The following is a 112,005-nucleotide window of genomic DNA, read 5'->3' as shown; positions in this document are numbered from 1 at the left end:
GGGTGAGAACCTGACGCTGCGATACGGCAGGCAGCCAGTGGTTCATGGCGTGTCGGTCGAGCTCCGGCCCGGCCACGTCACGGCCCTGGTGGGACCGAACGGCAGCGGGAAGTCGACTCTGCTCAGGTCATTGGCTCGCTTGCACAACATCGACGCCGGCGAGCTACGCCTCGGCGCGCACGAGCGTGCGGCCTCGCTGCTGAGTTCGCGCGAGTTCGCGCGGGAAGTCACCCTGTTCACCCAGTCCCGCCCTGCACCACAGGGACTTTCAGTGCGCGAAGTGGTCGCGTTCGGGCGCCACCCCTACCGGCGCGGTTTTTCGGGACTGTCCGATGAGGACCGACAAGCCGTCGACAAGGCGATGAATGCCACCGGCGTGCACGGGTTTTCCGAGCGGTCTGTCGGCGAGTTGTCCGGCGGCGAGGTGCAGCGGGTCTGGCTTGCCGCGTGCGTCGCCCAGGACACCGGAGTGGTCCTGCTGGACGAGCCGACGAACCACCTCGACCTGCGCTATCAGATCGACACCCTGGACCTCGTCCGAGATCTCGCCGATGAACACGGCGCAGCGGTCGGCATCGTCCTACATGATCTCCATCACGCAGCGCATGTCGCCGACACCCTGATCCTGATGTCTGCGGGCACAATTCACGCCTCCGGCGCGCCCCTCGATGTCCTCACCGCCGAGAACATCGAGAACGTCTACGACATCGGCGTCGATGTCCACCTCGACCATCGCACGAACCGCCTGCGCATCGACCCCATCGGACGGCACCCCGCCCGGCTCTCGGGTGATGCCCCGAACACGTCCACCAACCCCACTCGAGAGGATTTTTCGTGACCCGCACCAAGAGTTTCGCGACAGTCTCGGCGGCCTTTGCCGTCGTGGCCCTGACCGTCGCCGGCTGTGGCTCCACCAGCGTCGACGAGGCCGACAGCAGCAGCGTCGCACCGCCGACCTCGCAGGCCTGCACCGATGACACGACCGAAACATCAACCGGCTCGGTCTCATTGACCGACGGCGTCGGCCGCACCGTTGAACTCGACCAGCCTGCCAAGCGCGTTGCCGTGCTGGAGTGGCAGCAGATCGAGGACGCGCTCACGTTGTGCGTCTCGCCGGTGGCGGTGTCCGACGCTGAGGGTTATTCCACGTACGTCAGCGCCGAGAAGCTCCCCGAGGGCGTCGCAGACGTCGGCACCCGCGGCGAACCCGACCTCGACACCCTCTACGCCGCAAACCCAGATCTCATCATCGTCGAGGCATAGCGCCGACGACGAGATCATCGGTCAGCTCGAGGCCCGCGGGGTCCCCGTGCTCGCCACGCTCGGAGCCGACGGCGCCGACCCCATCGGCAACATGAAGAACGTCTTCGCGCAGATCGGTGAGGCCACCGGCCGCACCGAACGCGCCGACCAGGTACTCCAGGAGTTCGACGACCACCTCGCCCAGGCGAAGGAGAAGGTCGGGCCGTCGAGCTCCCCAACCGAGACTTCCTGTTCTTCGACGGCTGGATCGAGGGTGGCAACGTCATCATCCGCCCCCACGGTCAGGGCGCCCTGTTCACCGCACTGGGCGAGCAGCTCGGCATGACGTCGGCCTGGACGAACGAGATCAACGAGCAATACGGCAGCGGCGGAGTCGATCCCGCCTACGGACTGGCACAGACCGACATCGAGGGTCTCACCGCCGTGGGCAACGCCAACCTCTTCTACTCGACTGACGACGAGGCCGAGAGCTACGTCACCGAGATGGCGAAGAACCCGATCTGGACGTCGCTGCCCGCAGTGCAACAGGGCCGCGCGCACGCGTTCCCTCCGGGCGTCTGGGGCGCCGGCGGTCCACTCTCCTGCCAGCAGGCGGTCGACGCCTACGTCGACGTCCTCACCAACGCTTGACCACGACGCGTTCCGCCGACGTCGAGCAGCGGCAGTCGCTGCCCGACGTCGGCGTCCGGGGTGGTGTCGGCGGCGCGACCGTGTTGGTCACGCTGCTTATCGGCGTTGTCCTGATCGGGATGTGGCACCTCACCCAGGGCACCTCGGGAGTCGGGATGTGGGACCTGCTGCGCATGCTCGGGGGCGCGGACGAGACCGTCGGCGGGGTCCCGGTCGGTGAGATACTGACCGGATCCCGTCTGCCGCGCCTGTTGGCCGGTGTAGCAGCGGGTTTCGCCCTCGGCGTCGCCGGAATACTGCTGCAGTCGATCACCCGGAACATCCTCGCCTCTCCCGACACCCTGGCCGTCACCGCCGGTTCGTACTTCGCGCTCACCCTGGCGGCCGCGTTCGGACTGGCTGTGCCGCTGTGGGCGTCGGGCGGCGTCGCGTTTCTCGGAGGCCTGGTTGCCGCGGCCATCGTGCTGGGGTTGTCCGGCCGCGCGGCCGGCACCGCAACCACCCGGCTCATCCTCGCCGGTGCCGCCATCGCAATGGCTCTCGACGCGGCGACGGCAATGCTTCTCATCGTCTTCAAGGAGAACACCACCGGCCTTTTCGCCTGGGGCAACGGTTCTCTCGCGCAGCTGAACATCGACGCGTTCGTACGCGCGGCCCCGGTCATCATCGTGATGGTGTGCGTGGCCCTGCTGCTCTCCCGCAGGCTCGACGTGCTCGGTCTCGGCGACGACGCCGCTGCCGCTGTCGGTGTACCGATCCAATCCACCCGCATCGTCGCGGTGCTCTGCGCCGTACTGCTGACCGCCATCTCGGTCACCCTGGCCGGGCCGATCGCCTTCCTCGGACTTGCGGCACCCGTGCTCGCCCGCCTGCTCGCCGGACGCATTCACGCCCTGCACCGGCATGTTTTCCTGATCCCCGTCTCGGGCCTGATCGGGGCGCTGCTGATCCTCCTCGCATACGTCGCGCTCCGCGCGATCCTCGGCGCACAGGGTGCCGCGTCGATCCCGACCGGCGTGCCCACCGCGCTGCTGGGCGCCGTGGTCATCGTGGCTCTCGCCATGCGCCTACGTGATTCAGGGTCCACCCGACCACCGCCGTCACAGCGAATCCGGCTTCGCTCGCGGCGCACCTTCCTGGTGACCCTGGCGATCGCAGCCGTCTTGCTCATCGCATCGATCATCATCGATCTCCTCGCCGGGACCCTGTGGCTGCGCACCGGCGACATCGTGCTCTGGCTGCAGGGGACCGCTCCGGACCTCGTCGGACGCGCACTCGACGAACGCGTCCCACGGGTGGCCGCCGCCGTCCTCGCGGGTGCGGCGCTCGCTCTCGCCGGGTGCGTCGTGCAGGGCACCGTTCGCAACCCGTTGGCCGAACCCGGCATCCTCGGCATCTCGGCAGGCGCCGGACTCGGTGCGGTGATCGTCGTGACGTCCACCTCCGGTGGCGGGCGTGGGTTGATCATTCTCATGGCAGTTGCACTGGGGCTGGCCACCTTTGCGCTGATCGCCTCACTCGCCTGGCGCGGCGGGCTACTCCCTGACCGATTCGTGCTGATCGGCATCGGCTGCGGTTACGGCTTGAGCGCGGTGACTACCTTCCTGCTGTTGCGGGCCAATCCCTATGACACCCCACGTATCTTCACGTGGCTCTCGGGTACCACCTACGGACGTACGCTCCCCGACGTGGTGCCGATCGCCCTCGCTCTGGTGCTCGCGGTACCGGTGCTCATCGGCATGCGGCACCGCCTCGACATCATTGCCATCGACGAGGACACCCCGCGGGTCTTGGGCATCCGGCTCGAGCGCACCCGCCTGATCCTGTTGACGATCGCGGCGGTCCTGGCCGCCCTGAGTGTGATCGCGGTCGGTGTGGTCGGATTCGTCGGACTGGTCGCCCCGCATCTTGCCCGCGGGCTGGTCGGCACCCGCCACGGACGCGTGATCCCGGTGTCGATGCTGCTCGGTGGACTGCTCGTCTGTGTCGCCGACACTCTCGGGAGAACCCTCATCGCGCCCGCTCAGCTTCCCGCCGGGCTGATGATCGCGCTGGTCGGCGCGCCCTATTTCGTCTGGCTGCTCAGTCGGTCGAACAGGTAGCCACGAAACGCCTCACCGATCTCACTGCTGCAGAAACCCTTTGATCAGCACACTGATCAGCTCAGGTCGTTCGGCGATGAGGTTGTGCGTCGTACCCGGCACGATGGACAGCTGAGCGCCCGGGATCGACGAAGCGATCAGCAGACTGTGATCAGGCCTGATGGTGTCCCGGTCCCCTGACATCACGAGGGTGGGCGCGGTGATCGCGGCCAGGTCGGCGGGCGCGATTCGCGGCTCGTTGGTCCAGAGACGAAACAGCTTGTTCAGCACCACATCTGCATGCTCCGGGCCGTCCGGGGAGAGCCGTTCGTAATGCATCCGTTCAAGGTCCGGTTCGTCGGCGTCCTCCGCCGCTACCGGCGAATCCAGAACCACGGCGCCGGCGGCTTCGTCCGAGTGCGTGAACGCCGTCGGGTCGAGGTTCGCGCTGATCGCAACCAGCGAACGGATCCGATCCGGATGGCTCATCGCCAGCAGCAATCCGATGATCGCGCCGTCGCTGTAGCCGATCACGTCCACCCTCGTCAGTTCGTGGGCATCCAGGTACGCCAGGGTGTCGGCAACCCCGCGTGCGTAGTCGTAGTCCCCGTCGATGTCCGCCGAACGTCCATGGCCGGGGCGCTCATACGCGAACACCTGATGATCCGGCACCAGGGCGTCGGATTGCGCGCGCAGGGATTCGAGCGAGCAGTAACCACCGTGGAGCAAGAGAACGGGAGGTCCCGTGCCGTCGACTTCCGAGTACAGGTCCACGTCGTTGATCCGGAGATAGGGCACTTCCCCACCCTATCGACGTTCCTCCCTCGGAATGGTGCTCAGGTCTGCGGCCGGTCACGGTATTACGAATCTGTGACGTCATCACTGCGGCTCATCGGTGACGTGCTGCGTAAGGCAGGCTGGATTCATGAGCGCTGCCACACAACCCCGCATCGGAATCATCGGCGGATCCGGCTTCTATTCGTTCTTCCATTCCGGTGCCGAGCAGGTCGAGGTCAGAACTCCGTACGGCGATCCCAGTGCCGCTGTCACCATCGGCGATGTCGGCGGGGTACCGGTGGCGTTCCTGCCCCGCCATGGGCTATCGCACGAGTACGCGCCGCACACCGTTCCGTATCGGGCCAACGCGTGGGCGTTGCGGTCGGTGGGTGTTCGACAGGTGTTCGCGCCATGTGCCGTTGGTGGACTCAATACTGACCTCGCACCAGGGACGATGGTCATTCCCGATCAGCTCGTCGACCGGACGACCGGTCGCGCGCAGACCTTCTTCGACGGCCCGGCCATCCACGTCGGATTCGCCGATCCTTACTGTCCGACGCTGCGTCGCGCAGCTGCCACAGCCGCCCCGGACGCCGTCCCCGACGGCACGATGGTGGTCGTCGAAGGTCCACGCTTCTCTACGAGGGCCGAAAGCCAGTGGTACGCCCGGCAAGGGTGGACCTTGGTGAACATGACCGGGCACCCCGAAGCGGTCCTGGCTCGTGAACTCGAGATGTGTTACGCGGCCATCGCTTTGGTGACCGACACAGACGCGGGTCTGGTGGCCGGCGACGGCGTCACCGCGTCGGAGGTATTCGCGGTGTTCGAGCGCGGGCTCCAACATGTTCGCGAGGTACTCATCAGAGCAATCGGTGTGGCTGCAATGGAACCCGAATGTCTCTGCGCACGCGGCGAACACGACATCTCTTCCCTCATGGAGGCAGAGCTGTGACGCGGGTGTTGCTGACCGGCGCCGCCGGATTCATCGGGTCCCACATCAGATCGGCGTTGACCGAACGCGGCCACGACGTCGTCGCAGTGGATGGCATGATTCCCGCCGCACACGGATCGGACGCCATCGCACCCGACGGCGTACTGGTCACCAATCTTCGGCAGGCATCACTGGTCGAACTGCTCGACGGCGTGGACGTCGTCTGCCATCAGGCTGCTCGGGTCGGTGCCGGTGTCGATGCCCGTGATGCCCCTGACTACGCAGCCGACAATGACCTCGTCACCGCGCGTCTACTGGCAGCCATGTTCGAAACACGGTGTCAACGAATGGTGCTCGCGTCATCGATGGTCGTCTACGGCGACGGCACCTACCGCGATGGCCTCGGGGCGATCGTGGACCCACCGGCACGCAGCACCGCCGATCTCGAAGCCGGCAGATTCGAGAGGTACCTACCCGGCGGCGAACCCGCGGCCTGGGCCCTGACACCCGAGGATGCTCCAGTGGGACCTCGTAGCTATTACGCGGCGAGCAAGGCGGCGCAGGAATCATATTGCCGCGCCTGGTCATTGGAGACCGGAGGTGCGGTGACAGCGTTGCGCTAACCACAATGTGTACGGCCCGCACATGCCCCGGGACACCCCGTACGCCGGCGTGGCGGCCATCTTCCGGTCACAGCTCGAGGCCCGTCAGGCGCCGACGGTGTTCGAGGACGGTGGGCAGATGCGCGATTTCGTCCACGTCAGCGACATCGCCGCTGCCAACGTAGCGGCCATCGAAAGACTCGTATCCGACACGGGCAGCGGCCGGTTCGAGGCGTTCAACGTGTGCTCGGGACAGCCGATATCGATCAAACAGGTCGCTGAATCGCTCACCACCGGCATCGCCGGTCCGGCGCCGGTGACCACCGGCCGTTATCGGCCTGGCGACGTCCGCCACATCGTGGCCGACCCGGCACTGGCAGCCGCCATGCTCGGCTTCCGCGCCTCGATCATGCCGGAGCGCGGCCTCCGCGAGTTCGCGACGGCGCCTCTGCGCTGATCTCGGGAGCCTTCGGAACCGGAGGGCCGCCGGGAACGGGCAGGTGTACCTCGAACCGGCTGCCCGGGTCCCGATTCGACACCGAGATCCGGCCGCCATGGGCGGAGACCAGACCTTCGGCGATCGCCAGTCCCATTCCGGAGCCGACAGGTAGGCCCTTGTCGTCTTTGGGCGTCCGCGCGGATGTGCCGCGATAGGCGATCTCGAAGATCCTCGCCATCTCGTGTTCGGCGATTCCCGGACCGGCGTCGTCGACGCGGAGGAACGCGTGCGAATCCCGGCGCCCCACCTCGATCTCCACGGGGCAGCCGTTCGGCGTGTGCGCGATCGCATTGATGACGAGGTTGGTGAGAACCCGGGAGACCGCTCGACCGTCGGCGTCGACCATGACCGCGTCGTCCGGCATGACGGGCCGCAGTCGGATATCGGCACGGTCGGCAGCGGCAGCGCACCCCGCGACGACCTCGTCGACCACCTCGCGCAGATCCAGGTTCTCGCGCTCGAGCCGCAGGGCGCCGGCGTTGATCTTGGACATCTCGAACAGGTCGTCGACCATCCCCGACAGCCGCACGGCGTCCCGATCGATCTGACGTGCGAACGTCGATACCTCGTCGGTGTCGAAGACCACGCCGTCGGCCAGAGCCTCGGCCATGGCCCGGATGTCGGCGAGCGGGGTGCGAAGGTCATGGCTGACCCAGGCGATCAACTCGCGGCGCGACTGTTCGGCCGCCCGCTCCTGATCCCGGGCGTGACGCTCCCAGACCGTGCGTCGCGCCTGGAACCGGGCGAGCAGAACCGCCGCCGGGATGACGATGATCGCAACCGAGGCAAGGACGGTCGCGGTGCGCTTGAGGTCGTCGGTGAACATGAACCCACTGACCCCGATGACGCCCATCAAGATCGCCATCGGCGGGATCAGGACCAGGACCACGGTGCTCGTCACCAGCGACAACCGCCGCAGACCCAGCAGCAAGAAGGTGCCCAGGAGCACCACCGGCGCCGACCAGAGCAGCGAGAGTCCGACGATCTGCCGGATGTCGGTGGCCATCAGATCACCGTTCGTCGACCGACGCGGAGACCCACCGATAGCCCTGACCCCACACGGTCTCCAGCGAATCGCAGTCGCCGAGCTTGGCACGCAACCGCTTGACGTGCACGGTCACGGTCGACAAGTCGCCGAACGACCATCCCCAGACCTGAGAGAGCAACTGTTCGCGACTGAACACCGCGTCACGGTGGGACAGGAAAAAGCGCAGGAGATCGAACTCGCGTTTGGTCGTGCTGACGGGTGTGCCGGCAACTGTGACGCTGCGTGCTTCCGCATCCATCACGACCTCACCGTCGGCAAGGTTGTCGGCTGCTGCGGTACCCGACCAGTTCGCGACACTGCGCCGCAACACCGATTGCACCCGTAGCGCCAGCTCCCGCGGGCTGAACGGCTTGATGACGTAGTCGTCGGCCCCCGCGGCCAATCCGACGAGGCGATCTTCTTCCTGGCCGGACGCCGTCAGCAGGATGACAGGCATCCCGGCAAGAGGTCCGCTCCGAATGTCGGTCAGCACCTCTATGCCGGTACGGCCAGGCATCATCACGTCGAGGATCACGAGGTCGACCTGGTGATTCTGAAGATGTTCGAGCGCGGCGTCCCCGGCGCCGACCAACGCCACCTGCAGCCCATCGCGCTCCAGGTATCGACGCACCACGTCGCTGACGATCGGATCGTCGTCAGCCATCAGAACTCGCACCACACCAGCAAACATGTCTTCTACCAATAGGTCCACACGAGGTGGTTGATCAGCAAGGCCGTGATGGCCTGACCGGCCAGCCAGAACCGGTGGGATCGTCGGGGCAACAGCGCCGTCGCGACCAGCAGCCATACGCTGAACGGCAGCCAGATCCGCTCGACCTCGGCCTTGCTCAGTGCACTGACGTCGGCGACGATCATCGCCAGCAGACCGGCCAGCGCCAGCAGCACCACGGCTTCGCGACGGCGGATCAATCCTGGTCGGAAGGCGCGTCCGATGCCTACCGCGGCCGCCGGCCCGACCGCGCAGAGTGCCGAGGCGAAGTTCGCCCAGCCCCAGTACGAGAATGGCCGCTGCGTCGCGACGCCCTGGTAGTAGCGCTCGACGACCAGGTGGTAGCCCTCTAGCCACCAGAACCCGAACGCGGCGAAGATCCCGACGACAGCCAGCGCGGCCGGGACGGCGTACACAATCGGTCGCCACACCCGGGCGACGACGAGGACCGCGATCGCAACGAGACCCATCAGCACGAGCCCGTAGTTCAGGAAGATCGCGCAACCCAGGACCAGTCCGCTCCCGACAGCAGCTGCCACCGCACGCGTGCCGGACGTGGTCGCGGCAATGGCAAGCAGCGCGATTCCCCACGCTGCGACTCCCATGTAATAGCCATCGGCTGACACACCCATCCAGACTGCGCCAGGGGTCAGCGCGACGAAGGGTGCGATCCGCCGCGCCGTCGCCTCATCGCTCAAGTGCGCGGTCGTGATCAGCAGCGCACCGGCCGCACTGCACCCGACGAGCACGACCCAGATCGCCGCCCAGGCGCCGCCTCCGAGACCGATGCGGTCGAGGAGGACGAAGGTCAGCAGGGATCCCGGAGGATGGCCGGACACATGGGTGGTCCACGAGTCCGGCTGGAAGTCCAGTATTCGGCCGGAGAACTCGTCGAGCATGCCAGAGATACCCGTGACACCGGGCACCTCGGCTAGGTATTCGTCCGGCCTGATCAACCGGCCGGCGAAACCGCGGTCCCAGCCGTCGATCATCGCCAACGAGAAGGTCCACGCCAGGCACGTCGCCATGGCGGCAAGGATGACCGATCTCCACGACAATCGAGTCGCGAGCGTCGGGCCATACGCGATGACGGCAAGCGCGACGAGGACCGCAGCCACCGTGCCGTATCCGAAATGCGGTCCGTATTCACCGAACAGCGGTGGTGCGAGCGCAAAGATGTTGATGCGCCACTCGGTATCGCCGACGATGGGCGCGACGACCGCGGTCGTCAGCAAAGCTGTTGCGGCTAGGAGGGATACCAGATCTCCTCGGCTGATCCAGCGCTGGTGTCCTGACGTGTCTGAATCCGTGAGAGTGTTCATGGTTTCGGTCACTCTTCCAAACTAGGCGTCGTTCGCTGCACCGTTGCGACTTCCGACCAGACGTCACTTTTCCGTCACCGGATTCTGCTGGCTATGTTCAGCGCTCGCCCATAGCGTCGAAGACATGGGACAGCAGAACACATCACGCATCAGTGCCACCGTCGTGATCCCCTGCCGCGACGAAGCCGAGTCCTTGCCTGCGATCATTCGCGCCCTGCCCGCCGGGATCAAGGCACTCGTCGTGGACAACGGCAGCGTCGACAGCACCGCCGACGTCGCTGCTGCGCTGGGTTGCACCGTTGTCCGTCAACCGCTTCCCGGATATGGATCGGCTGTGCACGCAGGTGTCGAAGCCTGCACCACGGAGATCGTCTGCACCATCGACGGTGACGGTTCGATGGATCCCGCCGACCTCACGCAACTGGTTGCTGCCGTGGCCGCCGGCGCCGATCTCGCCGTCGGGCGACGCCGGCCCGTCGACCGCCGCACGTGGCCCCTGCATTCTCGACTGGGAACCCAGTGGATAGCTCGCCGCCTCCGAAACCGGTACCGCATACCCATTCACGACATCGGACCGATGCGGGCGGTCCGGCGGGACGATCTCTTGGGGCTGGGGATCACCGACCGCCGTTTCGGGTACCCGGTCGAACTCCTTGCGCGAGCAGGTGCCGCCCGTTGGCAGATAACAGAATTGGACATCACCTATCGGCCGCGGTCGGGCGGTAGATCAAAAGTGTCGGGATCACTCAAGGGAACGTTGCGGGCAACCCGTGACTTCCTGACCGTTCTTCACCAGATGGAGGAGAGAGTTGCTCACTGACACGCCCCAGGGAATCCTGATCGTCGCCAAGGCGCCGGTACCAGGACAGGTCAAAACCCGCCTCACCGAGAAGTTCTCGGAGATCGAAGCGGCCGAGCTCGCGGCCGCCGCACTTCTCGACACCCTCGACACCGCGTTGTCGGTGGGGACCGCGCCGGTCGTCGTCGCGATGACCGGCGCTCTCGGCGATGCCGTCGCCGGCGAGGAGATCGGCTGGCGACTTCGCCACACCACGCTGATCATCCAGCACGGCAACACCTTTGGCGAACGGCTTCAGAACGCCCATCGAGACACCGACGACGTGGTCCATGGTGCGGTCTTCCAGGTCGGGATGGACACGCCCCAGATCACGGCCGGCCAGTTCCGGGCCGCATTGGCAGCGTTGGAGGAGACGGACTGTGTCCTCGGCCCCGCCACCGATGGGGGCTGGTGGGGGCTGGGACTCCACGACGCCCGGGGCGCGCACACCCTCACCGGCGTGCCGATGTCATCAGCCGAAACCGGAGCGGCAACCCGAGCTGCACTGGAGTCAGGAGGGCTCCGGGTGACCGAGCTACCCGAACTGTGCGATGTCGACCATCCCGAGGACATCGACGGAGTCGCGCGTCGCTGTGCACCCGGCAGCCGATTCGCGGGAACCGCTGCGACTCTGATGGAACGATCATCATGACCGTCGCCGACGAGACCGCGGATACCCAATACTTCGACAGCGCAGTCTCACAAGGTCTTGCCGGCCAACGTACATGGTTGCGGCACGCCGATGGCCAACGCGATCTGTTGCCAGTCGATCGGTGGCTCGGTACGAGCCTAGTCGGTTCGGACTCGGAGTTCGATCGCCGAGTGGCCGACAAATGCTTCGGGCCCACGGTTGATCTCGGATGCGGTCCGGGTCGGCTCGTACATCGGCTGATCGACAGGGGGATCGCGGCGCTGGGTGTCGATCACAGCGATCAGGCAGTGAGCATGACCCGCGCGCAGGGCGGAGTTGCGATCCGACGCAGTCTGTTCGACCGACTTCCCGGCGAAGGTCGCTGGCGGCACGTGCTGTTGCTGGACGGAAACATCGGTATCGGCGGAGATCCCGACCGGGTGGCGAGACGCGCGTCCGAGCTGATCGCGGCGGGCGGGTCGATCATCGTCGAACTCGACTGCGGCCTGGCCGGACTCTGGCGGGGAGCCGCTCGCGTCGAGACCGAAAGCTCCTACGGCGAATGGTTTCCGTGGGCACGGGTCGGCATCGACTACGCCTGCGAACTCGCAGAGACCGTCGGGCTGCGCTATCGCTGTGAGACCATCGGCGGTCGCGATTTGATGGAACTCACCGGGCGGTGATCATCGATGTCGAGCATGGGGCTTACTGGTGACGGCTGCGCACTCTTCCACGTCGTAACAAATTCGAACGGTGCTCGGTCCGATCCATCCTGCCGACACCACACCGCGTACGTTCTCGCCGTGCGAGCGCGCATGAAGCGCAGCGAGGTCAGCGAACAAACCGCTGTCTCGCAACGACGCCAGAGCCGGATCGTTCCGAGCCAACATGAGGTCGTCGAGAACGAGTGTTCGGCTGCTCATCTAGATGATCCACCACTTTCCACATCGCGCCCTCCGAAGCAAGGGACCAGCTGTCATGTACCCGTCGCGTACTGAGTATTCGCGGCCCGCTCCCACCCGGATGGGTTCAGGGCGCCGACGCACGAGATCGATGATCCGATGAATGCCCTCGACGCTGACGCAGATCGCGATACCGGTCTGCGTAGTCCCCGGCTGGTTGCGCGCGTCGGGATGTTGCTCGGGATCTGTATCACCGTGTGTTTCTTGACCGGCATGCTCAGTCATTGGATACAACACCCTCCCGGATGGTTCTACTGGCCGTCCCGTCCGGTGTGGCTCTACCAGACCACGCAGGGACTGCACGTGATCACCGGCGTCGTGGCCATCCCGCTGCTGCTGATCAAACTCCAACTCGTCTACCCGAAGCTCTTCGCCAGGCCCGTGATCGGGACACCCGCACGAGCCGTGGAGCGCGCCTCGATCGCAGTCCTGGTGAGCTCGACGATCTTTCAACTCCTGACCGGATTGCTCAACACCGCCCAGTGGTATCCATGGAAGTTCTTTTTCACCACCACCCACTACGCCATGTCGTTCCTGGTGGTGGCGTCGATCCTGGTGCACATAGCCGTCAAACTGCCGATCATCCAGCGCGCCCTGGGAAGTCCGGTCGAGTCGACCGAACCGATCGACACGACTGGCACGACGTCCGAGCCGCAAAGGCCCACGAGCGAACCAGCACCGGAGAACGGGGTGGTGTCACGGCGCACGGTTCTACGGGGCACCATCGCCGTCGGGTCCCTCGCTGTGCTGGCCTTCGCCGGACAAACGGTGCCTTTCCTGCGCTGGTTCGCGTTTCTCGCGCCGCGTTCAGGCGAAGGACCACAAGGCATACCGATCAACCGAACGGCATCGGCCGCGGGAGTCCAGGAGTCGGCCCGCAATCCCGACTACCGGCTGACCATCAGCAACGGAAACGTGACGAAAGAACTCACCCTCGAACAGCTGCGGGCCATGCCGCAACACGACAGCGCCCTTCCGATCGCGTGCGTGGAAGGGTGGAGCGCGACCGGTAGGTGGAGCGGAGTTCAGGTACGCAACCTTGTGGCGCTCGTCGGCGGAGACCGAAACCGCGACGTCCGGTTCATCTCGCTGGAGGCCGGACTCTACGGAGTGAGCACACTGCCCGCGAACACCGCCGACGATCCACTCTCGCTCGTCGCCCTCAGGTTGCACGGCGAGCAGTTGATCGTCGACCACGGCTACCCGTGCCGGCTCATCGCGCCGAACCGGCCCGGGGTGCTACAGACCAAGTGGCTGACCCGAATCGAGATCCTATGACACTCCGCTTCATTCGGGCGATCCTGATCCTCGCCGCCCTGGCGTTGGGGTGGTACGGACTCTCACAGCTCTGGGCCATGCCCCGTGCAGATCAGCTTTCGATCATCTTCTGGCTCGCGGGCGGGCTGATCGTCCACGACGCACTGTTCGCGCCGGCATGCATCGCCCTCGGCTACGCCGCGAAGAGAGTCTTGCCACAACGATGGTGGCCGCCCGCGCTGCTCGCCGTCACCGCGAGCCTGGTGGTGCTCATCCTCTCACTGCCCGTACTGCTACCACGTTCTCCGGACAAGACACCCGACAACGCGACCATCCTCGATCGTCCCTACGGCGTCAGCGTCGTCATCGCTCTCACCGTCATCTGGTTGCTGGCAGTCTCCCTCATCCTGGCCCGACGACGACGCCCTGCGGCGGCATCCACCCAGCGGGAGTAGCACCCCCGTCAGGTAGGTGCGAACACACGCCGTAGGCCCACAAAGCGAACCACTGTGGCAACGAGATTCGCCGCCAACAGTACGGAGACCTCCTGCACTCGCGACGGATCGGATATCCAGATGTGCAAGAGCCACAACGCTCCACCGGTGACCGCGAGTCCCAGAGCGAAAACGGCGAGGCCCTGCAGATAGTGCCGCATGACGTCGTCAGTGCCGCGGACCCCAAAAGTGAATCGCCGGTTGACCGCGGTGTTGGCGATCGCAGAAATCAAAAGCGCCAATACATTCGCGAGCTGTGACGGCATGACGAATCGCAGCAGGACGAACAACACCACGTATGCGAGCGCGCTGGCCCCACCCACGAGGTAGAAGCGGACCAGCACACTGCGGTACCACCTGCCGGACACGGCGCCACACCCTTGCTCGTTCAGTCGCGATCTCGGAAGTCACGCTCACAAAACTTCGTCTTGCTCGCACTATTTCACGAGCGGGACGAAGTTCTGTGAGCGGCAGTGCGGTCGAGTCAGCGGGGTGCGGTCGAGTCAGCGCGCCGGGGAGGTCGACGTCGTGGTGGTGGTCGTCGGAGTGCTCGTTCCCGAGGTGTCGGTGGACGTCAGCGCCGGATCGGTCGAGACCGCATCCGCCCCAGTTGTTTCCGACGGGGTGGAGGTGGCCGATACCGGCGGCTCTGTCGGCGTCGCTGATTCGGCGCCCGATGGTGCCACGCTCGACTCAGTCGTCGCGGGTACGTCTGCCGGGAGCACGGAGGGCTCGTCGGCGGCACGCAGCGCAGCCTTGGTGGCCTTCGCTGTTCCGTCGGCAACCTCGCCGCCTGTCGCGTCGACGACCTGGGTCTTCGCGGTGACGGGCGGAGTGTTCCGCAGCGTCTCCGTCACCTCGTCCCGCCCGTCCCGCAGAGCGCGTCCCCAGTTCTCCCAGGTGTGGCCGCCGTAGTTGGGCAACACGACGACGTTCGCGCCGCTTTGCGTTGCCTGGATCTGCATCAGGATGGTCGACACGGCCGACAGCATCTCGAGGGCGATCGCGCTGATCTGATCCTGGGGCGCCAGCTTGGCCAGTTCGCCCGGGGTCAAGAAGCCGTTGCCGGACGAGATGATGAGCACCTGGCCGTTGTCTTTGAGCTTGCTGACGTTCTTCGACGGGTCGTTCTCGGTCCACCGGTTGCTACCCGGCGCACCCCACATGTTGACGATGCCGTTCGTGTAGTTCGACACAAGCGTCTGGGACGCGAAAACACCCAGCGCGCCAACGGGATTGTCTGTCTGGTAGTAACCCGACATCGCCTGCACCACCTTGAACTGCTCGGGGTGGCGTTCGGCCAGGGTGACCGCCGGTCCGGCGGACATCGACAGACCGATGATCGCGTTGTTGGACGGGCTGACACCGAAGTTCTCGGCGAGGTAGGCGGGCAGTTCGTCAGTCAGGAACGTTTCCTGCTTGATGGTGGCGTTCTGGTCACCGGCGCCGGCGTCCCAGTCCGTGTAGAACGACGACGCTCCGCCGACCGGCATGACAAGTGTGGTGTCGGTACTGCGGTCGTAGACCTGCGCGGCCTTGACGTCTGTCGTCCACGCGGAACGGTCTTCGCGAGCCCGCATCCCGTCGAGCAGATAGACGCCCCGGTTGCTGCCCTCGGAGGCGCGGATCTGCACTATGACGTTCTTGTTCTGGGATTTCGACCAGACCTGGCAGTTCTGCACGTAGTAGGCCGAAGAGTCCCAGGTACATCCGGGGCGGAGTTTGTCCGGCTGGCCGGCAACTGCACCTGCGGTGCCGAAAGAGAACAGCAGCGAGCTGATGGCGGTGAGTGCGATGCTCAGCACGGCCACGATGGCGCCGAGCACCAGCACGCGGGGTCCGCGGCGACGCCGCGGCGTCTCGGGGTGCGCGTGCCGAGCCTCTCCGACGACCTTCCAGGCGGGGACGGAGTGACCGAACTGGTTGAACGAACTGGGCATGCGCGGGAGCTCTCCTGATCTCGGTCCCGACCGAAACAAGTGCTTCAAGAGTTGTCGCGACACATCGCCAATCCGTTACCGCCCGATTTCAGTGCGTTCGATTGTCTCGATTAGGTACCGATGCACCGTGTCGGTGTTTAAATGATCGCCATGCTCATTGTTCGCGCGTTCGCCCTGCGTCTGGTGGCCGTGGCCGCCCTCATCACCGGGTCGCTGGCATTGGCGAGCGTTCCGACAGCACAGGCTGATCCCGGCCCGGGTTCGCCGTTGCCCTCGGCAGATCCCTTCTACAGCTATGACGGATCCCTGGACGGCATCGCGCCCGGCACCGTGTTGCGCTCGCGGCCGATGAACTTCCGAACGCCCAGTCTCGATACCCCCATCACCGGCAACCAGGTGCTGTACCGGACAACCGATCAGCAGGGGCGCGGCGCCGTCACCGTCGCGACCGTCCTGCGGCCGCTGGTACCCGGCCCGACAAAGATCGTGTCGTACCAGATGGCGTACGACGCACTCGGTTCCCAGTGCGACCCCTCCTACACCCTGAGCGGTGGGTCGACGAACCTCATCGCCTTCGGAGAGCAGAATCTGATCGCCGGATACCTCGCCGCCGGGTACACCGTCGTCGCACCCGACTACGAGGGCGAAGAGCTCGAATGGACCATCGGCCGACAGTCGGGGTACGCAATGCTCGACGGGATCCGCGCGACTCAGGCGTTTCTTGACGCTCCCTCCTCGACACCGGTCGGCCTCGTCGGCTATTCCGGCGGCTCGGTTCCCACTCAGTGGGGTGCTGAGATAGCACCGAAGTACTCACCCGAACTGAACATCGTCGGTGCCGCGGCAGGCGGGCTGCCAGTCGACCTCGCGCACAACCTGCCCTACGTCAGTGGCAGCAAGCAGTGGGCGGGCGTCATCCCCGCACTCGTCGTCGCCTATCAGCGAACGTACAACCTCGATACGAGCACGTTCCTGTCCCCGTACGGCCAGCAGGTGACCCAGCAGGTCAGCTCCGAATGCATCGTCAACTTCGCCTCCAAGTACCCGACCCTGACCGACGCGTCGATGGTCAAGGCGCCGTATAACTCACTGCTCGACGTTCCCGAAGTCGTCGCGGCAATCGATGACAACATCATGGGTAGCCAGGGCACCCCGCGTACTCCGATGCTCCTGGGAGTGGGCAAGGCGAACGCGCTCGGCGACACCATCATGATCACCGACGACGTCGTCGGCCTGGCGCACGAGTACTGCGGGCGTGGTGTCGACGTGACCTACTCCCAGTTCAACGGACTCACCCACGCCGAGGCCTTTGCGCCGTTCGAGGCCCAGGGGCTGCAATTCCTGACCGAGCGGTTCGCCGGGCTACCCACCCGCAGTAACTGCGCGACCATCCCGCCCGGCAACAGCCTGGCACCGACACCGATCCCCTGACCTCGGTTGCCGTCGCTGGTTGGCATCCGAGGGATCGGGTACTCAGCCACCATGCCCAATCGAGACTCTGAAGACTTCGCGTTCGAACCGCAGAACCCCGAACCGAACGACACCGCGGGACTGGAAGCCGGCGGCAGCGTCACACCCGGTGACACCCCGCCGGCCGAGACCGGCGTGGGTGGTCCGAACCACGAACCGCCGCAGCGCGGCAGAGCACTGCCCATCATCGTCATCTCTGTCGCGGTATTCCTCGTCCTGATCATCGCCGTCGGGCTGTTCAGTCGCGTCTTCGACCTCCTCTGAAATCACTGGCGACACCGCATACAGCACTGGAGTGGCTAACCTCGAATGATGGCTACAACACCGAGTTCCGCAGTGGGCAGCAACCCAGCGATCACCGGCCTCGAAAGCACGTACGCCGAGCAACTGAGTGCATTGGCCGTGCCCTGGCAGGGAGCTGATGCGCCTGACCCACGGTTGCTCATCGTCAACGAACCGCTGGCCGAATCCCTGGGACTCGACGTGGACGTCCTGCGTAGCGCCGACGGCGTCCAGGTCTTGTCGGGGGCGTCAGCGCCTGCCGGCGCCACTCCGGTCGCGATGGCCTACGCCGGCCACCAATTCGGGGGTTACACACCGCTGCTCGGGGATGGCCGCGCACTACTGGTCGGCGAGCTCGTCGGCGACGACGGGCGCGTGGACCTGCACCTCAAGGGGTCTGGGCCGACGCCCTTTTCCCGAGGTGGCGATGGGTTCGCCGCCGTCGGCCCGATGCTGCGCGAATACCTGGTCAGCGAAGCCATGTACGCCCTTGGTATCCCCACCACGCGAGCATTGTCGGTGGTCGCAACCGGCCGGGACATTCGTCGAACCGGCGCGGAGCCCGGGGCCGTGCTCGCCAGGGTCGCCGCCAGCCACCTGCGGGTGGGCACGTTCGAGTTCGCGGTCCGGCAGGGCGAGGTCCTGCAACCCCTCGCCGATTATGCGATCGCGCGCCACTACCCGGCGTTGACCGAACTGCCGGCCGATCAGCGGTACCTGGCATTCTTCGAAGCCGTGGTCGAGGCGCAGGCCGCTCTGGTGGCGCAATGGATCCTCACCGGATTCGTGCACGGCGTCATGAACACCGACAACACCACCATCTCCGGGCAGACCATCGACTACGGACCGTGCGCGTTCCTCGACGCCTTCGACCCGGCCGCGGTGTTCAGCTCCATCGACCAGGGTGCCCGTTACGCGTTCGGCAACCAGCCGGCTGTCCTGAAGTGGAACCTGGCGCGGCTGGCGGAAACGCTTCTGACACTGATCGATTCCACGCCCGACGACGCGATCGCCGCGGTCTCGGCAGTGCTCGACTCCTTCGACGAGCGATTCCAGAACCACTATGCGGCCGGCATGTCGGCGAAGCTCGGCGTGGGCGGTGAAACCATCGACCCGGCGTTGATCGATGATCTGCTGGCACTGATGAAGACCCACGGTGCCGACTGGACCGGCACGTTCCGAGCTCTTGCAGGCGAACTACGTGGGGAATCAACCGCTCTGGACGCCCTCATCCCGCGCGAACAGCTCGGATCCTGGCTCACGAGTTGGCGCTCTGAACTGGCCAGGTATGGCCGCGACGACGCCGCGGATGCGATGGATGCGGTCAACCCGCTGTACATTCCGCGCAACCATCAGCTCGATGCAGCTCTGAAGGCCGCCACCGCCGGTGATCTCGCTCCGTTCGAGAAGTTGCTGGACATCGTCACCCATCCGTTCGACCGCCGCGACGATTGGGCTGACTACGCAACACCTGCTCCCCCGGTGTTCAGCGAATCGTTCCAAACCTTCTGCGGCACCTGAGCTGTCGAAGGTTCGCGCCGCCTGGGAGCGAACGCTCCGGTTGCAACTGGCGCGCCCGTCCGCAGGTGGCGCGGATCATGCAACCACTGTCGGGTCGGCTACTTCGACGACGAACGGTTCGCCCGTACCCGCATGCCACACGCGTACGACGCCGCCGACACCGGGCACCTGGGTCTGCAGAAATGCTCTGCTGTCACGAGTTTCAGGACGCCACATGGCACCGAGAACCCCCACCTCAGTCGTGATGACCAACCTGAAACGCGACACCTCGCCGGTCTCGCCGAGGGACACCTCGCGGTCGGCGATGATGCCGCTGAGCGGCTGTGCCGTCGGGCCCACCATCGCCCACCTCGTCTCAGCGTCCTCGCGAGCCGCGGCGTCACCCAGATAGCTCATATAACCCGCCCACCCGCCGGCGACGAACACTGCACCCATCACCGTGAAGATGACGTTGAACCAGGAGCCGGGGCTGTCGGCCGTCCACAAGGCGACCAGAGCGGTGGTGAGCCCCGCGGAGAGCGCCAGGAGCGCGATCCCGATGATCACCAACATGACTCGGGACACCCGCTGCGGATACCTCAGCGATACAGGTGGGCCCGACGGGGGGTCCAAGGAATCGACCACGAGAACCACATGCCCTGCCGGCGGCTCCTCGGTCACGAGCTCATGATACTCAGCACGCAGGCATTGCGAGGTTGGCCAGGTCGCGAACGAATGCTTGAATCTGACGATGGCCGAGAACATCGAAACCCGGGTGGTGAGCGCGTCCCGCGACATCGCAACCAGCGCCGAGCAGATTTTCGAGCTGATCGCGGACCCGTCCTTGCAGCCGAGCTGGGACGGCAATGACAACCTGACCGCGGCTTCGGCCGATCAACGTGTCCGCGCGGTGGGTGATGTGTTCACGATGACTCTCACCACCGGAGCCGACCGCGAGAACCACATCGTGGAGTTCGACGAAGGACGCCTCATCGCGTGGCTCCCCTCAGAAGCGGGTCACGAGCCGCCTGGTCACCTCTGGCGCTGGGAGCTCGAACCGCTCGACGACAGCCATACGCGCGTGACCCACACCTACGACTGGTCGGATCTGAGCGACGAGAAACGTCTGGTGCGGGCGCGCGCGACGACTGCCGACAATCTGCGTGCGTCGCTCGAAAGGCTGGCCGCGCTCGCCGAACGGTAGCGGTCGTCAGCCCCGCGGTGCGGAAAGCGCCTGGCCGTGTTTCGTGGCGAGCGCGTCGGCATCGGATCGCAGACTTGCGGCGAGATCCTTGAACTCGTCGAGGGCAGGGTTCACACCGACCAAGGTGAACGGGGCTTCGATGACGTCGAGATCCAAGTTCCACACGTCGGCGAGTATGCGCGTCATCCACCCCGTCGCATGGTCCCAGCCCTCGCGCGGCGTGCCTGCCGAATAGTTGCCGCCCTGAACGGTCACGAGCACTGCAGGTCGGCCGGCGATCGCCGGAGGGCCGGTGGGCCCGAATCGCGGATCGGTGAGGACCGTGTCGACCCAGGTCTTGAAGTGCTGCGAGACCCCGAAGTTGTACAGCGGCACTGCGAACAGGAACGCGTCGGCGGCGATCAACTCGTCAGCGAGGGTCGCAGCCAGCCCCAGCGCTTCTCGCTGCTCAGTTGTGCGCTGATCTTCTGGCGTGTAGCCGGCGAAGGCTGCAGTCCCCCAGGTGGTGGAAGGGATGGGCTCGGTTCCGACCTGGCGTCGGACGATGCTGTCGTCGGGATGACCCACCCGCCACTCCCGTTCGACGATGTCGGCAATCGCGCGGCTGTGTGAACCCTCGACACGGATGCTGGCGTCGAGACGAAACAGGGTCATGGGGACTCCTAGTGAAAACGGGCGGGACGGATCGTTGAACTTGAACATGCAAGTTCAACCATACCGACATTTGTTGAATGTTCAACTTCGATACGATGGGACGGTGACCGACAACCAGGACGAGACGGGCGATGTGTGGCTTTCCCGCGATCAGCAACGCGATTGGGCGTCACTGGTAGCGCTGATCATGACCCTGCCCGGCAAGCTCGACGCACAGCTCAAGCACGAGGCCGGGATCAACTTCTTCGAATACAACATCCTGGTGTCGCTGTCTGACGCCCCCGGCCATGTGCGGGTGATGAGTGACCTCGCCGGGCTGGCACGAGGATCTCTGTCCCGGCTGTCGCACGCGGTGTCCCGACTGGAGGGTGCGGGGTGGGTCGAGCGGCGCTCGTGCGGCGGCGCCGGCCGTCGCACCGAGGCGATTCTGACAGAAACGGGATGGCAAGAGCTACAACGTATTGCGCCCTCACACGTCCGCGAGGTCCGGCGACTCGTCATTGACGCCATGGGGGCCGATCAACTCGAGCACCTCGGCGCGGCCGCTCGCCTCGTCGTCACCGCCGTCGACCCCGCACTGGCCGACACCCTCGCCTCCGCCATCGACCGCCGACCAAGGGGTTGAAGCCGAGGCGTCACGCGCCTTCGACGAACCTTCCGTCGGGGAACATACGACCATATCGGGAGACCGACTTACGAAAGAACGAACTCTTCTTGACCTCGCTGACGCGCACCGCCATCGTGTACACGTTCGCCCCTTGCTCCCGATACACCGTCGACTCGATGGTGTAGTCGACACCATCCTGCGACACCTGCCGCCTGGTGGTCGATTCGTTGTTGTCCGCCCAGACGAGCTCGTCATAACTCACCGCTCGACTCCACTCCTCGAGTCGTCCTTCAGCCAGACGTCCGGCCGCCCCTTTGTCCATGGCGGGATCGTAACCAATGCTGCCGCGAGAGGCAGCTGTTGCCGTCTAGTCCATTCGGTCGAAACGCATGTCCATCCACCGTCTGGGTGCTCCCCGCCGATCAATTCGTGTGCCACCGTGTGGTTTTGGCCAATTCTGACGTCGACCTCGTGAGCGATCCAAGCACCGGCGGGCAGGAGCCGGTAGGTGTCGGTGCCAGAGACACGAGCCTCGATCGCACCCCCTCCATCGAACACCGTGCCCGAGGTCTTCCACCGGCCCAGGATCGGGTCGAGACCGGCAAGGGGCGACTCGCCGACCGGAGTCGTCATACCGGCACCTACTCAGGCGGTTTCTTCGTGAGCAAGCACGACCGAGTTCCCGGACGGGTCGGACAGCATGGCGAGCCTGAACTGCCCGGACGGCACGGTGTACGCCTCCCCATCGATCCCGCGGCCACTCAATTCGGCGAGCGCCTTGTCGAGATCGGCGACGCCGATGATCATGTCGTGAGCACCGGCGTGATCGGGATCGAGATATACCTGGACGCCGCGCCCGGACCCGAGGTCCCACTCGGCCGACGGCGGCATCGGGCGCCGATCCGGCCCCCGCCCGAAAAGGGCCGTGTACCAAGCAACGGCCGCATCGTGATCGCGAACCTTCATGACCGACAGCGTATGCGTGATCTGCATGATTCCTCCTTCATCGAATGCGATACACCAATGCCGACTCGAGCGCGGGCGCAAACTCATCGGAGTCCACGTATTCAATCGTTTTCGCGAGAGGCCCGTGCGCCCCACCTGCGCTTGGCTAGAGTCTGGCCATGACCGGAGAATCGCTGCAACTGACCGCCACGCTGCAACCACGCGGGCCGGCTGCTGCCATCGTGCTGTCCGACGAACAGGTCGCGACGCTCGGTGGCACGAAGACCCCGCCAGTCCGATTCACCATCGGTGAAACAACCGTTCGCGGTCGCATCGGTCGGATGGGCGGCGAGAATCTGCTCGGTTTCAACAAAAGTGTTCGCGCGCAGCTCGGCGTAGAAGCCGGCGACACCGTGGACGTCATGATCGAACTCGACGCCGAGCCGCGTGAGGTCGAGTTACCGCCCACACTCGCTACGGCACTCGATGCCGACCCGGCGCTCCGCGCCGCTTTCGACGCACTGTCGCCGTCGCGCCGAAAAGAACACGCTCGGTCCGTCGCCGATGCCAAGCGCGACGACACCCGCGACCGGCGGATCGCCGCTGTCGTCGACGCGTTGCGGACGGCAGATGCATGAGCCCAAGAGTTTCTCCCGAGGCACTGGGCGGCAAGGTAGCCGTCGTGGCCGGCGCCACCCGAGGCGCCGGTCGCGGTATTGCGGCGGGTCTCGGGGAGGCGGGTGCGACGGTCATCTGCACCGGCCGCAGCAGCCGCAGCGGCGGGATCGACTCTGACTACGATCGTCCCGAGACCATCGAAGAGACCGCGGAATTGGTCACCCGACTCGGCGGCACCGGCGTTGCGGTGCAGGTCGACCATCTTGATCCGCAGCAAGTGCACAAGCTCGCGGAGAAGCTACGACGCGACTACGGTCGCATCGATGTCCTCGTGAACGACATCTGGGGCGCGGAGAAACTGAAAGGTGCTCCACCGGAATGGAATACCCCGATCTGGGAGCACAACCTGGATCGCGGTCTCCGCATCTTGCGACTTGGCATCGATACCCACCTGATCACCTCGCACCACCTGCTACCCCTACTCGTCGCTGAGCCCGGTGGTCTGCTGGTGGAAATCACCGATGGCACAGCGGAATACAACGCCGACCGCTACCGGATATCGGTGTTCTACGACTTGGCGAAGGCGGCGGTCAACCGGCTCGCCTACTCGCAAGGCCACGAATTGGCCGAGCGCGGCGCCACTGCCGTCGCAATCACGCCTGGTTGGCTGCGTTCGGAGATGATGCTCGACAATTGGCAGGTCACCGAGGCCACCTGGCGCGAGGCCCTGCAGGACAACCGGGGTGATGGGCTGCCGACCGCGCCACCGGCCTTCGCGTCCTCCGAATCGCCGCGTTACGTCGGCCGTGCGGTCGCCGCCATCGCCGCGGACCCGAACCGGGCGCGGTGGAATCAGAAGTCGGTCAGTTCAGCAGAATTGGCCCGTGAATACGGCTTCACCGACGTCGACGGCACCGCCCCCGACAGCTGGAATGCCTGATGGCGATCAGCCGATGTGTTCTCCGTAGACGTGGTCGACGTGGATCGTCACCAGAACCCTTCGGTCGGACACCATCACCGACCGATACTCGTCCCAGTCGGGATGCTCGCCTGCCGCAGCGCGGTAGTACCCGACCAGTGCTTCCACCTCAGGACCGTGCGGATCGGTGCCTGGCCCGATGATGGTCACGCTCCCTTCCGCGGTCGCCCACGACCGCCCGTCGGCACTGGTTACCTCGAGGACGCCACGCGGATCGCGGCGCAGGTTCCGAGTCTTGGCGCGACCGTCTGTGGCCGAGATGTAGATGGACTCGTCCGCCCGGTCGTAGAACGGCGTGACGGGAGACAGCTGTGGACGGCCATCTGATTTGATCGTCGCCAGCACCCCCAGCTTGCTGTTCGCCAGCAGTTCGCGCGGATCGAATGATTCGGTAGTCATGCCTCGATTATTGCGTTGACGGCGTTCCTTGTATCCGCGAGCTTGCTTCCACTGGCCATATCTATCGTTATACGATAGATTTTGGTTGATCTTCGACCGAAACAGACGAAGACCGACTGAGGGGTTCCGGATGGGCAAGTGGGCTGTACTGACGTTGCGTGCCGTCATCGCGATGGCACTCGCGGGTTCTGTGGTGGTGCAGATAGCGATCGCGCCGGTGCTGTGGTTCGACATGGACGACGCCCCCGCGGGTGTCCGCGTATCGCTGGCGGTCATCGGCATCGTGGGTGTTGCCTGTCTGCAGGTGATCGCGATCTGTATCTGGCGGCTACTGAACATGATTCGCCGCGGAACCGTGTTCTCGCACGGTTCCTTCCGCTATGTCGACGGCATCATCGGCGCGATCGCCGCAGGAGGGGTCCTGATTCTCGCCATTGCAGTGGTGGCGCGGTTCGCAAACCACAGCTCACCAGGTGACGAGGTGGCCCCGGGTCTGGTCGGTCTCATCTGCGGTGCGGCTCTCGTCGTGGGCGGCGTCGCCCTCGTCGTCTACGTTCTGCGCGCGCTACTGGCCCAAGCGGTCGCTCTCGACCGTGAGGCCAAGCATCTGCAATCTGAGCTGGACGAGGTCATCTGATGCCGATCATCGTCGACATCGACGTCATGCTCGCCCGGCGCAAGATGCCGGTCGGTGTTCTCGCCGAACTGATCGGCATCACCCCAGCCAATCTCGCCGTCCTCAAGAACGGACGCGCCAAGGCGGTTCGATTCACGACTTTGGCCTCGATCTGCGACGTACTCGACTGTCAGCCAGGCGATCTCTTGCGCTGGGAGCCCGATGACGTGCACGAGCCGACCGCATCCGCGGTGACAGCACGATCGGCGCGCGATGACTGATCCGGCCAGGTCACAAACTTTGTGCCGGGTCGCCCTGGTCCAGGAATCGCGCGCGAACTTCCGGTGACGGAATCGGGCAGGTGTCGAGCTTGCCGAACACGCGATACCTGATGGCGGCGAAACCGTCATAGAGCCGGTCTCGCACGGGACGAGGGATAACCGCAGCGATGTGCAACCACCGCCACGGCCGACCGGCGTGAGCGATGACACGTAGCGCACCGTCGGACCGCACGGCCACGTATTCCGCTGCAGTCTCAGGATTACCGACGTAGACAAGGGAATCCATCGATGCCAGTTCGGGATGCCGAGCAATGACGCCGCCGGCGAAGTCACTCTGCAGCGCGGCGAAACGCAGTTCCCCGCGACGGTCGATCCGCAGCAGGAACTGCACTGCACTGTTGCAGAAGCCACACACCCCGTCGTACAGAACGACCGGACGATCGGACATCAGCTCCCCCTTCACTCACACACCGAGACACCCGTCTCGGGAGCTATCTCCAGCCTACACTCATGACGAATCAGACCGAGAAGTGTTGCAGTGCAGAGTTTTCAGACGGAGAACCGGAGACATATCCGCGGTCGCCGCCCCGACCCTCACAGGGTCCGTGCCGCTACCGCGATCTCTGCCAGGATCTCAGCTTTTCGGCCATCCTCCGCAAAGGATGCCGAGACCGAGTTCCGCGCCAACGTCACAAGGTCGTCGGCATCGAGATCAAGCGCGTCACGCACCCCGATGAGGTTGTCGTCGACATAGCCGCCGAAGTAGGACGGATCATCGGAGTTGACCGACACGTTCAGTCCTCGGTGGAGCATGGCGGCGAGAGGATGGTCGGACAGGTGATCAACGGCTTTCAGGCTGACGTTGGAGAGTGGACACACGGTCAGCGGGACCCGCTCAGTCACCAGGCGGTCGACGAGCCGTTCATCCTCCAGGCACCTGATCCCGTGGTCGATCCGTTCGACACCGAGCAGGTCCAGCGCCTCCCAGATGTACTCCGGCGGGCCCTCTTCCCCAGCATGTGCGACAAGATGCAGACCCTCTGCGCGTGCCTTCGCGTAGACGTCCACGAACTTCGACGGCGGATGCCCGACTTCAGCCGAATCGAGTCCGATTCCGAGGATCGGGATTCCCAGCGCGATCACGTCATCGAGGACGTCCATGGCAGACTCCGCGCTCTGGTCGCGCAGCATCGAAACGATCAGACCCGTGCTGACACCGTGGTTTGCGACGGAAGCATCAAGCGCTGAGGTGATTCCCCCCATCACTTCCTCCAATGCGATGCCGCGCAGAAGGTGAGCCTGCGGGTCGACGAAGACCTCGGCATGCCGGACACCTGCAAGCGCCGCACGGGCCAGATACGAGTTGGTCATCTCGGCGAAATCGGCGGCGGTCTGCAGTGTGGACATGTTGGCGTAGTAGAGATCGAGAAACGACTGCAGGTCGGCGAAGTCGAACCGTGCCCTCAGTTCATCGACGTCCGCGTACGGCAGCTCGATCTTGTTCCGCTCGGCGAGACTGAAGATCGTCTCGGGCTCGAGCGTTCCCTCGAGGTGGAGGTGCAGTTCGGCGACTGGGAGAATCGTCATACGTGGTCCAATCTATCTGTCCTGGTGTCGAATCAGCTGCCGGCGGATCCCTTCGATCAGGCAACCGCCGAGACTCGCTCCGACAAGCATCATCACGACAACCTACCGCGAGACCGCGACGAGGCTCCGAGGTCCGCTGCACGAGTCGGACGCCGCCCGAGGGTTCCGATGATGGCCGCGATGTGGTACTTGTTGTGAATGAACACATTCGATACGTCGAAAGGCGCATGAGCGCCCCCACGTTTTCCGCTTCCGGCACTTCGGCCCCGGAGCGTAGATCATGAAGCTCGCGGAAGCCCTCGCTGAACGAGGGGAACTGATACGCCGATCCGAGCATCTGAAGTCTCGGATCCTGGCCAACGCGCGTTATCAAGACGGTGAATCACCAGCAGAGGACGCGTCTGCGCTGCTTTCGGAGCTCAGTGCGGTCTTCGACCGATTGGAAGTTCTCATCCGCAGGATCAATCGGACCAACAGCAGGGCGTCGGTGCGCGATCAGACCGTCACGGCCGCGCTCGCGCACCGGGATGTGCTGCGGATGCGGCACAAGGTGACCTCGTCGGCCGCCGACGCCGCGTCGGGGCGAGAATCCGATCGATTCGGACAGCGGCAGCTGCGTTCGGAGCTCGTTTACGTAGCGGCGCTGCCCGTTTCAGAGTTGAGGGCAACAGCGGACGATCTTGCCCAGCGCATTCGACACATCGACCTGGAGATCCAACAGGCCAACTGGGAATACGACCTGATCGACGAATGATCATCGCTGCCGGGTAGTGGTAGCCCTTGTTCGAGGTGAGCACGTGCCGCGGGTCGACGGATTTTGGCCCATCTCCTGCGTGGTGAGCAACGCTCCGAGCACACACTCGGAAGGACAGTGCAGCTCAGCACATCTCAGGCAGATCAGCGCAATGCGCACATCACATCACCGAGTGCTGATCGAACGAGGGTGAGGGTGGGCAAGGGGCCACTCGGCACGTGAATTGTTTCGCTTGACCACCAGATTCGGACCCCTAGCGGCCGATCAAGGGCATATTCCCCTCGGCATCCTGATTCGGGGACGAATGTGGTGGACCAAGCGCGGCACCCGCTACGTCATCCGAGGACCGTGGAGTTCTCCTCGGTGCGTCGGTATGTGTACAGCGTGGTCACTGCGCAGACAGTCGTCGCTGCAATCAGCACCTGTGGTCCGGTGATGACCAGGCTCATGACGCCTCCGGTCACCGCGCCCAGGGTGAATGCTGCGTACAGCAGGAAGTACTCGAGCCATTCCTTCGCGGAGCCACCGCTGATATGCCGTTCGATACCTTGACCCATCTTGACGAGAGTGCCGGTCACATAGCTCAACGGAATGGAGACTTCACCGTTCTTGACGAAAGACGTATTGAGCGCGCCCATCGCGAACGAAATGAACAAAATAGGCACGAACTGAACTTGCGGGGCACTCCAACCCGTCATCAGGACATCGACCAACGACGCAATCGACAGGGCCGCGGTGGTGAGGACAGTCGCTCCGTGCGGGTGATCTCGCCACAGATGGCGGCGGCACAACGACGCAATCACCACTCCTGCAACAAAAACCAAGACCAGCAGGACAGCTGCACCTGCCAGCGCATTCTGGCCCGAAAAGAATCCGACGGCGGCGCGTTCGGTGTTGCCGGTCATGAAGGTCACGAAGTAGCCGGCGGTATTCGTGAAGGCGGCAGCGCCCACCAGACCGGCAAGTCCGGCCAGTATCCAGGACAGTCGGGCATGTGGAGTGAACAATTCGCGCATATGCCCCAACGGTAGGCATGGTTTCGGCACCGGTCGCGGTGTGATCACTCACGTCGATCCGAGTGAGCGGGCGGCATCACAAGCCGAAACTACCGACCTTCCGCCGCCGGTGAGACAGACTCGGCGATCGACCAACCTGAACCGCTGGCCACGACATGACGGCTGCCGTCCACCAACCCGTGGGGTTCAGGATCTGAATCCAATCGAGTGAGATCGATCGTCAAGATGAGTTCCTCACCGCTGCCTCTGGAGATCAGAGTCGCTGACTGATTACTCAAGTCACGCACCTCTGTATGTGCACTGTGCAGCCACGAATGGCGGCGCCGCACGCCGATCAGCGCCTGGTGTAGCTCGAACAGACCGCGCCCGTACGGCGCGAGATCATCGGGGCCAGAGGGAAAGACGGGACGTATGGCGTCGTCACCACCAACCCGCTCCTCCTTGACGCCGCGAAAGCCCTGCTCGTCGCCGTAGTAGACGCTCGGGACGCCGGCGAGAAAAAACAGCAGAGCCACCGCGACCGGAATGACCCGCTCGTCCGAGAGGGTGCTCGCGATGCGCGTCACGTCATGGTTGCCGACAAATGTCGCCGGCACGAAGGTCTCCAGCATGCCGTTGTTGCGCTCGATGGCATGGCCCAGTTCGAAGAGGTTCTCGTCGTTCAGCGAACTCCACATCGCTTTCCAGAGCTCGTACTGAGTCACCGAGTCGAGACCCGAGGCGGTTACGTAACCCTCGTAGTCACCATGGATCATCTCCCCGACGAACCAGGCCTTCGGCGCCCGTTCACGCGCCGAAGGCAGCACCGTCCGGAACAACGCGGGAGCGATGGCATAGGCGGCGTCGAGGCGCCAGGCGTCGATCCCGCGGTCGAGCCAGTGCGTCATCACGTCCGCGATGTACTGCTGCACGGCCGGGTTGTCATGGTTGAGCGTGACCAGGATGTCGTGGCCCTCGAAAGCAACAGGCTTGTCACCATTCCACCGAAACCACTGCCCTGCTTCCGAAGTCGGCCCGCCCCGCAGCGCCTCACGGAACTTCGGGTGGTCCCGGCCGACGTGGTTGAAGACCCCGTCGAGCATCACCTTGATGCCGCGGTCGTGCGCCGCCGCGATCAGCCGTTCGAGATCTTCGGTCTCGCCCAGCCGAGAATCGACCCGGAAGTGATCGATCGTGTCGTAGCCGTGCGTCGACGACGCGAAGACCGGGCCCAGCGACAAGCCGTTGCATCCGAGCTCGAGCAGATAGTCGAACCAATCGACAATCCGTTCCAGCCGGTGCTCCGTTCCCTCGATCGACGTCGCCTCGGCTCCCACGAACCCCAGCGGGTACACCTGCCACCAGATGACATGCTCCATGTCCACAGCCTAGAGACACTGGCAGTCGATGTGCTCGGACCTCGCGTGCCACGCCGGGTAACTGGTCAGCCGGCGCCGAGGAGTTCGCTCATCTGCGCATAGAACGCGGCAGGGTCTCCCGCGAGTGAGGCCTTCACCATTGAGGTCCAGTCGTCGACGATGACTTCGATCGAGCCGTCGACGAGGCCGTCGAGTGAGCGGCGCGGAACCTCACGGGGATCGATCTTCGGCCCGTCATACCCTGCCGCGATATCGGTGTCAGCGGCGCCGAGCAGCACACCCTGCACGAACGTGCCCTGAGATGAAAGTTCCAATCGCACACCGTTCGTCATGTTCCACTCGGCAGCCTTGGCGGCGGAGTACGAACCGGTACTCGGCGTTGAGAACCACGACAGCGCCGACAGGACGTTCACGATCGCGCCGCCACCGTTCACGGCCAAGGTGGGGGTGAACTCCCGGATGACGTCCAACGTGCCCCAGAAGTGCGTGTCCATCTCGCGACGGATCTCGGCCAGGTCACCGGTGATGAGCGACGCACCGGTTGAGATACCGGCGTTGTTGACGAGCAGGGTGACATCCGACGCCGTGGCTGCCGCTGCGACGACGGACTCGTGGTCGAGAAGGTCGAGCCGCACCGGCACCACCCGGTTGTCGTCGAAGTCCAGTGTCTCCGGACGGCGAGCCGTCGCGTACACCTTGCTCACACCGCGGTCGAGCAACTCGAGGACGAACTGGCGGCCGATGCCGCGGTTTGCTCCGGTGACGAGCGCGATCTGGTTGTTGACGTCCATTGGGGGACCTTGCTTTCTGAGAGAGTTCCTGTGCTGGTCCGGCCGTATGCGGCCCGACATCGGCTAATCTAGAACTTCACGTTGACGTCAAGGGCAAGTCCGACCGTGGATTGCCTGGTCACAGGAGGTTGGTCGGATGCGGATAGGCGACGTCGCACACCGCGCGGGGGTCAGCACCCGCGCGCTGCGCTACTACGAAGAGCAGGGACTGCTCCATTCCGAACGCACCCTCAGCGGCCAGCGGACCTACCCCGAATCAGCCATCGAGCGCGTGAAGCTGATCCAGCAGTTCTTCACCGCCGGGCTGTCGAGCCGAACCGTCCTGCAGCTGCTGCCCTGCGTCGACACCGGCCAGGCCTCCCCCGAAACATTCGACTTACTGACAGCAGAACGCGACCGGATCACCACCGCCATGGCGGATCTGGCCGCCGCACGCGACGCCCTCGACCAGATGATCCACATCGCGCACCACCCCACCCCTGAACACTGTCCCGCACTCCGCGAAACGCCCTGGGCGCCATACGAAGCGCACGCCACAACCTAGGCCTCGAACGACCTTCCAGCGGTGTCAGACGAAGTCATCGGGGACGATGTGCAGTTTCTGAGCAATGCCGCTAGGCGAGAAGTATTCGCCTACGGAAAGATCTCTCGCCCGAATCTTCATCGGTGTACGACACTGATTTGGGCCGGCCCGGTCGAACGGCAGGTCAAACGTTCTGGCACCTGGCATTACGCGGGTCTTGTAGAACTCGTCGTGGACCGCACGAGTTCGCTTCGAACGGAATAGAGCATAGGCCTCAGAATTTATAGCGGAGGCAGCCTCTTAAACCGTTCAAGTCTGAGTCTTGCCACGTCTAGATTCTTGACTGGACGTGGAGTTACCGTGCATAGCCAGCCACACGACGATAGCCTGTTCTAGGGTCATCACCGAGATCACCCTGCGGTTGCTACCGGCGCCACCACAAGCGCACACACTTGTGGCAACGCTCCCGGCTCTATCCGACGTAGCGGTCTCGGCAATCGCCGCCGCCGGGATCGCCCCGTCGATGCTGGAAATCCTCGACCGCACCACCGTGAACGCGGTCAACGCGGCTCACCAGAATGGGGATCGTCGAGAACACCGGAGCACTGCTCCTCATCCAGTCCAAATGGACTAGGGGTAGTTGAGTTGAAACCTTCAGCGATCTTGGCTGTCCTACACGACTTCATAGGCACTCCGATAGAGTCCAAACAGATGAGACTTGCACCGCGCGTGCGACTCTGCGAGTTCGCAGAGCTTCGTATGCTGAGTCCAGATTTGGGGCCCTACTGCGTGCAATTCGATGCCGCGTGGTGTATTCAGATGCGATGGCCCGTCGTCGCGGTTTCTTTGCCGAGCTACAACATCAGCAACAGTTGGCCGCCAAGCGCAAGGCTCAGCAACAAAGGCTCGCAGTACGTCAGTACAACCAGGCCGCACTAGCTCGGCAGCGCGCAGCAAGTGCCCATCGCAGAGCATCTGACGCGGCGCGGCGCGCTTCTAGCGCTGAGCAGGTTCGTCTCAACAAGCAGATGGCGGCGGCCTACGCCGCCGAGTGCGAAGCCGAAGCCGCAGAGAAGACCGCCGAAGCGGTCGCCCAACAGCAAGAAATTGAGGAACTACTCGCAGCAACGCTAGAGATCGACGACTGGGTCGACCTGACACGACTCCGGCAAGTCTTCGAACCCACGACACTCGCCACCGGCACCCTGTCGACGGAAACCCCGGCCCCTACCTACATTCCGATCCCGCCTCGACCGCACTTCCATGCGCCCGAACAGCCGTCCGGCCTCAGCGCAAAACTGGGTGGTCAACGCAAATACGAAGCGCAACTCGCCGCCACACACGCACAGTACGCCAGCAGCATGACCTACTGGCACGGCCAACTCAACGATTTGTTCACACGCAACGGCGTCGCCCGCCAGGCTTGGCTCGCGATCGAGTTCGACCGCCTCACCCGACTCGAACAAGCCCAACGGGACCACGAGACTGTGAATCAATCGCGGCGCGAAGAAATCCGACGAACCAACTCCGAGCTCGACCAGCTCATCGCTGACCTACGAAACGGCGCCGGGCGCGCACTCGAGCAGTACGTCGGGATCGTGCTCGCCAACTCCACCTACCCAGAACAGTTCCAGGTCGACTATGACTACGAGTTCATCACTGCAGACCGCGAACTCGCGGTGACCGTCCTCGTCCCAACTCCGGATCAGTTCCCCGCCGTGAAAGCCGTCCGCTACGTCAAGGCCAAAGACGAGTTCACCACAACGCGGCTGTCTGCCGCCGAGCTCAAGCGCCGCTACAACAACGCCATCCATCAGACTGCGCTACGCACGCCGCACGAAGTGTTTTAAGCCGACCGCGAAGGCATCGTCGACGCCATCTCCCTGACCGTTGCCGTCGACACCGTCGACCCAGCAACTGGCCACGACCGCCGCGTACCGCTCGCACAACTCGCCGTCGACCGCCAAAACTTCCTGGCCATCGATTTGGCCCGCGTCGAACCCATCGAAACCCTCAAGCACTTGGCCGCAGCGGTGTCCAAGAACCCTTACGGCCTGATCCCGCTTGCCGGACAGGGCATCCGCGGATGAGCAACCCCCAAGACGTCATCACCGCACTGCGCCGCACTCTCGTCGAAAAAGAGCGCGAAGCTGCGAACCTGCAGGACAAGGTCACCGAATTGACCACGCAGCTCAAGCACGTGCCTCCGCCCCAGGTCTCCGCCCCCGCCACGCCCGTCATCGACGAACGTGTCATTACTGTGGACGACGCGCTGGTTCTCCAAGAGGTTGGACTGTACGAGTACCACCATCCCCTCGAGAACGCCGAGGCGTACAAAGTCAGCCTCGCCGCCCTGCGTTCGCAGATCCGCGACGCCATCACCGGCGGCGACGCCATCGAAGTGTCAAAACAATTCAGCTTCAACAACTCCCTCGCCCAAGGCCGACGTCTGACCGGGGATCTCGCCAAACTCATGCTCCGCGCCTACAACGCCGAGGCCGAGAACTGCGTCCGCACCATCCGCGCCGGCAACCTCGTCACCGCGACCCGACGACTCGACAAAGCAGCCGCCGACATCGAAAAGCACGGCGCCATTATGCAGATGCACATCGCCGCCGACTACCACGGCCTCCGCACCCAAGAACTCGAACTCACCGCTGACTACCTCATGAAGGTCCAAGACGAACGCGAGGCCGCCCGCGAAGAACGCGAACGCCTCAAAGACGAACGCAAAGCCGAACAGGAACTCGCCAACCAACGGCGGCTACTCGATAAGGAACGCGAGCACTACCGAAACCTCCTCGACCGCGTCACCAGCGCAGCCGAACGCGACGAAGCACAGCAAGAGCTCGAACGCCTCGACCAAGCCATCGCCGACAACGATTACCGCGCCGCGAACATCCGGGCTGGCTACGTCTACGTGATCTCCAACATCGGAGCCTTCGGACCCAACGTCGTCAAGATCGGACTCACCCGCCGATTAGAGCCACTCGACCGCATCCGAGAACTCAGCAGCGCCTCAGTCCCCTTCCCCTTCGACGTCCACGCCATCTACTTCTCCGACGACGCCGTCACACTCGAAAACCAACTGCACCAACAGTTCACAGAACTGCGCCTGAACCACGCAAACCCACGACGAGAGTTTTTCTTCGCCACCCCCCGCGCAAGTCCGCGACGTCCTTGCCACCAAACTCGGCAACCTCCTCGAGTACACCACCGAACCCGAAGCTACCCAATACTTCCAATCCCGCCGCTACTGGCCATAACCGCCAAGAATGAAGCGCAACTCCCTACGGTCAAGTCATGAGTCACCCCGGGCAGTACGCCAACGACCGCACATACGCGCTTCCCGAGTCGTGGGAGCCCGTCGAACAAGAGACCCTACAAACTGCGCTCTCGCAAACGCTCGAGGCCCTCACCGGCGACGACCCACTCCGCAGACTTGGCTACTTCTATGACCCACTCAGGGAGTACGCCGGTACCAGCTTCCTCGACGCGGGCCACAACTCAGAGACGTCGATCGAAGCGGACGACCTGTACGCCGTGAGCCGCCTGAGCATCACCGTGACCAATCGACAGGGACGATGCCTCCTCGCCCCAGGACCCACAAGAAATCAAGCCACTGACCTCTTGGCCGCCCTGCCACCATCGCTCGCCATCGCCGCCAGTCTCGACGCCAGCGTCCTTGAGCAGATGTGGAGACTTCACGATCTCTTCCGCACACTGCTCGCCACCGACACCAAGGATTCGAACCACTGGGTGTTCGCAGCCAAACTCTGCGCCCGCAAACGACCAAACCTCTTCCCCGTACGCGACAGCCAAGTCTGCGGCTACCTCTCCGGCTGGAAAGCGCTGGGCGCCGGTACGGGCAGGCTCGGACGCTTCAGCAACGACATCCAGGTGTTCGCGTACCTGATGACGCACGACTTGATCGAGGGCAAACTCGCGCAACTTCGCGAGGCTGCAGCAAAAGCTAGATTGCGCATCGACGAGGAACCCCTGCGACTCCTCGACGCACTGCTGTGGACCAAGGCCACCGGCACCCCGTAGCCATCGCTGTGGGTCCGAGCCTTTGAGCCCGTTTCCCGAGATCGTGTCGCTGATGTCGACCGACCTGCCGCTTAGCGGAGAAACAGTCAAGACTTTCGACCCATATCTGCCCCATGAAAAAATCCGGCCCTCATGGAGGACCGGATTGAAGGCTTTGAGCCTGTGACCTGAAACTTAGTGGTGGCCAGAGTCGGGATCGAACCGACGACCTTCCGCTTTTCAGGCGGACGCTCGTACCAACTGAGCTACCTGGCCGGACGGCACTCGAACCGAATGCCACACCTACTGCTGTCTTGCGGCCTCCGGCGAACCGGAGACGGTAAAGCGACCCTGACGGGACTCGAACCCGCGACCTCCGCCGTGACAGGGCGGCGCGCTAACCAACTGCGCCACAGGGCCATGCTTTGTGCTCAGCCATACGTCACTATGGCCATGCGTACCCCCTACGGGATTCGAACCCGCGCTACCGCCTTGAAAGGGCGGCGTCCTAGGCCGCTAGACGAAGGGGGCCGGTAATCTCCGTTGGGAGCTGAATCAGAATATGACACCGATGCGGCAAATCCCAAATCAGCACGTCAACCTCGGTTTTCTGCCATTTCGACACCTCACTCGGACGTAGCTGCTGCACCGTGTGGTGCTCCGCGCACCGGGTTGATCCGGTGCGGCAGGCACCAAAGGGTGCGCGAGCCCTAGCCCCTCCGACAATGGCACTGCCCCGTTTTCATCTACGTGCACCTCATCTGTAAACTTCGTGACGCCCTGAAACCGACGGTTCCGGGGCACGCCCCTTTAGCTCAGTTGGTAGAGCTACGGACTTTTAATCCGCAGGTCCTCGGTTCGAGCCCGAGAGGGGGCACCACCATCAACTTGAGGCGAGACCGCCCCGTCCGGGGCCGTCGCTTTCGGCGGCGGCGCTGGGGTTGCCGCGAGATGAATACCGCTCCACATCGCGGTAACCGGTTCGGCGTTCGCCCAGTACGCACCTCGATCAGCGATTCGTAAACTTGTGCCCGCGGTCGGCTTCGGGAAATATCCTGGTCATGTCGTTTTCGCGTTCACGCTCCATCGTCTTGACGATGCTGGCGGCCGTCGCCCTCGTTCTTCCGGTCAGCGGGGTTGCCACGGCCGATACAGCGCCGCAGAGCTTCACTCCTGCCCAGCTGATTGGCCCGTACCCGTCGGACCTCCCGGCAGGCGGCACGTATCTGCCGGTCCTGGATGGCTTCACCGAATTGCGCGACAAGAACCCCGCCCTGATGGCGCAGAACCTGCAGACCGTCGTGCGTATCAACAATGAGGCGACCCCTGAGGCACAACAGGACGCGATCGAGATCAACTATGACGACCGCCTGGTCTCGCTCGCCGCAGCGCTCGGTGAGAAGCTGGGCCCCGTCTTCCTGAAGCTATTGGACGACGGCAAGCTGCCGAAGGTTGCCGCGCTGGCCGAGGGTGACCTGGCTCGCGCCGGTCTGCCGTCGGGAACGACCTTGCCCGAGAAGCAGTTCTTCAACAATCCGCGACCTTTCGTCGCGGCACCGGCCAGTATCAAGCGGTATGACGAGCCCGGCGGCCACCTCTACTCCGAGCTCGAAGGCAACGGCTCGTACCCGTCGGGTCACGCGAACATGGGGTACTGGAAGGGGGCGCTCCTGGCGTCCTGGCTGCCGGAACTCGGCCCTCAGATCATCGCCCGCGCCGGCGAGATCGGACTCGGACGCGTCGTTCTCGGCGTCCACTACCCGCTCGACGTGATGGGCGGAAGGCTCATGGCTATGGACCTCACCGCGGCCCGCCTCTCCGATCCCGGCTTCGACCGGCTGATCGACGAGGCAGGCACCCAACTTCGTGAACAACTCGAGAAGGCCACCGGGCTGCCGCTGGCCCAGTACATCGCCACCGACACGCCGTACCTGACCACCGAGCAGGCCGTGGCGGAGCACCAGACACTGATGACGTACGGGCTCCCGCAGGTGAACCCCGGGCGGCAGAACCGGATCCCGGCCGAGGCCGCCGCGCTCTTGCGGACCAAGTTCCCGCACCTGTCCGATCAGCAACGCCTGGGAATCCTCGAGCAGACGGCCATCCCGGCCGGCTACCCGCTCGACCAGTCCGGCCCCGACGGCGGCTGGTTGCGGATCGACCTCGCGGCGGCGTACGCGGCGACGCCGTAACACTCGCTCTGAACTGTTGTTCGCCCTCCCGCTGGGGCAGGTGGGGCTAATGTGGTTCAGATCACATTTTCCAGAGCGCGACACGTTCGGTGCAGGGCCTCATCCGCTGCTGACCCGGCGGTGCCCACACTCCCCTGGACACAGCTCGCCGGCGCGTGCCCGAATCGAGTCGAGCGCCCACTTCCTCTGAGCCGCGCCCGCGTGGATCAGCAACTGCGCGGCAAGACCATCGGTCAACGCCACCAACGCGTAGGCGGCTTCATCGACGTCGAGACTCGGATCGACCTCACCGCATTCCTTGCCGTTGGTCAGACCCGTGGCGACCCGCTCCTGCAATTGTTCATTCGCCGTACGCAAATGCCCGCGGAGCTTGGCGTCTTCCAGAGCCAGTCCGGCGAACGCGTGCGCGACGTACACCTCATCCCGTTTACGCGCACCGATCGGTAGCAACTGGCCCAAGCCGTCGAAAAGCATCTCCTCGACGCGGGCCCCACGCCTGTCAGCCCGCGCGATCTCGGCATCGATCCTGGTGAGCACGTCAGCGCGCACCGACGCGAATGTGTCGATGAGGAGGTCTTCTTTCGATCCGTAGTAGTGCTGGACCAAACCCACGGACACACCGGCCGCTTCGGCTGCACGAGCGACCGTCACCCGCCCGATCCCCGAACTGGTGGCGACGGCGCGCACGCCCCCCAGAATCTGCGTCCGCCGTTCGTCGTGATTCGCCGTGCGTGCCATACCCCGACTCTAGGCCCCCTTGCCATTCAAAACAATATGGCTATGTTGAAATAGCAATATAGTTGTATTGGAATGGAGGCAAGCCCGTGAGAAGAATCCGACACCTGGTCCTCGGATGCCTGGTGCCCCTCGGCGTCATCGCGCTGACGGCAACTGCCGGACCTTCGGCAGCCACACCCAGCCCGGTGAGTCCAGACACGAATGCCAATCTTTCTGCGTACCTTTCCGAAGTCGCCGTCGACCAGAACATTCCGGGGATGGCGGCCGCCGTCGTCACCCCAGAGGCCACCGGATTCGAGTGGCTGTCCGGCGATGATGGCAACGGCGCGCCCATCGGCCCTGACACCCAATTTCTGATCGGATCGGTGGCGAAGGCCATGACAGCGGCGTTGATCGTGCAGCGCGTCGACAGGGGCGAGCTGACCCTGTCCGAGCCGATCAGCAACCATCTGCCCTGGCTCGCAGACGCCTCGCCGACGGTCGAGCAGTTGCTCACCCACACCAGCGGCTACTCAACCGCTGACGGACTCGCAGTCGCCGAACGCTTCGACAACACCGATGGCGCGGTCCGACACGCGGCAGAGGACCTCGAACACTCCGGCACCCGTGGGCAATACGAGTACAGCGACGCCAACTACCTGATCCTCGGCGCATTGATCGAAGAACTCGACGACCGGCCCTTCGGCGAGGTCCTCAGGTCAGATCTCCTGGAACCGTTGGGCATGAACCACACCGCGACGACGTCCGACACCGCAACGGCCCTCTCTGCAGGACATAGGTATTGGTGGGGATCACCACGCAGCTACTCACCCGGATTCGATGACTCGGGGACGCCGTACGGTTACGTCTCCTCGACGCTTGACGACATGGTCCGCTACGCACGGGCACAGAACGGTGGCGCCCCGGATGTCCGGAGCCCGGACGCACTACGACAGCTCCATGACCCCCGCGTCGACGCTGGTGACGACGAGTACGGCTACGGCTGGCGAATCACACCGTCGGATCTCGGACCGTTGGTTCACCACACCGGAGCCACGCCAGGCTATTTCGCCCATGTGATGCTCGGCCCGGACGGTCAGGCCGTGGTTGTCCTGGCCAACGCCTACAGCGAAGCCAAGGCCCCTGCACTCGCCTCGGTCGCCGAAAACTTGCTACTGCTACTCGACGGACAATCGCCGACGGCGACAAGCGGCGACCCGCTGCTGACGGCGCTTCCCTGGGTGGTCTCAGCAGTCGCGGCACTCGGTCTCGCGATAGCCATTGCGTCCTGGTGGCGTCCGGCGCGACGTGGACTGCGCTGGACGATGGCTGCCGCCGCCGTTGTGATCATCAGCGCACTCTGGTTGCTGCCCAGCCTCTTTGGCACCAACCTCCAGGTGATGCGGATCTGGATGCCCGACGCCGCGATCATGCTGATCCTGTCCCTCATCACATGGTTTCTGGCCGCGGCGCTGCTCATTCTTCCGGCTCGATTCTCGATCGTGCGATCCCGGAGGCACTCTCGCCCAGCGCCAGCCACAGGGCAGCAATGTCTTCAATCAACTGCTCACGACTGACCGGCAGGTCTCCATTAACCCATGACAGGATCGTTTGGGCAGTTCCACCGATGACGAACGCCGGACCGGTTGCGGCAAGCGAATCCCGCTCGAGCGCAACGTCATGAATCTTCCTCGCATGATCGACCAGCACAGTTGTCAGCCCTGAGATCGCCGCCCTCCGCTTGTCATCCTGACTGGTCGCCGTCGATACACCACCCAGCAGCACCAACGCTTTGCGCCGATCCTCACCGAGTACGTCGACCACCGCGGCGACCACAGTGCGCGCCTGTTCGTCCAGCGGAGACTCTGCGGTCGCGATGAAGCCACCGATGGCGGCAACGACCACTTCACCGGCGACCATGTCGATCACCGCGTCGGCGAGTTGGTCGAGATCTTCGAAACTCTCGTAGAAGTAACGCTTGTTCAATCGCGCCTCGGTGCACACGCTCGCAACAGTCGCTGAACGCCAGCGACTCTGCGCCATCTCGGAGAGGGCAGCGTCCAGCAAGCTCGCACGTCTCTTCTCGACGCGAGCCGCCGCACTTGTGCCCGCATAGTTGCGCTCACCGCCACCAATCACGCTCGCAAGTTTCGCATTTACCGGTCGAAACACGTCTTGACGGGCCCATCCAATCTGGTACGTTTCGTCCCACAGTGTCAATTGGCACTGATTCGTACCAGATTCGGAGGTTTCCCGATGTCTGCACCAACGCAGCAGGTCGACTCACCTATAGCGGCCGAGCGAGAAGCTTCGGCAGTCACCGCGATGCTCGTCGAACTGCGCGGGTTGGCTCAGACCCGCCCCACAGTCGCACGGGCCGCGACCTGGCAGTACATCAAGGAACTCGGTGATCGAAACGATCTGCCTGCGTTGAGGATCCTCTTCGGCGAAGGCACGGCACCAGACGGTCCCGACGGCAAACTCGAGGGCCTCATCGTCGGGAACCTCTTCGGGATCCCGGAGGCATACCTGGCCAATCCGCTGATGCGCATCAATCCGACCTGGCAAGGGAAGACATTCGATCTCCGGGCCGGTACAGGCTTCAACCGTCTCGCGTCCATCGCTCGCCTGGCGATGCCGATCGTCGCTGTCGGGTACCGGGGATTGCGTCGGGGCGACGGCGAAGTGGAAGGTTTCGACTTCGACCATTCGATCGAGGAGGGCCGCATCGAGCCCAGGGTGATGGTCCGCGCGCTCGACTACGGGGTTCCCGCATACAAGAATCCCAGTGTTCGAACCTTTCCCATCAAGCGAACCCGCGACGAGATCGTCGAGATCGTGCCCGGGGTCTACCTCGGCCGAGCGCTACTCACCATGCGGTCAGGAGAGGTTCGCCTCATCGCGCACTTTGCCTTGCTCCAGCCCATCGGTAGCCCGCTGTGATCGACCTCGACGGTGCCCGAGTGGGTGTGACGGGCGGGGCACGCGGCATCGGTAAGGCAACTGCCGCGGCGATGGCAGCACGCGGCGCGATCGTCACCATCGGAGACGTCGACCTCGACGTCGCCACGGCGACCGCCGGTGAGATCGGTGCACGCTCGCACCATCTCGATGTGACCGACACGTCGAGCTTCCGAGAGTTCGTGGTGGCCAACGCCGACGGCGGCGATATCGACGTATCGGTGAACAACGCCGGGATCCAGCTCATGGGGCGGTTCGTCGAGAACGGTCTGGACGCGCTGCACCGTGAACTGGCCATCAATCTTGGTGCCGTGGTCACCGGAACCCGGCTTGTGCTGCCTCACATGATTTCTCGTGGGCGTGGGCATATCGTCAACGTGTCGTCCATGGCCGGCAAGGTGTCGACTCCGGGGATGGCCACCTACTGCGCCTCCAAGTTCGGGGTCGTTGCGTTGTCACGAGCGATCCGCGCCGAGCTGATCGGGACCGGGGTCACCCTGACCACGGTGATGCCTGCCGCCACCCGCACCGACCTGACGTCCGGTGTCACATTGAGACTCCAGCCGACCCTGGAACCCGAGGACGTCGCACGGGCCATCGTCGCCAGCACCCGCCACGGTCGTCCAGAGGTCACGGTGCCACGCTGGCTGGCCCCCATGGGTCTCGTCGAGCAGGGAGTTCCCGAGAACCTCCTGCTCGGCGCCAAACGTCTGGTCGGGGGACGAGAACCCGGCGCTTTCGACCCCGGCCAACGCAAGGCCTACCTCGACAGGACGACGACACCATGAAGACTGCAGACCTGCTCTCGCGAGCCTCGGTCGCTCACGCAGTTCAGCGCACCGGTGCGCGGGTGACGTCGATGTATCCGGCCGCGGCACAACCGCTGGCGACGCCTCCCGCCGGCAGCGGCCTCAAGCCGGTGATGGGCAGCTACGGCATGCCCGGTCTGGGACACGCGCTGGAGAGTATCGCCGAACCACTCGAGTTCGGACGCAATCGGTATCGACGATTCGGGCCGGTGTTCTGGACCGGTGCAGTCGGGTTTCGGGTCGTCACGGTGGTCAGCCCCGACGCGCTGCACGAAGTGTGGCTCGACAGGGAAAAGGTCTTCTCGAGCGAAGCCGGCTGGAAGCCTGTCATCGGTCCCTTCTTCCACCGCGGACTCATGCTGCTCGACTTCGACGAACACCTCCTTCATCGTCGAATCATGCAGCAGGCGTTCACCCGTGCACGACTCATCGGCTATCTCGACATGACGCGACCCCTTGTGAACAACACCCTGGCAACGTGGGCACCGGGAGATCGAATCCTGATCTACGACCAGGTCAAGCGCCTGCTGCTCGCAATGGCGAGTCAGGTGTTTGTCGGAGAACCCGCGGACGGGGCCACCGCCCGATTTCTCACGCGCGCTTTCGACGACGCGGTGGGCGGCGCACAAGTCATTGTGCGGCAGCCCTTTCCGGCCGGACGCTGGTCCCGCGGCCTCAGAGGACGACGCGAACTGCAACGTTACTTCCGTGGTGCGATCACCGAGCGGCGCGCAGGAACCGGCGATGACCTCTTCACCGTGCTGTGCCACTCCGAGACGGAGGAGGGACACACGTTCAGCGATGATGACATCACCAATCACATGATCTTCCTGCTCATGGCAGCGCACGACACCAGCACCATCGCCCTGTCGATGTTGTTGTACCACCTCGGCAAAGACCCTGAGCTGCAGCAGAACCTACGCAACCAAGCGCGCCGCCTCCCCCAAGAACCGTCCATCGAGGAACTCAACTCTGCACATCTTCTCGACTGCGCATTCAAGGAGTCGCTCAGGATGTATGCACCCGCAGGCACGCTGTTCCGGCAGGCCACCGCAGACACCAGTATTGCCGGCCACTTCATCCCGCGCGGCACCGAGATCGCGCTGAGCGTCCACACGTCGATGCGAATAGACACCTGGTGGGACCGACCGGATGTGTTCGACCCCGGCCGATTCGACGATCCGGCCACCCTCAAGAAGCTCGAGAGGTACGCCTGGTCACCGTTCGGCGCCGGTGCGCACAAATGCATCGGATTGCACTTCGCCGGACTCACGGTGAAGGCGATTCTGCACAGGATGCTCCTCGACTTCGCCTGGACTGTCCCGGAGTCGTACACCCCACTGATGACGTGGGGAACCGGCCCGACACCCGCAGACGGATTGCCCATGCGACTGACGCGAAACTGACGCGCAGCGCACCACGATGAATCCGACTATGCCATGGTCGCTTCCACGGTCTCCCGATCGCGTACAGGATCTGTGCCGAGCTCGTAGGTCGGCAAGGTGTTCGCCACGGCTGTCCCGCCGGCCACCCTCGCCTTGGCCGCAGTGAACTCCGGTGCAGTACCCATGGCCGTCTGCAAGGCGTTGAGTGAGGTCCAGACTGCGCTGCGACGGGCGGTGCGCTCGATGACATTCGGCGGCTTGTACATCACCAGTTGCGCAGCCCAACCTGGCATGGTGTCGCGGACCGCCCAGTCGACCGCACCCTGGAACGGGTCGGTGACGTTGATGCCGGTGGCCACCGCGTTTCCGTGAGTCAGGCCGAGCTTGGGAAGGTACGACTTGAGGCAGTCGAGCGTCTCGGCCTTGGTGGTCGGCAGATCAGTACCGCCCAGCGCATGCCCGACGCGTACGAACTCGCCGTAGTACTGGTCCAACTCGTCGCCTCGCAGCGGGCGCGGATGGTAGATCTCGTGGGCGGTGGCGATGCCCCATACGACAGTGGCGTAGTTCCACCGCAACCATTCGGGATCGTCGGCATCGTAGGAGAGTCCATCGGGGCGAATCCCCTTGATGGTGTGATGCATCGCCCGCACGGTGCGTGCCAGTCGCTCCGCGGTCTCCGTCGACCCGTAGGCGGTTCCGATGAAGAACGCCACCGAGTGGCCCAACCGCACCGCGATCCCGGCCGGATCGAGTCGGCCGGTCGCCTCACCGTCGCCGCCTTTCTCCACGAGGCGCGAGTGGTGCATCCCCATCCAGAAAATGCTGGGATCGAGACGCTCGAGGTAGGACGCGCACTGCAGCCCGAAGATCAGCACCGACGTGTGGGAGTGCACGTGCCAGACTGCGCTGCCGGGCCCGAACCAGCCCGGGTCGCCCTCAGGGCCCGCGAAGTCCATTCCGCGGAAGTAGTTCTTACGGATGTTGTCGTCGAAGCGTTGATTGAGCCAGTGACCGGCTAGTTGATGGGGCAAGACCGGCAACATGAGATCAATCCTCCGAGGTGGTTTGGCTACGTCTGTGACCAGAATAGGTTCTGGAGACGGCCGTGACCAGACCTTGACCGAAGAAACCCCGAACGATCTATGGTGTGGTGATGTCCTCCCCCACCCGATGGGCCGGCGTCCCGTTGCACGACCGCCGCACAGAACGTCGTGCGCTACTCGTCGACGCAGCGTTCGCGCTCTTCGGATCCGGCGGCGAGGCAGCGTTGTCCGTTCGGTCGGTGTGCCGAGAGTGCGAGCTCAACACCCGTTACTTCTACGAGAGCTTCACCGATACGGGCGAACTCCTGGGAGCCGTCTACGACCGGGTTGCGCTCGATCTCGCGACAGATGTCGAGCGGGCGATCACCGCAGCCGGCCCTTCTGTTCGCGCGCGCACCCACGCCGGCATCAAGGCCGTACTGGGGTTCAGCTCCACCGACCCGAGACGAGGACGCGTCCTGTTCACCGACGCCCGCGCCAACCCCGTGCTGGCCGAGCGTCGTGCGCTCACCCAGGACCTGCTGCGCGATGTCGTCTTGACCGAGAGCGGACACATCAAACCGGCGTCCGATCCGGTCGCGGCCCGGGTCGGCGCCTCGATGTACACCGGGGCGATGGCCGAGCTCGCGCAGGAATGGCTGAACGGCAACCTCGGAGACGACCTCGACGCCGTCGTTGCCCATGCACTACGGCTGGTCTTACCCCGACCTTGACTGAATTCTTGATGTCAGAGGGCTTCGGTACGCTGTGATCGTCAGATCCGCGCCGAGCGTTCGGGTGTCGAAAGATGTTGCACATCAGTGGAATTGATCGAAAATACACCTTGCGCACATACGTTCGACGGGTTACATTGGACTTAGTCGGCCCCACTGATGACGAATCTGGATACATGCCCCCTTCCCGGGAAGATGCCGCCGACTGATCCTTGACGGTTTCTCATGGGAGGTGTTGTGCAATGAACGTTCTCGATTCGGTCGACGCTCTGATTGAGCTGAAGGTGCCTGATGATTCGGCGGGTGTACTGCGGCTGGTGAAGGATCTGATCACGTTGCGTAATGCGACGGAGCATCAGTTGTCGGTGTGCGCTGCGGTGATGGAAAGGCTGGGTGTCGCGCGGGAGGCGGGCTCGACCACGTCAAAGTTGTTGCAAGCCAATGGTGCTGCGCCGTCTGCGGCTGCCCGCTGGGTACGGGTGGGCACCGGCCTGGTGAACCTCGATCGCACAGCCGGATATTTTCGAGATGGATTCCTCTCGACCGAGCACGTCGACGCGATCGTCAAGGGACTTCATCATATCGATGGACGCTCCGAGGTGGGAGTAACGACGGAGGAACGATCTGGGTACGAGAGCACTCTCCTGTCTCACGTTATCTCCGGCGCACCACCGGCAGAAGTCGAGAAGACCGCTCGCGGACTGGGCAATCAGATCGCAGACGACACCGGCGGCCCCCCGCCGGCAGAAGATCCTTCGCTCAACAGTTTTGACTTCGAGGTCAATGAAGGTCGCCTGGTCGGCCGGTTCGATGTGGACGCGCAGATCGCCGAGAAGGTGCACTCGGCACTGAGCTTCTGGAGTAAACCTCGGCCCCAGCCTGATGGTTCTAAGGATCCGCGGAGCAAGACACAGATCCGGGCGGACGCGTTTCACCAGTTGCTCGATTGCGGTGGGGGCGGCGGGGATGGGTTCATTTCGGCGCCGCGGACCGAGGTCAATGTATCGGTGCCGGCCGACCATCCGAACCGGGCGTCGCTCGAGTGGATGGGTCCGATCACCGAAGCCACCGCCGCCATGCTGGCGTGTGACTCGACCATCAGCTCGATCACCCTGGACGGCCAGGAGGTGCCGATCGACTTGAGCCCGCCGAAACGCCTGTTCACAGGACTTGTCCGTAAAGCCATCATCATTCGCGACACGTGCTGCATCAAGTGCGGGGCACCCGCCGGTTGGTCAGACTGCCACCACATCATCTACTGGTCGAACGGCGGTACCACCACGGTCGGAAATGGATGCTTGTTGTGCCGAACCTGCCATCGCGCAATCCATTACACCGAGTGGGAGATCGAGATGGGTAGCGATGGCCATCCGTGGTTGATTCCGCCGGCTGATGTAGATCCGCTGCGAAGACCCTTGCCTGCCTACAACCGCCGGACCATGACACTCGCGGCCTGACCCCTACCCCTCGACCCCATAGTCTTTTTTCAATTCCTGCCGCACCCGACCAACGTCGGGACCGCGCATGCTTCTTTGACAACTCCATAGTGTAAAACCGCATGGTGCTGCCGCCCAGATGGGCTGGGCGGCAGCACCACCGCCGCGGCGCTGCTCCGCGAGTCAGACCAGATCGTAGACGACGTTGGCGTTCGGGAAGGACGACGCCATGTTGGCGTCAACAATGTAGTGGCCGACGTTGTTGTTGTAGACCCCGGTGTTGATCAAGTTGGTGTTGCTGCCATGTTCTCGATCGAGTATCGGCGGTCGGCCCGAACAACCCGACGTGATAGTTCACGTTGACCGTCAGTGAGGTCTGACCCGGCGCGACCGCGACGACGGTCTCCGACGCACCCGGTGCGAGTTCGTGCTTGGGGGCCTGGACCCACTGGCCACCGTTGGGGCCCGAGTCTCCGAGGTATTCGGTCTTGTCGGTGTGGTTGGTGATCGTCATGGCGATCGAAGGCTCGGGAGGATTGGTCACCGGCACCGTTCCGGCGTGAGCCGCACCCGCGCCGGCAACCCGGGTGCGAAGGCGAGTCTGGGAGAGGGTGAGCTGCGAGGCGTTCATTATCGTTCCTTGTCTCGAGTGGTTGTTCACCTCATGTTGCGGCGATGAGACAACAATGCGTCCGGAATTGATGGACGAGTACCCGCTGATCAGGGGTTCTGTCGGATGACACGCCCTTGTCCCCCGATAGATGGACACGAACACGACAAGGGGCAGACATCGGACGTTGTGCGGGTCTACCGTTGACGCACCGATGAGTTCAGGGAGATATCAGGGTCAATCCTGATATCGCTGCCCTCCGAACAGGGCAATGATGAGAGACGTCCACTCGACCACTGCCCGGGGAGCACGACATGGACCGTTACATCGCATTCATCATTCGCAGGCGCTGGTCTGTCATCGGGGCCTGGGTGGTGGTCCTCATCGCGGCCATCGCGGCGGCGACAATGTGGGCGGGCCCCACCACGACAACCTTCACCAACGACCTCCGGACAGAGTCGGGCAAGGCCGGCCAGCTACTCGAAAACGCCGGGCAAGGCGACGAGGCGACGGCCGGACAAATCGTCATCGCAGCGGTCCCGGCGGTACCCGGCGGCGTCCGCAATCCGGAGGTCACGCAGGCCGTGAACAGCTTGGTCAACGAGATCAGGGGTTCCTCGCCCGACGTCACCGTCGGCGATCCCTATGCGCCCGGCGCGCAGATCTCGCAGGACGGCCGGATATCGGTGACCACCCTCGACCTCGGCACCGGCACAGACTCCGAGGTGCAAGATCGCGTCGACAGCATCAAGACGATCGCTGACAAGACCGAGATACCCGGCGTCGGAGTCGAGTTCAGCGATCCCCGCTTCGACGAGCAACCGCCGAGCGGGGCTGCCGAGGGCGTGGGAGTGCTACTCGCGCTCATCATTCTGCTCGTCGCTTTCGGATCGGTCGTGGCAGCCGGTCTCCCGATCCTGTCGGCGCTGTTCGGGGTCGGGGTCGGGGCGTCGATATTGTTCATCGTCCAGAACTTCATGAACATTCCGAACTTTGCGATCTCGGTGACGTTGATCCTCGGCATCGGCGTGGGGATCGACTACGCGTTGCTGATCGTCACCCGCTTCCGGTCAGGTCTGCACGAGGGGCTCGACCCCGAACGGGCTGTGACAGTCGCGATGCAACGTGCCGGCCGTTCAGTGCTGTTCGCCGGATGCACCGTCATCATCGCGATGTGCGGCATCCTCATCTCCGGCGGAGAACTCGGTCCCGCGCTCACCTTTGCCGCGATCATCGGCATTCTCGGCACGCTGGTCGCCTCGATGTCGCTGCTCCCGGCCCTGCTCTCGGTCATCGGCACCCGAGTGAACCGACTGTCTCTGCACTGGCTGCGCAAACGCCGCGGCAAGGATCCCGATCGCGCGCTGGAGGGGGTCTGGGCGCAGAAGTGGAGTCAGAAGATCCAGCAGCGGCCCTGGGTCGGGGTGATCGGCGCCGTGCTGGTCCTGGTGATCCTCTCGATACCGGCATTCCAGATGCGGTTGGGCTTCTCCGATGCCGGCAACCGGTCGACGGAAGCGACCACACGAGTCGCGTACGACTACGTCACCGAAGGATTTGGGATCGGGGCGAACGGCCCTCTGATCGTCGTGGCGAAATACCCGGAGGGCAGTGACCCCGCCGCGACGCTCAACACTCTCTCCGAACGTATAGCCGCCGATCCCGACGTCATCGACAGCGGCGTCACCCCGGTCGTTCCGGTCGGCGTCACCGATGGGTCGGAGATCGCGGTGATGACGGTGATCCCGAAGGGCGGACCACAGGACGAGGCGACGACCGATCTCGTCAATCGGCTGCGATCGGAGATCATCCCCGACTCGCTCGGACCGAATTCGGATGTGTCGGTGCAGATCACAGGTATCACCGCTGGTTCCATCGACTACGCGGAGGTCACCCTGGATCTGCTCCCGTGGTCGATCGCGGCCGTGCTCGCGGCAGCATTCCTGCTCCTGGTCCTGGCATTCCGGTCGATCGTCGTCCCGGTCAAGGCCGTGATCGTCAACGTGCTCTCCCTCGGTGCCGCGTACGGCGTCATCGTGGCGATCTTCCAGTGGGGCTGGGGTGCATCGATATTCGGTGTCGGACGGGCGGGCCCGATCGACAGCTGGGTACCGATGATGCTGTTCGTCACGGCCATCGGGCTGGCGATGGACTACGAGGTGTTCCTGGTGTCCCGGATCAAAGAGCGGTACGAGAAGACCGGCGATGCAACCACGTCGGTGGCGGAGGGTCTGGCCAGCACGGCGCGGGTCATCACCTGCGCGGCCCTCATCATGATCTGCGTCTTCCTCTCGCTGGCCTTCCTGCCCGACCGCAGCCTGAAGATCCTCGGCGTCGGGCTGGCGGTCGCGGTGCTGATCGACGCCAGCATCGTGCGCCTGCTGCTGGTCCCGTCGACGATGGAGATCCTGGGCAAGGCGAACTGGTGGTTCCCGAGCTGGCTCGAATGGATTCCGCGCGTGGACGGAATGCACAACGACTCCGACGACACCGACCCCACCTCTGTCGACACCACCCCTTCCGGCAAGACTTCCGAGAGTGGCAAGCTGGTGAGGTGAAGTCCGTATCGCCACTGACCGCACCCGTCACCGCAGCGGAGTCGCTACGCCGCATCGCGCTGCTGCTCGAACGCTCCCGCGCAGGCACCTACCGAGTGGAAGCCTTTCGCAAGGCGCTCAAGGTGGTCGACAAGCTCTCCGACGACGATCTGGCGGCCCGCGTCGACGGAGGCCGGCTCACCGAGCTGACCGGGATCGGGAAGTCGACGGCAGCGGTCATCACCCAAGCAGTACACGGCGAGCTACCCGAGTACCTGGAGTCGCTGCAGGACAAAGAGATCGGCGCTCTCGCCGCCGGTGGCGAAGAGCTGTACACCGCCACCGTCGGCGATCTGCACACCCACTCGGACTGGAGCGACGGCGGCTCACCCATCATCGAGATGGTCCGCACCGCCATCGACCTCGGCCAGGACTGGATGGCGCTGACCGACCACTCCCCCAGATTGACCGTCGCCAACGGCCTGTCGGCCAAGCGGCTCACCGAACAGCTCGGGGTTGTGGACAAGCTCAACCGCGCCCTCGGTGAGCAGTTCCGGTTGTTGCGGGGTATCGAGGTGGACATCCTCGACGACGGCTCGCTGGATCAGACCGACGAGATGCTCGATCAGCTCGAAATAGTCACGGCATCAGTACATTCCAAGCTCAAGATGGATGCCGGGCCGATGACCCGGCGCATGGTCGCGGCCGCGCTCGATCCCCGCGTGAATGTCCTGGGGCATTGCACCGGCCGACTCGTCACCGGCGGCCGCGGCCAGCGGGCGCAGTCGAAGTTCGACGCTCGGGCGGTCTTCGAGGCCTGCGCCGAATCAGGTACGGCCGTCGAGATCAATTCGCGGCCCGAACGGGTCGACCCACCCGATGAACTCATCGAACTGGCCCGCGACCTCGGCTGCCTGTTTGCCATCGACTCCGATGCCCATGCGCCTGGCCAACTCGACTTCAAAGAACTGGGCTGCGAACGCGCCACCCGCCTCGGCATCGAGGCCGATCGCATCGTGACCACCTGGCCCGTCGAGCGGGTCCTGGAGTGGGCGAACAGTCGCCGACAATAGGATTATTCATTCGGCGTGCACAGTGCATTACGCGCGACGTTGGGCAATTTCTGATCTTCTGTGTCATGATCTACCGGGCCGCACAACTTGCGGTGCGACTCAATTCGAGCACTCGGAGGCATTTACATGGACGCTTTGTTCCCCGCACTCACCCAGTTCTTGGATTCGTTCTACATCTTCGGTGGAGACCTGTTCAGCATCACGCTCAATCTCAACATCGGATAAGACCAGGCAGTTATGCCCGATCTCTAACCTCCTGCCCAGCAGGAGGTTAGAGATCACCTATCGGAGGTCGACGGCAATCTCCGTGCCGAGGGCATACCCCGGCGCCAACGGGAGCGTATCGCCGCTCCAGAACTTTCCTGGGTCGAACCAATTCGCATGTTTCTCGGTCGCGAGCAAGCCCATGTGCTCATAGGTCATTGCCACCACCTCGGCGCAATAAGCGGTTTCCAGTCCAGCATTTTGCTTTTTCTGATTCATCTTCTCGACAGTCTTACGAACCTTTTTGTCGAGCACAGGAATTCCTCGGGTGACGTCATTTACCGTCGGAACTCGACCCCGGAACCAGCGGCCCGCCAGCCGGGCAGTGGTAGGAAATGCAGTGCCGTCCATCTTTGCGATGACTTTCAGCAGCAAATCCTCCTGCTCGCGCTGGGCGTACGGCGTGAGCTGACGTAGCCAGCAACGCTGCCCGTACTTCTCCATCCACTGCAGCGCAGCCTCCCGCGCGTCGTTCAACTGCACCCCGCGGTGATTGGTGCCAGTCCACATGTCGGTGAGCTTGTTCCCGAGTTCGGCATGCCACATCAGCGGCGGCAGATCGTCGATCGCGACGGTCATCGCGACGTGGTTGACCGGGCTGTTGGTGAGGGTCTGAATCGCTCGATCCGGCCCTGACCGTCCGCGAAACAGCCAGATGTCTCCTGTTCTCGCTTGTTCCAGCGCCTGGTCGAGCGAGATGGGAGGGGGCCTGTGGGGATGCACCCCCAAAGACTAAACGGGTCGGCGTGACTTACGCAGCACCGCACATCGGCGATAGTCTCACCGGTGTGGGCAATGCGTGGAAGTGGATCGGACTGGCCGGGGTCGTCGGGGTTGCGGCGAGCGGCGTGCTCGTCGCGCGCGATCAGCGGCAGCGAAATGCATACTCGGCCGACGACATTCGCGACCGACTTCGCAAACGATACGAAGAGATCGACTCCCCCGACAACTGATCCGATGTCCGGCCCGGTCAGGCGAAGCGAGCAGCCAACGCCTTCAACGTGCCGCTGATACCGTCACCGTTCTTCTTGTCGAAGCCCATCACGGTGATCATCTGCGGAACCTTGGCCGTGGAGTAGTCGAACGTCTCGACCACGGTGGTTGTGGTCGGCGAGGTCTCCTGGAGCTCCCAGCGCCACTTGTGCCCGAGCGGGTGCTGCCATTCGACGACCCTGTTGTCCTCGAAAGCCGTCACCGTCGAGGTGATCTTGTACGGAACGCCGAACTGCTTCATCCCGACGCTGAACTTCGCGCCGGAGCTGAGGCGGTCCGGTCCCTTGACGGGGGTGTCGCGGACAGTGCCCGACCCGTCGAGTTCGGGATGTCGGTGTGGATTCGCCACCAACGCAAAGATCTCGGCGGCCGGCGCGTTCACCACAACCTGGCGCGAAACCTTCTTCGGTCCGGAATCAACTGTTGTCACGGGTGCATCTGCCATGTGTGCCAACGTACGCGAATTCGTTCACAACGGGTATGACGTGCCCGTTTCCTTCTCCGCTGCGGGCCAGAGGCGACCGGCGAGTTCGTAGTTGCACGCCAACGCCGACCGCCCGTAGAGCACCGGCACTCCCCGGAGCGCACGCAGCCCGTCGACGCTGACGTAGGACCCCGGCGGGATCGGTTCGGTGAGGCAATAGAGCGTGGGGGCGGCACCGGCGTCGATGTCGTTGGCCAACGTGTTGGCCGCGGCCTGCACCACCTTGTGGACCACGCCCGGCTTGGGTTTGTTCGAGATGTTCGACGCCGCCCACCCGGGGTCGGACAGCATGGCGGTGACCGGCGACCCGCCCACCCGCAGCCGCCGATCGAGTTCGAGACCCCACAGCATCACCGCGAGCAACGACTGAGCGTACGAGCGCGAGATACGCCACTTCACCTGCCGGAGATGAAGGTCCTCGGGGTCGATGGTCGCGTTCCGGTGGGCGTTCGATCCCACCAGGACAACCTGCTCCCGCACCCGTGGCAACAGTAGGTTTGTCAGGGCGAAGGGACCTAGGAAGTTGGTGCCGATCGCGGTCTCGAATCCGTCTACCGTCGACGTGCGATGTTGCGGGACCATTCCGGCGTTGTTGATCAGGATGTCGACCTCACCGCCGAGTTTGTCGATGAACCTGCGCACCGACGACAGATCAGCGAGGTCCACCTGGGCCACCTCGGTGGTCCCGCCCATCTCGGCGGCTCGCTCGGTACCCAGCTGCGCATTGCGAACTGCCAGGACGACGTTCGCGCCTGCCCTCGCCAACGCTCTGGCGGTCGCGAACCCGATCCCGTTCGTGGCCCCGGTGACCACGATGCGCTTGCCCCGAACGATGCCCAACCGGCTGGGCGACCACGACGACGGTTCCATGCGACCGAGGGTATCGACCGATACCTGCGAGCAAATCCAGATCTGCGGGACCGCTGCTTTTCCTTGTCACCGAGACAAGAATGAGAGCGTCCCGCAACCGATTCGAGGAGTCTCCATGCAACCCACCGGCATTGTCGCCAATCTCTCCGTCCCCGACATCCCGGAGGCCCGCGAGTTCTACACAGACTTCCTGGGGCTCGGTGTCGAGGCGTTCAATCTCGGCTGGGTCGCGCACTTCCAATCGCCGGACGGACGCGCAGCGGTCCAGGTGGTGACGCGGGACGCCACTTCCCCGGTCCACTCGGTGATGTCGGTGCACGTCGGCGACGGTGTGGACGCAGCCTACGAAGACGCCGTTCGCCGCGGGTTCGAGATCGTCCATCCGCTGACCACCGAGGAATGGGGGGTGCGCCGATTCCTGGTCCGGGCGCCCGACGGGAACGTCGTCAACATCGTCAGTCACAAGGACGACTGACGACCACTCACCGACGCCACCCGAGCAGGTGACCGGGTCGTACGGCATTGTGAAGTACATGAGCGGCATCACCACCACCGGCGCAGACCAGGACAACCCCGAGGAGCTACGCGCCTCGATCGTCCGACGCCTCGACGAGTTCGACCACACCACGGCACCACTCGACGGAGCCCGCGGCGCCGCGGTGGTGATCGCCGTGACGAGCCGCAACGGCGAGTACGGCATCTGGCTCACCAAGCGACCGTCGAAGATGCGCGAGCACCCCGGCCAGTTCGCGTTGCCCGGCGGTCGCATCGAACCCGGCGAGGACTACGCGACCGCCGCGCTGCGCGAACTCCACGAGGAACTCGGCGTCGAGGTGGACCGGGCCGACGTCCTGGGGCGGCTCGACGACTACGTCACCAGGTCGGGGTACGTCATCACCCCGATCGTCTGCTGGGCCGGACCCGACAGGGAGACCACCCCCAATCCGGGCGAGGTCGCGCAACTCTTCTTCATCCCGATGGCCGACCTACAGGTCACTCCGCGGTTCATCGACATCCCCGAATCCGAGCGCCCGGTCATTCAGATGCCGCTGGTGGGATCGCTGATCCACGCCCCGACCGGCGCAGTGATGTACCAGTTCGCCGAAGTGGTCCTCGGCGGCCGTGCCACCCGCGTCGGCGAGTTCGAACAACCGGTGTTCGCATGGCGCTGAACGTTTCCAGCAACCTCCGACCGGGTAGCTGAGCACTGTGACCTCCTCCCTGAGCCCGATCACCCGCACTTTGCCCGCGCCGTGCGGGCCCTTGTCGTCGGCGGTGACCGACGCGCTGGCCGGAACACCCACGACGTCGTGGGAACTACCCAACGTCAGCCAGAGCGCCTGGGACACCCAGGCGTACGGCAAGGATCTGCAGCTTGCGCTCTACATCTGCTACGAACTGCACTATCGCGGCTTCACCGACGTCGACGACGAGTGGGAGTGGAACCTGGACATCCTCCGGTTCCGAGCGCAACTCGAGCAGGTCTTCCTCGGTGCCCTGCGCGCCGATATCGAGGCCGGAGACGACGCCACCGCGGAGATCGAAGCGTTGTCGATCGAACCGGGTGAAGGCGACGGGCCGTCATTTCACCTGCGCGACGAAGGCACCTGGGAACAGATGCGGGAAACCTTCGTCCACCGCTCCATCTACCACTTGAAAGAGGCCGACCCGCACGCGTTCGCCATCCCCCGACTGACCGGGCAGGCGAAGGCCTCGTTCGTGGCGGTCGAGTTCGACGAGTTCGGGGGCGGAAAAGGCGAGAACCTGCACCAACAACTCTTCGCCGACCTCCTCACCGCCGCCGGCCTCGACGCCGGCTACCTCGCCTACATCGACCACGTTCCCGGTGAATCTCTGGCATTGGTCAACCTGATGTCGATGATCGGTCTGCACCGCTCCCTCCGTGGCGCGACGATCGGGCACTTCGCGGCCACCGAGATAACATCGTCGCCCGGGTCGCGGCGGCTGATGGACGCACTCGAACGGATGGGCGCGCCGGAGGCCTGCGTGCGGTTCTACCGCGAGCATGTCGAAGCCGACGCCGTGCACGAACAACTCATGCGCCACGAGGTCGTCGGTGACCTACTGGCGCGCGAACCGGAACTGGAGTCGGACGTGGTCTTCGGGATCCGGGCATTCGGATACCTCGAGGACAAGCTGGCAGACCTGCTGATGGCAGCGTGGCGCGAAGGTCGCAGTTCGCTGCTCATCCCGGTCGACTGAAGCAGTCCGCCTCGACGTGCTCGACGTGCTCAGTCCCGTTGCGGGAGAGCCTTCTTGCGACGGTGACTGGTGTCGCAGAGCGGATAGTTCTTGCTGCGCTTACACGCACATAGGGCAACCGTGAAGCGGTCCGAATCGACAATGCTGCCGTCGGGCATCTCGATGCTAACCGGACCCTCGACCATGATCGGACCGCCCGCCACCACCCGGATGTGAGTGGTAGGGCGGCCCTGTGTCGGACGGTCCGCTTCGGTCATCTACGAACGCCGCCCGCACTTGTCGCCGGAGCCTTGTCGGCCCTGATCACGACCAGTTCCTCTTCCCGGCGACCAGGTTCCAACCGACCGAGCACCTCGAGCCAACGGGCGTTCGCGTTCAACACGGGTCCAAACGGGATCTTCTGACGTGCAACCACTTCGGCGCGAAGGCCGCCGGCGCGTAAGCCGATCAGGGAACGGTCGACGTCGGAGAACTCCGACTGCACCAAGAGCATCGTCCCACCGGGGGCGAGCAGATCCGGCGCGGAGACACACAGCGGGTCGAGCAGCGACCGTCCGTCCCGGCCGCCATGCCAGGTCCGGGTCAGTCCGACCCCGGCGTCGGACAGGGTGTCGGCGGGTACGTAGGGCGGATTCGACACGACCACATCGTAGGGACCCGCGCCCAGCGCCTCATGGAGCGACCCTTTGTGGGCTTCGACGACCACTCCGGCGGCTGCGGCGTTGGCGCGGGTGGCCAGCACAGCCCTCGGCGCGATGTCGTAGGCACTGACGCGGGCAGCTCCGAGAACGGCCGCCCCGACCGCCAGAACGCCACTACCGGTACACAGATCCAGAACGCGCCGGCCGGCCACCAGGTCGCACTCGGCCAGCGCAGTCAGTAGCAACAACGAATCCTCTTGCGGCGCATACACTCCAGCCGGCACTCGAATCGACTGATAGATCTCGAGTGCTTCGTCGACCGGATCGGTTGTGTCGGTGTCGAGAATTGCCGGGACTGGCTGGGCTGCGACCATCTTCTTCGCTCCTCGCGATTGAGCTGCTGTGCGACACCGACGCGACTTCTTGGCGGCGGGTCCGAACACCTAATGCCCCCCGAACAGGTGGCGTAAACCACTCCCATCAGATCACGTTCTGGTTTCGCGGTGCCCTGGTCCGGGTATGCGCCCGGAGAAATCCCCTTCGAGCAGCCCATCTTCGGGCCGAGGAGAGCCATGAGAGCTGCCGAACTGGCCGGTCTCCCGATCAGAGCCGGGGCCGCGATCCGGGGCGCCCGCCTCTTCCATCCGAATGGCGTGCTGGCCACCGGAACCCTGACGCGCACCGCATCTGACAGCGTCGGCCTGCCGGTCGAGACCGGTCCCGTGATCGCCCGGGTATCCAAGGGTGTCGGTGCCCCCGGCGCCTTACCCGACGTCATCGGACTCGCGATTCGGATGGAGCCGCACGAAGGCGATGAAACCCCCTGGGACCTACTGCTGGCCAGTGCACTAGGCGGGACCGGCTGGCGTAAGACGATTCCGTTCCCGGCGCGTTCGGTGGACACCGCGGTCCTGAGCACGCTGCAACCGCTCGACCACCGCGACGCGTCCTGGTGGTTGCGGGCTCGGCTCGTGCCGGAGCGGGCGGACAAGTGCATCGCGACGGATCAGATCGCACGCCGCATCGATGATCGCGGCCTTGTCTTCGAACTCGAACAGACGCAAGGACACACCCCTTTCTTCCCGCTGGCCCGCGTCGAACTCACCGCCACCGCCAACGAATCGGACTATCCGGACATCGGTTTCGACCCCACCGTGCACACCACCCGCACTGTCCGACCGGGACCGAGCTGGCTCTCGTCGATTCGCGAAGTCGCCTATCGACGCAGCAGACAGGGCCGCGACGCCGAGAGCTGACCGGAACACCAGCTCGGCGATTGTGCTCGACCGGTAGGGGTTTGTACGATCTCGAACGAGTCGGTCTCGGCCATCGTCGGTCGAGTCGGGAGGGACGCGGCAACAGATGACGACCGGCAGCGACAAGGTCACCGAACAGTCCGGACCACAGTCCGCGATCGACCGGTATTTCAAGATCACTCAACGCAATTCGACGCTCGCCCGCGAGGTGCGCGGCGGCCTCGTCACGTTCTTCACGATGGCCTACATCGTGGTCCTGAACCCGATCATCATCGGCGGCGTGCCCGGTAACGCCAAGAACGCCGACGTCCTCGCAGATGTACTGCCACTGGCACAGGTCGCCGCGGTCACCGCACTGGTCGCCGGCATCATGTCGATCGTCTTCGGGCTCGTCGCCAACTATCCGTTCGCCATCGCTGCAGGCCTGGGCATCAACAGCCTGCTGGCAGTGTCCATCGCACCACAGGTCACGTGGCCTGAGGCAATGGGATTGGTCGTCGTCGACGGCATCATCATCGTGTTGCTCGCAGTCACCGGTTTCCGTACGGCGGTGTTCCGGGCGATACCCGGCGAACTCAAGGCGGCCATCGCGGCCGGCATCGGCGCATTCATCGCGTTCATCGGCTTCGTCGACGCAGGTTTCGTCAAACGGATCCCCGACGTCGCAGGCACGAACGTGCCGGTGAGCCTGGGCATCAACAACTCCATCGCGACCTGGCCGACCCTGATCTTCGTGTTCGGGGTGCTGCTGATGGGCATCCTCGTGGTGCGCAAGGTCCGCGGTGGCCTGCTGATCGGCATCGTCGTGACCACCGTGGTCGCGATGATCGTGCAGGCTTTCGCCGACCTCGGCCCATCCGTCGACGACAGCAAGGGCTGGAGCCTCAACATCCCGGATGTCCCATCCTCGGTCGGCGACCTGCCGGACCTGAGCCTGGTCGGGGACGTCGACCTGTTCGGGGCGTTCACCAGAATCGGTGTCCTGTCGGCGTCGGTACTGGTGTTCGCCCTGGTGCTGTCCAATTTCTTCGACGCCATGGGCACGATGACCGGCCTCGGCAAAGAGGCCGAGCTGGCCGACAAGGACGGCAATCTGCCGAACATCGGCAAGGCGCTGGTCGTCGAGGGCACCGGTGCCATCGCCGGCGGCGTCGGATCGGCATCGTCGAACACGGTGTTCGTCGAATCCGCATCGGGTATCGCAGAGGGTGCCCGCACCGGGCTCGCCAATGTGGTCACCGGCGTGCTGTTCCTGATCGCGATGTTCTTCACCCCGCTGTATTCGGTGGTGCCCCTCGAAGCAGCCGCACCTGCCCTCGTGGTCGTCGGAGCGATGATGATCTCGCAGGTACGTGACATCGACCTCACCCGTTTCGACTACGCGCTCCCCTGCTTCCTGACGATTGTCGTCATGCCGTTCACCTACTCGATCGCGAACGGCATCGGCGTCGGCTTCATCACCTGGGTCGTCCTGGCCACCGCGCGCGGCAAGATCCGGACGATTCATCCGCTGCTCTGGGTGGTGGCCGGGTTGTTCGTGCTGTACTTCGCGAAAGAGCCGATCGAGACCCTCATCGGCTGACGCTCCTCCGGCACCTTCCGGAAATGGGTCGTCGTGGCGAACATCAGCCGAGGTCGGCGCCGGCACAACAACCCATCATCGGCGTGCCGGGGAGCGATTCGAATTAGTTTGCAAGTCGCAACTAAACTGGTGGTGTGCAGCTGCCGTTGATGTTCTCGTCCCTCGGGGTGAGGAACTATCGGCTCTGGGCCGGCGGCCAAGTGGTGTCGCTGACGGGCACCTGGATGCAACGCATCGCCCAGGACTGGCTGGTCCTCGAGTTGTCCGGCGGCAGCGGTGTGGCGGTCGGGATCGTGATGGCTCTGCAATTCGGGCCCACCGCGATACTCTCGCTTCCCGCAGGCGCTCTCGCCGATCGATTCGACAAACGCAAGCTGCTGATCGGCACCCAGGTCGCGATGGCCATGTGCGCGTTGCTCCTCGGCGTCATCGACGTCAGTGGTGCGGCAAACCTGCCGCTGGTCTACGCACTTTCGTTCGCCCTCGGGTGCATCTCGGCGGTCGACGCCCCGGTCCGGCAGTCGTTCACCATCGAGATGGTAGGGGTCGAGCAGTTACCCAACGCGGTGGCGTTGAACTCGCTGACGTTCAACCTCGCCCGGATCGTCGGCCCTGCGCTGGCCGGACTCCTGATCACCCTCATCGACACCGGCCCTGTCTTCCTCATCAACGCCGGGAGCTCGATCGCGGTCATCCTCGCGCTGCTGGCAATGCGCAGCAGCGAGCTGATGCGCAGCGCCAAATCCATTCGCGATCGATCGATCCGCAGCGGCATCCGGTACGTCCGGCGTCATCGCCATCTAGTGGTGGTGCTCGCGACGGTGTTCATGGTCGCGACGTTCGGCCTGAACTTCCCGCTCTCGCTCGCGCTGCTCACGGCCAACACCTTCGAGGGTTCGGCCGGCGGTTACGGACTGTTGTCGACGATGCTCGCCATCGGCACCCTGGGCGGAGCCGTGGTGGCCGCACGGCGCACCAGACCGGCACGTGTCCGCCAGTTTCTGGTGGGGGCTTTCGCGTTCGGGATTGCCGAGGTCATCGTCGGATTCATGCCCACGTTCTGGCTGGTGGCCGTGATGCTCATCCCGGTCGGGATCGCCAACATCATGTTCAGCACAGCAGCGATGAACATCATGCAACTCTCGGTCGAATCGGACATGCGCGGCCGGGTCATGGGTATCTACATGTTGTGCTTCCTGGGTGGCACACCGATCGGGAGTCCCCTGCTCGGGTGGCTCGCGGAGGTCACCGACCCGCGGGCTCCGCTGATCATCGGCGGGATTGTCAGCGCCATCTCGGCCGCGTTCTGCGCGATCCTGCTGCTGCGCTCGACACACCAACGTCCCGGCCTCGATCACGGAAAGCTCGTCCTGACCACGACCGGTGACTGATCAGCTGTCAGCGGACACGTTTTTGCCACATCGCCGTCGCAATCAATGCCATCCTGAACTGGTGATCGACATCGACCGTCCCAAGCTCGAAGGCAGCGTTGCCGTGGCGAAGGCAGGCGCATCGGGTTCGCCGAGTTCGGATCCGCGACCGGACGCGCCGTCTTCTGGCTCCACGGCACCCCCCGGTGCCCGCCGCCAGATCCCACTCGAAGCCCGCACCTATGCCGAGCGGAACGAGATCCGGCTCATCGGACTCGATCGTCCGGGTGTGGGTTCGTCCACGTCGTACAGCTATCCCAACGTGTTGTCGTTCGCCGACGACCTCGCGACCGTCGCAGACACCCTCGGCATCGACCGCTTTGCGGTGATCGGGCTGTCCGGCGGCGGCCCGTACGCCCTGGGGGTCGCTCATGCGATGCCCGAGCGGGTCGTGGTCACCGGCATCCTCGGCGGAGTGGCTCCGACCGAGGGACCCGACGCGATCGACGGCGGCGAGATGGTGCTGGGCAAGTTTCTCGCGCCGATGTTGCCGGTCATCGGGGCCCCGATCGGACGAGTCCTGAGTTCGTTCGTCCGGGTGGCGCGGCCGATCGCCGAACCGGCCATCGCCATCTACGGCCGCCTCTCCCCCGCTGCGGACAGAGAACTGCTGCAACGGCCGGAGTTCAAGGCGATGTTCCTCGATGACCTGCTCAACGGTGGCCGCAAACAGTTGGAAGCGCCGTTCGCCGATGTTGTTGTCTTCGCCAGGGATTGGGGTTTCTCGGTTGGCGACATCACCGGACCGGTCCGTTGGTGGCATGGCGACCACGACCACATCATCCCGCACACTCACGGCGAACACATGGTGCACCTGCTCCCCGACGCCAAGCTCTTTACCATGACCGGCGAGAGCCATCTCGGCGGGCTCGGAATGGCGGTGGACATCATCACCGAACTCATGGGTGTCTGGGATCAGGAGCAGCCGCTCATCCCGCGTTGACTCATATCTTGCGAACCCCCACCAGTAAGCTGACCGAAGGTGCCGCACAGGCGCCTGCGAAGTAGCAGGGAGCGTTGGAACATGTCGGACTGGGTGCACAAGATCAAAGAAGAAGCCAAGGGCTTCGTTGCGAAGGCCGAGCAGGAGTTCACGGTGCTCGAAGGTGTCGACGGCGTGGATCCGCTGGACAAACGGGCCGGCGACGTCGAGGCCCACGAGGCGGAGAGCGCACCGAAACCCGAGTGACCGCCATCTCGCCGGGTGAGCGAGCCATCTTCGGCACGCTCGGCGGCAGTTTTGGCACGCTCGCCGGCAGCTTCGGCACGGTCGGCGGCAGCTTCGGCACGGTCGGCGGTCAGACCGGGTAGGGCAAGGCCTCGCCACCGCGCTGATGCAGCATCACTGTCATCACCGCGATCTCATCGGACTGGCCCTTCACCATGGCGACTGCAGCTCGCCTGATCTCCGGGTTCGCCACCGTGCGGCTCGCGTGGCCTGCCATGTCGATCCCGCCTTGGTGGTGGCGGATCATCAACTGCAGGAACAAGATCTCGCCGTCGACGCCTGATGCGGCATGCAGTGCTGTGAGTTCATCGCCATTGGCCATCCCGGGCATCTCCCCGGTCTCGCCGCCGTGGCCGTGCCCGGCATCGCCCATCCACCTCATCGGGTCCGCACCCTGCAACGGTGCGTCGAGCATCTGCAGCCATCCCATCATCTGCCCGATCTCACGCCACTGCGCGTTACGGATCTGTGCAACGAGTCCACGCACATCCGGCGCGGCGTCGCCCGGTACCAGGTCGCACATCATCACCGCCTGCTGGTGATGTGCGGACATGTCTTGAGCGAAGCCGACGTCGACCGCGGTGGCCACCGGCGCCGCCACCGCGTCACGCTCTCCGCTGTCGACGGCAAGGCCGACGCACAGACCGATGACGAGGGCGACGACCGCCACGATGACCGGCCAGAGCCACTGGCGCAGGGCGACGTTCATGTCAGCGGGTAGGCCGCCGGATCGAGTTGCAGGGTCATGAACCCGTTGTCCATGCACGTCACCCACAATTGATCGCCATGGAATTCCGGTGGCGACAGGCACCAATCCGCGGACAGATCGCCGCCGATCAGCCGGCTCTGGTCGTTGATGATCCCGTCGATCGGCGAATCACCCTGCAGCACCGCTCTCGCGACCGCCAGGGTCCCGATGATCGGGGGCGCCGCTATCGACCCGAGCAGTGCGTGAATCGAATTGGTCAGTTGCAGGTGCTTTCCCGTCTGGGCAGGCGGGTTGTAGTAGGCGATTTCCTTGAAGTCATCCGGATCACGGATGTCGAAAACACGGATGCCCGACTGGATCCAACCGCACGCCATCGCCGTGGGGTCGTCCGGCCGATCGATCGCGCAGTAGTGGGCGTCGTAGCCGAACACCCCGTTCGCGGTGGTACTGCGGGCCCACCGATTCGCGTTCTCGGGCAAGTTGATCGCCAGCTTGAGGGCGTTGCGCTGCCGTAGGTTCGAGGAGTCGACCGCGTCGAACAGCTTCACCCCACCCGAGCCACCCTCATCAACAGAGAACACGTGCGGTTTGCCTGCGTAGGTGGCGTAGATGGTGTGCTGGGTGATCTGCCCGTCGGCCCACAGCTTCTCACCGACGTGCGGCATCAACTGCGCCACGATGGTCCGCGGCTTTCGGTTCTGGACCGCAGTGACGTCGATGACCGTCAGCCCCAACAAATTCGAGAGGTACAGCGTGTTCCCGTCGGGTGAGAAACCGACCCCGTGCGCCTCGATTCCGGTGATCCCGGACCACACGATCATCGGGTTACGTGGATCGGTGAGGTCGACCGCGCTGACGTAGCCCGGCGCGATGCCGGTCACCCAGTACGTGTTGCCGTCCGGGGAGAAGTCGCCCTCGTGCGTGGTGATGGGGATCGGCATCGTCAGTTGCGAACCCGCCCCGTGGTTCAGCAGTCGAGGATGTGCACAATCCTGGGAGATGTCGTACACCGAGATGTACCCGGCGCCCTCGAGGAGCCCGACGCCGGTGCCGACGAGCAATCCGCGTTTCTGGTTGACCTTCAACGACTCCCACGTACCACCGACCATGGCCGGTTCGGTCAGGACCGCAGATAATCTCGGGGCGCGAGGATCCGACACATCGAGCACCTGCACACCCGGGTTGGGTCCGAGAAAGTTGGTCGGGAAGGTCGAGCCGGTGTACGAGCAGTTCTTGTAGGTCGCGCTGACGATGCCTGCGCCCTGGCCCTGATACCGGCCGACGAGATCGATGTTGCAGTTGTATCCCTTTGTGCTGCGGCCTGACTTGCGGTCTTCGAGCGGCACCTCACCCTGGATACCGGTCTCGACCCGGTCACCGTCGCGGCAGCTCGCCTGCGGGGCCGCGGTCGGCCACACGTCGGTCAGGTCGTTGTAGCCCGGCGGGGCTGTCGCCATCGCCGGACTCATGGTCAATGCGGTTGCGGCGGCGGTCACCACCGCCAGCGTCAGCGCCGCCCTGATCATCGATCGTGCAGTCCCCACCCATGTACCCACGCGGCGCCCCCTACGGCTTCATTGCCGGTCCTCGGGAGCGAGGTTATCGGGTACGCCTCCGCGGTGGAGGGTTTTCGCCGAACCGCGTATCAGTTCACCGGAAGACTGTCGGCGACCTGGGCCAATTCCTCCACGGTGGTGCTCTTGTCCACGGCCGACAACTCGATGTAGAGGTCGGGAATCGAATCCACCGACATGCCCATCCAGCGGGTGTCCTCGCCGCCGCCGCCGTTGATCGCGCGGCCGTGCTGCCAGGTCGTCGAGCTCACACCGTCCCAGGTCCGGATCTCGTCCATCCGGCTGTTCAGAGCCTCCGGACTGACGTAGAAGTCAGTCCACAGATCGTATTCGGCGCCGTCGACCTCGACGACGCAGCGAAAGCCGGCCTTCAGGAACTGCTCCCCCGACCCGTTCACGTCGGCCGCCTCCTCCGGCGGGACGGCGTCCATACGTGTCTCACAGCGCATTCCGTTCCAGCCCTCGTCGGACGGCGAGGCCGGCAGCAACTCGGGCAGTGCGGAAGCCGCTTGTGCGAACAACCCCCAACCGGGCCCGACCTCGACCGACTCGGTGCCGCTGGGTGGCGACACCCGTCCCTCGGAGTCGACGGCACGCACCGAGTACGCGACGGTGTTGCTCCCGGTCGGCGCGATGGCCGAGATGTCGCGGAACTCGGTGTCCGGGCCCGAGTACACGACCTCGTCACCTCGACTCAAGAAGTATTCAGACGCCGCCGAATCCGCCGTCCAGGACACCTTCACCGCCCCGTCCTCCTCGCTGACGCTGAGACCAGTTGGCGCACCGACCGAATCACCCGCACCCCGCACGAAGTACGTGACCGCAAGCGACACCACCAGCGCCACGACCGCGCCGACGATCAACAGCGGCCACGCCCAGCGCTTCACAGCGGCAACCTGTCCAGTTGCGCCTTCGCATCGGCGTCCTTGCCGTTCTCCATCGCGACGGACACGTCGTAGACCTCCCGGTCACTGTCGTCGAAGGCCAGGATGGCGGTACCCGCCCAGTCGCTGGTGGCGCTCGGCGACTGGTACAGAACACCCGACGCACCCTGGTCTGTGGTCTCCGACGACGTCTTCAGACCCAGCGAGGCGAGGTAATCGTCCCGCACCTGCCGCGATGGGTACTGCCTGATCCGAATCGTGAAGTCGCCGCCGGAGTCACGGCACAGGATGCTGCCGGACTTCGGGATCTCGGTGTCGACCGTGCCGGTCCCGCCGAAGCAGGCTTCTCGGCCGTAGTTGTCGCTGGACAACGGACTCGGGCCCACGATCTCCGGGAAGGTGGCGGCGATCTGTTCGAGGCCGTGCCAGCGCTGTGCCACCTTGACCTCACCGCTGGCCTCGCTGTACGGCGATCCGTCCCGGTCACCGGAGCGGGCAGAGACCGAGTAGGTGTACGTGCCGGGCAATGGCATGGGTTGAGAGAACTTCGGTTCGCTGCCGACGTAGATGATCGACTCACCCTGACGGAGAACATATTCCGAGGCTCCGTCGACCTCGGGCCAGCTGATGTCCACGGACGCATCCGCGATCGTGGCGGTCGGCGGCGCCGGAGTCGCGAGTGCGCTCCCCGCACCACCGAACAGCAACAGTCCGGCGACCACGCCGACCACTAGCGCCGCCGCGATGATCGGACCGGCCATGACGGCGGCCCGCTTGAACCACGGCACCTTCGGCGCCGACCCACCGGCGCCGGCTGCTGCGTACATCGCACCCCCGGGCCCCGCAGGGGGTGGGGTCCCCTGACCGCCATAGGGCGGGTATTGGCCACTGCGCATCTGCGGACTCGACGGCAACGACCGAACTCCGACCGGGGCAGCAGGCCGCGACGTCCCGTACCCCTGATTCACGGGGCCGGGCTGATACGGATTGGATTGATAGGGAGTGGACTGCCCACGACCGGGCACCGGAGGGGACTTCGGCGGATAGGTCACGGCGCCGACCGGGTTGCGCGGTGAACTATTTTGCGGTGGAACGGGTTTAATCAGCGGCGGTGGGATGAAGGCCTGCTGCGCGCGGGTACTGTTCGGGGCGCCACCGCCCTTGAGCGCCTCGTGCGCCGCGTCCGCGAGCTCGCGGCCCGAATTGAACCGGTCCGCGGGCTTCTTCGCCATCGCCTTGGCGATGACAGCCGCCATCGCGGCCGGGACCGCGGGGTTGGCCGCAGCAGGATTCGGCGGCGGGTTGAACATATGCGCCGCCATCAGTCCCTGACTGGTGGGTGCATCGAAAGGAGCGGCGGCGGTGAGTAATTCGTAGAGACTGCAGCCCAGGGCGTAGACGTCGGCGCGATGATCGATCTCTTCGCCGCCGATCTGCTCGGGCGCGCTGTACCGCAGAGTGCCTACCGTCATCCCCACCGAGGTGAGGCTGCTGTCGGTCTCCTGCGCCATACGGGCGATACCGAAGTCGGTGAGCTTGACCGCATCCGGATTCATCGGGTCGGCACCGGGGGTTATCAGGATGTTGCCGGGTTTGACGTCACGATGGAGCAGACCCTTGCGGTGGGCGTAGTCGAGACCATCGGCGATCTGCGAGACGATCCGCACGGCGAGGCGTGGGTGCAGCGGGCCTCCCGAGAGAAGTTGCGCCGCATCGGTACCCGAGACGAACTCCATCGCGATCCAGAGCTGGTCCTCGTGTGTCCCGCGGTCGAGAACGTTGACCAGATTCGGATGACTGAGCGGCGCGACCAGGTCCGCCTCGCGCTCGAATCGCGCCCTGGTGTCGGGATCGGTGCCGTAGGTGCTGTTCAGCAATTTGATCGCGTCGGCACGCGGCAGCCGCGGATGCTGGGCCTTGTAGACCTCGCCCATCCCGCCACGGCCGATCAGCTCCAAGATCTGATAGCCACCGATATGGGAACCGATCGCCACGCCCATCGCCATTGCCTTTCACCTGACCTGCTGTCGGCAGGTTAGGCAGATACTATCCAGCGCCGCGGCGGCCACACCAGCCATCGCTCACCGAATACACCGTCTGATCGATCGGGGCGAATCCTTCGCGTCGATTGGGGCGGATCCTCGCGTCGATCCGGGCGAATCCTTCGCACTCCTTCCGTTAAGCACATACGCTCAACTCATGAAATCGCCTTGTTCCGGGATCCTCGCCTGCGCTCTGCTGGTCGGTGCCGCACTGTGCCTCATCCCATCGACCGCTGCGGCAGCACCGGTCGCCACCTGCACTCCGGCGCAACTACTCGCCGGCGCCGAGACATACGTAGCGGCGTTGGCCGACCCGTCGTTCGCCTACGACGTCCCCGTCGCCGACGACGTCGTCCGATTCGAGAACGGCGTTCAAACCGGCTTCTCCGGGGACGTGATGCAGGCCGAGCTGGCGGCACACCTGCAGTACGGCGGCATCACGGGAATCAAGAACCAGCACTGGTCGGGAGCCGGAAACCTCATCCGCGTCATCTACGACCTCAAATACGGCGTCGGCGATCTCAACATTGCCGATTCCACCATCGACGAGACCTTCGCGTTCAACAGCGCGTGTGACATCGCGCGCATCGACGCGACCTTCTCCGTCCGGCCGGGAAACCTGATCACGGGAGGCAACTGATGGGGCAGTTCAGCAGAGAAGAACTCGAGGCGGAGTTCGCCAAGTTCAAGGCGTTCAACGACAAGGTCGCGATCACCCAGGACTGGGACCCGTGGGCCGACCAGTTCACCGTCGACGCGGACTACGTCGAACACGCCCTGGGCACCTTCAAGGGCCGCGAAGAGATCCGGACCTGGGTGAAGAAGACGATGGGACGCTTCCCCGGCAATCACATGGTGGGTTACCTGTCCCTGTGGCACGTCGTCGATGAAGAGACCGGCCGCATCATCTGTGAGATCGACAACCCCATGCGCGACCCGGGCGACGGCACGGTATTCACCGCCACCAACATCACCATCCTCACGTATGGAGGCGATGGCCTCTGGGCCAAGGAAGAGGACGTCTACAACCCGATGGAGTTTGCCCAAGCGGCAAAAGCCTGGTGCAATAAGGCCCGAGAGCTGGGGAATCTGACCGACGACGCCACCAAATGGCTCGAAACGGTGGGAAAGTACTTCTGATCGGATGCGTGGGATCTCGACCTCCTGCGCGTTAGCTGCACCACACGGTGCCCAGCCCGGCTAACACCAGCCCCACCGGCGACGAAGCCGTACAGAGACAGAACCTTGATCGATGTGACGCCGATGAGTGACACGGCGCGTTGTTTACAACTAGGGTGGCGGCGCAACGACCCCGTATCCTGGAGCCTTACAGCCTAGCCTTCTTGGAGGAATATCTAATGGCACGCGAGTTGACCCAACTTGAGCTTCTGAAGGAACTTGCACCGGCGGCCGAGGAAAACGTCAACCGCCATCTCCGCACCACCAGGAACTGGCATCCCCACGACTACGTGCCGTGGGACGAGGGCCAGAACTTCGCCGCCCTGGGCGGCAAGGATTGGGACCCCGAGCAGTCGCAGCTCGACGAGGTGGCCAAGGCCGCCATGATCACGAACCTGCTGACCGAGGACAACCTGCCCTCCTACCACCGTGAAATTGCCGAGAACTTCACGATGGACGACGCGTGGGGACACTGGGTCGGCCGGTGGACCGCCGAAGAGAACCGTCACGGCATCGTGATGCGCGACTACCTCGTCGTGACCCGTGGAGTCGATCCCGTGGCCCTCGAAGAGGCCCGCATGATCCACATGACCAACGGCTATTCGTCGATTGCCGCCGCCGGTGACCGCGCCAGCGAGTTCGACAACGGCGAGGGCTCGGCCGGAATCCTGCGCTCGGTCGCCTATGTCACCTTCCAGGAACTCGCGACCCGCGTCTCCCACCGAAACACCGGCAAGGCCTGCAACGATCCGGTCGCCGACCGCATGCTCCAGCGCATCGCCGCCGACGAGAACCTGCACATGGTCTTCTACCGCAACATCTGTGGCGCCGGCCTCGACCTGGCTCCTGATCAGACCCTGCGCGCCATCTACGAGGTCGTCTCCAACTTCCAGATGCCGGGCGCGGGCATGCCCAACTTCCGCCGGAACGGCGTCCTGATGGCCAAGCACGGCATCTACGACCTGCGTCAGCACCTGGAAGAGGTCATCGAGCCCGTCTTGCGCAAGTGGAGGATCTTCGAGCGCGAGGACTTCAGCGCCGAGAGCGAGAAGATCCGCGAGGACCTGGCCGCGTTCCTCGAGAAGCTCGGCGCCGACACACTCAAGTTCGAAGAGATGCGCGATCGCGCGCTGGCCCGTGAGGCTGCCAAGCGCGAGAAGCTCTCCGCCGCGTCCTGACTCTAGAGAAAGCACTGCTCTGACCGCCGTACTCCCCCAGACGACCAATTCCCCCGCTGCTGAACAGACGGGTCGAGCTCCGGCTTCGCCTTCGTCTCTCCGGATTGGGTCCATCGAGCTCTCGAGCCCGGTGGTCCTGGCTCCGATGGCCGGGGTGACCAACGTTGCCTTCAGGACGTTGTGCCGCGAGCTCGAGCTTGCCCGCACCGGCACGGTGGCGGGGCTGTACGTGTGCGAGATGGTCACTGCACGTGCCCTGACCGAGCGCCATCCGGTCACGATGCACATGACCACGTTCGGCCCGGACGAGAACCCCCGATCGATGCAGCTGTACACGGTCGACCCGGAGTACACCTACGCCGCCGCGAAAATGATCGTCGACGAGAACCTCGCCGACCACATCGACATGAACTTCGGCTGCCCCGTCCCGAAGGTGACCCGCAAGGGCGGCGGATCGGCGATTCCGTACAAGCGTCGCCTCTTCGCGAACATCGTCGCCGCAGCCGTCCGTGCGACCGAGGGCACCGACATCCCGGTGACCGTCAAGTTCCGGATCGGCATCGACGACGACCATCACACACACCTCGACGCGGGCCGCATCGCCGCTGAGCAGGGTGCCAAAGCCGTTGCACTCCACGCCCGTACGGCGTCGCAGCGCTACTCGGGTACCGCCGCATGGGATGAGATCGCCCGTCTCAAGGAACACGTCACCGATGTACCGGTGTTGGGTAACGGCGACATCTTCGAACCCGGCGACGCCACCAGGATGATGCAGCAGACCGGGTGCGACGGTGTTGTGATCGGCCGCGGCTGCCTCGGGAGGCCATGGTTCTTCGCCGAACTGAGCGCCGAGTTGAACGGCACACCTGCCCCAGAGGCACCAAATCTCGGCGAAGTGGCGCAGATCATCATTCGTCACGGACAACTCCTCGCTGATCATCACGGCGAGTTCAAGGGCATGCGTGAAATCCGCAAACACGTCGCCTGGTATCTGCGCGGCTTTCCGGTCGGTTCGGAGCTGCGACGCGAGATGGCATTGGTGGAGACCGTGCAGCACCTCGCCGACCTCGTCGGCCAACTACCCGCTGACGTGCCCTTTCCGGCCGACGGTCACGGTCCCCGCGGTCGGCAGGGCTCGCCGTCGGCGGTGGCGCTGCCCGACGGCTGGCTCGATGATCCCGACGACGAGGCCGTTCCCGACGGCGCCGAGGTCATGCATTCCGGCGGCTGAGTTCGCCTCAGCAAATCCTGCATCTGGAAACGCTGGTTTCATGTTGTCGAATGCAAACGTGTCATGAACGCTGTGTATCTCCTCGCCACACCCTCCTCACCCGGTTGGCCCAGTATCATCGACACCGCGCCGTGCCCGGCTGGTCTCCAGTCCATCGGGCCTGAGATCCAGCCCGGCGCCCATGAGGCCGAAGGAACATGAGTGAGCGACGACGAACTGCGGGGGCGCACGCCCGAAGAACGCCGCAACGAGATTCGCCGCCGGCTCGGTGCACCGTCTGACGAAGTCCTGCGCGAACCCCCCGTTCGCCCCACCGATTCACGCTCCGCCGGTCCGCGCTCCGCCGATTCACGCTCAGGCGACAACCGCCTGACGGTCCGCGAACTGCTCAATCGGATGAACGCCGCCGGCGGTCCGGATGCCGACGCCCAACCGCCTGCCGCCGCCCCGAGCTCCCAGTCGGGGACCGACCAGCCGGCCCGCCGTCCGCGACGTTTCCGCCCGGCCGATGCGCCCACCGAGACGATTGTCGGCGCCACCGGCCGCCCACCCGCCGATGAGCCCAACACCGAGGTCATTCCTGCCACCCCCCGAGGCGCAGCTGCGCCCGATGATGTCGCCGACGACGTCGAGGTGACCCGGTACATCCCTCAGGTCGACACCGACAACGGTCCCGATCTGTCGGGCACCGCCACCGCCCGCCGCGCGTCGAACGAATCGCAGGGGCAGGTCCCCTCCGATCCCCCCGCGGACGACGACAACCCCACCACCCGGGTCCCCCGCACCGTCGCACCGGCGGCCACCGGCGGCGGCAGACGCCACGCCGCTCCCCGCAGCCAGCGCGACCGACTGCACCTGATCCGTACCGCCACCATCGGTGGACGCGTCGTCATCGCCGTCGCCTGTGTGATGGCCCTGCTCGGCACCGGTGTCGTGTGGGGATATCAGAAGGTCAAGGACGGCAACTGGAACACCGTCGACGCCGTCAACTCCGACAGCGAGAAGATCCGCGACAAGCAGCTGCAGACCGGCGACGAGACCTACCTCATCGTCGGCACCGATACCCGGTCCGGGGAGAACGGCAAGATGGGGGCCGGCGGTGCCGAACTGTTCGAAGGCGTCGCGCGATCGGACACCGTGCTGCTGGTCAACATCCCCGCCGACCGTAGTCGCGTGGTCGCCGTGTCCTTCCCGCGCGACCTGCAGGTGAACCGCCCCGAGTGCACGGGCTGGAACAACGACGCCGGCACGTACACCACCGATGTGCTGCCACCGGCCGACGGCGTGAAGTTGAACAGCGTGTACGGGGAGGGCGGCCCGAAGTGCATGGTCGAAACCCTCACCGACATCAGCGGCTTGAACATCAACCACTTCATCGCCATGGACTTCTATGGTTTCGAGAAGGTGGTCGACAAGATCGGCGGCGTCGAGGTCTGCTCGACAGTTCCGCTCAACGACTACGAACTGGGCCCGATCCTGACCAAGGCGGGAAAGCAGACGCTCAGGGGTGGCAAGGCGCTCGATTACGTACGCGCCCGCAACATCGAAACCGAGGGCACCGGCGACTACGGCCGTATCAAGCGTCAGCAACTCTTCATGTCCTCGCTGCTGCGTGCATCCCTCTCCAGCAAGGTGCTCGCCAACCCGGCGACCCTCAACGGGATCATCGACACCTTCATCCAGTACAGCTTCGTCGACCAGGTGAACACCGATGACCTGCTGCAACTCGCGCAGTCGATGCAGGGTCTCGACGCCGGCCGGGTCACATTCCTGACCGCTCCGACGTCGGGGACCGCCGAAGACGGTTCAGGCAACGAGATCCCGCGTGACGACGACATCCGCGCCATCTTCGACGCCATCATCAACGACGAGCCGCTGCCCGGAGAGAAGCAGGAAACGACACCCACCACGTCGAGCGGGACCACGACCACGCGGCCCACGACCTCGGCGGCGCCGAAACCGTCCGTGGTCACCGTCAGCGCGGTGTCGCCCTACGCCGTCTCGTTGCGGATCCTGAACGGCACCGGCACCACCGGCGTGGCGAGCGGCATCTCGGAGAGCCTGGCCGCCCAGGGTTACCAGGTGAACGGGGTCGCAGATGCGTCGGAGAACCGGACCGACACGGTTGTCCGTTACGGCGCAGGTCAGCAGGCTGCCGCCGCGACCGTCGCGCAGATGTTCCCGGGTACGACCATCCAGTCGGACCCGAACCTCGAGGCCGGTATCGAGGTGATCGTCGGCAGTTCGTTCACCGGCGATCTCGGCCAGGCGCCGTATGAGGGTGCACAGATCAGCGCGGACGAAGTGGCACGCGACGCCGACGGCGGCGAACTGCCCAACGACCTGACGGTGACCAACGCCGGCGACACCAGCTGCAGCTAATCCCAGACGTCGGACACTCGTTCATTCGCAGTTCACCAGCCGACCACCAATAACACCGATTGTGGCAGTACGGTTGATACATGCGTAGTGCCTACATTGAGCAGATGGCAGAACTCAACGGAGTTCTGGGACAGATGTGCGAACTGGCCGGGGTGGCGATGGAACGATCCACCCAGGCGTTGCTCCAGGCGGACCTCGCGGTCGCCGAGGAGGTCATCGGGAGCCATGAGCACCTGACGACACTGTCGACCCAAGCCGAAGAACGAGCGTTCGCCATCCTCGCGCTGCAGGCACCGGTGGCCGGAGATCTGCGGTCGATCGTCAGCGGCTTCCAGATCGTCGCGGACATCGACCGGATGGGTGCGCTGGCCCTTCACGTCGCGAAGGTCGCACGCCGCAGGCACCCCGCCAAGGCGTTGCCGGAAGAGGTCAACGGCTACTTCGCCGAGATGGGCCGGCTGGCGATCACCATGGCGTCGAACGCCCGCGAAGTGCTCACCACCCAGAACCCGGAAGACGCCCTGAAGCTGCAGGACGATGACGACGCGATGGACGATCTGCACCGTCACCTGTTCACGGTGCTGATGGACCGTGAATGGAGCCACGGCGTCGCCGCGGCCGTCGACGTGACCCTGCTGGGCCGCTACTACGAGCGCTTCGCCGACCATGCCGTGCTGATCGGCCGGCGTGTCGTGTTCCAGGCGACCGGTCAGACCCCGGAACAGTTCATCGAGGTCTAGCGCCTCCACAAAAGCACACGCTCCGGCCATAAGCACACGTTGCAACATGTGATTTTGGCTCGAGTGTGTGCTTTTGTCGTTGTGCTGCAGAATGATTCAGCGTGACGACGAACGAAGTGCCGCTATCCGTTCGGCGAGTTCGGCTGCAGTCCTGAAACGATCACTGTGCGGTGCAAGGCATTCTGAGATCAGGTCACGCTCGGCGGGTGAAAGTGTCTCACCGAGCTTCGGCTTGGTCGACTGTACGGTGCGGATCGCAACCAGCGGTTGCATGTCGGGCAATTCGCCGTACAGCCCCTCGCCGGTCAACGTCCGATGGATGGTGGCCCCGAGTGCCCACAAATCCGTTGCACGAGAGGGTGTCTGACCGACCAGGGTGTCCGGATCCGCGAACTCCAGGGTCGCCGACGACCCGATGCCACTGACGGCCGTGGCAGCGGTGATCACCCGAGCCAATCCGAGCCCGGAGAGTGCTCCCGCCGGCCCACCGGCACCCGCCCCGGCGATCATGACATTGGCAGGCTTGATGTCTCCGTGCACGAGGCCCGCCTCGTGCATGTCGTGCGCTCCCCTCGCCGCACACTCCAGCACCGCCAGCGCCTGATCCCGCTGTAGTGGCATCGCGGGGGCCGCCATCGAGCCACCCGCGAAATACACCATCGAATACATGAAGAGATCGTGCAGCGCCGCCTCGTACAAGTGCACGAGGTACCTCGAGTTCACCGCTGCGAAAGTCTGCAGTTCTCGCGCCCCTCGATGGAAGGCATCCTCACCACAAGGATTCGAGAATACTTTCAGCGCAACGTGTTCGACTTCGAGGCCCAGTCGCTCGGGCGGCGTAGCGAGGTAGCAGAGGCCGTGACTTCCCGCCCCGAGCCCGCGAACGATGCGGTAGTCCGCGATCGCCGGCGGGAGGCGGCGGGAATCAGTGCTGGGCGAGCCGTCAACGAACATCGCTGATCCTCCCGTGGGGTGCCTCGAACAGCAGCGACCGGCTGCCCACCCGGAGCTGCGACCCCGGATACAGGACCGCTTCCTGCCCGCGACGCAGAGTGATCCATCCCGGCGCCCTGGGCAATCGGACGTAGGTTCCGTTCACCGAACCGGTGTCGACCACCCGCACCTCCCAATCAACCAGGCGCAGTTCGCAATGCGCTCGCGACATCGAGCCCGAGGTGTCGTTGATCCGGATCGGGTCGAGCGGGCCGATGCCCACACTCGCGATACCGCCACGGCTCGCCACCATGGGCTCCGGGTCACGGCCGATCAGCAGGTCGCCTGCCACCACGAACGTGGTGCCGTCATCGATCACCAACAGCCCCAAGGGCGGTCGGGGTCCCTGCACCAGCGCGCCGGTCATGCGATCGATCCGGATCCCGCAGCGCGTGCACACCGGCAACCGAGGATCATTGATATGTCCGTTGGCACAGAGCAATCCGTTGATCTGCAGCTGCTGATCACGCAGCGCGACCTTGGGGTTGACCGCACTGACAGGCCGGTTCGCGACGTCGGTGGGCGCCGACGACAACGCCGCATCGGCCGGACCCACGACATCGCGCGGAGGCACCAGCGTGGGTTCGGCGATGCCCTGCCGGAACGCCGCCGGTTTACGGGGTCCACCGACGATGGGCAGCGGGGTGCGGGCGGACCTGGGCAGCGGCGGGACGTCGTCGAGGCGGACGGCGAACGTGGGTGGCACCAGTGGTGTCGCGTCAGCCGGGGCGGTTGCGGATCCGACGAGAACGCCATCGCCTGCGGTCGGTTCCGGCGTTGCGACCGGGGGCGGTTCGGGAATCGTGTAGACGGCACTGTCGGTCGACGGCGAGGCCGAAGGCCACAGGACCATCCCGGCGCCCGGCGCAGACCCTTTCTCGAGACTGAAGATCTCGGACGGGGCGATCCCGGTCGCCCCGATCGGTCCACCGGCCAGCGGGTCGATCGCATCGATCGTGAGTGCCAGCGCGAAGATCGTGCTGGGGTAACTGCGCTGGACCAGGAACCCGGCGTCTGCGCCGCGGATCACCTCAGGGGTCGCGAACTCGGTGACGTACACCCGAACCGTTGCGGCGCCGTAGGCGAACACCTCGAGCCCGCCGTGCCGGTCCGACGAGATGACCGCGAAGTCGGGGCTGCTGTCCTCGTTCGCGAGCAACCATTTCGTCAACGACCGCAGCCGTGACCCTTCGACACCGTCGAGCGACTCCGTCGCCAACTGGGCGAGTTCGGTCAGCGTGGCGCTGGTCCGCATCGGATCCGCGTCCACCAGCAGCAGCGATGGTCCGCGCCGGAGTGCGACACCGCGGCCGGGCAGCACGCTGACCGGATGTTTAGCCGTCACCCGTCCATCATTGCAGTGGCGCCCCGTGAGCGAAGGGCTGGGCCGCGCGCGATGCAGTGAGAAATGCGGACGCGCAGCGGGCACGTGACGAGCGAAGAGCGCGCAATGAGGCCCAGCCCACGAGCGAACTATCCAAATCGGCCGGAGATGTAGTCTTCCGTCGCCTTCTGGGCGGGGTTGGAGAACATGGTCTCGGTGTCGCTGACCTCGATCAGCTGTCCCGGCTGGCCGACACCCGCGAGGTTGAAGAACGCGGTCTGATCGCTCACACGCGCAGCCTGCTGCATGTTGTGCGTGACGATGACGATGGTGAAGTCCTTCTTGAGCTCGTTGATGAGCTCTTCGATGGCCAGCGTCGAGATCGGGTCCAGTGCCGAGCAGGGCTCGTCCATCAAGAGCACCTCGGGCGAGACGGCGATCGCGCGGGCGATGCACAGACGCTGCTGCTGCCCACCGGACAGACCACCGCCGGGCTTGTCGAGGCGGTCCTTCACCTCTTCCCAGAGGTTCGCGCCGCGCAGGCTGCGCTCTGCGGTCTCATCGAGCTGCTTCTTGTCCCGCAGGCCCTGCAGACGCAGGCCGGCGACGACGTTGTCCTTGATCGACATCGTCGGGAACGGGTTCGGGCGCTGGAAGACCATGCCGATGGTGGAGCGCACGGAGACCGGGTCGGTTCCCTTGTTGTAGATGTCCTCGCCGTCGAGCAGCACCTTGCCTTCGACGCGGGCACCGGGGGTGACCTCATGCATCCGGTTCAGGGTGCGCAGCACGGTGGACTTGCCACAACCGGACGGGCCGATGAAGGCCGTGATGCAGCGTGGCGGGACTTCGAGGCTCACGTCTTTCACTGCGTGAAAGGCGCTGTAGTAGATGTTCAGGTCTTTGATGTCGAGACGTTTTGCCATGAGAGGAGTCTTTCGGTTGCTTCGGCCGTGGGTGCTTTACAAGTCTTGTCGGGTCTTCAGAACTTCTTGGGCGAGAAGACCTTTGAGACGACTTTGGCGCCGAAGTAGACGATCGCCACCAAGATCACGAGGGTCAGTGCGGCGCCCCACACGGTGTCGAAGGCGCCCGGACCATTGTTGTACTGCTGCACCATCATGAGCGGCAGCGACTGCTGGTTACCTTCGAATGGGTTGCTGTTCAGCACCTTCGTGGAACCCACGAGGATGAGGACCGGTGCCGATTCACCCATCACGCGGGCGATCGCCAGCATGACGCCTGTGATGATGCCCGAGAGTGCGGTCGGGAGCACGATCATCACGATCGTCTTCCATTTGGGCACGCCGAGCGCGTAGGACGCCTCCCGGAGATCCTGCGGGACGATCTTGAGCATCTCCTCGGTGGACCGGACCACGATGGGCGCCATCAACAGCACCAATGCCAGCGACACCACGAAGCCTGATCGCGGGAGGTCGAAGGTGGTGCGCCACACCGCATAGATGAACAGCGCGGCGACGATCGACGGAACACCCGAGAGGATGTCGACCATGAAGGTCGTGATCTTCTGCAGTTTCGAGTTGTTGCCGTATTCGACCAGGTAGATGGCGACGAATATGCCGATCGGGATGGCGATGACAGCAGCGATCGCGGTCTGCTGCAACGTGCCGATGATCGCGTTGAGGGCTCCGCCTCGCAGCTCGGACTTCTGCCACCAGCTCGGGTCGATGATGGCTTCGAAACCGCGGGAGACCAGGGTCCAGAGCAGCCAGACCAGCGGGACCATGGCGATGACCACGGCACCGGTGACGAGGACGGCCGCGCCCTTGTCACCGATCTTGCGGCTTCGCTTGACCGGGGTGAATCCCGAGGGGGTGCGTTTGACCGGGGCGGTACTTGCGTCGAGTGTCGTCATGTCACTTGGCCTTCCGTCCGCTGATGACTGCGCGCGCTGCAGAGTTGACGATGAAGGTCAGCACGAACAGGGTCAGGCCGGCCGAGATGTAGGCACCGGTTTTGGCCGGGGAGTCGAACTCCGCCGCGTTGTTGGCGATCTTTGTGGCGAACGTCTCGCCGCTCTCCATCAGGTTGAAGTCGATGGGTCCGACCGTCGAGATGATGAGCAGCAGAGCCATTGTCTCGCCGAGCGCGCGGCCGAGACCGAGCATCGATCCGCTGATGTATCCGGAGAACCCGAATGGGATCACCGATACGCGGACGACCTCGAACTTGGTGGCGCCGAGGGCAAGTGCGGCCTCGCGGTGGCCGACCGGGGTCTGGACGAAGACCTCGCGGGTGACCGAGGTGATGATCGGGAGGATCATGACCGCGAGCACGATCCCGGCCGTGAGCATGGTGCCACCGGTCGACATGTTCGCGACCTGCGAGGGCTCCTGGAAGAACGGGAGGAAGCCCAGGTTGCCGACCAGCCACTCGTTGAGCGGAACCAGCGCCGGACCCAGGACGAGGATGCCCCAGAGGCCGTAGACGATGGAGGGAACTGCGGCGAGCAGGTCGATCACGTAGGAGATCGGGCTGACCAGCCGGCGGGGTGCGTACTCGGTGAGGAAGATCGCGATACCCAATGCGACCGGCATCGCGAGCAGCAGTGCGATGAACGACACCAGCAGGGTTGCATAGAGCAGCCCTGGGATACCGAACTTCATGTCACCGTCGGTGATCCACGGACCGGTGTAGGTGAAGAAGTTCGCTGTGTTGTCGAGCAGCGACGGGACTGCCTGGATGATCAGGAAGAGTGCGATCAAGCCGATGATCGCCGAGATGAAGACACCCGAACCCACCGAGAGTGTTCGGAAGATCCGGTCGCCCAGGCGAACTGCGGATCCGTCTGTCTTGATCAGCGAGTCGTCTGGTCCGGCCGGTCCGCCACCGATGGTGGTGTCTTGTTGAGTCGTCGAGGAGCTCATTTGCCCTTTCGCCCTCGTCGTATCGTCGAGCTCAGTCATTCTCGACTACCGTCATTTCGAATCATCTTGGAAGTCCCGTCGCTCTCAGATCACTTCAGAGCGTCGATGGACGTCTGCAGTTTAGCTTTGAACGCATCCGGCAGCGGCGTGTAGCCCAGGTCGGACAGGCCGTCCTGGCCCTCGTTCAGGATGGTCGTGAAGGCATCCTTGATGGTCGTCTGGATGTCACCTTCGTAACCCGCCGAGCACACGATCTCGTACGTGGTCAGCAGGAGCGGGTACGCACCTGCTTCCTTGATGGAGAACAGCGCGTCGGTGTCGACGACCAGGTTGTTCGAGTTGGGGTCTTTGAACGTGACCGCGTCGAGCGCCTTCGCCGAGGTGTCGGCGGTCAGTTCTGTCGCGCCGGCACCGAAGTCGACGCTGGCAACGCCGAGCTGGTTCTCCTGGGCGAAGCCCCACTCGACGTAGGTGACCGAGCCCGGCGTCTTCTTCACGGTGTCGCCGACGCCGGTCGACTTGGCCGCAGCCGAGCCGCCCTGGCCCTTGAACGCCTTGTCGTGCTCGTACGGCCAGGCCTGCGGAGCCGCGTTCTGCAGGAAGCGCTGGAAGTTGTCGGTGGTGCCCGAGCTGTCGCTGCGGTGCACCGGCACGATCGCCGTGCTCGGCAGGGTCACACCGGGATTCAGGGCCGCGATCTCCGGGGCGTTCCAAGTCGTGATCTTCGAATCGAAGATTCCGGCCAGGACCGCCGGGTTGAGCACGAGGTTGTCGACGCCATCCAGGTTGTAGGCGATCGCAACCGGGCCCGCGACCATCGGGAGGTTCCAGGCCTCGTTGCCGCCGCAGCGGGTGCTGGCTTCGGTGATCTCGTCGTCCTTGAGTGCCGAGTCCGATCCGGCAAAGTCGACGTCACTGCTGAGGAACTTGGCAACACCGTCGCCCGAGCCCGAGCCCGTGTAGTTCAAGACGACGCCGCCGTTGTCGGCGACCACCGTCTGGAAGTGCTCCATCGCCTTCTGCTGCGCGGTCGAGCCTTCACCGCTGATGGTCCCACCGCTAGAGTCCTCGCTGCTGCAGCCGGCCATTACCAGGGCAGTTACTGCGGCCGCACACACGATGGCGCCACTTGACTTGATTCTCACCGAAGATTCCTCCATGGGCTTTGCTCATGACACCTCGTGATTTCGGGATGCCACGTCAGTTTCCGAACGCCTTACGCGTTACCTGATGAAAGCTAGAGCCCGGTCATGGACGGATTACCTACACATGGTTAACCGAAGATGAATTGAAGGGTGTCGGAATTCACCGGTTCGGCGCAGGTGAAAATCCGCGTGGACATGCGCCGTTCACCTTCGGGCAACCAGGCGTACGAACAACCCTGGTGAACAGCAGCGTTCGGGTCTATCCGTACGCCACATCGATGGCGTAACGGGTAAATCCGAGCTTGTTGTAAGTGTTCAGCGCGGCCGTGTTGTCGCCTTCGACATACAGTTCGACCTCACCGAGACCGAGATCGCGGAGGTGATGCAGCCCCGCGAGGGTCAAGATCCGGCCCAGTCCCCGCCCCTGGGCGGCTGGGTCCACCCCGACGATGTACACCTCGCCCAATTCCGCTGTGTCCCCCTCCGCGGGGTGCACCTTGGTCCAGTGGAACCCGAGGAGTCGCTCAGGGTCCGCGGCGTCGAAGGCCAAGAACACCCCCGCCGCATCGAACCAGTCGGATCCGGTACGTTCGTCGATCTGCTCGGCACTCCAGCCACCCTGCTCGGGGTGCCACGCGAACGCCGCGTTGTTCACCCGCAGGATCTCGGGGTCGTCGGTCGGCCCGCCGTAGGTGCGCAGGACTAGATCGTCGGGTACGAGGAGATCGGGAAGCGGATCGGTGAGGGGGCGACGCAGTTGGAGCAGCTCACGAAGCGGGGCCAGACCCATATCCTCTGCCAGCGCGCTCGCCGCGGGCAGATCGCCGTGCGCCCAGACTCGCCGATCATCCGGCACCTGGCCGAGAACCGTTGTCAACAAGCGCTTTCCGTGGCCCTGCCGACGGTGCTCGGGATCGACGACAAGTTCGATCATCGCCGGTTCGCCGTCGCGAGACGGCTGCACGTTGGCGTAACCGACAACGTCGTCGCCGCTGGACACCGTGAACTCCGCGATTCCGGGACGCCCGATCGCCGCGACCGCCTGCTCACCGAGCGGTGCCACCTTGTCAGCGAGAGTTGCCGCGGCGACGATGTCGCGGACCCGCTGGGTCGACTCAACTCCCATTGGTGCTGGAACTGAACTGCTGATCGGGAAAATCGACGCCGTCCGGGCCGGTCACGTCGTCGAGATCGGGTCCGTCGGTCGGATCCTCGGGAGGCTCGGAGCTTCCGCCGCGACCACCGCGGTTCGGTCGGACCGCTTTGTAGCCGACGTTCCGGACCGTTCCGATCAGCGATTCGTACTCACTCCCGAGCTTGGCCCGCAGTCGTCGAACGTGAACATCCACGGTGCGGGTGCCGCCGAAGAAGTCGTAGCCCCACACCTCTTGCAACAGCTGGGCGCGGGTGAACACCCGGCCGGCATTCTGGGCGAGATACTTGAGGAGCTCGAACTCCTTGTAGGTCAGGTCGAGCGGACGGCCTCGCAACCGAGCCGTGTACGTGCCTTCGTCGATGACCAGATCGCCCAGCGTGACCTTGCCACTGGCCTCTTCGGCAGTGACGCCACGGCTGCGGACGACGAGAAGTCGCAGTCGCGCATCCAGTTCCGCCGGGCCCGTGGCAGGTAGGAGGAAGTCGTCCAGACCCCATTCCGAATTGACGGCGACGAGGCCGCCTTCTGTGAGTACCGCAACGACGGGGACAGACGAACCAGTACTCCCCAAGAGCCGACACAGGCCACGCGCGGCGGCAAGGTCTGACCGCGCATCGACGATGGCAACATCAGCATTTCCGGCTTCCATCAGCGATGACACCTCGGTGGGTGCGACGCGGACGGTATGAGCCAGCAGCGACAACGACGGCAGTACGGCTTCAGGGGTGGGATCGGCTGTCAACAACAAGAGATCCACAAACCACTCCGATCTCGATTATTCGTATATGTACGCTGCCTTACGGGCGTGTGCGAGATAGATGACAGAATAGCGTCATTTCAGTCAGTACCTGTTAACAAGTCCTCTCGGGGACCTGCCCAGGGTTCCGCCGGCGCCGTTGCCGAGCGAGCAAATTTCGTGTGTAGAGGGGATTTGGTGCGCAAACTGCTCGCCGGGGTGCTCATCGTCCTCTGCGTCGCGACTGTTGCCGACTTCTCTGTCGCGGCTTACGCAGAATACCGTTATTCGAGGGCGCTGCGGGCGGCGTCGGACCTCGACTTCGACCCCGAGGTGACGATCACCGGGTTCCCGTTCATCGCGCAGGCGGCCGGTGACGACTACGAGCAGATCGGCATCACCGCAAGGGGCACTGACCTGGGCGAGGGACGACGTGGAGACCTTCGCTCGCGACTGTCGGGGGTGCACCGGATCGGGGGTGACTGGGTGATCACCGAGTCGACCCAGCTCCGGGTGGACGAGGTGACCGGGTCCCTGAAGATCGATTCGGTCAACCTCGGCCGGTTTCTCGGCATCGAGGACCTCACCGTGACTACTCCCGCACCCGAGGACAAGGCAGGTGGCGGCGGGCCGGGCGACGGGATCCTGTCGAGCGACAAAGGCATCGTTCTGACCGGAACGGTCAATTTGCCCGATAAGGGTAATTCCGGTCACACCACTGCACCGCAGCGGGAAAGGGTCAGCGTCTCGGCTGATCTGTCCGTGCGTGACGGCGCCCTGCGGATCGACGCCACCTCCCTGTATTCGGGGTCGGCCGATCACGTGGAGAGCGACGTCGCCGACGCCGAGGTTCCCTTCGTGCTGGCGCAGTTCAGTCAAACGCTGCCGGTGTTGCCGTTGCCCTGGTCGCTGCGGGCCGTCTCCGCGGCCAGTCAGGGCAGCGATGTGGTCGTCGACGGGGAGCCGAAACCGCTCGTGGTGACCGCGCGGGACTTCCTGCCAGGGTCGTGATCGGGTCCGATTTCGCTGCGGTACGCTGACTGCCATGCAACTGGGCCGTGAGTTGATGCTCACACGTCGCCGGGCGATCGACTTCTGTCGCATCGCCAACTGTTGCTGTCTGAGCCGGTAACGGCGGTTCCGCAGTTCTTCTGCGGTCGCATCCGGCGCGCACCCCTGGTCGCATCTTCTGGCTCCAGGCGATCACTTTGCGCCCCAGCAAGCACCCACAGCTGTATCTTCATCGCGGTCTCTCACTGCCGCACCCCCAACGAAAGGAAAACCATGGCTCGCTCCGATGTCCTGGTCAGCGCCGACTGGGCTGAGCAGAACCTGAAAGCAGACAAGACCGTCTTCATCGAGGTCGACGAGGACACCTCGGCGTACGAGGGCGGCCACATCGAAGGCGCCATCCGCCTCGACTGGCGCAAGGACCTGCAGGACGGGGTCCGTCGCGACTTCCTGAACCAGGAACAGTTCTCCGAGCTGCTCTCGGCCAAGGGCGTTTCGAACGACGACACCGTTGTCCTGTACGGCGGCAACAACAACTGGTTCGCCGCATACGCGTACTGGTACTTCAAGCTGTACGGCCACAAGGACGTCAAGCTGATCGACGGCGGCCGCAAGAAGTGGGAACTCGACGGCCGCCCGCTGTCGAAGGACGAGGTCAACCTACCTGCCGCCACCTACAAGGCAGAGGCACCCAACAACGACATCCGCGCCTTCCGCGACGAGGTCATCAACGCCATCGGCAGCAAGAACCTCGTCGACGTGCGTAGCCCAGATGAGTTCTCGGGCAAGATCCTCGCGCCGGCCCACCTCCCGCAGGAGCAGGCTCAGCAGAAGGGCCACATCCCCGGAGCCATCAACATCCCGTGGAGCACCACCGCCAACGAGGACGGCACCTTCAAGTCGGACGACGATCTCACAAAGCTCTACGCCGACAAGGGATTTGACGAGAGCAAAGAAACCATCGCATACTGCCGTATCGGCGAGCGTTCGAGCCACACGTGGTTCGTCCTCGATCAGATCCTCGGCAAGACCAATGTCAAGAACTACGACGGCAGCTGGGTCGAATACGGCTCACTCGTCGGCGCCCCGATCGAACTGGGAGAGTAAATAATATGTGTGCTGCGCCTAAACAGGGTCAGAAACTGCCCGCCGGTGTTGATACCGAGAAAGAGACCGTGTTGACCGGTCAGGTGCTCGACACCGACGGCAACCCGGTGGCCGGCGCGTTCGTGCGGCTGCTCGACAAGACCGGCGAGTTCACCGCCGAGGTTGTCGCCAGCGGTACGGGTGACTTCCGCTTCTTCGCCGCTCCGGGCACCTGGACGCTGCGCGCCCTGTCGTCGACCGGCAACGGCGACGTCACCGTGCATCCAGAGGGTGCCGGAGTCCACGAGCACGACGTGGTCGTCAGCAAGTAAGAACTCCACTGCAGAACCCGGTCGGCCTTTCGAGGTGGGCCGGGTTTTGTTGTGCAACAGACGTTATGCCCACCACATTCGGCCCCGCCTGGACCACTCGAGGGCATATGTCCCTCGACGCCCACGCAGGGGGCCGAATCTGGTGACACTTGTGCGCTAAAGATCCAGAACCGAGCTTCTTTGTGCGGAAGCATGTTTCGCGACCAGCCGAAGCTGTTCCCCCGCATCCTGATCGGCGGTGCCGAGAGCGATGGCGGCTCCCCGCAGGCCCTGCACGATGTCATCCACCGCCAAGTCCAAAGACTGTCGCCGTTTGCTCAGGTAGGTGGTGAACTCCCCCAGAGCCCCGTTTGCAGTCCCACGGAACGAGTCTGCACCGCCAGTATTGATCTTTGTCTCGCCCGCGGACAGCTCGTCGTCGGCCAGCAACCCAGCCTGCACTGTCATCGTCGCCGCGGTCATGACATCTTCGATTGACACGCGCAAATCTTCAGACACAGCTCCCCCTCGCTTGACTCCCCGAGCAATACCCTAGGCTAATGTCCGCCACACCGAGTGTCGTGGCTTGGTCGTTCGAGGGGGCGAATTGGACCTGGGGGATATTCGTGCGTGGGACGTCGCGGGACTGTCCACGTTGCAGACGACGCTGTCGAGTCGAGGGGACACGCTCACGGACGTCAAATCAAAGCTGCAGTCAATCGGCCAGTTGCCGGGCTGGCAGGGCGAATCGGTTCACGCGGCGAGGCAAAAGTTCACCATCACCGCCGATGACCTCTCCGACGAAATTGCGACGGTCAGCGCGGTGCAGGAACTCGCGCGACAGACAGAAGTCGCAGTAGAGCATTTGCAGGCCGAGCTGAAGAAGCTCGAGAGCGATGCCGCGGCGAACCAGATGATGCTGCACGACGACGGGCAGGTCACCTACAGCACAGCCGGTAAAGAAGCCGACGAAATCGAAGGATTGAAGCGCGCGGAGTTGCAGATCGAGACAGCCGCGCGCGCCTTGATCACGCAGGCCGCCGACGTCGATTCCGATGCGACTGCCGTACTGCACAAGGCTGCATCGGGCGAGATAACCGCCGGTGACGCCACGTCCACCGAAGACATCAAGAAGACCGGTCGCGAACAAGGAAGTCTCACAACAGATCCGCCGGCACCACAACTGACGCCGCTGGAGGCCAAAGAGTACTGGGACGCGCTGTCGCCTGAGCAGCAAAACTACGTCCTATCCCAACATCCCGGATGGGTCGGCAACGTCGACGGCATTCCGGCCGCAGTTCGCGACAAGGCCAACCGAGCGATGATCCCCGTCGAGAGGGCCCGACTGGAAGCAGAACGTAAACGGTTGCAAGACAACATCGACGACAATATCTTCGGCGGCACGTTCACGAATGAGGACGCAGCACTCTGGTATGTGGAGCAGAAGCTAAAGGATCTGGATGCGGTTGAGACAGAGCTCGCGAAAACGATATCCGACGGGAACCCGGAAACACCCGACAGACCACGCGATTTGAAGCTGCTGGTTCTTGACATGACAAGCGGAGAACGAGGCCACGCCGCAGTGGCTGTTGGCAACCCTGACACAGCGGACAATATCTCGGTGACCACCCCCGGATTTGGTACGACAGTCAACGGAAGCCTTGGCGGAATGATCGACGAGGCTTCCAACCTGAAAAACGAGGCGGAACGGCAGCTCGACTGGGCGGGCAAAAACACGACCGTTTCTACGGTCGCCTGGATTGGCTACGACACACCAAATAGCACCGGCCAAGGAAACTTCGACGCGCAGAGAGGGTATAGCGATGTGACCAGTGAAACCAAAGCGCGCGACGCAGCCCGGCCACTGGCAACTTTCTATCAAGGACTCGACGCGGCGGCGGAAACCGCGGACCCGCGTATTGTTGCACTAGGCCATTCGTACGGGTCCGTGGCGACTTCTTACGCGCTCCAATCTTCTCAGGGTGCCGGCGTCGACGAGGCGGTATTTTACGGGTCGCCCGGATTAGGTGAGATCGTCGCCGCACCTTGGTCATCAGCAGTTGGTCCAGAACAGTTGGGATTGGATAAAGGCGACGCTTACGTCATCGGAATTGATGGTGATCTGATTGCCGGATCCGGATTGTTCGGCGGCGACCCAGCAAGCAATGAAGACTTTGTTCAGTTATCGTCCGGTGAAGGGACAGACCTCACCGGTGTTCATCGCGAAGGTGGCGACAGTCATGCCGACTACCCTCGCTCAACCGTGCTTCCCAACCACGAGCGGCAGCTCAAAATGCCTGGCTACAACCTGGCCGCTATTGTCGCTGGCTCGGGCCTTGAGCTGCGGGAGCAGTGATGGCGTCCGGTCGCCGCCTCTGGTTTAAACCAGTGTTGACGGTTTGCGCCGTTCTTGTCGCTATCGCAGCGGTATTGGGGATTGGGATGTTCGTCCTCGATCAATCGCTCGAGTCCGGCCCAACGAATGGGAATCAGATGCCCGATGAAACGATCGCCCTCAACGACGCACGGTTTCGAGGTGAACCCTCTTACGAAGCCGCCGTCAGAGAACTCAATGCAGTACTTGTCAGCACCAGTGATGCCCTTGCCGATGCGTTGCCATACCTAACGTTCGAATGGAAGCGCGAGAGCACGTTCGTCTCGTGCGACGGCACCTCCGCTCATTCTTATTTGGCAGCCAACCGAGTCGCCGACGCACCGGTCGCTGCGCACGACGACTGGGTTCGCGCCCTGAAGATAGTCGCCGACCACGCCGCTTCGCTGGGACCTGTCGACACGGGCTCACTACACGAAAACACCTCCGTCCACGACACCGTCATTTCCGCGGGCGGCTTCAGCATCCAATTCGGGTCCGGCAAAGCGACCGTCCTCAGCGGGAGGACTCCCTGCCGACTCCCCCAGGCCGTCCTCGATCAGGCGCCCTGACGTGACCGACCAGCCCGTCTGAAGTGAGGTAATCCCCACACGCACCGTGCAGGCGGCGCGAGTTAGAATGCCTAGGTGGTCATCTTCTTCGAAGCTCTCTTGGTTCTGGCGAGTATCTTGATCGCCTGGTTCGGCGTGTACGTCCTCTATCGGCTGGTCACCGACGAATCGTGACCCGTTCCGGCAACGAGGCGGTAAACCAGGCGGAGATCCGGGCGCAGGAAACCGGCGCCCGGAACGTTCCGGCGCTGCCTGACCTGCCGTTACCCGACGACACCGCCAACCTCCGTCAGGGTGCTGACCTGCATCCGGGCCTGCTGGCGCTGCTCCCGATGGTGGGCGTCTGGCGAGGTGAGGGCGAAGGTAACCACCCCGAGACCGGCGACTACCGCTTCGGACAGCAGCTCATCGTCAGCCACGACGGACAGAACTACCTGAACTGGGAAGCCCGCAGCTGGACGATCGACGACGATGCGAACTACGTCGGCCCCGACGCCCGCGAAACCGGCTTCTGGCGGATCGGCGACGACGACACCATCGAACTCCTCCTCACTCACGCCGAAGGCTGGGTCGAGATCTTCTACGGCACCCCGTTGAACCAGACGTCCTGGGAACTGGCCACCGATGTCGTGATCAAGGCGGCTTCGGGCGTCAAGGCCGGTGGCGCCAAGCGCCTGTACGGACTCGTCGAGGACGGGGACCTGGCCTACGTCGAAGAACGCGTCGACTCGGACGGCGACCTGGTGCCCCGCGCCTCCGCCAAACTGAGTCGCTTCGCCGGCTGACCCGCGCTCCGAGAGCCCCGGTGCTCGCAGTCAGACGTGACCAGCCTCCGCAGCGAGGAAGGCGCGACCACGCTCGGACAGTTCGTATCCCACAGCGAGACTGTGTGTCAGACCCAGATTTTTCAGCTTCCGAACATCCAGCTTGAATGAATCCTTCTCACGCTCAACCTTTTCCGCGAGTTCAACGACACGTAGGCCTGGACACTCCGCGATCAGATCAAGTGTGGCCCTGGTCCACGGTCCGACCGGGCTACGCGCATCGAAACGGGCCAACCTGGCGGTGATGTCGGCGAGGTCGGCGGGGCTGAGATCATCGGCGCCGCGTAGGGCGATACGCGGATCGGGCCCGGCCCATTCCAGACCGATCCGGAAAACGGGATCGGAGTCCTTGCCTCGGAATCGTCTTCGAATGCTCGCGACGGATGCCTCGCCCGCGGCGCGTGCATCGTCCTCGCTGATCGATGCCGGGTCGATGTCGTCGATTGCGGTAATCCGCACCAAACCCGCATACGTGTGGAAGACCTCGTCCACCTTGACCCGAGCCTGCGCCCAGCGGCGAAAGGCGAGCGATACGGAACCGTCTGCCACACCGGTGGCCACCGCCATCGGCAGAATCATTGCTGCCCACCCATCCGGATTCGAAGTCCACCTCACAACGAGAACAGACCCCGCACCACCCGCGGGGAGCGGGTTGACCGACCTTGGACGAGGTCGAGGTGCGGGGTCCGGTGACCACCGTGGATTAGCTCCATACCGCCTGAGGCACAGAACATTCCACAAAACGGCCGGTTAGCTGGTGGTCACCTCACGTGTCCTAGAAATCAATTTCAGACCACCTCCTTCCTCGTGTAAAAACGAAGCTACTCCCGGTTGCGAGACTCGGCAACAGCTTTTTCTTCCGGCGAACAAGCGGTGAGATCGACGACCAGGTCAGCCCGATGATCGCGAGGTAGTTGATGGGTCACCATCACCATCGCCCGCTCGGGTTCGAGCATGCCGCCATGCCCATCGAGCAGCTGTGCCTGCACGATTGCCGCGTCGCTACGGTCGAGATTCTCCGCGGGTTCGTCGATGAGGAGGATCGGTGCAGCGTTGATCAGGGCCCGGGCCAGCAGCAGGCGGCGGCGCTGGCCGCCACTGATCGAATCGGCCCCCGCGTCGAGCTCGGTGTCGAGGCCGTCGGGCAAACCGCGGACCCACGCACCCAGTCCCACCCGCTCAATGGCCGACATCAGTTCGTCCTCGACGGCATCGCCCCGTGAAACCAGAAGGTTCTCCCGCACGCTGGTCACGAAGATGTGCCCGTCCTCGGCGAAATACCGCACCATCGATTCGATGTCTTCGGCGTGTTCGACGCTGCCCGCCACCGGATTCAGCAGACCCGCGAGCGTCAGGAGCAGGGTCGACTTGCCGCACCCGCTGGGTCCGACCACCGCTATGCGCGTCCCGGGCGCGATATCGAGGTCGAGGCCGGTGTCACCGCCGAACTCGGTACCGCCCGGCCATCCCCAGCGCAGCCCGCGCACCCTGATCTCGCCGCGCTCGAGGCCGGGCGAGAGGCGTGGCTTCACCGGACGATAGTCATCCGATCGATCGATCATGGCCATGATGCGGCGGGCTGCGCCACGACTGCGCTGCAGTTGCAGCGCGGCCTCGGTCATGGCGCCGGTTGACTCGAACGCGCTCAGCGGCAACAGGATCAACACGCCGAGGGCCATGGGTGAGACCTCGTTTGCCAGCCCGATCCCGACCAGCGAGGCCACCATGACCGAGATGCCCACGGCCAGCGGCATTGCGGCCGTTCCCCAGGCCCCCTGTGCGGCGCCTCGATCAGCGGACCGCTCGGTATCGAGTTCGGCGGCCCGCGCGTCGGCGAGCACACCCTGTTGCCGCCGGGCCACGGCGAGTTCGGGAGCGTGGTCGAGCAAGGTCATCACGGCCTCGGCGCTACGTTGCTGCGCGGCCGCACCCTCGCGGGTAGCCCGCGCTGCACCACGTGCGGCCAGCCAAGGCGCGATCACGGCGCTGACAACCAGACACAGCGCCAAGGCCAGAGCAGCCCACCACGACACGATCGCCATGACCGCGACGGCCGCGCCCGAGACCACAGACGACACCCCGATCGGGATGAGTGCGCGAATGACCGCGTTGCCGATCTCGTCGACGTCCGATCCCGTACGTGCGAGCAGTTCGCCCCTCCGGAGACTGACCGAATAGCCCGAAGGTCCTCCGGCCAACGCCTGGTAGAGCCGCCGGCGGGCAGTCGACATGGCGTCCAGGGCCAGGTCGTGCGTTGCCAACCGTTCGAGGTAGCGGAACAAGCCGCGGGAGATCCCCAGTGCCCTCACCGCCGTCACGGCCACCGAGAGGTACAGCACCGGCGGCATCTGCCAGGCCCGGGTGATGAGCCAGGCAGACAGCGCGGCGAGAGCCAACGCGCTCCCTGCTCCCAGGACCCCGAGCCCGAGTGATTTGGCGACGGGCTTGCCGCGCAGTTCGAGCAAACCCATCGCACGCCAGAGCGGGTCGCCGCGCAGTCGTTCACGCACGACGCACCTCCGCGACGTCGATGATGTCGTCTCCGATGGCGATCATCGCGGGCCGATGCGCGACCACCACGACCGTGTCTCCCGACCGGGCACGGGCTTGCAGCGCTCGTGCCACGGCGGCCTCCGACGCGGGGTCGAGGTGGGTGGTCGGCTCGTCGAGCAGTAGCAGTGGGGCCGGCGACGACAGCACCCGTGCCAGGGCAAGTCGTTGCCGCTGCCCCGCCGAAAGACCAACTCCCCCGGTGCCGAGTCGGGTCTGCCACCCGTCCGGCACATCGTCCAGGACGCTGTCGAAGCCGCTGACCCGGCACGCAGCCTCGCGCTCGGGGTCGCCAACGGGTCCGAGCAGTTCGAAGTTCTCGGCGACGGTACCCGGCACGAGGACAGGATGCTGCGGAAGCCACGCGACCTGCTCCCACAACGCCTGCCGGTCGAGTTCTGTGACGGGCACCGAGCCGATGAGGACCGACCCCTCGTCGGGGGTTTGGAGTCCGAGCATCGCCGCGAGCAACGTCGACTTGCCACTGCCGTTGGGTCCGGTCAGCACCGTCACCAGACCCGGGGTGATGGTGGCGGTCAGATCGTGCGGTGCCCAGCCATCGCGGCCGTGTACCCCGAGCCCTACAACGGAGATGACCGCGCCCGCGACCGCCACCGAGCGGGTGGCGGGTGCCATACGGGTCTTCTCGTCTTCGATGATCGCGAAAATCTCTCGCGCACTGGCCACTCCGGCCTCCGAGTTGTGGAACTGTGCGCCGGCCGTCCGCAACGGCAGGTAGACCTCGGGGGCCAGGATCAGCGCGAAGACAGCGCCGTACAGACCCATCTCACCGAACACCAGTCGCAGGCCGATGCTCACCGCCACCAGGGCCACGCTGAGCGTCGCCAGGAACTCGAGGATCGCACCAGAGAGGAAAGCGACCCGCAGAGCCTGCATCGTGCTCCGGCGATGGGCCTGCCCCAGCTCTTCCACCCGTGCTGCGGGATCGCGCTCACGCCCGAGTGCCCGCAGAGTCGGGATGCCGGCGATGAGGTCGAGGAGTTGAGATGACAACCGGCTCATCGCGTCGAGACGATCGGCGGTGCGCTCACGCGTCATCAGTCCGATGAGAATCATGAAGATCGGGATGAGCGGCAGCGTGATGACCACGATGACCGCGGACGTCAGATCCGCCCATGCCATCACGACCACGAGCACCGGAATCATGATCACCGAGAGGATCAGGGCCGGAACGTATCCGGTCAGGTACGGGCCGACTGCCTCCAGTCCCCGGGTGAGGGTCGTGGCCAGTCGATCCCGTGCCCGCAGCAGCTCCCGCGGCGACGTCCGGGCAGGGTCCGACACCGCCGTCAGCGCGGCGTCGCGCAATTCGGCGATCACCCTGGTGCTCGCGCGGTGGGCGTACCGATCGTGGAGGTAGACAGCCCCCACCCGGATCAGAATCGCCGCAGCCAGGGTGGTCAGATGCCAGGCCTGCGCATCCAGACTCCGCAGACTCGGCGAGACGATCAGTTCCGACAGGATCGACGCGACCATGGCGGCGGTAACGATCACCGCGATCACCTGGATGACCGCCATCACCACGGTGAGCCCGACGTACCGCCGCGATGCCGAGGAATACTTGAGCAACCGCGGGTCGATGGGCGGACCCGACGTCGAACGTCGTCCCGTCTTCGTGGGCTGGACGGTCGACGTCATGTCGACTTCTCGGCCACCTTCCGTTCTCGCAAGGGAAGTCCGATCGACGGCGGGATGTGACTGGTCGAAATGCGTTGGCGGAACACCCAGTACGTCCAGGCCTGGTAGCACATGACGATTGGGGTGATGATCGCTGCCGCCCAGGTGATCACCACCAATGTGTAATGACTGGAGGCACTGCCCTCGATGGTCATGTCGAAGGCGGGATCGGTGGTCGACGGGATCACGTTCGGGAACATCGATCCCAGGATGAGAACCACAACGCCCGTGATGGCGACCGTTGTGGCGACGAATGCCCACCCCTCCCGGCGGGCGAACGCCAGGGCAGTCGCCGAGATGATCGCCACTGCCGCGACTCCCAACGCGACCCAGGTCCAGTCCTTGCCGTATTCGATCTGAGTCCACAGACCCCACACCGCTGCCACGACAGTCGTCGGCACCGCGATCCACCTGGCTGCCCTCATCGAATCCTGTTGCAGCTCATCCGATGTCTTGAGCGCCAGAAACACCGCACCGTGGGTTGCGAACAACATCGCCGTGGCGACACCACCGAGCAGGGCATACGGCGAGAGCAGATCGAAGAAGTTGCCTGTGAACTGCTCTTCGCCGTCGATCGGCAGGCCGCGCACCAGGTTCGCGAACGCAACACCCCACAGAATTGCGGGTATCCATGAGCCCATGCCGATCCCGACGTCCGCCCACCAGCGCCACCGCGGATCGTCGATCTTGCCACGCCACTCGATGGACACCACCCGCACGATCAACCCGACGAGGATCAGGAACAGCGGGATGTAAAAGGTACTGAACATCGTTGCGTACCAGGCGGGGAACGCCGCAAACAGGGCGCCACCACCGGTGATCAGCCACACCTCGTTGCCGTCCCAGACCGGACCGATGGTGTTGAGCATCGCCCGCCGCCGGGTGTCACCGGGCACCCCGTGTTTCGCGCGGCCGAGGAAAGGCATCAGCATGCCGACGCCGAAGTCGAATCCCTCGAGGATGAAGTATCCGAGGAATAGGAACCCGACGATCGCGAACCAGAACTCTGGCAAACTCATTGAGTACTCCTGCCGATCTCAGTAGGCGAACGAGAGATGTTTGGGTTCGTCGGACTTCGGACCGTCCTCCGGCGTCGACGGATCGTCCGGCCCGCCGTCATCGTCCGGCCCGCCACCTGCGGCGCCGGCGACCGGTGCCGCCGGACCCTCGCGGGTGTACTTGCGGATCAGGGTGAACCAGATGAGTCCAAGCGCACCGTAGAGCAGCGTGAAGATGATCAGCGACGTCAGCACGAGGTAGCCCGAGTGCCTGCTCACACCCTCCTGCACCGTCAGGTGGATGTTTTCCAGGCCGCCTCCGGCACCGAGCGACTCCGGGTTCGGCGCCACCATCCAGGGCTGTCTGCCCATCTCGGTGAAGATCCAGCCAGAACTGTTGGCCAGGAACGGAGTCGGGATCATCCAGATTGCGAACGTGCCGAACTTCTTCGAGTCCGGGATCCGCCCGCGCCGCATCAGCCAGAGTGCGAGCAGGGCCAGAGCGCCCGAGCCGACCGCCCAGCCCATCATCGCGCGGAACGCCCAGTACGTGACGAACAGGTTGGGCTTGTAGTTCCCGGGTCCGAAGTTCGCCACGTGTTCGGCCTGCAACTCCTCGACACCCTGCAGGGTCGAATTGAAGTTGTTGTCGGCCAGGAACGAGAGGAGATTCGGGATCTCGATGAGGTGCGTGACCGCTTCACAGTTGTTCTGTGTCCCGATGGCGAGAACTGAGAACCCGACCCCGGTTTCCGTGCTGCACAACGATTCTGCCGACGCCATCTTCATCGGCTGTTGTTTGAACATGAGCTTGGCCTGCTGGTCGCCGCTGATGGCCAACGCGATTCCGCTGATGATCATGATCCAGAGTGCGAGCCGCGCGACCGGACGGTACAGGGTGCGGGCGTCGTGCTCGAGTTGATCTGCCGTCTTGCCGTGCATCGAGGGCGCGAGGTCATCGGCAACGGCGGGTGTCGAACCCACTCCGGAGCCAGTGGGCACCGCAACCCGAAGCTTCTTCGCGCGCCTCATGTTTCGGACCATCCACCAGCAACCGATACCTGCGACAAAGGTGCTCGCGGTCAAGAACGCACCGGCGATCGTGTGAGGGAACGCGGCCAGAGTCGTGCTGTTGGTCATGACGTCCCAGAGGCTTTTCAGCTCAGGACGCTGCTTCTCCTCGTTCCACTGCGCGCCGACCGGGTGTTGCATCCACGAGTTCGCGGCAACGATGAACCATGCCGAAGCGTTGACGCCGATGGCCACCATCCAGATCGTCAACAAGTGCACCTTTTTCGGCAGGCGGTCCCACCCGAAGATCCACAGGCCCAGGAATGTCGACTCCAAGAAGAAGGCCACGAGACCCTCGAGCGCCAGCGGTCCACCGAAGACGTCGCCGACGAAACGACTGTATTCACTCCAGTTCATCCCGAACTGGAATTCCTGGACGATGCCGGTCGCCACGCCCAGCGCAAAGTTGATGAGGAACAGCTTGCCGAAGAACTTGGTGGCGCGCAGCCACGCTTCGTTGCCGGTCACCACCCACACGGTCTGCATGATCGCGACCATCGGCGCCAGGCCGATGGTGAGCGGGACCAGGATGAAGTGATAGACCGTCGTGATTCCGAACTGCCACCTGGAGACGTCCAGTGCATCCATTTTTGCCTCATTCGACGTACTGCTACTACCGACCGTAGTAGTTGCAGGTTACGCCGCTCGAGCAGCCTCGAACAAGCAAAATCAGGGATTTACGACGTGCCGCTGACCACATATGGGTAAGTCGGGTACAAGGTCCCACCACCACGAGGACCTATGTCCACGGGTTTGACGTCGTACGCTCCTGGGCGACGGCGCCGACGGTCAGTCGATCGCGCGATCGACCAGTGCAGAGAAGTCCTCGGGCTGCTCCGGAGCCGACATCTGGTAGCCGTTGAACTCGGTGATCCGGGCGGCAAGAGTGATGCTCGACACCAACCACACCGCATCGGCACACACCAGATCTGCGGGGCGCAGCGTCCCGATCTCGGTCTGCCAGCCTTCTTTCTCTGCCTGCGTGAAAATCGCCTGTTGCATTGTGCCGCCGAGGATTCCACTCTCGGCCGGCGGAGTCATCAGATTCTTTCCCTCGACTGCGATCACCGTGGAGCGTGGGCTTTCGAGCACGATTCCCTCACTACTGAGGTAGATCACATCGTCGGCCCCCTGGTCCTGCGCATACCGAAGCGCAGCCATGTTGGTGGCATAACTCAGGGTTTTCGCGCCCAGCAGCTGCCACGGTGCGGTGGCGGCGAGGTCGATCGAGTAACCACGCGAAGCGGTGATGACCTTGACGCCGTTCTCGCGGACCACGGCGGCACGCGCGGGGACGGGGCCGACGGTCAGATACTCGGTTGCTCCGCCGATGTCGCGTGTGAGTCCGGTGTCGTCGCGTTCCCTGCTGACCACCGCGTCGACGGGCGCGGATTCCCTGCCGCGCGAGTAGACCACCCGCATCAGTCCCTCTGCGTTGTCATTCTTTTCCGCCCACACCCGCGCGCCGGTATCAATCGCCGAAGCCCATTTCTCCTCATCCGGCGCCGGTAGGTCCAGCGCCTTCGCGCTCCGGGCAAGCCGCTGTAGGTGCAGGTCAACGATCCGCGCCCGACCGTCTCGGACCAAGAGGGTCTCGAATACGCCGTCACCACGCACCGCTGCGAGGTCGTCCCCATGCAGGATCGGGACGTCTGGATCGAGGACAGCACCGTCGATGGTCACCAAGATCGATTCAGCCATATCGGCAAGAGTAGCGAGGACGCTCGTACCATTGACAACGTGACTGAATTGTTGGACTCATTGCGCGCCATCGGTGCCGTCGGCGGCCCGGAAAAATCACTCGACGAAGCCGTGGCTTGGCACTTCGGTGACCCGTTCGGCGAGCAACGTGCCGCTGCGACGTCGGCGGTGATGATCGACCGCTCCCACCGTGGTGTCATCACGCTGACCGGCCCTGAACGTCTCAGTTGGCTGAACACCATCTCGAGCCAACTGGTGACGGATCTGTCCGATGGGCGGAGCGCCGAGAACCTCAGCTTGGACGGCAACGGGCGGGTCGAAGATCACTTCTTGCTGACCGACCTCGACGGGACAACCTGGATAGATACCGAGGGTTTTCGCGCCGAGGCGCTCGCCGGCTTCCTGACCAAGATGGTGTTCTGGGCCCAGGTCGAGGTCGCGGCGCGTCCTGATATGGCGGTACTGACGCTCATCGGTCCCGAAACCCGGACCGGCGCCATCGCTCAACTGCTGGAGATACCCAGCACAGCAACAGTTTACGATGCCGGAGTCCTCCCCGGCGGTGGATTCTGGCGCGTCATGCCCGCTGTTGGCGAACACGCGGCCGTCGAGACGATCGATCTGATCGTGCCGGTCGATCAACTCACGACCTGGTGGTCCAGCCTCACCGCGGTGGGCGTACGGCCATCTGGTACCTGGACCTACGAGGCCCTGCGGGTCGCGGCACTGCGCCCCCGCCTCGGTGCCGACACTGACGAGCGGACGATTCCGCACGAGGTCAACTGGATCGGTTCCGCGTCCGAGTTCGGTGCCGTGCACCTGAACAAGGGCTGCTACCGCGGCCAGGAAACGGTCGCCCGGGTGCACAACCTCGGGAAGCCACCCAGGCAGATGTTGCTCCTGCATCTGGACGGGAGCGCGGATACGCGCCCGGTCACCGGTGATCCGGTCATTGCCGGCGGACGCACCGTGGGGCGCATCGGTACCGTCGTCGAGCACTACGAGTACGGCCCCATCGCCCTGGCCTTGATCAAGCGAGGCGTCCCCGCCGACACAGCGCTGGAAGCCGGCGGCACGAGCGCCGCCATCGATCCGGCCTCGGTCCCCGCGGACGATCGCGTCCAGGCCGGGCGGGCAGCCATCGAGAGATTGCGCGGCAAATGACCCTTCCCAGGGGCAAGGTCCTAGCGGTCTGCGCTGTTCATGAGGATCTGCCGCTTGCGGGCGCCGTGGGACTTAGCGCCATCGACAAGCGGCCGGTTGAAGGCCCGGTCGCCGTCGATGAGTTCGGGCTGACAATCGACCACAGCTGTGACGTGAAACATCACGGCGGGATCGACCAGGCCGTCTACGCCTACTCCGACGATGAGGCCCGACGCTGGGCGACCGAGCTCGGCCGCGACCTCGGCTACGGCTGGTTCGGTGAGAATCTGCGGATCTCAGGCATGCCGACCACCGACGCCATGATCGGTGAGCGCTGGCAGATCGGCGAGACGCTGCTCGAGGTCACGATCGCGCGGACCCCGTGTCGCACCTTCGCCGACTGGTCCGACGAGGACCGATGGGTCAAACGCTTCTACGAACGCGCCGACGTCGGCTGTTACCTGCGCGTCATCGAGTCCGGTGCGATTGCGGCCGGCGACGACGTGAGGGTGACCTCCCGCCCCGATCACGGCGTACTGGTCCGACATCTGATCACTGGCCCCGACCCCGCATCGCTCGAGAAACTGCTCGCAGGCGAGGACCTCCCACCGAAGGTCGTGAGGGACGCGACCCGGTGGCAACGCAAGAAGTCCAAGTAAATTCGCCGCTCCCGAGCCGAGCCGGTCCGCATCATGCCTGCGGGCGCGCTAGACTGTTTCTCACGACCATATTTGTAAACACAGAATGGGGCCGCCACATGTTTGGCCGCCCCTTCATTGCGCGAGGGGGTCCCCTATGGGCCGCGGCCGGGCTAAGGCGAAGCAGACTAAAGTTGCTCGTGAACTGAAGTACAGCACACCGAATACCGACTTCGACAGTCTGCAACGAGAGTTGTCAGGCGGTGATTCCGTGGATCCGAACGATGAAATCACGGACGATCGGTGGTCCGACGAAGAGAGCTGGCGGCGCGCCTGACAACGCGCTCGGAGGCATGGCCCTAGCGGTCGCTTCCAGCCCATCTTTCACAACCCCCTGACAGCTCGCCTCAGGCGGTCATATTTCTATGCCCTAGGCCAATCGTCCGACGGCACGTACACAAGCAAAAACCCCGGGATGTTCTCCGTCCCGGGGTTTTACTTGTGTCACTATGCCGGTCGTGTGACCAGTCCGCCGAGGTCAGAACCTCGGGTGCTCGCCCATCAGCTCCGCGACGCCGGTCTTCGAATGCTTCGCGTGCTCGCCGGTCTTGGTCGCGTGAGACTTCTTGATCGAGCCCAGCACCCAGCAGTTCAGGTGGCGTGCGGTGAGTACGGCCAAAGCGCGGTCGGTGTCTTCTGGCGCCACCACGGCAACCATCCCGACACCCATGTTGAAGGTGCGTTCCATCTCGACACGCTCGACACGGCCACGCTGCGCGATCATCTGGAAGATGGGCGCAGGGGTCCAGGTGCCGCGGTCCAGTTCGGCCACCAGGCCGCTGGGGAGCACTCGCGCCAGGTTGTCGGCGAGTCCGCCACCGGTCACGTGAGAGAACGTCCGCACGTCCGTCTCGGCGGCCAGCGCGAGGCAGTCCTTCGCGTAGATGCGCGTCGGTTCCAGCATTTCCTCACCGAGGGTGCGTTCGAACTCTTCGACGTGCCCGCCGAGATCCATGTGGCCCCATTCCAGCAGCACCTTGCGCGCCAGTGAGTAGCCGTTGGAATGCAACCCAGAACTGCCCATCGCGATCACGACGTCGCCCGGCCGAACCCGGTCCGGGGAGAGCACCGAATCAGCCTCGACGATGCCGACACCCGTGGCGGACAGGTCGTAGTCACCTTCCGCCATCAGGCCGGGATGTTCGGCGGTCTCGCCGCCGAGCAAGGTGCACCCGGCCTCCACACAGCCGTCGGCGATGCCCTTGACGAGCTCGGCGACCACTTCGGGGACAACCTTTCCCACCGCGATGTAGTCCTGCAGGAACAGCGGCTCGGCGCCGCAGACGACCAGGTCGTCGACGACCATGGCAACCAGGTCGCGGCCCAGGGTGTCGTGCTTGCCCATCGCCTGCGCGACGGCGATCTTCGTGCCCACGCCGTCGGTGGACGAGGCCAACACAGGCTCGCGATAGTCGCCCTTGAGTTTGAAGAGGCCGGCAAATCCGCCCAGTCCACCCATGACCTCCGGTCGCAGGGTGCGCTTGGCGTGCGGCGCGAAGAGCTCTACCGCCCGTTCGCCGGCATCGATGTCCACTCCCGCCGCAGCATATGAGGCGCTGGGCTCGTTGTCGGTCATCGGCGTGAGGTTCCCGTTCTCGAAGGTGGCAGTTCGAATCTGCCGGGTGAATAATCCGGTCTCACGCTACCCGAGAGGTTCTCCGTGGCTTGTTCATGGGATCGAATGCGCAGTTCTGAACACGCAATCGACTGGTCCCACGGCTCTGTCGCCGCACACACCAACGACCGCTCAGGGCCTGCGGACCGCGCTGACGTTGTCGTTGTCGGCGAGGGCGTTCTGACCAGTCGCAGCGTTGGTGAGCATGGTCTCCAGCACTGCCTTACCCATCGATGTCTCCTTCGGGAGTTCGATCGGGTACTCACCGGTGAAACATGCGGCACAAAGATTTTCGGCCGGTTGCTCGGTGGCTGCGATCATCTCTTCCGTGCTGATGTAGCCCAGCGAATCAGCGCCGATGGCGTGACGCACACCGTCGACGAGATGCTCTTCGGAGTCCATGCCGTTGGCGATCAGCTCTGCCGGAGAAGCGAAGTCGATGCCGTAGAAGCAGGGCCACCGCACCGGACTGGAGGCGATACGAACGTGCACCTCGGCTGCACCGGCCTCGCGCAGCATCCGGATCAGTGCACGCTGGGTGTTGCCGCGGACGATCGAATCATCCACGACCACAAGTCGTTTGCCGCGGATGACCTCTTTGAGCGGGTTCAGCTTGAGCCGGATGCCAAGCTGACGAATGGTCTGCGACGGCTGGATGAAGGTGCGGCCGACATAGGCGTTCTTCATCAGCCCCTGGCCGTACGGAATTCCCGATTCCTGGGCGTACCCGACAGCGGCGGGTGTGCCCGATTCGGGGACCGGGATCACCAGGTCGCCGTCGGCGGGGAACTCACGAGCCAAGCGGCGGCCGATCTCGACGCGGGTGGTGTGCACCGACCGGCCGTTGATGACGCTGTCAGGGCGGGCGAGGTAGACGTACTCGAAGACACAGCCCTTGGGGGTGGGCTTGGCGAATCGCGAGCTACGGACGCCGTCGGCGTCGATGGCCAGCAGCTCGCCGGGTTCGATGTCGCGGACGAACGATGCGCCGACAATGTCGAGAGCGGCGGTTTCGGAGGCGACCACCCAGCCGCGGTCGAGGCGGCCGAGACACAGCGGGCGTACGCCGTGCGGATCGCGAGCTGCATAGAGCGTGTGCTCGTCCATGAACGTCAGGCAGAACGCACCCTTGAGCGTCGGGAGCAGGTCCATGGCGGCTTGTTCGATGGTGGAGTCGGCAGCTCCGTGAGCCAGTAGCGCACCGACGACGTCGGAGTCCGAGGTGGCTCCCCCAGCGCGACGCGAATCCATCAGGCCGAGCTCGCGGGCCTTGCTCGCGAGTTCCGACGTGTTGACGAGGTTTCCGTTGTGGCCCAGCGCGACGCCGGTGCCGGCAGCGGTGGTGCGGAAGATCGGCTGGGAGTTCTCCCAGGTGGTGGAACCGGTGGTGCTGTAGCGACAGTGACCGATGGCGACGTGACCTTGCATGGCGCCAAGGGTCTGCTCGTCGAAAACCTGCGAGACCAGTCCAAGGTCCTTGAACACCAACACCTGTGAGCCGTCGGCAGTGGCGATGCCTGCCGCTTCCTGCCCTCTGTGCTGCAGCGCGTACAAGCCGTAGTAGGTGAGCTTGGCAACATCCTCACCAGGGGCCCAGACACCAAAAACCCCGCATTCTTCGCGGGGTTCGTTTTCTGGCTCGTCAATATCGAGCAAGTTCTTGCTGTTGATCGACAGCTCGGTCACTGGCACTCCCATGAGGTTGGGCTGGGGCTGGTGGAGGGCGTATAGCTGAGTCTACGGGCTGGGTCCTGACGTAAGCGAATCATCGCGGCGTGTCTGCGTGACACCCCGCGTCAACCTCCTGGTCAGACTCTTGCCAGCGGTAACCAGTGAACGATGTCACCCGCGCGGCTCCCCGACGCCGACGCTTTTCCGGAGTCGAGGGCCCCCGCCAGGTCGAGACGACCGGTCACCAGCAGCAACCACGTACGGGCATCGGTCTCGACGACATTCGGCGGTGTCCCCCGGGTGTGGCGGAGTCCTTCGATGCACTGCACCGCGACGAACGGCGGCACCCGAACCTCGACCGAGCCACCCGGTGCCAGCTGCGCGAGAGTGCGTGCCGTGGTGCGGACGGCGTCGGCGATCTGGGGTCGCGTCGGCTCGGCGGCGTCGGGGTCGCGCAACCACTCCGCAACGGCGTCGACGGCGGCGCGCATCGCGGCGGGCTCGACTGTCTTGTAGGTGGCCACACCCCCATGGTGTCAGTTATCCACAACCCGCTCGGGCTTCGGTGCCGCTGTCGGATTCGAGCGCTATTGTCATTGACGTTGGAGGGGGCCATCCGATGTCAGTTTTTCGCGCAGACGCTGCGAGCATGACAACGAGCGCGGCGAAGTACCGCGCATACGGGGCGGAGATCGAAGAACTGGACGCCACTTCGGCGGCCGGCCAGGTCGCCGGTGCGCTGACGGGTTCGAAGACCGCCGTCGTCGCGGCGCGCAGTGGAGAAGCAGTCGATACGGCGTTATCCGCGGTTGCGATCCGGCTCAGCAGCTATGCGGACAGCACAGACAAGAGTCGTGAGGCTTTTGACGGCGCGGAGGATCTGGCTTCGCGTGCGTTCACCGGGCTGTGGCTCTGAGGTGGGCTACACAGTCGGCGGCGTCAGGGGGTGGCGACCGTCGGAGCTCGGCGATGCGGCGACCGATCTCGCGACTGCGAACAGCGACTTCGAGGCCAAGCTGAACGCGGCCCGAGCTGTGGCGCAATCGCTGCACGAGGGCTCTCAGGGCACGACCGCGGATGCGGCCTGGGACAAAGCAGAGAAGGACCATCGCCTAGGAATACGAGCCGCCGACGCCACAGACGCGGTGATCGAGACTCTCCGGAGCGGCTCGGCACGACTGCAGTCGGTCCGAGACAACGCGATCGCCAAGGTCGACTCCGCGATCTGGAGTCAGTTCCAGGTCGGTGACGACTGGAAGGTGGGCCACTACTCGATTGCCGGTCCCTTCACGAAGGACGAAGTCGCCGCGCAAGAGTCAGCACGCAAGGCTCACCAAGAAGCCATCGACGACGCGGTGAAACAGCTGACCGACGAAGACGAGGCAGTCGCCTTCGCACTCGACAGCGCGAACGACGAACTGGACGCCACGAAGGTCGACGTCGCCGCCGGACGCGACTACGCACCCCCTTCACTGGTCGGCCTGACGCAGGAACAAGCCAAACTTGTCGTCGACGACCCGCGGTTCCAAGAGTGGGTGAAGAACCATCCTGATGCAGCAAAGCCGTTGTTGGATGCAGCCTTTGACGCGGGAACAATTCCGAAAGACTTCTACGGAACGTTCCTGCAACGTTATTGGCTTCGAGAGTCGCTGGAAGACGCCGGAATCGACCCTTCACAATGGGATCCCTCTAAGGGCACCGAGTTCAACAGCGAGACGATCACCAAGGTGTACGAGTATTACGGCCAACTGTTCCTGGACCATCCAGAGATGCAATGGGCCGGAATGGCCCTTCCTTCGCCGGGGGTTTCTACGATCTGGCAGCTATGCGCGATATCGCGAAGGCGATCAAAGGCCCCGCCGGTGTGGTGCTTCCCGACCAGATCGAAGGTATGACCCGCGCCATCGCTGGTATGAGCGACGAGGAACTCGCGTACTACGAGCAGAAGTTTCTGAGCATGCAAAAAGAGATCTTCGAAGATCAGGCGCCTATGCATGAGGCGTACCTGCATGGAGGGACCGCAGAAATCGATCGCATGCAGCGGGCCGTTCTGATCGACGACAAGACCCAGGTGGCCTGGCATCAAATAGACAGCGGAGTTGAACAGCACAGCCCTCAGCTCGTTGCGGAGGGAAACAAGCAACTTCTGCAGCGTGAGCAACTTGAGATCATCGACGACGACTACGACGAAATGCGCAGCCATCCAGTGACTGGCGAAGCCATGACCTGGATATTGACCACGGTGGGTACGCCGTCTATACCCGAAGCTCAGGCCTATCCCGAGGTGTTCCCGACCGAGTTCTCGGTCGACAACTCAAGATATATCCCCGGCGAGACGACAATCGAAACGCCATTTCCGGACGGAAACATCGCTGACCGACATGACCGCTGGAAGCTGATCACGGAGGACACGCTACCCGCTTACCAGGAACTGTTGGCCAGTAACCCGGAAGTGGCCAGGCAGATAATCGGCTCAGACTTCGACTCCCGTATCGAAGATCAGCGACTTTCAAACCGGTCCGGACAAGTCATCGACCGCATGATTAACGACTGGAAGGTAGAACATCAGTGGTGAAGTCGTTACGACTACTGACGATATCGGCACTAATTGCCCTGTCTGCGGCATGCGTCTCAACAACAGGTGGAAGTGAAGGCAGCTTCGTGGAATCTACTCCAAGTCCCAACACACAGCCAGAATTCTCAGTGCTCACCGACGATGGAGTGCAACAAATAAAGGACACGGGCAGAGCACGCTTCGACCTACGCGACCGTGTCCTCACCAATGCCGAAGCTGGGGTGGCTCCCGAGTCCAGGCAAGAAGTAATCATCGGGAACCCCGGTGACCCTGATATTCAGTTGACCCTGGTCGGCCCCGAAGGCGAAGTCACCATATCGACCCAAACCATCTGGTTTACACATTTGGACGAACACAGCTTTACAGAGATCATCTTCTTTCGCGCTTTCGACACACACGAAACTGCGCAACTGGAACTCGACGAGGCAGTCACACGATGGGGAATTCTTCAGGAGAATATAGAAATGTGGTCGAACGTCTCACAAAAAGCTCAGGACGACAAGGTGAAGCGGAGCCTGGGGACTGGAGTCGGCGCCACCGGACTGATTGTCGGAATGAATGCGAGTATCAAAAAAGAAAGCCAAGTCTTTCACTACATTGTTGACCTGGACCCCCGAAACTACAACGCGGAGAACATCGCAAATATCCGCTCAACCGGGATCGGTAGGCGAGTGGTCAATTGAAACCACCTGCCCGAAGCGCCTCTACCCGCCAGCATAGAAATTCTTGGCCGTGAGGTGCGCTCAGCGATTGAACCGGCCATCAACGGCTCCGGGTCCGGCAGCGACGAGACAACACATCGCGACCGGGCCAGGAACCGCATTCGAGAAACCCCGAGTGAGATTGGCGTGTGCCGTTGTACTGACATTCTCCGTCACGCTGCTCGCCGCAATTGCCGTCGACAACCGAACCGGACCAACGTCATCGTCGGCCGCAGGCTTGCTCCGACAGGATCAGTCTTCCTACCTCACCGGAGCCGGAATCGAGGAGATCCGAGACAGTCGGCGTGCACACGTTTCGATCTCCGCGACCGCGCCCTGACCAACGCAGAATCCGGCCTTTCACCCGAACACAGCGCGGATGCCATCATCGGAAGTCCAGGAGATCACGACATACAGATGACCTTGGTCGGGCCAGACGGCGAGGAGACAACTACCACTCAAACGATATGGACGGTCCATTTCGGCGTCGCAGGCAAGTTCAAGTTCGACTACCTAACGTTTTGGCGCGCGTTCTACAGCGCAGAGGCCGCGCAACAAGAGCTGTCAGCGGTCACGGCCCGTTGGGGCATACACCCAGACAGCGTGACGACGTGGAACAGCATCGCGGCCAATGCGGGTGATCAGAAAGAGAAGTTCAGCCTTGGGTCCGGAGTAAGCCCGACTGGCTTGGTCATCGACATGAATGCCAGTACCGAGAATGGCGTCCAGGTCTTTCAGTACTTCGTCGATCTCGACGAGCGGCGGTACACACCCGAGAACCTCGCGAGCATCCGCGCCACCGGGGACGACCTCTGAACCCTTCGCCTGACGCCGACTACGCTTTACGGAGAACCTGCACTTCGTAAGGAGCGTCACCGCCATCAGCGCCACCCTGCACGCCTCCGGCCTCTCCGCCGGACACGGCGAACGCACACTCTTCTCCGATCTCGACCTCACCGTCTCAGACGGAGACGTCTTCGGTCTGGTCGGCGCGAACGGCGCGGGCAAATCGACGCTGTTGACGCTGCTCGCAGGGGTCGGAACTGCTGATCAGGACGGAACGATCACCCTGAGCCCGCCGGACGCCGAGGTCGGCTACTTGGCGCAAGAGGCTTCTCCCACCGCCGGCGAGACCGTGCGCGAATATCTCTCCCGACGCACCGGGGTCGCCCAGGCGCAGTCCACGATGGACGCGGCGGCGGAAGCGCTGGGTGACGGTGGTGAGGACCTCTACTCCCCCGCACTCGAACGATGGCTCCACCTCGGTGGCGCGGACTTCGACGAACGAGCCGACCAGGTGGCCGCGAGCCTGGGTCTGACGGTCGACCTCGACCTCCCTATGCAGGCGCTGTCCGGCGGGCAGGTGGCGCGCGCAGGCCTCGCGGCCCTGCTGTTGTCCCGTTACGACATCTTGCTGCTGGATGAGCCGACCAATGACCTCGATCTCGACGGCCTCAAGCAACTCGAAGAGTTCGTGGCGGGATCCCGCACACCCATGGTCGTGGTCAGCCACGACCGTGAGTTCCTCGCCCGCACCGTCACCGGCATCGTCGAACTAGATCTGGCCCAGCAGCAGGTGTCGGTGTATTCCGGCGGCTATGAAGCCTTCCTGATCGAACGCGAGGTCGCACGCCGACACGCCCGCGAAGCCTACGAGCAGTACGCCGGCACGAAGGACGCGCTGACCGAACGCGCACAGATGCAACGCAATTGGATGGAACACGGGGTACGCAACGCGCGCCGCAAGTCCAAGGACAACGACAAGGTCAGCAAAGGACTTCGCCTGGAGTCGACCGAGAAGCAAGCGTCGAAGGCGAGGCAGACCCAGCGCCGTATCGAGCGCCTCGAGGAAGTCGCCGAGCCACGCAAGGAGTGGGAGCTGCGGATGGAGATCGCCGCCGCCCCGCGGTCGGGAACCGTGGTTGCCACGCTCAACGACGCCACACTCACCCGCGGCGATTTCACGCTCGGCCCGATCAGCACCCAGGTCGACGCCGGAGATCGCATCGTCATCACCGGCGCGAACGGATCAGGGAAGTCGACACTGCTATCCCTGCTGCTCGGCACGCAGGCACCGGACTCCGGGTCTGCGTCCCTGGGATCGGGAGTCCTCGTCGGCGAGGTCGACCAGGCGCGCGACCTCTTCACCGGTGACGCACCCCTCGTCGACGCGTTCGCCGCACACGTGCCCGAGCAGACCGACGCAGAGGTGCGCACCTTGCTGGCGAAGTTCGGTCTGCGTGGGCACCACGTGACGCGGTCGGCCAGTTCTCTGTCCCCCGGTGAACGAACCCGGGCCGCACTGGCATTACTGCAGGCGAGGGGCGTGAACCTGCTGGTCCTCGACGAACCGACGAACCACCTCGACCTACCCGCCATCGAACAGCTCGAGCAGGCCGTTGAATCGTTCGACGGCACCGTTCTGCTCGTCACGCATGATCGACGCATGCTCTCGACGGTTCGCGCAACCCGCCGGTGGGTGCTCGACGCCGGGACACTCACCGACGCTCTGGTCTGAGTCGAAATTCTGCTGACCTCTTGGTGTCCGTGACACGATGGGGCCATGGGCACGGATGTGAGCACCCGCGAGTTCAGCCGAGAGGACCGACGCCGGTTCCGCGAGCAGGTGGGGCGCTGTACCGAAGCCGTCGCCCGCATGTTGTCGGACGGCCTCTTCACCGACCAAGGCAACCCTCCGGAGCCGCTGCTGGGCATGGAGGTCGAACTCAATCTTGTTGACCGGGCCATGAACCCGGCGATGTCGAACGCGACCGTGCTCGAGGCCATCGCCGATCCCGACTACCAAACCGAGCTCGGGCAATTCAACATCGAGATCAACGTCGCACCGCAGCCATTCACCGGCGGCGACACGGTCTCCCTCGAGGACGCACTGCGTGATTCATTGAATCGCGCCGAAGCGAAGGCCGCCGAAACCGACAACCACCTCGTGATGATCGGCATGCTGCCGACGTTGCGGCAAGAGCACTTCGCCCATCAGTGGATTTCGGCAAATCCCCGTTACGACCTGCTGAATCAGCAGATCTTCGCGGCCCGCGGGGAAGACATCGAGCTCGACATTACCGGCGTGCCACTCACACTCGGAGGCCAATCCGAGAAACTCAGGACCTCGATCGACTCGATCCTGCCCGAGGCAGCATGCACCTCGCTGCAGCTTCACCTGCGAGTGGCGCCCGAGACCTTCGCCGACCATTGGAATGCCGCGCAGGCGATCTCAGGCGTCCAGGTCGCACTCGCAGGCAATTCACCATTCTTGGCGGGGTCCGCACTCTGGCACGAGAGCCGGATCCCGGTGTTCGAGCAGGCGACCGATACGCGTCCGCAGGAGCTGATCAATCAGGGTGTTCGTCCCCGGGTGTGGTTCGGAGAACGGTGGATCACCACGATCTTCGACCTCTTCGAAGAGAACACCCGGTACTTCCCTTCGCTGCTCCCAGTGGTCTCCGACGACGATCCGTTGGCGCAGTTGGACGCCGGAGAGACCCCTGAGCTCACCGAACTCCGCATGCACAACGGCACCGTGTACCGCTGGAACCGGCCCGTCTACGACGTGATCGGTGGGCAAGCACACCTGCGGGTCGAGAACCGAGTGCTGCCGGCGGGCCCGACGGTGCTCGACATCATGGCCAACGCCGCGTTCTACTATGGCGTCCTGCGTGCGTTGGTCGATTCGGATCGTCCGATCTGGTCGCAGATGTCGTTCAACGCCGCGTCCGAGAATCTCCATGCCGCCGCCCGCGACGGCATGGACTGCCAGTTGTATTGGCCCACAATGGGATGGGTGCAACCTGACGAATTGGTCTTGCGCCGGTTGCTGCCACTGGCGGACGAAGGCCTCCAGAGTTTCGGTGTCGGCGCGGATGCGCGTGATCGCTATCTCTCCGTCATCGAGGGCCGGGCCCTCGCGCGCCAGACAGGTTCGGTGTGGCAGCGGGCGTCTTTGGTAGCCCGAGAGGAAGCAGGCGACAGCCGCGAGGTGGCATTGGCCGGGATGCTGCGCGAGTACATAGATCGGATGCACGACGGTGCCGCAGTGCACACCTGGGATGTGTGAGAACTGCTGTGCTGTAGCGATTTACGTGGATGAATTCTGACTGGCGCGCGAGTAACGCGCCGGCGTGACGCCGAACTCACTGGTGAAAGCAGAGATGAACCCGCTACTCGTGGTGTAACCGACCGCCGCCGCGGTGGCGTGTACGGGTTCGGCCCGGTCGAGGAGTTCGACAGCGGCGAGCATTCGAGCACGCGTTCGCCAGCGGCCATACGTCATCGCAGTTTCAGCGGCGAACCCTCGGAGAATTGTCTTTTCACTGACGCCGAGTTCGAGGGCCCACTCGGACAGAGTCCGTTGGTCGCCCGGGTTTGCGATGATCGCACGTGCGACCGTCCGTGCTCGATGATCGTGCGGCAGCACCAAGGCGTCCGGTGCTCCTTCCGTACTGTCGTTCATCAAGTCATAGAGCAGCTCCTGACAGGCACGCCGCCGAGCAGAAGGCAGCGATGCATCGGTCAGATGGGTCAGCAGCTGCACGGCAAGGGGATCGGCGGTGAGTGGTTGCGGACGCGTCCACCTATCGCCGTCAGGGGTCCGTTCCGGCGGTGAGTACAGGCTGATCATGCTGCCCTCTGTGAGCAGGGTGATGTGGTGGATCGCTCCACCGGGCAGCCACACGAGATGATCGGCATGCACGTGCCAACTGCTGGCTCCGACCACGACCCTCATCCGACCGCGACGCATCCAGACCAATTGATGTTCGCGGTGGTGATGTTCGCCGAAGTCGAGCACTCCCTCGGTCCGATACTCAAAAACTTCGCAAGCGGTAGATGTCCGATCAGCCGTATCGGCTACCGGAGATGCCACAGCGAGATCAGACACATATGACTCTGCGGACATCCGCTATGTCCCTCCTCCGCTACTCAAGTCCGTTTGGCTGCATAGACCGACTTCGATAGTAAGGCTAGCCTCACTCTGTCGCGTCCGCCGGAACGGCCGCGATCTGCGCGCATGACATCGGTGATCTGCGCGCCCGCCTAAGTCTTTCGAGGAGTTCGATGTCCCGCCGTCCAGTCTCGTCCCGGTTCCCGATCCACAGCAGGTCGGTGATCTCGGCCTTCGTGGTGAGCGCCGCGGCCCTGGTGTCGTCTGCATGTAGTTCGAGCGAGACGGCACCACAGGAACCGATCGACCTCAACGCCGACCCGGCGGCTTGCACGGACGCAGACAACGTCGCCCCGGCCGAGCGGGCCTCCGGCCCGTTCACGTTCACCGACGGCCGTGGCCGCACCATCACGCTGGACGAGCAGCCCACGCGAATCATCGCCGACGAAGAGTCGGCCGCCGCGCTGTATTCGATGGGCATCAAGCCCGCAGGTATCTGGTCGACGACTCCGCTCAGCGTGAGTCCGATACTCAAATGCCTCGACTTGGAGGGCGTCGAGTCAGTGGGCGAGACATGGGGCACAGTAAATCTGGAGAAGGCTCTTTCGCTGGAGCCAGATCTGTTTGTGGGCGAGTACAACCCCCGCTTCGAGCAGTTCGGCAAGCTCACGTCCGCCGAGGATTCAGCTAAGGGCGACCAGCTCGATCAGATCGCGCCCACCCTCGGCGTCACGCTCGATACGACCTCGACCACCCAGACGATCGAGAACTACCAAGCTCTCGGTGCGGCTCTGGGCGTGAATCAGAACAACGACGAGATGACCCGTATCAAAGCCGAATTCGATGCCGCAGTCGCCAATTTCAAGAAGGTGGCTGCAGATCACGGAGACGTGGTCGGCATGGGTATCTGGCCCCTCGAGGTTGCCTACGTTCTCGAACCGAGCGCGGACCCAGACTTCAGCGACTACACCAGCTGGGGAATGAACATGTACAAACCCGACACCACTGATGACGGATACTGGCGCAAGTTCGCCTGGGAGACGTACCCCACCGATGCCGCCGACCTGCTCTTCGTCTACCACGACGTATCAGGCGCCGCGAACGTCAATCTCGCCGATATCGGCGAACGCTTCCCGATCTTCCAGCGCAGTCCGGCCGTCTCCGAGGGCCAACTGGTCCTGTGGGACTACGGTGCGAACAAGAGCTACCCGCGATACACAAAGACCATCAACGCATTTGCCGACGCCCTCGGCAAGGCAAAGAACGTCAGCGGCCAATGATTGTCAGACGGACCGCAGGTGCTGCGCATTGCTGCTCGCCCCATAATTGACGTGCTGTCAACATGTTTCATCCCCGCCAGCATGAGGCGTCGGCGTGTCGGGCGGTGGCCCGCTGAGTTCTCGGTTGCGTTGTTCGAGGTCTGCTTTGCGGCGGGCGAGCATGGCCTGGCGGGCCTCGATGAGGGCTTCGTCGGGATGGTGGGCCCGGTTGACCCGAGGTTGTCGGTCCGGATCTAGAAATGCTGGGGGTATCCACGCGCAGCGTCCGGCGTCGGGGCCGTCGGTGATCATGATCGTCTGCCACTGATGCTCACCCGGCCCGATCAGCTTGTGGTGCTGTGGGCATGCCGGGGCCAGGTGTGTGATGTCGGTGAGCCCACCCAGGGCCCACTCTGTGGTGTGGTGGGCTTCGGCCCACATCGCCGGATTCGAGCACCCACCGAACGAGCATCCCCGGTGCGCGGCGAACATCGCCAACCGCTGGGCCTCGCTGGCCAACCGGCGAGCCCGGCCCAGGTACAGCACTTCGTTGCTGTGGTTGGCGAATACCGCCAATGTCTTGTCGCTACGCGCGAGCAGCTTAATGGCATCGCTGATCGGCAACACCGTGCCGGTCGCGGTATAAACAACACCCTTCCCGTACGGACGCATCGGGCCACCGGTCAACGCGGGCAACCAGTTCGGGTCCTGCCGCTGCGTCCGCGGATCGGCATACTCCGGCTCCGGAGCTGGTTCAGATTCTTGTTCCGGCTCGGGCGCCGGCTCCGGTTCTGGTTCTGGTTCTGGTTCCGGTTCGGGCTCGGGCTCTGGCGTTGGTTCAGACTCGTGCTCGGCGTCTGCCTCTTGCTGGCGCAGGGCGTCGTCGAGTTGGTCTTTGGTCATGGTGATGATCAGCTGCACCGGCAACCCACGGTGGGTCTTGCCGAGCTGACCCGACTCGAGCAGATACATCAGCATCGCTTTGAGAGCGTCATGATTACGCTGCGCCTGAGTACGGTTGTCGTTGTCGGCCGCAGCCTGCAGA

At 64.2% G+C, this 112,005-nt stretch carries 116 protein-coding genes, 4 tRNA genes and 2 pseudogenes (1 of these 122 only partly in view); 68 read left to right on the top strand and 54 right to left on the bottom strand.

All coding sequences use genetic code 11. The annotated features are described in order from the left end of the window. Both BFL43_RS18405 and BFL43_RS29540 read left to right on the top strand, forming a co-directional pair. Positions 1–838, top strand: the 3' portion of a protein-coding gene (locus BFL43_RS18405; protein ID WP_084893923.1) for an ABC transporter ATP-binding protein. It extends 56 nt beyond the left edge of the window; only the last 838 of its 894 coding nucleotides appear in the window; the start codon falls outside the window, past its left edge; it ends in the stop codon at positions 836–838. Next, on the top strand, positions 835–1,263 hold the full coding sequence (locus BFL43_RS29540) for an ABC transporter substrate-binding protein (protein ID WP_240498345.1): 429 nt from the start codon (positions 835–837) through the stop codon (positions 1,261–1,263). Before BFL43_RS18405 ends, BFL43_RS29540 begins: the two co-directional genes overlap by 4 nt. Here the strand turns inward: BFL43_RS29540 and BFL43_RS29535 are convergent. Continuing rightward, on the bottom strand, positions 1,247–1,438 hold the full coding sequence (locus BFL43_RS29535; RefSeq protein WP_240498344.1) for a hypothetical protein: 192 nt from the start codon (positions 1,436–1,438) through the stop codon (positions 1,247–1,249). The genes BFL43_RS29540 and BFL43_RS29535 overlap by 17 nt on opposite strands. A gap of 146 nt (positions 1,439–1,584) precedes the next feature. Between BFL43_RS29535 and BFL43_RS29530 the strand changes: the two genes are divergently transcribed. Both BFL43_RS29530 and BFL43_RS18395 read left to right on the top strand, forming a co-directional pair. Beyond that, the gene (locus BFL43_RS29530; RefSeq protein ID WP_240498343.1) at positions 1,585–1,893 is read left to right on the top strand and encodes a hypothetical protein; all 309 of its coding nucleotides are present in this window, start codon (positions 1,585–1,587) and stop codon (positions 1,891–1,893) included. Then, positions 1,890–3,995, top strand: a complete 2,106-nt coding sequence (locus BFL43_RS18395; RefSeq protein ID WP_084893922.1) for an iron ABC transporter permease — start codon at positions 1,890–1,892, stop codon at positions 3,993–3,995. The genes BFL43_RS29530 and BFL43_RS18395 overlap by 4 nt, the downstream gene beginning before the upstream one ends. Positions 3,996–4,016: 21 nt before the next feature. On the opposite strand, the gene BFL43_RS18390 is transcribed toward BFL43_RS18395, so the two are convergent. Continuing rightward, positions 4,017–4,772, bottom strand: coding sequence for an alpha/beta hydrolase (locus BFL43_RS18390; RefSeq protein WP_084893921.1), 756 nt, complete (start codon positions 4,770–4,772; stop codon positions 4,017–4,019). A gap of 127 nt (positions 4,773–4,899) precedes the next feature. On the opposite strand from BFL43_RS18390, the gene BFL43_RS18385 reads away from it, so the two are divergent. Both BFL43_RS18385 and BFL43_RS18380 read left to right on the top strand, forming a co-directional pair. Continuing rightward, positions 4,900–5,703 (top strand): S-methyl-5'-thioadenosine phosphorylase, encoded by an 804-nt coding sequence (locus tag BFL43_RS18385; RefSeq protein ID WP_084893920.1) that lies wholly within the window; start codon positions 4,900–4,902, stop codon positions 5,701–5,703. Continuing rightward, a pseudogene (locus BFL43_RS18380) lies at positions 5,646–6,741 on the top strand (NAD-dependent epimerase/dehydratase family protein). Before BFL43_RS18385 ends, BFL43_RS18380 begins: the two are co-directional and overlap by 58 nt. On the opposite strand, the gene BFL43_RS18375 reads toward BFL43_RS18380, so the two are convergent. Genes BFL43_RS18375 through BFL43_RS18365 form a run of 3 tightly spaced genes read right to left on the bottom strand, consistent with a single transcriptional unit; the run spans position 6,692 to position 9,874 of the window. Continuing rightward, entirely contained in the window at positions 6,692–7,789 is a 1,098-nt protein-coding gene (locus BFL43_RS18375) for a HAMP domain-containing sensor histidine kinase (RefSeq protein ID WP_084893919.1), read from the bottom strand. The pseudogene BFL43_RS18380 and the gene BFL43_RS18375 sit on opposite strands and share 50 nt — an antisense overlap. A gap of 4 nt (positions 7,790–7,793) precedes the next feature. Continuing rightward, the gene (locus BFL43_RS18370; RefSeq protein WP_240498342.1) at positions 7,794–8,474 is read right to left on the bottom strand and encodes a response regulator transcription factor; all 681 of its coding nucleotides are present in this window, start codon (positions 8,472–8,474) and stop codon (positions 7,794–7,796) included. 32 nt (positions 8,475–8,506) lie between these two features. Further along, positions 8,507–9,874, bottom strand: coding sequence for a hypothetical protein (locus BFL43_RS18365; RefSeq protein WP_143695396.1), 1,368 nt, complete (start codon positions 9,872–9,874; stop codon positions 8,507–8,509). A gap of 112 nt (positions 9,875–9,986) precedes the next feature. Here BFL43_RS18365 and BFL43_RS18360 point away from each other — a divergent pair, with 112 nt between their 5' ends. The 3 genes from BFL43_RS18360 to BFL43_RS18350 are packed head-to-tail and all read left to right on the top strand — an operon-like array spanning position 9,987 to position 12,014. Further along, the gene (locus BFL43_RS18360; protein WP_084893918.1) at positions 9,987–10,682 is read left to right on the top strand and encodes a glycosyltransferase family 2 protein; all 696 of its coding nucleotides are present in this window, start codon (positions 9,987–9,989) and stop codon (positions 10,680–10,682) included. Then, entirely contained in the window at positions 10,672–11,352 is a 681-nt protein-coding gene (locus BFL43_RS18355) for a TIGR04282 family arsenosugar biosynthesis glycosyltransferase (protein ID WP_240498341.1), read from the top strand. Before BFL43_RS18360 ends, BFL43_RS18355 begins: the two co-directional genes overlap by 11 nt. Further along, entirely contained in the window at positions 11,349–12,014 is a 666-nt protein-coding gene (locus BFL43_RS18350) for a hypothetical protein (protein ID WP_084893917.1), read from the top strand. Before BFL43_RS18355 ends, BFL43_RS18350 begins: the two co-directional genes overlap by 4 nt. Here BFL43_RS18350 and BFL43_RS18345 read toward each other — a convergent pair whose 3' ends face one another. After that, entirely contained in the window at positions 12,015–12,254 is a 240-nt protein-coding gene (locus BFL43_RS18345; RefSeq protein ID WP_084893916.1) for a hypothetical protein, read from the bottom strand. It abuts the gene before it with no gap. Positions 12,255–12,392: 138 nt separating this feature from the next. On the opposite strand from BFL43_RS18345, the gene BFL43_RS18340 reads away from it, so the two are divergent. Both BFL43_RS18340 and BFL43_RS18335 read left to right on the top strand, forming a co-directional pair. Further along, positions 12,393–13,571, top strand: a complete 1,179-nt coding sequence (locus BFL43_RS18340; protein ID WP_084893915.1) for a molybdopterin-dependent oxidoreductase — start codon at positions 12,393–12,395, stop codon at positions 13,569–13,571. Beyond that, a complete protein-coding gene (locus BFL43_RS18335; RefSeq protein ID WP_084893914.1) occupies positions 13,568–14,005 on the top strand; it encodes a hypothetical protein in 438 nt (145 codons plus the stop codon). Before BFL43_RS18340 ends, BFL43_RS18335 begins: the two co-directional genes overlap by 4 nt. Positions 14,006–14,013: 8 nt before the next feature. On the opposite strand, the gene BFL43_RS18330 is transcribed toward BFL43_RS18335, so the two are convergent. Both BFL43_RS18330 and BFL43_RS18325 read right to left on the bottom strand, forming a co-directional pair. Further along, complete coding sequence (locus BFL43_RS18330; RefSeq protein WP_240498340.1) at positions 14,014–14,412, bottom strand: GtrA family protein; 399 nt, start codon at positions 14,410–14,412, stop codon at positions 14,014–14,016. A 135-nt stretch (positions 14,413–14,547) separates the two neighbouring features. Further along, positions 14,548–15,984, bottom strand: a complete 1,437-nt coding sequence (locus BFL43_RS18325; RefSeq protein ID WP_084893912.1) for an alpha/beta hydrolase family protein — start codon at positions 15,982–15,984, stop codon at positions 14,548–14,550. Positions 15,985–16,134: 150 nt separating this feature from the next. Between BFL43_RS18325 and BFL43_RS18320 the strand changes: the two genes are divergently transcribed. Genes BFL43_RS18320 through BFL43_RS18310 form a run of 3 tightly spaced genes read left to right on the top strand, consistent with a single transcriptional unit; the run spans position 16,135 to position 19,257 of the window. Further along, positions 16,135–17,415, top strand: a complete 1,281-nt coding sequence (locus BFL43_RS18320; RefSeq protein ID WP_084893993.1) for a lipase family protein — start codon at positions 16,135–16,137, stop codon at positions 17,413–17,415. Positions 17,416–17,466: 51 nt separating this feature from the next. Next, complete coding sequence (locus tag BFL43_RS18315; RefSeq protein ID WP_084893992.1) at positions 17,467–17,718, top strand: DUF6480 family protein; 252 nt, start codon at positions 17,467–17,469, stop codon at positions 17,716–17,718. A gap of 48 nt (positions 17,719–17,766) precedes the next feature. Continuing rightward, complete coding sequence (locus BFL43_RS18310; RefSeq protein WP_084893911.1) at positions 17,767–19,257, top strand: protein adenylyltransferase SelO; 1,491 nt, start codon at positions 17,767–17,769, stop codon at positions 19,255–19,257. A 75-nt stretch (positions 19,258–19,332) separates the two neighbouring features. Here BFL43_RS18310 and BFL43_RS18305 read toward each other — a convergent pair whose 3' ends face one another. Then, on the bottom strand, positions 19,333–19,917 hold the full coding sequence (locus BFL43_RS18305; RefSeq protein ID WP_143695395.1) for a hypothetical protein: 585 nt from the start codon (positions 19,915–19,917) through the stop codon (positions 19,333–19,335). Between the two features lie 70 nt (positions 19,918–19,987). Between BFL43_RS18305 and BFL43_RS18300 the strand changes: the two genes are divergently transcribed. Beyond that, positions 19,988–20,440 carry an SRPBCC family protein gene (locus tag BFL43_RS18300; protein ID WP_084893909.1) on the top strand — a complete coding sequence of 151 codons (453 nt, stop codon included), beginning with the start codon at positions 19,988–19,990 and terminating at the stop codon, positions 20,438–20,440. A 6-nt stretch (positions 20,441–20,446) separates the two neighbouring features. On the opposite strand, the gene BFL43_RS18295 is transcribed toward BFL43_RS18300, so the two are convergent. Beyond that, entirely contained in the window at positions 20,447–21,094 is a 648-nt protein-coding gene (locus BFL43_RS18295; RefSeq protein ID WP_084893908.1) for an NAD(P)H-dependent oxidoreductase, read from the bottom strand. Positions 21,095–21,197: 103 nt separating this feature from the next. Between BFL43_RS18295 and BFL43_RS18290 the strand changes: the two genes are divergently transcribed. Then, on the top strand, positions 21,198–21,719 hold the full coding sequence (locus BFL43_RS18290) for a MarR family winged helix-turn-helix transcriptional regulator (RefSeq protein ID WP_206186705.1): 522 nt from the start codon (positions 21,198–21,200) through the stop codon (positions 21,717–21,719). Between the two features lie 10 nt (positions 21,720–21,729). On the opposite strand, the gene BFL43_RS18285 is transcribed toward BFL43_RS18290, so the two are convergent. Beyond that, a complete protein-coding gene (locus BFL43_RS18285; protein WP_143695394.1) occupies positions 21,730–22,023 on the bottom strand; it encodes a hypothetical protein in 294 nt (97 codons plus the stop codon). Positions 22,024–22,346: 323 nt separating this feature from the next. After that, entirely contained in the window at positions 22,347–22,694 is a 348-nt protein-coding gene (locus BFL43_RS18275; protein ID WP_084893905.1) for a VOC family protein, read from the bottom strand. 131 nt (positions 22,695–22,825) lie between these two features. On the opposite strand from BFL43_RS18275, the gene BFL43_RS18270 reads away from it, so the two are divergent. Together BFL43_RS18270 and BFL43_RS18265 are read left to right on the top strand one after the other, a co-directional pair. Beyond that, positions 22,826–23,284 carry a YdeI/OmpD-associated family protein gene (locus BFL43_RS18270; protein WP_084893904.1) on the top strand — a complete coding sequence of 153 codons (459 nt, stop codon included), beginning with the start codon at positions 22,826–22,828 and terminating at the stop codon, positions 23,282–23,284. After that, positions 23,281–24,204 carry an SDR family oxidoreductase gene (locus BFL43_RS18265; RefSeq protein WP_084893903.1) on the top strand — a complete coding sequence of 308 codons (924 nt, stop codon included), beginning with the start codon at positions 23,281–23,283 and terminating at the stop codon, positions 24,202–24,204. Before BFL43_RS18270 ends, BFL43_RS18265 begins: the two co-directional genes overlap by 4 nt. 6 nt (positions 24,205–24,210) lie before the next feature. Here BFL43_RS18265 and BFL43_RS18260 read toward each other — a convergent pair whose 3' ends face one another. Beyond that, positions 24,211–24,642 carry a PPOX class F420-dependent oxidoreductase gene (locus tag BFL43_RS18260; RefSeq protein ID WP_084893902.1) on the bottom strand — a complete coding sequence of 144 codons (432 nt, stop codon included), beginning with the start codon at positions 24,640–24,642 and terminating at the stop codon, positions 24,211–24,213. 130 nt (positions 24,643–24,772) lie between these two features. Between BFL43_RS18260 and BFL43_RS18255 the strand changes: the two genes are divergently transcribed. Both BFL43_RS18255 and BFL43_RS18250 read left to right on the top strand, forming a co-directional pair. Further along, a complete protein-coding gene (locus BFL43_RS18255; protein WP_084893901.1) occupies positions 24,773–25,279 on the top strand; it encodes a DUF2975 domain-containing protein in 507 nt (168 codons plus the stop codon). Beyond that, the gene (locus tag BFL43_RS18250; RefSeq protein ID WP_084893900.1) at positions 25,279–25,539 is read left to right on the top strand and encodes a helix-turn-helix transcriptional regulator; all 261 of its coding nucleotides are present in this window, start codon (positions 25,279–25,281) and stop codon (positions 25,537–25,539) included. Before BFL43_RS18255 ends, BFL43_RS18250 begins: the two co-directional genes overlap by 1 nt. A 10-nt stretch (positions 25,540–25,549) precedes the next feature. On the opposite strand, the gene BFL43_RS18245 is transcribed toward BFL43_RS18250, so the two are convergent. Beyond that, positions 25,550–25,987 carry a DCC1-like thiol-disulfide oxidoreductase family protein gene (locus BFL43_RS18245; protein WP_143695393.1) on the bottom strand — a complete coding sequence of 146 codons (438 nt, stop codon included), beginning with the start codon at positions 25,985–25,987 and terminating at the stop codon, positions 25,550–25,552. A 146-nt stretch (positions 25,988–26,133) separates the two neighbouring features. Next, on the bottom strand, positions 26,134–27,126 hold the full coding sequence (locus BFL43_RS18240) for an adenosine deaminase (protein WP_084893898.1): 993 nt from the start codon (positions 27,124–27,126) through the stop codon (positions 26,134–26,136). 280 nt (positions 27,127–27,406) lie between these two features. Here BFL43_RS18240 and BFL43_RS18235 point away from each other — a divergent pair, with 280 nt between their 5' ends. Further along, positions 27,407–27,880 carry a DIP1984 family protein gene (locus BFL43_RS18235; RefSeq protein ID WP_084893897.1) on the top strand — a complete coding sequence of 158 codons (474 nt, stop codon included), beginning with the start codon at positions 27,407–27,409 and terminating at the stop codon, positions 27,878–27,880. A 335-nt stretch (positions 27,881–28,215) separates the two neighbouring features. Here the strand turns inward: BFL43_RS18235 and BFL43_RS18230 are convergent, their stop codons facing one another. The 3 genes from BFL43_RS18230 to BFL43_RS18220 all read right to left on the bottom strand — a co-directional run bounded on the left by BFL43_RS18230 (position 28,216) and on the right by BFL43_RS18220 (position 31,045). Further along, complete coding sequence (locus tag BFL43_RS18230; protein ID WP_206186704.1) at positions 28,216–28,896, bottom strand: YoaK family protein; 681 nt, start codon at positions 28,894–28,896, stop codon at positions 28,216–28,218. Positions 28,897–28,985: 89 nt separating this feature from the next. Then, positions 28,986–30,254, bottom strand: coding sequence for an alpha-amylase family protein (locus BFL43_RS18225; protein WP_084893896.1), 1,269 nt, complete (start codon positions 30,252–30,254; stop codon positions 28,986–28,988). A 65-nt stretch (positions 30,255–30,319) separates the two neighbouring features. Then, the gene (locus BFL43_RS18220; protein ID WP_084893895.1) at positions 30,320–31,045 is read right to left on the bottom strand and encodes an SDR family oxidoreductase; all 726 of its coding nucleotides are present in this window, start codon (positions 31,043–31,045) and stop codon (positions 30,320–30,322) included. A gap of 136 nt (positions 31,046–31,181) precedes the next feature. On the opposite strand from BFL43_RS18220, the gene BFL43_RS18215 reads away from it, so the two are divergent. The 4 genes from BFL43_RS18215 to BFL43_RS18200 all read left to right on the top strand — a co-directional run bounded on the left by BFL43_RS18215 (position 31,182) and on the right by BFL43_RS18200 (position 35,618). Continuing rightward, positions 31,182–31,589, top strand: coding sequence for a MerR family transcriptional regulator (locus BFL43_RS18215; RefSeq protein WP_084893894.1), 408 nt, complete (start codon positions 31,182–31,184; stop codon positions 31,587–31,589). An 803-nt stretch (positions 31,590–32,392) separates the two neighbouring features. Then, positions 32,393–33,418, top strand: coding sequence for a hypothetical protein (locus BFL43_RS18210; RefSeq protein WP_143695392.1), 1,026 nt, complete (start codon positions 32,393–32,395; stop codon positions 33,416–33,418). A 236-nt stretch (positions 33,419–33,654) separates the two neighbouring features. After that, positions 33,655–34,875: a DUF4041 domain-containing protein gene (locus BFL43_RS18205; protein WP_240498339.1), complete on the top strand. Its 1,221-nt coding sequence runs from the start codon at positions 33,655–33,657 to the stop codon at positions 34,873–34,875. Then, the gene (locus BFL43_RS18200) at positions 34,872–35,618 is read left to right on the top strand and encodes a DUF6308 family protein (protein ID WP_084893892.1); all 747 of its coding nucleotides are present in this window, start codon (positions 34,872–34,874) and stop codon (positions 35,616–35,618) included. Before BFL43_RS18205 ends, BFL43_RS18200 begins: the two co-directional genes overlap by 4 nt. Positions 35,619–35,796: 178 nt before the next feature. Here BFL43_RS18200 and BFL43_RS18195 read toward each other — a convergent pair. The 3 genes from BFL43_RS18195 to BFL43_RS18185 all read right to left on the bottom strand — a co-directional run bounded on the left by BFL43_RS18195 (position 35,797) and on the right by BFL43_RS18185 (position 36,128). Next, a tRNA-Phe gene (locus tag BFL43_RS18195) sits at positions 35,797–35,873 on the bottom strand. Positions 35,874–35,943: 70 nt separating this feature from the next. Then, a tRNA-Asp gene (locus BFL43_RS18190) sits at positions 35,944–36,017 on the bottom strand. Positions 36,018–36,055: 38 nt separating this feature from the next. Continuing rightward, a tRNA-Glu gene (locus tag BFL43_RS18185) sits at positions 36,056–36,128 on the bottom strand. Positions 36,129–36,401: 273 nt separating this feature from the next. Here BFL43_RS18185 and BFL43_RS18180 point away from each other — a divergent pair. Further along, positions 36,402–36,477: transfer RNA gene (locus BFL43_RS18180), tRNA-Lys, on the top strand. Positions 36,478–36,658: 181 nt separating this feature from the next. Next, positions 36,659–37,789, top strand: coding sequence for a phosphatase PAP2 family protein (locus BFL43_RS18175; protein ID WP_206186703.1), 1,131 nt, complete (start codon positions 36,659–36,661; stop codon positions 37,787–37,789). 99 nt (positions 37,790–37,888) lie between these two features. Here BFL43_RS18175 and BFL43_RS18170 read toward each other — a convergent pair whose 3' ends face one another. Beyond that, on the bottom strand, positions 37,889–38,527 hold the full coding sequence (locus BFL43_RS18170) for a TetR/AcrR family transcriptional regulator (RefSeq protein ID WP_084893891.1): 639 nt from the start codon (positions 38,525–38,527) through the stop codon (positions 37,889–37,891). Between the two features lie 86 nt (positions 38,528–38,613). On the opposite strand from BFL43_RS18170, the gene BFL43_RS18165 reads away from it, so the two are divergent. Beyond that, positions 38,614–40,083, top strand: coding sequence for a serine hydrolase domain-containing protein (locus tag BFL43_RS18165; protein ID WP_143695391.1), 1,470 nt, complete (start codon positions 38,614–38,616; stop codon positions 40,081–40,083). On the opposite strand, the gene BFL43_RS18160 is transcribed toward BFL43_RS18165, so the two are convergent. Continuing rightward, positions 39,983–40,645 carry a TetR/AcrR family transcriptional regulator gene (locus BFL43_RS18160; RefSeq protein ID WP_346425979.1) on the bottom strand — a complete coding sequence of 221 codons (663 nt, stop codon included), beginning with the start codon at positions 40,643–40,645 and terminating at the stop codon, positions 39,983–39,985. The two genes, BFL43_RS18165 and BFL43_RS18160, sit on opposite strands and share 101 nt — an antisense overlap. Before the next feature lie 117 nt (positions 40,646–40,762). On the opposite strand from BFL43_RS18160, the gene BFL43_RS18155 reads away from it, so the two are divergent. From BFL43_RS18155 to BFL43_RS18145, 3 genes are read left to right on the top strand one after another with little or no spacing between them, the layout of a single operon-like run. Continuing rightward, entirely contained in the window at positions 40,763–41,449 is a 687-nt protein-coding gene (locus BFL43_RS18155; protein ID WP_084893987.1) for a hypothetical protein, read from the top strand. Then, positions 41,446–42,255, top strand: coding sequence for an SDR family NAD(P)-dependent oxidoreductase (locus tag BFL43_RS18150; protein ID WP_084893889.1), 810 nt, complete (start codon positions 41,446–41,448; stop codon positions 42,253–42,255). Before BFL43_RS18155 ends, BFL43_RS18150 begins: the two co-directional genes overlap by 4 nt. Beyond that, a complete protein-coding gene (locus BFL43_RS18145; RefSeq protein WP_084893888.1) occupies positions 42,252–43,682 on the top strand; it encodes a cytochrome P450 in 1,431 nt (476 codons plus the stop codon). Before BFL43_RS18150 ends, BFL43_RS18145 begins: the two co-directional genes overlap by 4 nt. 26 nt (positions 43,683–43,708) lie before the next feature. On the opposite strand, the gene BFL43_RS18140 is transcribed toward BFL43_RS18145, so the two are convergent. Beyond that, positions 43,709–44,707 (bottom strand): oxygenase MpaB family protein, encoded by a 999-nt coding sequence (locus tag BFL43_RS18140; RefSeq protein ID WP_084893887.1) that lies wholly within the window; start codon positions 44,705–44,707, stop codon positions 43,709–43,711. Between the two features lie 110 nt (positions 44,708–44,817). Between BFL43_RS18140 and BFL43_RS18135 the strand changes: the two genes are divergently transcribed. Together BFL43_RS18135 and BFL43_RS18130 are read left to right on the top strand one after the other, a co-directional pair. Then, positions 44,818–45,420 (top strand): TetR family transcriptional regulator, encoded by a 603-nt coding sequence (locus tag BFL43_RS18135; RefSeq protein WP_084893986.1) that lies wholly within the window; start codon positions 44,818–44,820, stop codon positions 45,418–45,420. 242 nt (positions 45,421–45,662) lie between these two features. After that, entirely contained in the window at positions 45,663–46,877 is a 1,215-nt protein-coding gene (locus BFL43_RS18130; RefSeq protein ID WP_084893886.1) for an HNH endonuclease signature motif containing protein, read from the top strand. A 217-nt stretch (positions 46,878–47,094) separates the two neighbouring features. Here BFL43_RS18130 and BFL43_RS18125 read toward each other — a convergent pair whose 3' ends face one another. Beyond that, positions 47,095–47,487, bottom strand: a complete 393-nt coding sequence (locus tag BFL43_RS18125; RefSeq protein ID WP_240498338.1) for a hypothetical protein — start codon at positions 47,485–47,487, stop codon at positions 47,095–47,097. Between the two features lie 293 nt (positions 47,488–47,780). Here BFL43_RS18125 and BFL43_RS18120 point away from each other — a divergent pair, with 293 nt between their 5' ends. Further along, positions 47,781–50,024 carry an MMPL family transporter gene (locus BFL43_RS18120; protein WP_084893885.1) on the top strand — a complete coding sequence of 748 codons (2,244 nt, stop codon included), beginning with the start codon at positions 47,781–47,783 and terminating at the stop codon, positions 50,022–50,024. Next, positions 50,021–51,076, top strand: a complete 1,056-nt coding sequence (locus tag BFL43_RS18115; protein WP_084893884.1) for a PHP domain-containing protein — start codon at positions 50,021–50,023, stop codon at positions 51,074–51,076. Before BFL43_RS18120 ends, BFL43_RS18115 begins: the two co-directional genes overlap by 4 nt. Positions 51,077–51,358: 282 nt before the next feature. Here the strand turns inward: BFL43_RS18115 and BFL43_RS18110 are convergent, their stop codons facing one another. Next, entirely contained in the window at positions 51,359–52,039 is a 681-nt protein-coding gene (locus BFL43_RS18110) for a guanylate cyclase (protein WP_084893985.1), read from the bottom strand. Positions 52,040–52,086: 47 nt separating this feature from the next. Between BFL43_RS18110 and BFL43_RS18105 the strand changes: the two genes are divergently transcribed. Further along, positions 52,087–52,293: a hypothetical protein gene (locus BFL43_RS18105; RefSeq protein WP_084893883.1), complete on the top strand. Its 207-nt coding sequence runs from the start codon at positions 52,087–52,089 to the stop codon at positions 52,291–52,293. 17 nt (positions 52,294–52,310) lie between these two features. Here the strand turns inward: BFL43_RS18105 and BFL43_RS18100 are convergent, their stop codons facing one another. Together BFL43_RS18100 and BFL43_RS18095 are read right to left on the bottom strand one after the other, a co-directional pair. Continuing rightward, complete coding sequence (locus tag BFL43_RS18100; RefSeq protein ID WP_084893882.1) at positions 52,311–52,778, bottom strand: SRPBCC family protein; 468 nt, start codon at positions 52,776–52,778, stop codon at positions 52,311–52,313. 24 nt (positions 52,779–52,802) lie between these two features. Then, positions 52,803–53,687, bottom strand: coding sequence for an SDR family NAD(P)-dependent oxidoreductase (locus BFL43_RS18095; protein ID WP_084893881.1), 885 nt, complete (start codon positions 53,685–53,687; stop codon positions 52,803–52,805). A 115-nt stretch (positions 53,688–53,802) separates the two neighbouring features. Between BFL43_RS18095 and BFL43_RS18090 the strand changes: the two genes are divergently transcribed. Genes BFL43_RS18090 through BFL43_RS18080 form a run of 3 tightly spaced genes read left to right on the top strand, consistent with a single transcriptional unit; the run spans position 53,803 to position 55,910 of the window. Continuing rightward, positions 53,803–54,162, top strand: coding sequence for a VOC family protein (locus BFL43_RS18090; protein WP_084893880.1), 360 nt, complete (start codon positions 53,803–53,805; stop codon positions 54,160–54,162). Positions 54,163–54,220: 58 nt separating this feature from the next. Further along, positions 54,221–54,859 carry a CoA pyrophosphatase gene (locus BFL43_RS18085; protein WP_084893984.1) on the top strand — a complete coding sequence of 213 codons (639 nt, stop codon included), beginning with the start codon at positions 54,221–54,223 and terminating at the stop codon, positions 54,857–54,859. Between the two features lie 37 nt (positions 54,860–54,896). Further along, positions 54,897–55,910 carry an iron-containing redox enzyme family protein gene (locus tag BFL43_RS18080; RefSeq protein WP_084893879.1) on the top strand — a complete coding sequence of 338 codons (1,014 nt, stop codon included), beginning with the start codon at positions 54,897–54,899 and terminating at the stop codon, positions 55,908–55,910. A gap of 29 nt (positions 55,911–55,939) precedes the next feature. On the opposite strand, the gene BFL43_RS18075 is transcribed toward BFL43_RS18080, so the two are convergent. Next, the gene (locus BFL43_RS18075) at positions 55,940–56,167 is read right to left on the bottom strand and encodes a CDGSH iron-sulfur domain-containing protein (RefSeq protein WP_084893878.1); all 228 of its coding nucleotides are present in this window, start codon (positions 56,165–56,167) and stop codon (positions 55,940–55,942) included. Beyond that, the gene (locus BFL43_RS18070) at positions 56,164–56,925 is read right to left on the bottom strand and encodes a HemK2/MTQ2 family protein methyltransferase (protein ID WP_084893877.1); all 762 of its coding nucleotides are present in this window, start codon (positions 56,923–56,925) and stop codon (positions 56,164–56,166) included. Before BFL43_RS18070 ends, BFL43_RS18075 begins: the two co-directional genes overlap by 4 nt. 198 nt (positions 56,926–57,123) lie before the next feature. Here BFL43_RS18070 and BFL43_RS18065 point away from each other — a divergent pair, with 198 nt between their 5' ends. The 6 genes and pseudogenes from BFL43_RS18065 to BFL43_RS29780 all read left to right on the top strand — a co-directional run bounded on the left by BFL43_RS18065 (position 57,124) and on the right by BFL43_RS29780 (position 62,130). Next, on the top strand, positions 57,124–57,807 hold the full coding sequence (locus tag BFL43_RS18065) for a hypothetical protein (protein ID WP_084893876.1): 684 nt from the start codon (positions 57,124–57,126) through the stop codon (positions 57,805–57,807). 106 nt (positions 57,808–57,913) lie between these two features. Further along, entirely contained in the window at positions 57,914–59,389 is a 1,476-nt protein-coding gene (locus BFL43_RS18060; protein ID WP_084893875.1) for an NCS2 family permease, read from the top strand. Positions 59,390–59,538: 149 nt separating this feature from the next. Continuing rightward, a complete protein-coding gene (locus BFL43_RS18055; RefSeq protein ID WP_084893983.1) occupies positions 59,539–60,780 on the top strand; it encodes an MFS transporter in 1,242 nt (413 codons plus the stop codon). A 58-nt stretch (positions 60,781–60,838) separates the two neighbouring features. Continuing rightward, positions 60,839–61,762 (top strand): annotated as a pseudogene (locus tag BFL43_RS18050) (alpha/beta hydrolase). 81 nt (positions 61,763–61,843) lie between these two features. Further along, positions 61,844–62,008 (top strand): hypothetical protein, encoded by a 165-nt coding sequence (locus BFL43_RS29040; RefSeq protein ID WP_168176670.1) that lies wholly within the window; start codon positions 61,844–61,846, stop codon positions 62,006–62,008. After that, the gene (locus BFL43_RS29780; RefSeq protein ID WP_276206115.1) at positions 62,005–62,130 is read left to right on the top strand and encodes a hypothetical protein; all 126 of its coding nucleotides are present in this window, start codon (positions 62,005–62,007) and stop codon (positions 62,128–62,130) included. Before BFL43_RS29040 ends, BFL43_RS29780 begins: the two co-directional genes overlap by 4 nt. Here BFL43_RS29780 and BFL43_RS18045 read toward each other — a convergent pair. From BFL43_RS18045 to BFL43_RS18030, 4 genes are all read right to left on the bottom strand, one after another. Then, positions 62,118–62,756 carry a DUF305 domain-containing protein gene (locus BFL43_RS18045; RefSeq protein ID WP_084893874.1) on the bottom strand — a complete coding sequence of 213 codons (639 nt, stop codon included), beginning with the start codon at positions 62,754–62,756 and terminating at the stop codon, positions 62,118–62,120. The genes BFL43_RS29780 and BFL43_RS18045 overlap by 13 nt on opposite strands. Beyond that, positions 62,753–64,300, bottom strand: coding sequence for a hypothetical protein (locus tag BFL43_RS18040; protein ID WP_240498337.1), 1,548 nt, complete (start codon positions 64,298–64,300; stop codon positions 62,753–62,755). Before BFL43_RS18040 ends, BFL43_RS18045 begins: the two co-directional genes overlap by 4 nt. 101 nt (positions 64,301–64,401) lie before the next feature. Continuing rightward, positions 64,402–65,217 (bottom strand): hypothetical protein, encoded by an 816-nt coding sequence (locus tag BFL43_RS18035; RefSeq protein WP_084893873.1) that lies wholly within the window; start codon positions 65,215–65,217, stop codon positions 64,402–64,404. Beyond that, positions 65,214–67,220, bottom strand: a complete 2,007-nt coding sequence (locus BFL43_RS18030; RefSeq protein WP_084893872.1) for a serine/threonine-protein kinase — start codon at positions 67,218–67,220, stop codon at positions 65,214–65,216. Before BFL43_RS18030 ends, BFL43_RS18035 begins: the two co-directional genes overlap by 4 nt. 193 nt (positions 67,221–67,413) lie before the next feature. On the opposite strand from BFL43_RS18030, the gene BFL43_RS18025 reads away from it, so the two are divergent. The 6 genes from BFL43_RS18025 to phoU all read left to right on the top strand — a co-directional run bounded on the left by BFL43_RS18025 (position 67,414) and on the right by phoU (position 73,966). Next, the gene (locus BFL43_RS18025) at positions 67,414–67,896 is read left to right on the top strand and encodes a hypothetical protein (RefSeq protein ID WP_084893871.1); all 483 of its coding nucleotides are present in this window, start codon (positions 67,414–67,416) and stop codon (positions 67,894–67,896) included. After that, positions 67,896–68,396, top strand: coding sequence for a nuclear transport factor 2 family protein (locus BFL43_RS18020; protein ID WP_084893870.1), 501 nt, complete (start codon positions 67,896–67,898; stop codon positions 68,394–68,396). The genes BFL43_RS18025 and BFL43_RS18020 overlap by 1 nt, the downstream gene beginning before the upstream one ends. Positions 68,397–68,614: 218 nt before the next feature. Continuing rightward, the gene (locus BFL43_RS18015) at positions 68,615–69,613 is read left to right on the top strand and encodes an acyl-ACP desaturase (protein ID WP_084893869.1); all 999 of its coding nucleotides are present in this window, start codon (positions 68,615–68,617) and stop codon (positions 69,611–69,613) included. A gap of 103 nt (positions 69,614–69,716) precedes the next feature. After that, on the top strand, positions 69,717–70,844 hold the full coding sequence (gene dusB, locus BFL43_RS18010; protein WP_084893981.1) for a tRNA dihydrouridine synthase DusB: 1,128 nt from the start codon (positions 69,717–69,719) through the stop codon (positions 70,842–70,844). Between the two features lie 201 nt (positions 70,845–71,045). Further along, positions 71,046–73,226: an LCP family protein gene (locus tag BFL43_RS18005; RefSeq protein WP_206186702.1), complete on the top strand. Its 2,181-nt coding sequence runs from the start codon at positions 71,046–71,048 to the stop codon at positions 73,224–73,226. Positions 73,227–73,306: 80 nt separating this feature from the next. Further along, complete coding sequence (phoU, locus tag BFL43_RS18000) at positions 73,307–73,966, top strand: phosphate signaling complex protein PhoU (RefSeq protein ID WP_084837552.1); 660 nt, start codon at positions 73,307–73,309, stop codon at positions 73,964–73,966. Between the two features lie 96 nt (positions 73,967–74,062). Here phoU and BFL43_RS17995 read toward each other — a convergent pair whose 3' ends face one another. The 8 genes from BFL43_RS17995 to BFL43_RS17960 form a co-directional block, all read right to left on the bottom strand. After that, complete coding sequence (locus BFL43_RS17995) at positions 74,063–74,920, bottom strand: protein kinase (RefSeq protein ID WP_084893868.1); 858 nt, start codon at positions 74,918–74,920, stop codon at positions 74,063–74,065. Further along, the gene (locus BFL43_RS17990) at positions 74,910–76,304 is read right to left on the bottom strand and encodes an FHA domain-containing protein (protein WP_084893867.1); all 1,395 of its coding nucleotides are present in this window, start codon (positions 76,302–76,304) and stop codon (positions 74,910–74,912) included. Before BFL43_RS17990 ends, BFL43_RS17995 begins: the two co-directional genes overlap by 11 nt. 128 nt (positions 76,305–76,432) lie before the next feature. Continuing rightward, positions 76,433–77,209, bottom strand: a complete 777-nt coding sequence (gene pstB, locus BFL43_RS17985; RefSeq protein ID WP_084837549.1) for a phosphate ABC transporter ATP-binding protein PstB — start codon at positions 77,207–77,209, stop codon at positions 76,433–76,435. A gap of 56 nt (positions 77,210–77,265) precedes the next feature. Beyond that, complete coding sequence (pstA, locus tag BFL43_RS17980; protein ID WP_084893866.1) at positions 77,266–78,159, bottom strand: phosphate ABC transporter permease PstA; 894 nt, start codon at positions 78,157–78,159, stop codon at positions 77,266–77,268. 1 nt (position 78,160) lies between these two features. Further along, positions 78,161–79,210, bottom strand: coding sequence for a phosphate ABC transporter permease subunit PstC (gene pstC / locus BFL43_RS17975; RefSeq protein ID WP_084893865.1), 1,050 nt, complete (start codon positions 79,208–79,210; stop codon positions 78,161–78,163). 50 nt (positions 79,211–79,260) lie between these two features. Next, positions 79,261–80,316 (bottom strand): phosphate ABC transporter substrate-binding protein PstS, encoded by a 1,056-nt coding sequence (gene pstS, locus BFL43_RS17970; protein ID WP_084893979.1) that lies wholly within the window; start codon positions 80,314–80,316, stop codon positions 79,261–79,263. Between the two features lie 259 nt (positions 80,317–80,575). Next, positions 80,576–81,442 carry a mycothiol synthase gene (gene mshD, locus BFL43_RS17965; protein WP_084893864.1) on the bottom strand — a complete coding sequence of 289 codons (867 nt, stop codon included), beginning with the start codon at positions 81,440–81,442 and terminating at the stop codon, positions 80,576–80,578. Then, entirely contained in the window at positions 81,432–82,229 is a 798-nt protein-coding gene (locus BFL43_RS17960) for a response regulator transcription factor (protein ID WP_084837545.1), read from the bottom strand. Before BFL43_RS17960 ends, mshD begins: the two co-directional genes overlap by 11 nt. Positions 82,230–82,406: 177 nt before the next feature. On the opposite strand from BFL43_RS17960, the gene BFL43_RS17955 reads away from it, so the two are divergent. The 3 genes from BFL43_RS17955 (at position 82,407) to BFL43_RS17945 (ending at position 84,637) form a co-directional block, all read left to right on the top strand. Further along, entirely contained in the window at positions 82,407–83,219 is an 813-nt protein-coding gene (locus BFL43_RS17955) for an LmeA family phospholipid-binding protein (RefSeq protein WP_168176669.1), read from the top strand. Positions 83,220–83,492: 273 nt separating this feature from the next. Then, a complete protein-coding gene (locus BFL43_RS17950) occupies positions 83,493–84,326 on the top strand; it encodes a sulfurtransferase (RefSeq protein WP_084893862.1) in 834 nt (277 codons plus the stop codon). A 5-nt stretch (positions 84,327–84,331) separates the two neighbouring features. Beyond that, a complete protein-coding gene (locus BFL43_RS17945; protein WP_084893861.1) occupies positions 84,332–84,637 on the top strand; it encodes a DUF1416 domain-containing protein in 306 nt (101 codons plus the stop codon). A 156-nt stretch (positions 84,638–84,793) separates the two neighbouring features. Here BFL43_RS17945 and BFL43_RS17940 read toward each other — a convergent pair whose 3' ends face one another. Next, positions 84,794–85,135: a hypothetical protein gene (locus BFL43_RS17940; RefSeq protein WP_143695390.1), complete on the bottom strand. Its 342-nt coding sequence runs from the start codon at positions 85,133–85,135 to the stop codon at positions 84,794–84,796. Between the two features lie 88 nt (positions 85,136–85,223). On the opposite strand from BFL43_RS17940, the gene BFL43_RS17935 reads away from it, so the two are divergent. The 3 genes from BFL43_RS17935 to BFL43_RS17925 all read left to right on the top strand — a co-directional run bounded on the left by BFL43_RS17935 (position 85,224) and on the right by BFL43_RS17925 (position 88,344). Continuing rightward, entirely contained in the window at positions 85,224–86,972 is a 1,749-nt protein-coding gene (locus tag BFL43_RS17935; RefSeq protein WP_084893859.1) for an alpha/beta hydrolase, read from the top strand. Next, positions 86,972–87,559 (top strand): LppA family lipoprotein, encoded by a 588-nt coding sequence (locus BFL43_RS17930; protein WP_084893858.1) that lies wholly within the window; start codon positions 86,972–86,974, stop codon positions 87,557–87,559. Before BFL43_RS17935 ends, BFL43_RS17930 begins: the two co-directional genes overlap by 1 nt. Before the next feature lie 170 nt (positions 87,560–87,729). After that, entirely contained in the window at positions 87,730–88,344 is a 615-nt protein-coding gene (locus tag BFL43_RS17925) for an FABP family protein (RefSeq protein WP_084893857.1), read from the top strand. 30 nt (positions 88,345–88,374) lie between these two features. On the opposite strand, the gene BFL43_RS17920 is transcribed toward BFL43_RS17925, so the two are convergent. The 6 genes from BFL43_RS17920 to BFL43_RS17895 all read right to left on the bottom strand — a co-directional run bounded on the left by BFL43_RS17920 (position 88,375) and on the right by BFL43_RS17895 (position 96,401). After that, positions 88,375–88,962 carry a hypothetical protein gene (locus BFL43_RS17920; protein WP_084893856.1) on the bottom strand — a complete coding sequence of 196 codons (588 nt, stop codon included), beginning with the start codon at positions 88,960–88,962 and terminating at the stop codon, positions 88,375–88,377. A gap of 242 nt (positions 88,963–89,204) precedes the next feature. After that, positions 89,205–90,854: a thiol reductant ABC exporter subunit CydC gene (cydC, locus tag BFL43_RS17915; protein WP_084893978.1), complete on the bottom strand. Its 1,650-nt coding sequence runs from the start codon at positions 90,852–90,854 to the stop codon at positions 89,205–89,207. Positions 90,855–90,885: 31 nt separating this feature from the next. Further along, complete coding sequence (cydD, locus tag BFL43_RS17910) at positions 90,886–92,592, bottom strand: thiol reductant ABC exporter subunit CydD (protein ID WP_084893855.1); 1,707 nt, start codon at positions 92,590–92,592, stop codon at positions 90,886–90,888. Next, positions 92,589–93,650, bottom strand: a complete 1,062-nt coding sequence (gene cydB, locus BFL43_RS17905; RefSeq protein WP_084893854.1) for a cytochrome d ubiquinol oxidase subunit II — start codon at positions 93,648–93,650, stop codon at positions 92,589–92,591. Before cydB ends, cydD begins: the two co-directional genes overlap by 4 nt. Positions 93,651–93,668: 18 nt before the next feature. Next, positions 93,669–95,288, bottom strand: a complete 1,620-nt coding sequence (locus BFL43_RS17900) for a cytochrome ubiquinol oxidase subunit I (RefSeq protein ID WP_084893853.1) — start codon at positions 95,286–95,288, stop codon at positions 93,669–93,671. Positions 95,289–95,489: 201 nt separating this feature from the next. Continuing rightward, positions 95,490–96,401 (bottom strand): aminodeoxychorismate lyase, encoded by a 912-nt coding sequence (locus BFL43_RS17895; protein ID WP_084893852.1) that lies wholly within the window; start codon positions 96,399–96,401, stop codon positions 95,490–95,492. 111 nt (positions 96,402–96,512) lie between these two features. Here BFL43_RS17895 and BFL43_RS17890 point away from each other — a divergent pair, with 111 nt between their 5' ends. The 3 genes from BFL43_RS17890 to BFL43_RS17880 all read left to right on the top strand — a co-directional run bounded on the left by BFL43_RS17890 (position 96,513) and on the right by BFL43_RS17880 (position 98,519). After that, positions 96,513–97,565 (top strand): folate-binding protein YgfZ, encoded by a 1,053-nt coding sequence (locus BFL43_RS17890; RefSeq protein WP_346425980.1) that lies wholly within the window; start codon positions 96,513–96,515, stop codon positions 97,563–97,565. Then, on the top strand, positions 97,562–98,203 hold the full coding sequence (locus BFL43_RS17885; protein ID WP_084893851.1) for an MOSC domain-containing protein: 642 nt from the start codon (positions 97,562–97,564) through the stop codon (positions 98,201–98,203). The genes BFL43_RS17890 and BFL43_RS17885 overlap by 4 nt, the downstream gene beginning before the upstream one ends. Before the next feature lie 136 nt (positions 98,204–98,339). Beyond that, a complete protein-coding gene (locus tag BFL43_RS17880; protein WP_084837528.1) occupies positions 98,340–98,519 on the top strand; it encodes a DUF3073 domain-containing protein in 180 nt (59 codons plus the stop codon). A 201-nt stretch (positions 98,520–98,720) separates the two neighbouring features. Here BFL43_RS17880 and purM read toward each other — a convergent pair whose 3' ends face one another. The 3 genes from purM to BFL43_RS17865 form a co-directional block, all read right to left on the bottom strand. Beyond that, positions 98,721–99,818 (bottom strand): phosphoribosylformylglycinamidine cyclo-ligase, encoded by a 1,098-nt coding sequence (gene purM, locus BFL43_RS17875; RefSeq protein WP_084893850.1) that lies wholly within the window; start codon positions 99,816–99,818, stop codon positions 98,721–98,723. 171 nt (positions 99,819–99,989) lie between these two features. Beyond that, positions 99,990–101,555, bottom strand: coding sequence for an amidophosphoribosyltransferase (gene purF, locus BFL43_RS17870; protein ID WP_084893849.1), 1,566 nt, complete (start codon positions 101,553–101,555; stop codon positions 99,990–99,992). Between the two features lie 110 nt (positions 101,556–101,665). After that, positions 101,666–102,052, bottom strand: coding sequence for a sterol carrier family protein (locus BFL43_RS17865; protein WP_084893848.1), 387 nt, complete (start codon positions 102,050–102,052; stop codon positions 101,666–101,668). A gap of 125 nt (positions 102,053–102,177) precedes the next feature. Between BFL43_RS17865 and BFL43_RS17860 the strand changes: the two genes are divergently transcribed. From BFL43_RS17860 to BFL43_RS17825, 7 genes are all read left to right on the top strand, one after another. Further along, positions 102,178–102,444 (top strand): hypothetical protein, encoded by a 267-nt coding sequence (locus BFL43_RS17860; RefSeq protein ID WP_084893847.1) that lies wholly within the window; start codon positions 102,178–102,180, stop codon positions 102,442–102,444. A 1-nt stretch (position 102,445) separates the two neighbouring features. Beyond that, on the top strand, positions 102,446–103,423 hold the full coding sequence (locus BFL43_RS17855) for a hypothetical protein (RefSeq protein WP_084893846.1): 978 nt from the start codon (positions 102,446–102,448) through the stop codon (positions 103,421–103,423). After that, the gene (locus BFL43_RS17850) at positions 103,354–104,103 is read left to right on the top strand and encodes a hypothetical protein (RefSeq protein ID WP_143695388.1); all 750 of its coding nucleotides are present in this window, start codon (positions 103,354–103,356) and stop codon (positions 104,101–104,103) included. Before BFL43_RS17855 ends, BFL43_RS17850 begins: the two co-directional genes overlap by 70 nt. Positions 104,104–104,231: 128 nt before the next feature. Beyond that, positions 104,232–104,786 carry a hypothetical protein gene (locus tag BFL43_RS17845; protein WP_084893844.1) on the top strand — a complete coding sequence of 185 codons (555 nt, stop codon included), beginning with the start codon at positions 104,232–104,234 and terminating at the stop codon, positions 104,784–104,786. A 435-nt stretch (positions 104,787–105,221) separates the two neighbouring features. Next, entirely contained in the window at positions 105,222–105,620 is a 399-nt protein-coding gene (locus BFL43_RS17835; protein WP_084893842.1) for a hypothetical protein, read from the top strand. A gap of 64 nt (positions 105,621–105,684) precedes the next feature. Beyond that, positions 105,685–107,322: an ABC-F family ATP-binding cassette domain-containing protein gene (locus BFL43_RS17830; protein ID WP_084893841.1), complete on the top strand. Its 1,638-nt coding sequence runs from the start codon at positions 105,685–105,687 to the stop codon at positions 107,320–107,322. Between the two features lie 45 nt (positions 107,323–107,367). Next, entirely contained in the window at positions 107,368–108,876 is a 1,509-nt protein-coding gene (locus tag BFL43_RS17825; protein ID WP_084893840.1) for a hypothetical protein, read from the top strand. Between the two features lie 21 nt (positions 108,877–108,897). Here the strand turns inward: BFL43_RS17825 and BFL43_RS17820 are convergent, their stop codons facing one another. Beyond that, complete coding sequence (locus BFL43_RS17820; protein WP_084893839.1) at positions 108,898–109,716, bottom strand: AraC family transcriptional regulator; 819 nt, start codon at positions 109,714–109,716, stop codon at positions 108,898–108,900. 158 nt (positions 109,717–109,874) lie between these two features. Between BFL43_RS17820 and BFL43_RS17815 the strand changes: the two genes are divergently transcribed. Next, entirely contained in the window at positions 109,875–110,981 is a 1,107-nt protein-coding gene (locus BFL43_RS17815; RefSeq protein WP_084893838.1) for an ABC transporter substrate-binding protein, read from the top strand. A gap of 57 nt (positions 110,982–111,038) precedes the next feature. On the opposite strand, the gene BFL43_RS29190 is transcribed toward BFL43_RS17815, so the two are convergent. Continuing rightward, positions 111,039–112,005 (bottom strand): HNH endonuclease signature motif containing protein (locus BFL43_RS29190; protein WP_206186701.1); only part of this gene is annotated, 967 nt, incomplete at its 5' end.

It is taken from the genome of Williamsia sp. 1135, assembly GCF_002095395.1.
Taxonomy (GTDB): Bacteria; Actinomycetota; Actinomycetes; order Mycobacteriales; family Mycobacteriaceae; genus Williamsia.
Note: the sequence above shows the minus strand (reverse complement) of the source record. Positions and strands in the feature narration are given on the sequence as shown.

Bases quoted from the DNA above. Each gene is read 5' to 3' on its own strand.
- BFL43_RS29530 (WP_240498343.1), top strand. From the start codon at position 1,585: ATGACGTCGGCCTGGACGAACGAGATCAACGAGCAATACGGCAGCGGC.
- BFL43_RS18385 (WP_084893920.1), top strand. From the start codon at position 4,900: ATGAGCGCTGCCACACAACCCCGCATCGGAATCATCGGCGGATCCGGC.
- BFL43_RS18375 (WP_084893919.1), bottom strand. From the start codon at position 7,789: ATGGCCACCGACATCCGGCAGATCGTCGGACTCTCGCTGCTCTGGTCG.
- BFL43_RS18370 (WP_240498342.1), bottom strand. From the start codon at position 8,474: ATGGCTGACGACGATCCGATCGTCAGCGACGTGGTGCGTCGATACCTG.
- BFL43_RS18360 (WP_084893918.1), top strand. From the start codon at position 9,987: ATGGGACAGCAGAACACATCACGCATCAGTGCCACCGTCGTGATCCCC.
- BFL43_RS18350 (WP_084893917.1), top strand. From the start codon at position 11,349: ATGACCGTCGCCGACGAGACCGCGGATACCCAATACTTCGACAGCGCA.
- BFL43_RS18345 (WP_084893916.1), bottom strand. From the start codon at position 12,254: ATGAGCAGCCGAACACTCGTTCTCGACGACCTCATGTTGGCTCGGAAC.
- BFL43_RS18340 (WP_084893915.1), top strand. From the start codon at position 12,393: ATGAATGCCCTCGACGCTGACGCAGATCGCGATACCGGTCTGCGTAGT.
- BFL43_RS18335 (WP_084893914.1), top strand. From the start codon at position 13,568: ATGACACTCCGCTTCATTCGGGCGATCCTGATCCTCGCCGCCCTGGCG.
- BFL43_RS18325 (WP_084893912.1), bottom strand. From the start codon at position 15,984: ATGCCCAGTTCGTTCAACCAGTTCGGTCACTCCGTCCCCGCCTGGAAG.
- BFL43_RS18320 (WP_084893993.1), top strand. From the start codon at position 16,135: ATGCTCATTGTTCGCGCGTTCGCCCTGCGTCTGGTGGCCGTGGCCGCC.
- BFL43_RS18315 (WP_084893992.1), top strand. From the start codon at position 17,467: ATGCCCAATCGAGACTCTGAAGACTTCGCGTTCGAACCGCAGAACCCC.
- BFL43_RS18310 (WP_084893911.1), top strand. From the start codon at position 17,767: ATGGCTACAACACCGAGTTCCGCAGTGGGCAGCAACCCAGCGATCACC.
- BFL43_RS18300 (WP_084893909.1), top strand. From the start codon at position 19,988: ATGGCCGAGAACATCGAAACCCGGGTGGTGAGCGCGTCCCGCGACATC.
- BFL43_RS18295 (WP_084893908.1), bottom strand. From the start codon at position 21,094: ATGACCCTGTTTCGTCTCGACGCCAGCATCCGTGTCGAGGGTTCACAC.
- BFL43_RS18285 (WP_143695394.1), bottom strand. From the start codon at position 22,023: ATGGACAAAGGGGCGGCCGGACGTCTGGCTGAAGGACGACTCGAGGAG.
- BFL43_RS18275 (WP_084893905.1), bottom strand. From the start codon at position 22,694: ATGCAGATCACGCATACGCTGTCGGTCATGAAGGTTCGCGATCACGAT.
- BFL43_RS18270 (WP_084893904.1), top strand. From the start codon at position 22,826: ATGACCGGAGAATCGCTGCAACTGACCGCCACGCTGCAACCACGCGGG.
- BFL43_RS18265 (WP_084893903.1), top strand. From the start codon at position 23,281: ATGAGCCCAAGAGTTTCTCCCGAGGCACTGGGCGGCAAGGTAGCCGTC.
- BFL43_RS18260 (WP_084893902.1), bottom strand. From the start codon at position 24,642: ATGACTACCGAATCATTCGATCCGCGCGAACTGCTGGCGAACAGCAAG.
- BFL43_RS18255 (WP_084893901.1), top strand. From the start codon at position 24,773: ATGGGCAAGTGGGCTGTACTGACGTTGCGTGCCGTCATCGCGATGGCA.
- BFL43_RS18250 (WP_084893900.1), top strand. From the start codon at position 25,279: ATGCCGATCATCGTCGACATCGACGTCATGCTCGCCCGGCGCAAGATG.
- BFL43_RS18245 (WP_143695393.1), bottom strand. From the start codon at position 25,987: ATGTCCGATCGTCCGGTCGTTCTGTACGACGGGGTGTGTGGCTTCTGC.
- BFL43_RS18240 (WP_084893898.1), bottom strand. From the start codon at position 27,126: ATGACGATTCTCCCAGTCGCCGAACTGCACCTCCACCTCGAGGGAACG.
- BFL43_RS18235 (WP_084893897.1), top strand. From the start codon at position 27,407: ATGAAGCTCGCGGAAGCCCTCGCTGAACGAGGGGAACTGATACGCCGA.
- BFL43_RS18230 (WP_206186704.1), bottom strand. From the start codon at position 28,896: ATGCGCGAATTGTTCACTCCACATGCCCGACTGTCCTGGATACTGGCC.
- BFL43_RS18225 (WP_084893896.1), bottom strand. From the start codon at position 30,254: ATGGAGCATGTCATCTGGTGGCAGGTGTACCCGCTGGGGTTCGTGGGA.
- BFL43_RS18220 (WP_084893895.1), bottom strand. From the start codon at position 31,045: ATGGACGTCAACAACCAGATCGCGCTCGTCACCGGAGCAAACCGCGGC.
- BFL43_RS18215 (WP_084893894.1), top strand. From the start codon at position 31,182: ATGCGGATAGGCGACGTCGCACACCGCGCGGGGGTCAGCACCCGCGCG.
- BFL43_RS18210 (WP_143695392.1), top strand. From the start codon at position 32,393: ATGGCCCGTCGTCGCGGTTTCTTTGCCGAGCTACAACATCAGCAACAG.
- BFL43_RS18205 (WP_240498339.1), top strand. From the start codon at position 33,655: ATGAGCAACCCCCAAGACGTCATCACCGCACTGCGCCGCACTCTCGTC.
- BFL43_RS18200 (WP_084893892.1), top strand. From the start codon at position 34,872: ATGAGTCACCCCGGGCAGTACGCCAACGACCGCACATACGCGCTTCCC.
- BFL43_RS18175 (WP_206186703.1), top strand. From the start codon at position 36,659: ATGTCGTTTTCGCGTTCACGCTCCATCGTCTTGACGATGCTGGCGGCC.
- BFL43_RS18170 (WP_084893891.1), bottom strand. From the start codon at position 38,527: ATGGCACGCACGGCGAATCACGACGAACGGCGGACGCAGATTCTGGGG.
- BFL43_RS18155 (WP_084893987.1), top strand. From the start codon at position 40,763: ATGTCTGCACCAACGCAGCAGGTCGACTCACCTATAGCGGCCGAGCGA.
- BFL43_RS18145 (WP_084893888.1), top strand. From the start codon at position 42,252: ATGAAGACTGCAGACCTGCTCTCGCGAGCCTCGGTCGCTCACGCAGTT.
- BFL43_RS18140 (WP_084893887.1), bottom strand. From the start codon at position 44,707: ATGTTGCCGGTCTTGCCCCATCAACTAGCCGGTCACTGGCTCAATCAA.
- BFL43_RS18135 (WP_084893986.1), top strand. From the start codon at position 44,818: ATGTCCTCCCCCACCCGATGGGCCGGCGTCCCGTTGCACGACCGCCGC.
- BFL43_RS18130 (WP_084893886.1), top strand. From the start codon at position 45,663: ATGAACGTTCTCGATTCGGTCGACGCTCTGATTGAGCTGAAGGTGCCT.
- BFL43_RS18125 (WP_240498338.1), bottom strand. From the start codon at position 47,487: ATGAACGCCTCGCAGCTCACCCTCTCCCAGACTCGCCTTCGCACCCGG.
- BFL43_RS18120 (WP_084893885.1), top strand. From the start codon at position 47,781: ATGGACCGTTACATCGCATTCATCATTCGCAGGCGCTGGTCTGTCATC.
- BFL43_RS18100 (WP_084893882.1), bottom strand. From the start codon at position 52,778: ATGGCAGATGCACCCGTGACAACAGTTGATTCCGGACCGAAGAAGGTT.
- BFL43_RS18095 (WP_084893881.1), bottom strand. From the start codon at position 53,687: ATGGAACCGTCGTCGTGGTCGCCCAGCCGGTTGGGCATCGTTCGGGGC.
- BFL43_RS18090 (WP_084893880.1), top strand. From the start codon at position 53,803: ATGCAACCCACCGGCATTGTCGCCAATCTCTCCGTCCCCGACATCCCG.
- BFL43_RS18085 (WP_084893984.1), top strand. From the start codon at position 54,221: ATGAGCGGCATCACCACCACCGGCGCAGACCAGGACAACCCCGAGGAG.
- BFL43_RS18075 (WP_084893878.1), bottom strand. From the start codon at position 56,167: ATGACCGAAGCGGACCGTCCGACACAGGGCCGCCCTACCACTCACATC.
- BFL43_RS18070 (WP_084893877.1), bottom strand. From the start codon at position 56,925: ATGGTCGCAGCCCAGCCAGTCCCGGCAATTCTCGACACCGACACAACC.
- BFL43_RS18065 (WP_084893876.1), top strand. From the start codon at position 57,124: ATGAGAGCTGCCGAACTGGCCGGTCTCCCGATCAGAGCCGGGGCCGCG.
- BFL43_RS18060 (WP_084893875.1), top strand. From the start codon at position 57,914: ATGACGACCGGCAGCGACAAGGTCACCGAACAGTCCGGACCACAGTCC.
- BFL43_RS18055 (WP_084893983.1), top strand. From the start codon at position 59,539: ATGTTCTCGTCCCTCGGGGTGAGGAACTATCGGCTCTGGGCCGGCGGC.
- BFL43_RS29040 (WP_168176670.1), top strand. From the start codon at position 61,844: ATGTCGGACTGGGTGCACAAGATCAAAGAAGAAGCCAAGGGCTTCGTT.
- BFL43_RS18045 (WP_084893874.1), bottom strand. From the start codon at position 62,756: ATGAACGTCGCCCTGCGCCAGTGGCTCTGGCCGGTCATCGTGGCGGTC.
- BFL43_RS18030 (WP_084893872.1), bottom strand. From the start codon at position 67,220: ATGGCGATGGGCGTGGCGATCGGTTCCCATATCGGTGGCTATCAGATC.
- BFL43_RS18025 (WP_084893871.1), top strand. From the start codon at position 67,414: ATGAAATCGCCTTGTTCCGGGATCCTCGCCTGCGCTCTGCTGGTCGGT.
- BFL43_RS18020 (WP_084893870.1), top strand. From the start codon at position 67,896: ATGGGGCAGTTCAGCAGAGAAGAACTCGAGGCGGAGTTCGCCAAGTTC.
- BFL43_RS18015 (WP_084893869.1), top strand. From the start codon at position 68,615: ATGGCACGCGAGTTGACCCAACTTGAGCTTCTGAAGGAACTTGCACCG.
- phoU (WP_084837552.1), top strand. From the start codon at position 73,307: ATGCGTAGTGCCTACATTGAGCAGATGGCAGAACTCAACGGAGTTCTG.
- BFL43_RS17995 (WP_084893868.1), bottom strand. From the start codon at position 74,920: ATGTTCGTTGACGGCTCGCCCAGCACTGATTCCCGCCGCCTCCCGCCG.
- pstB (WP_084837549.1), bottom strand. From the start codon at position 77,209: ATGGCAAAACGTCTCGACATCAAAGACCTGAACATCTACTACAGCGCC.
- pstA (WP_084893866.1), bottom strand. From the start codon at position 78,159: ATGACGACACTCGACGCAAGTACCGCCCCGGTCAAACGCACCCCCTCG.
- pstC (WP_084893865.1), bottom strand. From the start codon at position 79,210: ATGACTGAGCTCGACGATACGACGAGGGCGAAAGGGCAAATGAGCTCC.
- mshD (WP_084893864.1), bottom strand. From the start codon at position 81,442: ATGGGAGTTGAGTCGACCCAGCGGGTCCGCGACATCGTCGCCGCGGCA.
- BFL43_RS17950 (WP_084893862.1), top strand. From the start codon at position 83,493: ATGGCTCGCTCCGATGTCCTGGTCAGCGCCGACTGGGCTGAGCAGAAC.
- BFL43_RS17945 (WP_084893861.1), top strand. From the start codon at position 84,332: ATGTGTGCTGCGCCTAAACAGGGTCAGAAACTGCCCGCCGGTGTTGAT.
- BFL43_RS17930 (WP_084893858.1), top strand. From the start codon at position 86,972: ATGGCGTCCGGTCGCCGCCTCTGGTTTAAACCAGTGTTGACGGTTTGC.
- BFL43_RS17920 (WP_084893856.1), bottom strand. From the start codon at position 88,962: ATGATTCTGCCGATGGCGGTGGCCACCGGTGTGGCAGACGGTTCCGTA.
- cydC (WP_084893978.1), bottom strand. From the start codon at position 90,854: ATGGGTTTGCTCGAACTGCGCGGCAAGCCCGTCGCCAAATCACTCGGG.
- cydD (WP_084893855.1), bottom strand. From the start codon at position 92,592: ATGACGTCGACCGTCCAGCCCACGAAGACGGGACGACGTTCGACGTCG.
- cydB (WP_084893854.1), bottom strand. From the start codon at position 93,650: ATGAGTTTGCCAGAGTTCTGGTTCGCGATCGTCGGGTTCCTATTCCTC.
- BFL43_RS17900 (WP_084893853.1), bottom strand. From the start codon at position 95,288: ATGGATGCACTGGACGTCTCCAGGTGGCAGTTCGGAATCACGACGGTC.
- BFL43_RS17895 (WP_084893852.1), bottom strand. From the start codon at position 96,401: ATGGCTGAATCGATCTTGGTGACCATCGACGGTGCTGTCCTCGATCCA.
- BFL43_RS17885 (WP_084893851.1), top strand. From the start codon at position 97,562: ATGACCCTTCCCAGGGGCAAGGTCCTAGCGGTCTGCGCTGTTCATGAG.
- BFL43_RS17880 (WP_084837528.1), top strand. From the start codon at position 98,340: ATGGGCCGCGGCCGGGCTAAGGCGAAGCAGACTAAAGTTGCTCGTGAA.
- purM (WP_084893850.1), bottom strand. From the start codon at position 99,818: ATGACCGACAACGAGCCCAGCGCCTCATATGCTGCGGCGGGAGTGGAC.
- purF (WP_084893849.1), bottom strand. From the start codon at position 101,555: ATGGGAGTGCCAGTGACCGAGCTGTCGATCAACAGCAAGAACTTGCTC.
- BFL43_RS17860 (WP_084893847.1), top strand. From the start codon at position 102,178: ATGACAACGAGCGCGGCGAAGTACCGCGCATACGGGGCGGAGATCGAA.
- BFL43_RS17850 (WP_143695388.1), top strand. From the start codon at position 103,354: ATGCGCGATATCGCGAAGGCGATCAAAGGCCCCGCCGGTGTGGTGCTT.
- BFL43_RS17835 (WP_084893842.1), top strand. From the start codon at position 105,222: ATGACCTTGGTCGGGCCAGACGGCGAGGAGACAACTACCACTCAAACG.
- BFL43_RS17825 (WP_084893840.1), top strand. From the start codon at position 107,368: ATGGGCACGGATGTGAGCACCCGCGAGTTCAGCCGAGAGGACCGACGC.
- BFL43_RS17820 (WP_084893839.1), bottom strand. From the start codon at position 109,716: ATGTCCGCAGAGTCATATGTGTCTGATCTCGCTGTGGCATCTCCGGTA.
- BFL43_RS17815 (WP_084893838.1), top strand. From the start codon at position 109,875: ATGTCCCGCCGTCCAGTCTCGTCCCGGTTCCCGATCCACAGCAGGTCG.